General features: G+C 46.0%; 116 protein-coding genes (2 of these 116 only partly in view). 79 read left to right on the top strand and 37 right to left on the bottom strand.

Annotation, left to right across the window (positions count from 1 at the left end; translation table 11 throughout):
- Positions 1 to 209: the 3' end of a hypothetical protein gene (locus R5H20_RS22025; protein ID WP_006639551.1), read on the top strand. Its footprint begins 415 nt before the window's first position; the window shows 209 of its 624 coding nt (coding positions 416-624); the start codon falls outside the window, past its left edge; its stop codon occupies positions 207 to 209.
- Positions 210 to 350: 141 nt separating this feature from the next.
- On the opposite strand, the gene R5H20_RS22020 is transcribed toward R5H20_RS22025, so the two are convergent.
- Both R5H20_RS22020 and R5H20_RS22015 read right to left on the bottom strand, forming a co-directional pair.
- Entirely contained in the window at positions 351 to 722 is a 372-nt protein-coding gene (locus R5H20_RS22020) for a hypothetical protein (RefSeq protein ID WP_006639550.1), read from the bottom strand.
- An 11-nt stretch (positions 723 to 733) separates the two neighbouring features.
- The gene (locus R5H20_RS22015; protein ID WP_006639549.1) at positions 734 to 937 is read right to left on the bottom strand and encodes a helix-turn-helix transcriptional regulator; all 204 of its coding nucleotides are present in this window, start codon (positions 935 to 937) and stop codon (positions 734 to 736) included.
- Positions 938 to 1,297: 360 nt separating this feature from the next.
- On the opposite strand from R5H20_RS22015, the gene R5H20_RS22010 reads away from it, so the two are divergent.
- Complete coding sequence (locus R5H20_RS22010; protein ID WP_006639548.1) at positions 1,298 to 2,251, top strand: aminopeptidase; 954 nt, start codon at positions 1,298 to 1,300, stop codon at positions 2,249 to 2,251.
- Between the two features lie 25 nt (positions 2,252 to 2,276).
- Here R5H20_RS22010 and R5H20_RS22005 read toward each other — a convergent pair whose 3' ends face one another.
- A complete protein-coding gene (locus R5H20_RS22005) occupies positions 2,277 to 3,614 on the bottom strand; it encodes a M28 family peptidase (RefSeq protein ID WP_006639547.1) in 1,338 nt (445 codons plus the stop codon).
- Positions 3,615 to 3,854: 240 nt separating this feature from the next.
- Between R5H20_RS22005 and R5H20_RS22000 the strand changes: the two genes are divergently transcribed.
- The 6 genes from R5H20_RS22000 (at position 3,855) to R5H20_RS21975 (ending at position 9,644) form a co-directional block, all read left to right on the top strand.
- Positions 3,855 to 4,631: an IclR family transcriptional regulator gene (locus R5H20_RS22000; RefSeq protein WP_006639546.1), complete on the top strand. Its 777-nt coding sequence runs from the start codon at positions 3,855 to 3,857 to the stop codon at positions 4,629 to 4,631.
- The gene (locus tag R5H20_RS21995; RefSeq protein ID WP_006639545.1) at positions 4,631 to 5,584 is read left to right on the top strand and encodes a sugar kinase; all 954 of its coding nucleotides are present in this window, start codon (positions 4,631 to 4,633) and stop codon (positions 5,582 to 5,584) included. The genes R5H20_RS22000 and R5H20_RS21995 overlap by 1 nt, the downstream gene beginning before the upstream one ends.
- A 24-nt stretch (positions 5,585 to 5,608) precedes the next feature.
- Positions 5,609 to 6,238: a bifunctional 4-hydroxy-2-oxoglutarate aldolase/2-dehydro-3-deoxy-phosphogluconate aldolase gene (locus R5H20_RS21990; protein WP_006639544.1), complete on the top strand. Its 630-nt coding sequence runs from the start codon at positions 5,609 to 5,611 to the stop codon at positions 6,236 to 6,238.
- Positions 6,239 to 6,243: 5 nt separating this feature from the next.
- On the top strand, positions 6,244 to 7,392 hold the full coding sequence (gene dgoD / locus R5H20_RS21985) for a galactonate dehydratase (protein WP_006639543.1): 1,149 nt from the start codon (positions 6,244 to 6,246) through the stop codon (positions 7,390 to 7,392).
- A gap of 63 nt (positions 7,393 to 7,455) precedes the next feature.
- Positions 7,456 to 8,787: an MFS transporter gene (locus tag R5H20_RS21980; protein ID WP_006639542.1), complete on the top strand. Its 1,332-nt coding sequence runs from the start codon at positions 7,456 to 7,458 to the stop codon at positions 8,785 to 8,787.
- A 116-nt stretch (positions 8,788 to 8,903) separates the two neighbouring features.
- Complete coding sequence (locus R5H20_RS21975; protein WP_006639541.1) at positions 8,904 to 9,644, top strand: YwaF family protein; 741 nt, start codon at positions 8,904 to 8,906, stop codon at positions 9,642 to 9,644.
- Positions 9,645 to 9,763: 119 nt separating this feature from the next.
- Here the strand turns inward: R5H20_RS21975 and R5H20_RS21970 are convergent, their stop codons facing one another.
- From R5H20_RS21970 to R5H20_RS21960, 3 genes are all read right to left on the bottom strand, one after another.
- Positions 9,764 to 11,938: an MMPL family transporter gene (locus tag R5H20_RS21970; protein WP_006639540.1), complete on the bottom strand. Its 2,175-nt coding sequence runs from the start codon at positions 11,936 to 11,938 to the stop codon at positions 9,764 to 9,766.
- A 116-nt stretch (positions 11,939 to 12,054) separates the two neighbouring features.
- Positions 12,055 to 12,693, bottom strand: coding sequence for a two-component system response regulator YdfI (ydfI, locus tag R5H20_RS21965; protein WP_006639539.1), 639 nt, complete (start codon positions 12,691 to 12,693; stop codon positions 12,055 to 12,057).
- Entirely contained in the window at positions 12,686 to 13,909 is a 1,224-nt protein-coding gene (locus R5H20_RS21960) for a two-component system sensor histidine kinase YdfH (protein ID WP_006639538.1), read from the bottom strand. Before R5H20_RS21960 ends, ydfI begins: the two co-directional genes overlap by 8 nt.
- Before the next feature lie 268 nt (positions 13,910 to 14,177).
- Here R5H20_RS21960 and R5H20_RS21955 point away from each other — a divergent pair, with 268 nt between their 5' ends.
- From R5H20_RS21955 to R5H20_RS21940, 4 genes are all read left to right on the top strand, one after another.
- Entirely contained in the window at positions 14,178 to 14,348 is a 171-nt protein-coding gene (locus R5H20_RS21955) for a hypothetical protein (protein WP_006639537.1), read from the top strand.
- Positions 14,345 to 14,521, top strand: coding sequence for a hypothetical protein (locus R5H20_RS21950; protein WP_085959885.1), 177 nt, complete (start codon positions 14,345 to 14,347; stop codon positions 14,519 to 14,521). The genes R5H20_RS21955 and R5H20_RS21950 overlap by 4 nt, the downstream gene beginning before the upstream one ends.
- 119 nt (positions 14,522 to 14,640) lie before the next feature.
- The gene (locus tag R5H20_RS21945) at positions 14,641 to 15,504 is read left to right on the top strand and encodes a glycosyltransferase family 8 protein (RefSeq protein ID WP_006639536.1); all 864 of its coding nucleotides are present in this window, start codon (positions 14,641 to 14,643) and stop codon (positions 15,502 to 15,504) included.
- Between the two features lie 140 nt (positions 15,505 to 15,644).
- Positions 15,645 to 16,613, top strand: coding sequence for a phosphoglycerate dehydrogenase (locus tag R5H20_RS21940; RefSeq protein WP_006639535.1), 969 nt, complete (start codon positions 15,645 to 15,647; stop codon positions 16,611 to 16,613).
- A 34-nt stretch (positions 16,614 to 16,647) separates the two neighbouring features.
- Here R5H20_RS21940 and R5H20_RS21935 read toward each other — a convergent pair whose 3' ends face one another.
- The gene (locus R5H20_RS21935) at positions 16,648 to 17,028 is read right to left on the bottom strand and encodes a VOC family protein (RefSeq protein ID WP_006639534.1); all 381 of its coding nucleotides are present in this window, start codon (positions 17,026 to 17,028) and stop codon (positions 16,648 to 16,650) included.
- 151 nt (positions 17,029 to 17,179) lie between these two features.
- On the opposite strand from R5H20_RS21935, the gene R5H20_RS21930 reads away from it, so the two are divergent.
- Positions 17,180 to 18,370, top strand: a complete 1,191-nt coding sequence (locus R5H20_RS21930; RefSeq protein ID WP_006639533.1) for a class I SAM-dependent rRNA methyltransferase — start codon at positions 17,180 to 17,182, stop codon at positions 18,368 to 18,370.
- 147 nt (positions 18,371 to 18,517) lie between these two features.
- Entirely contained in the window at positions 18,518 to 19,984 is a 1,467-nt protein-coding gene (gene putP, locus R5H20_RS21925; RefSeq protein ID WP_006639532.1) for a sodium/proline symporter PutP, read from the top strand.
- 82 nt (positions 19,985 to 20,066) lie between these two features.
- Here putP and R5H20_RS21920 read toward each other — a convergent pair whose 3' ends face one another.
- The gene (locus R5H20_RS21920; RefSeq protein WP_006639531.1) at positions 20,067 to 20,750 is read right to left on the bottom strand and encodes a CidB/LrgB family autolysis modulator; all 684 of its coding nucleotides are present in this window, start codon (positions 20,748 to 20,750) and stop codon (positions 20,067 to 20,069) included.
- Positions 20,732 to 21,118, bottom strand: a complete 387-nt coding sequence (locus R5H20_RS21915; RefSeq protein ID WP_006639530.1) for a CidA/LrgA family holin-like protein — start codon at positions 21,116 to 21,118, stop codon at positions 20,732 to 20,734. Before R5H20_RS21915 ends, R5H20_RS21920 begins: the two co-directional genes overlap by 19 nt.
- 479 nt (positions 21,119 to 21,597) lie before the next feature.
- On the opposite strand from R5H20_RS21915, the gene R5H20_RS21910 reads away from it, so the two are divergent.
- The 5 genes from R5H20_RS21910 to thiE all read left to right on the top strand — a co-directional run bounded on the left by R5H20_RS21910 (position 21,598) and on the right by thiE (position 24,832).
- On the top strand, positions 21,598 to 22,026 hold the full coding sequence (locus tag R5H20_RS21910; protein WP_006639529.1) for a DUF5082 family protein: 429 nt from the start codon (positions 21,598 to 21,600) through the stop codon (positions 22,024 to 22,026).
- Entirely contained in the window at positions 22,023 to 22,292 is a 270-nt protein-coding gene (locus R5H20_RS21905; RefSeq protein ID WP_006639528.1) for a YwqI/YxiC family protein, read from the top strand. The genes R5H20_RS21910 and R5H20_RS21905 overlap by 4 nt, the downstream gene beginning before the upstream one ends.
- 137 nt (positions 22,293 to 22,429) lie before the next feature.
- Positions 22,430 to 23,344, top strand: coding sequence for a cidABC operon transcriptional activator CidR (gene cidR, locus R5H20_RS21900; RefSeq protein WP_006639527.1), 915 nt, complete (start codon positions 22,430 to 22,432; stop codon positions 23,342 to 23,344).
- Positions 23,344 to 24,156, top strand: a complete 813-nt coding sequence (gene thiM, locus R5H20_RS21895) for a hydroxyethylthiazole kinase (protein ID WP_006639526.1) — start codon at positions 23,344 to 23,346, stop codon at positions 24,154 to 24,156. Before cidR ends, thiM begins: the two co-directional genes overlap by 1 nt.
- Before the next feature lies 1 nt (position 24,157).
- Positions 24,158 to 24,832, top strand: coding sequence for a thiamine phosphate synthase (thiE, locus tag R5H20_RS21890; RefSeq protein WP_006639525.1), 675 nt, complete (start codon positions 24,158 to 24,160; stop codon positions 24,830 to 24,832).
- 42 nt (positions 24,833 to 24,874) lie between these two features.
- On the opposite strand, the gene R5H20_RS21885 is transcribed toward thiE, so the two are convergent.
- Positions 24,875 to 26,038 (bottom strand): ROK family transcriptional regulator, encoded by a 1,164-nt coding sequence (locus R5H20_RS21885; protein WP_006639524.1) that lies wholly within the window; start codon positions 26,036 to 26,038, stop codon positions 24,875 to 24,877.
- A 180-nt stretch (positions 26,039 to 26,218) separates the two neighbouring features.
- On the opposite strand from R5H20_RS21885, the gene xylA reads away from it, so the two are divergent.
- Together xylA and xylB are read left to right on the top strand one after the other, a co-directional pair.
- Positions 26,219 to 27,565 carry a xylose isomerase gene (gene xylA / locus R5H20_RS21880; RefSeq protein ID WP_006639523.1) on the top strand — a complete coding sequence of 449 codons (1,347 nt, stop codon included), beginning with the start codon at positions 26,219 to 26,221 and terminating at the stop codon, positions 27,563 to 27,565.
- Positions 27,565 to 29,064: a xylulokinase gene (xylB, locus tag R5H20_RS21875; protein ID WP_006639522.1), complete on the top strand. Its 1,500-nt coding sequence runs from the start codon at positions 27,565 to 27,567 to the stop codon at positions 29,062 to 29,064. Before xylA ends, xylB begins: the two co-directional genes overlap by 1 nt.
- A 55-nt stretch (positions 29,065 to 29,119) precedes the next feature.
- On the opposite strand, the gene R5H20_RS21870 is transcribed toward xylB, so the two are convergent.
- From R5H20_RS21870 to R5H20_RS21855, 4 genes are all read right to left on the bottom strand, one after another.
- Complete coding sequence (locus tag R5H20_RS21870) at positions 29,120 to 30,658, bottom strand: solute symporter family protein (RefSeq protein WP_006639521.1); 1,539 nt, start codon at positions 30,656 to 30,658, stop codon at positions 29,120 to 29,122.
- Positions 30,655 to 30,969 carry a DUF485 domain-containing protein gene (locus R5H20_RS21865; RefSeq protein WP_006639520.1) on the bottom strand — a complete coding sequence of 105 codons (315 nt, stop codon included), beginning with the start codon at positions 30,967 to 30,969 and terminating at the stop codon, positions 30,655 to 30,657. Before R5H20_RS21865 ends, R5H20_RS21870 begins: the two co-directional genes overlap by 4 nt.
- An 81-nt stretch (positions 30,970 to 31,050) precedes the next feature.
- Entirely contained in the window at positions 31,051 to 31,677 is a 627-nt protein-coding gene (locus R5H20_RS21860) for a flavodoxin family protein (RefSeq protein WP_006639519.1), read from the bottom strand.
- A 577-nt stretch (positions 31,678 to 32,254) separates the two neighbouring features.
- Entirely contained in the window at positions 32,255 to 32,404 is a 150-nt protein-coding gene (locus R5H20_RS21855; RefSeq protein ID WP_006639518.1) for an anti-repressor SinI family protein, read from the bottom strand.
- Positions 32,405 to 33,230: 826 nt separating this feature from the next.
- On the opposite strand from R5H20_RS21855, the gene galE reads away from it, so the two are divergent.
- The 6 genes from galE to R5H20_RS21825 all read left to right on the top strand — a co-directional run bounded on the left by galE (position 33,231) and on the right by R5H20_RS21825 (position 39,481).
- Positions 33,231 to 34,229, top strand: coding sequence for a UDP-glucose 4-epimerase GalE (gene galE / locus R5H20_RS21850; protein WP_006639517.1), 999 nt, complete (start codon positions 33,231 to 33,233; stop codon positions 34,227 to 34,229).
- A gap of 456 nt (positions 34,230 to 34,685) precedes the next feature.
- Positions 34,686 to 35,663 (top strand): cytochrome aa3 quinol oxidase subunit II, encoded by a 978-nt coding sequence (qoxA, locus tag R5H20_RS21845; protein WP_087962542.1) that lies wholly within the window; start codon positions 34,686 to 34,688, stop codon positions 35,661 to 35,663.
- Positions 35,664 to 35,680: 17 nt separating this feature from the next.
- The gene (gene qoxB / locus R5H20_RS21840) at positions 35,681 to 37,630 is read left to right on the top strand and encodes a cytochrome aa3 quinol oxidase subunit I (protein ID WP_317907704.1); all 1,950 of its coding nucleotides are present in this window, start codon (positions 35,681 to 35,683) and stop codon (positions 37,628 to 37,630) included.
- 14 nt (positions 37,631 to 37,644) lie between these two features.
- Positions 37,645 to 38,259, top strand: coding sequence for a cytochrome aa3 quinol oxidase subunit III (gene qoxC / locus R5H20_RS21835; protein ID WP_006639514.1), 615 nt, complete (start codon positions 37,645 to 37,647; stop codon positions 38,257 to 38,259).
- The gene (qoxD, locus tag R5H20_RS21830) at positions 38,259 to 38,624 is read left to right on the top strand and encodes a cytochrome aa3 quinol oxidase subunit IV (protein ID WP_006639513.1); all 366 of its coding nucleotides are present in this window, start codon (positions 38,259 to 38,261) and stop codon (positions 38,622 to 38,624) included. The genes qoxC and qoxD overlap by 1 nt, the downstream gene beginning before the upstream one ends.
- Before the next feature lie 407 nt (positions 38,625 to 39,031).
- Positions 39,032 to 39,481 (top strand): GNAT family N-acetyltransferase, encoded by a 450-nt coding sequence (locus R5H20_RS21825; protein ID WP_006639512.1) that lies wholly within the window; start codon positions 39,032 to 39,034, stop codon positions 39,479 to 39,481.
- A gap of 100 nt (positions 39,482 to 39,581) precedes the next feature.
- Here the strand turns inward: R5H20_RS21825 and R5H20_RS21820 are convergent, their stop codons facing one another.
- On the bottom strand, positions 39,582 to 39,842 hold the full coding sequence (locus tag R5H20_RS21820; RefSeq protein ID WP_006639511.1) for a spore morphogenesis/germination protein YwcE: 261 nt from the start codon (positions 39,840 to 39,842) through the stop codon (positions 39,582 to 39,584).
- Between the two features lie 298 nt (positions 39,843 to 40,140).
- Positions 40,141 to 41,496, bottom strand: a complete 1,356-nt coding sequence (locus R5H20_RS21815; protein WP_006639510.1) for a YjiH family protein — start codon at positions 41,494 to 41,496, stop codon at positions 40,141 to 40,143.
- Between the two features lie 299 nt (positions 41,497 to 41,795).
- Between R5H20_RS21815 and R5H20_RS21810 the strand changes: the two genes are divergently transcribed.
- The gene (locus R5H20_RS21810; RefSeq protein WP_006639509.1) at positions 41,796 to 42,980 is read left to right on the top strand and encodes an FtsW/RodA/SpoVE family cell cycle protein; all 1,185 of its coding nucleotides are present in this window, start codon (positions 41,796 to 41,798) and stop codon (positions 42,978 to 42,980) included.
- A 142-nt stretch (positions 42,981 to 43,122) separates the two neighbouring features.
- Positions 43,123 to 44,292 carry an FtsW/RodA/SpoVE family cell cycle protein gene (locus R5H20_RS21805; protein WP_006639508.1) on the top strand — a complete coding sequence of 390 codons (1,170 nt, stop codon included), beginning with the start codon at positions 43,123 to 43,125 and terminating at the stop codon, positions 44,290 to 44,292.
- A 31-nt stretch (positions 44,293 to 44,323) separates the two neighbouring features.
- Here R5H20_RS21805 and R5H20_RS21800 read toward each other — a convergent pair whose 3' ends face one another.
- A complete protein-coding gene (locus tag R5H20_RS21800; RefSeq protein ID WP_006639507.1) occupies positions 44,324 to 45,487 on the bottom strand; it encodes a M20 family metallopeptidase in 1,164 nt (387 codons plus the stop codon).
- Between the two features lie 158 nt (positions 45,488 to 45,645).
- Here R5H20_RS21800 and nfsA point away from each other — a divergent pair, with 158 nt between their 5' ends.
- Complete coding sequence (nfsA, locus tag R5H20_RS21795; protein WP_006639506.1) at positions 45,646 to 46,395, top strand: oxygen-insensitive NADPH nitroreductase; 750 nt, start codon at positions 45,646 to 45,648, stop codon at positions 46,393 to 46,395.
- Between the two features lie 291 nt (positions 46,396 to 46,686).
- Positions 46,687 to 47,688 (top strand): LLM class flavin-dependent oxidoreductase, encoded by a 1,002-nt coding sequence (locus R5H20_RS21790; protein WP_006639504.1) that lies wholly within the window; start codon positions 46,687 to 46,689, stop codon positions 47,686 to 47,688.
- A 2-nt stretch (positions 47,689 to 47,690) separates the two neighbouring features.
- Here the strand turns inward: R5H20_RS21790 and R5H20_RS21785 are convergent, their stop codons facing one another.
- Together R5H20_RS21785 and R5H20_RS21780 are read right to left on the bottom strand one after the other, a co-directional pair.
- Positions 47,691 to 47,939, bottom strand: coding sequence for a hypothetical protein (locus R5H20_RS21785; RefSeq protein ID WP_006639503.1), 249 nt, complete (start codon positions 47,937 to 47,939; stop codon positions 47,691 to 47,693).
- 133 nt (positions 47,940 to 48,072) lie between these two features.
- Complete coding sequence (locus R5H20_RS21780) at positions 48,073 to 50,493, bottom strand: S8 family peptidase (protein WP_088272681.1); 2,421 nt, start codon at positions 50,491 to 50,493, stop codon at positions 48,073 to 48,075.
- 466 nt (positions 50,494 to 50,959) lie between these two features.
- Here R5H20_RS21780 and R5H20_RS21775 point away from each other — a divergent pair, with 466 nt between their 5' ends.
- From R5H20_RS21775 to R5H20_RS21755, 5 genes are all read left to right on the top strand, one after another.
- Positions 50,960 to 51,244: a hypothetical protein gene (locus tag R5H20_RS21775; protein ID WP_006639501.1), complete on the top strand. Its 285-nt coding sequence runs from the start codon at positions 50,960 to 50,962 to the stop codon at positions 51,242 to 51,244.
- Positions 51,245 to 51,286: 42 nt separating this feature from the next.
- Positions 51,287 to 52,117 carry a PRD domain-containing protein gene (locus R5H20_RS21770; protein ID WP_006639500.1) on the top strand — a complete coding sequence of 277 codons (831 nt, stop codon included), beginning with the start codon at positions 51,287 to 51,289 and terminating at the stop codon, positions 52,115 to 52,117.
- Between the two features lie 252 nt (positions 52,118 to 52,369).
- Complete coding sequence (locus tag R5H20_RS21765; RefSeq protein WP_006639499.1) at positions 52,370 to 53,752, top strand: sucrose-specific PTS transporter subunit IIBC; 1,383 nt, start codon at positions 52,370 to 52,372, stop codon at positions 53,750 to 53,752.
- Positions 53,753 to 53,767: 15 nt separating this feature from the next.
- Entirely contained in the window at positions 53,768 to 55,207 is a 1,440-nt protein-coding gene (locus R5H20_RS21760; protein ID WP_006639498.1) for a sucrose-6-phosphate hydrolase, read from the top strand.
- An 82-nt stretch (positions 55,208 to 55,289) separates the two neighbouring features.
- Entirely contained in the window at positions 55,290 to 55,559 is a 270-nt protein-coding gene (locus R5H20_RS21755) for a hypothetical protein (protein ID WP_006639497.1), read from the top strand.
- A gap of 31 nt (positions 55,560 to 55,590) precedes the next feature.
- On the opposite strand, the gene R5H20_RS21750 is transcribed toward R5H20_RS21755, so the two are convergent.
- Entirely contained in the window at positions 55,591 to 56,403 is an 813-nt protein-coding gene (locus R5H20_RS21750) for a bifunctional hydroxymethylpyrimidine kinase/phosphomethylpyrimidine kinase (RefSeq protein WP_006639496.1), read from the bottom strand.
- A 238-nt stretch (positions 56,404 to 56,641) separates the two neighbouring features.
- Here R5H20_RS21750 and R5H20_RS21745 point away from each other — a divergent pair, with 238 nt between their 5' ends.
- From R5H20_RS21745 to R5H20_RS21700, 10 genes are all read left to right on the top strand, one after another.
- The gene (locus tag R5H20_RS21745; RefSeq protein ID WP_006639495.1) at positions 56,642 to 57,457 is read left to right on the top strand and encodes a glycosyltransferase family 2 protein; all 816 of its coding nucleotides are present in this window, start codon (positions 56,642 to 56,644) and stop codon (positions 57,455 to 57,457) included.
- A 19-nt stretch (positions 57,458 to 57,476) separates the two neighbouring features.
- Entirely contained in the window at positions 57,477 to 58,172 is a 696-nt protein-coding gene (locus tag R5H20_RS21740; RefSeq protein WP_006639494.1) for a uracil-DNA glycosylase, read from the top strand.
- A gap of 310 nt (positions 58,173 to 58,482) precedes the next feature.
- A complete protein-coding gene (locus tag R5H20_RS21735; protein WP_006639493.1) occupies positions 58,483 to 58,785 on the top strand; it encodes a YwdI family protein in 303 nt (100 codons plus the stop codon).
- Positions 58,786 to 58,819: 34 nt separating this feature from the next.
- Positions 58,820 to 60,121 carry a purine/pyrimidine permease gene (locus R5H20_RS21730; RefSeq protein ID WP_006639492.1) on the top strand — a complete coding sequence of 434 codons (1,302 nt, stop codon included), beginning with the start codon at positions 58,820 to 58,822 and terminating at the stop codon, positions 60,119 to 60,121.
- A 65-nt stretch (positions 60,122 to 60,186) separates the two neighbouring features.
- Positions 60,187 to 60,558, top strand: a complete 372-nt coding sequence (locus tag R5H20_RS21725; protein ID WP_006639491.1) for a DUF423 domain-containing protein — start codon at positions 60,187 to 60,189, stop codon at positions 60,556 to 60,558.
- 163 nt (positions 60,559 to 60,721) lie between these two features.
- Positions 60,722 to 61,375: a response regulator gene (locus R5H20_RS21720; protein WP_029419659.1), complete on the top strand. Its 654-nt coding sequence runs from the start codon at positions 60,722 to 60,724 to the stop codon at positions 61,373 to 61,375.
- Complete coding sequence (locus R5H20_RS21715) at positions 61,375 to 62,481, top strand: sensor histidine kinase (RefSeq protein ID WP_006639489.1); 1,107 nt, start codon at positions 61,375 to 61,377, stop codon at positions 62,479 to 62,481. Before R5H20_RS21720 ends, R5H20_RS21715 begins: the two co-directional genes overlap by 1 nt.
- Before the next feature lie 112 nt (positions 62,482 to 62,593).
- Positions 62,594 to 63,529 (top strand): ABC transporter ATP-binding protein, encoded by a 936-nt coding sequence (locus tag R5H20_RS21710; protein ID WP_006639488.1) that lies wholly within the window; start codon positions 62,594 to 62,596, stop codon positions 63,527 to 63,529.
- 16 nt (positions 63,530 to 63,545) lie between these two features.
- The gene (locus R5H20_RS21705; protein WP_006639487.1) at positions 63,546 to 64,661 is read left to right on the top strand and encodes an ABC transporter permease; all 1,116 of its coding nucleotides are present in this window, start codon (positions 63,546 to 63,548) and stop codon (positions 64,659 to 64,661) included.
- Position 64,662: 1 nt separating this feature from the next.
- Entirely contained in the window at positions 64,663 to 65,808 is a 1,146-nt protein-coding gene (locus R5H20_RS21700) for an ABC transporter permease (RefSeq protein WP_006639486.1), read from the top strand.
- Positions 65,809 to 65,855: 47 nt separating this feature from the next.
- On the opposite strand, the gene gerQ is transcribed toward R5H20_RS21700, so the two are convergent.
- Both gerQ and R5H20_RS21690 read right to left on the bottom strand, forming a co-directional pair.
- Complete coding sequence (gene gerQ / locus R5H20_RS21695; protein ID WP_006639485.1) at positions 65,856 to 66,398, bottom strand: spore coat protein GerQ; 543 nt, start codon at positions 66,396 to 66,398, stop codon at positions 65,856 to 65,858.
- 265 nt (positions 66,399 to 66,663) lie between these two features.
- Entirely contained in the window at positions 66,664 to 68,010 is a 1,347-nt protein-coding gene (locus R5H20_RS21690; protein WP_006639484.1) for a TrkH family potassium uptake protein, read from the bottom strand.
- A gap of 411 nt (positions 68,011 to 68,421) precedes the next feature.
- Between R5H20_RS21690 and bslA the strand changes: the two genes are divergently transcribed.
- Positions 68,422 to 68,961: a biofilm surface layer hydrophobin BslA gene (bslA, locus tag R5H20_RS21685; RefSeq protein WP_006639483.1), complete on the top strand. Its 540-nt coding sequence runs from the start codon at positions 68,422 to 68,424 to the stop codon at positions 68,959 to 68,961.
- A 49-nt stretch (positions 68,962 to 69,010) separates the two neighbouring features.
- On the opposite strand, the gene hemQ is transcribed toward bslA, so the two are convergent.
- Positions 69,011 to 69,775: a hydrogen peroxide-dependent heme synthase gene (gene hemQ / locus R5H20_RS21680; RefSeq protein ID WP_006639482.1), complete on the bottom strand. Its 765-nt coding sequence runs from the start codon at positions 69,773 to 69,775 to the stop codon at positions 69,011 to 69,013.
- Between the two features lie 308 nt (positions 69,776 to 70,083).
- On the opposite strand from hemQ, the gene pta reads away from it, so the two are divergent.
- Positions 70,084 to 71,055: a phosphate acetyltransferase gene (pta, locus tag R5H20_RS21675; RefSeq protein WP_006639481.1), complete on the top strand. Its 972-nt coding sequence runs from the start codon at positions 70,084 to 70,086 to the stop codon at positions 71,053 to 71,055.
- A 37-nt stretch (positions 71,056 to 71,092) separates the two neighbouring features.
- Here pta and R5H20_RS21670 read toward each other — a convergent pair whose 3' ends face one another.
- Together R5H20_RS21670 and R5H20_RS21665 are read right to left on the bottom strand one after the other, a co-directional pair.
- Positions 71,093 to 72,043: an amidohydrolase family protein gene (locus R5H20_RS21670; protein ID WP_006639480.1), complete on the bottom strand. Its 951-nt coding sequence runs from the start codon at positions 72,041 to 72,043 to the stop codon at positions 71,093 to 71,095.
- Between the two features lie 19 nt (positions 72,044 to 72,062).
- Positions 72,063 to 72,842, bottom strand: coding sequence for an IclR family transcriptional regulator (locus tag R5H20_RS21665; protein ID WP_029419654.1), 780 nt, complete (start codon positions 72,840 to 72,842; stop codon positions 72,063 to 72,065).
- 210 nt (positions 72,843 to 73,052) lie between these two features.
- Between R5H20_RS21665 and R5H20_RS21660 the strand changes: the two genes are divergently transcribed.
- The 7 genes from R5H20_RS21660 to R5H20_RS21630 all read left to right on the top strand — a co-directional run bounded on the left by R5H20_RS21660 (position 73,053) and on the right by R5H20_RS21630 (position 80,001).
- The gene (locus R5H20_RS21660; protein WP_006639478.1) at positions 73,053 to 74,528 is read left to right on the top strand and encodes an aldehyde dehydrogenase; all 1,476 of its coding nucleotides are present in this window, start codon (positions 73,053 to 73,055) and stop codon (positions 74,526 to 74,528) included.
- 16 nt (positions 74,529 to 74,544) lie between these two features.
- Positions 74,545 to 75,330 carry a 2-keto-4-pentenoate hydratase gene (locus R5H20_RS21655; RefSeq protein WP_006639477.1) on the top strand — a complete coding sequence of 262 codons (786 nt, stop codon included), beginning with the start codon at positions 74,545 to 74,547 and terminating at the stop codon, positions 75,328 to 75,330.
- Positions 75,331 to 75,343: 13 nt separating this feature from the next.
- Complete coding sequence (locus R5H20_RS21650) at positions 75,344 to 75,535, top strand: 4-oxalocrotonate tautomerase (RefSeq protein WP_006639476.1); 192 nt, start codon at positions 75,344 to 75,346, stop codon at positions 75,533 to 75,535.
- A 23-nt stretch (positions 75,536 to 75,558) separates the two neighbouring features.
- The gene (locus tag R5H20_RS21645) at positions 75,559 to 76,410 is read left to right on the top strand and encodes a DODA-type extradiol aromatic ring-opening family dioxygenase (protein WP_006639475.1); all 852 of its coding nucleotides are present in this window, start codon (positions 75,559 to 75,561) and stop codon (positions 76,408 to 76,410) included.
- A 33-nt stretch (positions 76,411 to 76,443) separates the two neighbouring features.
- The gene (locus R5H20_RS21640; RefSeq protein ID WP_317907702.1) at positions 76,444 to 77,808 is read left to right on the top strand and encodes an MFS transporter; all 1,365 of its coding nucleotides are present in this window, start codon (positions 76,444 to 76,446) and stop codon (positions 77,806 to 77,808) included.
- A gap of 27 nt (positions 77,809 to 77,835) precedes the next feature.
- Complete coding sequence (pobA, locus tag R5H20_RS21635) at positions 77,836 to 79,041, top strand: 4-hydroxybenzoate 3-monooxygenase (protein ID WP_006639473.1); 1,206 nt, start codon at positions 77,836 to 77,838, stop codon at positions 79,039 to 79,041.
- Positions 79,042 to 79,155: 114 nt separating this feature from the next.
- Positions 79,156 to 80,001 carry an octanoyl-[GcvH]:protein N-octanoyltransferase gene (locus R5H20_RS21630; protein WP_006639472.1) on the top strand — a complete coding sequence of 282 codons (846 nt, stop codon included), beginning with the start codon at positions 79,156 to 79,158 and terminating at the stop codon, positions 79,999 to 80,001.
- A gap of 37 nt (positions 80,002 to 80,038) precedes the next feature.
- On the opposite strand, the gene R5H20_RS21625 is transcribed toward R5H20_RS21630, so the two are convergent.
- Both R5H20_RS21625 and R5H20_RS21620 read right to left on the bottom strand, forming a co-directional pair.
- Positions 80,039 to 80,368 carry a YjdJ family protein gene (locus R5H20_RS21625; RefSeq protein WP_006639471.1) on the bottom strand — a complete coding sequence of 110 codons (330 nt, stop codon included), beginning with the start codon at positions 80,366 to 80,368 and terminating at the stop codon, positions 80,039 to 80,041.
- 108 nt (positions 80,369 to 80,476) lie between these two features.
- The gene (locus R5H20_RS21620; RefSeq protein ID WP_029419651.1) at positions 80,477 to 81,268 is read right to left on the bottom strand and encodes an RsfA family transcriptional regulator; all 792 of its coding nucleotides are present in this window, start codon (positions 81,266 to 81,268) and stop codon (positions 80,477 to 80,479) included.
- Positions 81,269 to 81,487: 219 nt separating this feature from the next.
- Between R5H20_RS21620 and R5H20_RS21615 the strand changes: the two genes are divergently transcribed.
- The 4 genes from R5H20_RS21615 to R5H20_RS21600 all read left to right on the top strand — a co-directional run bounded on the left by R5H20_RS21615 (position 81,488) and on the right by R5H20_RS21600 (position 84,765).
- Complete coding sequence (locus tag R5H20_RS21615) at positions 81,488 to 81,712, top strand: YuzB family protein (protein WP_006639469.1); 225 nt, start codon at positions 81,488 to 81,490, stop codon at positions 81,710 to 81,712.
- A gap of 235 nt (positions 81,713 to 81,947) precedes the next feature.
- Positions 81,948 to 83,246: an HD domain-containing protein gene (locus R5H20_RS21610; RefSeq protein WP_006639468.1), complete on the top strand. Its 1,299-nt coding sequence runs from the start codon at positions 81,948 to 81,950 to the stop codon at positions 83,244 to 83,246.
- A 30-nt stretch (positions 83,247 to 83,276) separates the two neighbouring features.
- Positions 83,277 to 83,777 carry a YwgA family protein gene (locus tag R5H20_RS21605; RefSeq protein ID WP_006639467.1) on the top strand — a complete coding sequence of 167 codons (501 nt, stop codon included), beginning with the start codon at positions 83,277 to 83,279 and terminating at the stop codon, positions 83,775 to 83,777.
- 181 nt (positions 83,778 to 83,958) lie between these two features.
- Complete coding sequence (locus R5H20_RS21600) at positions 83,959 to 84,765, top strand: zinc-dependent metalloprotease (protein WP_006639466.1); 807 nt, start codon at positions 83,959 to 83,961, stop codon at positions 84,763 to 84,765.
- A gap of 42 nt (positions 84,766 to 84,807) precedes the next feature.
- On the opposite strand, the gene R5H20_RS21595 is transcribed toward R5H20_RS21600, so the two are convergent.
- Positions 84,808 to 84,993, bottom strand: coding sequence for a 2-hydroxymuconate tautomerase (locus R5H20_RS21595; protein WP_006639465.1), 186 nt, complete (start codon positions 84,991 to 84,993; stop codon positions 84,808 to 84,810).
- Positions 84,994 to 85,130: 137 nt separating this feature from the next.
- Between R5H20_RS21595 and R5H20_RS21590 the strand changes: the two genes are divergently transcribed.
- Positions 85,131 to 85,760, top strand: a complete 630-nt coding sequence (locus tag R5H20_RS21590; RefSeq protein ID WP_051056701.1) for a site-2 protease family protein — start codon at positions 85,131 to 85,133, stop codon at positions 85,758 to 85,760.
- Positions 85,761 to 85,772: 12 nt separating this feature from the next.
- Positions 85,773 to 86,288 (top strand): YwhD family protein, encoded by a 516-nt coding sequence (locus R5H20_RS21585; RefSeq protein WP_006639463.1) that lies wholly within the window; start codon positions 85,773 to 85,775, stop codon positions 86,286 to 86,288.
- 33 nt (positions 86,289 to 86,321) lie between these two features.
- Here the strand turns inward: R5H20_RS21585 and R5H20_RS21580 are convergent, their stop codons facing one another.
- The 6 genes from R5H20_RS21580 to R5H20_RS21555 form a co-directional block, all read right to left on the bottom strand.
- Positions 86,322 to 88,394: a transglycosylase domain-containing protein gene (locus tag R5H20_RS21580; RefSeq protein WP_006639462.1), complete on the bottom strand. Its 2,073-nt coding sequence runs from the start codon at positions 88,392 to 88,394 to the stop codon at positions 86,322 to 86,324.
- Between the two features lie 116 nt (positions 88,395 to 88,510).
- Positions 88,511 to 89,140 carry a hypothetical protein gene (locus R5H20_RS21575; RefSeq protein WP_006639461.1) on the bottom strand — a complete coding sequence of 210 codons (630 nt, stop codon included), beginning with the start codon at positions 89,138 to 89,140 and terminating at the stop codon, positions 88,511 to 88,513.
- Entirely contained in the window at positions 89,137 to 89,901 is a 765-nt protein-coding gene (locus R5H20_RS21570; protein WP_006639460.1) for a hypothetical protein, read from the bottom strand. The genes R5H20_RS21575 and R5H20_RS21570 overlap by 4 nt, the downstream gene beginning before the upstream one ends.
- Positions 89,898 to 90,536, bottom strand: coding sequence for an ABC transporter ATP-binding protein (locus R5H20_RS21565; RefSeq protein ID WP_006639459.1), 639 nt, complete (start codon positions 90,534 to 90,536; stop codon positions 89,898 to 89,900). Before R5H20_RS21565 ends, R5H20_RS21570 begins: the two co-directional genes overlap by 4 nt.
- A complete protein-coding gene (locus tag R5H20_RS21560) occupies positions 90,533 to 91,309 on the bottom strand; it encodes a hypothetical protein (protein WP_006639458.1) in 777 nt (258 codons plus the stop codon). The genes R5H20_RS21565 and R5H20_RS21560 overlap by 4 nt, the downstream gene beginning before the upstream one ends.
- A 66-nt stretch (positions 91,310 to 91,375) precedes the next feature.
- A complete protein-coding gene (locus R5H20_RS21555; protein WP_006639457.1) occupies positions 91,376 to 91,747 on the bottom strand; it encodes a hypothetical protein in 372 nt (123 codons plus the stop codon).
- Between the two features lie 516 nt (positions 91,748 to 92,263).
- Between R5H20_RS21555 and speE the strand changes: the two genes are divergently transcribed.
- The 5 genes from speE to R5H20_RS21530 all read left to right on the top strand — a co-directional run bounded on the left by speE (position 92,264) and on the right by R5H20_RS21530 (position 96,859).
- Positions 92,264 to 93,094: a spermidine synthase gene (speE, locus tag R5H20_RS21550; protein WP_006639456.1), complete on the top strand. Its 831-nt coding sequence runs from the start codon at positions 92,264 to 92,266 to the stop codon at positions 93,092 to 93,094.
- Between the two features lie 54 nt (positions 93,095 to 93,148).
- On the top strand, positions 93,149 to 94,021 hold the full coding sequence (gene speB / locus R5H20_RS21545) for an agmatinase (protein ID WP_006639455.1): 873 nt from the start codon (positions 93,149 to 93,151) through the stop codon (positions 94,019 to 94,021).
- Positions 94,022 to 94,190: 169 nt separating this feature from the next.
- Complete coding sequence (locus R5H20_RS21540; protein ID WP_006639454.1) at positions 94,191 to 94,619, top strand: YwiB family protein; 429 nt, start codon at positions 94,191 to 94,193, stop codon at positions 94,617 to 94,619.
- Entirely contained in the window at positions 94,616 to 96,286 is a 1,671-nt protein-coding gene (gene argS, locus R5H20_RS21535; protein WP_006639453.1) for an arginine--tRNA ligase, read from the top strand. The genes R5H20_RS21540 and argS overlap by 4 nt, the downstream gene beginning before the upstream one ends.
- Before the next feature lie 102 nt (positions 96,287 to 96,388).
- Positions 96,389 to 96,859 carry a GNAT family N-acetyltransferase gene (locus R5H20_RS21530; RefSeq protein WP_317907701.1) on the top strand — a complete coding sequence of 157 codons (471 nt, stop codon included), beginning with the start codon at positions 96,389 to 96,391 and terminating at the stop codon, positions 96,857 to 96,859.
- A 34-nt stretch (positions 96,860 to 96,893) separates the two neighbouring features.
- On the opposite strand, the gene R5H20_RS21525 is transcribed toward R5H20_RS21530, so the two are convergent.
- Together R5H20_RS21525 and cls are read right to left on the bottom strand one after the other, a co-directional pair.
- Entirely contained in the window at positions 96,894 to 97,166 is a 273-nt protein-coding gene (locus R5H20_RS21525) for a hypothetical protein (RefSeq protein WP_006639451.1), read from the bottom strand.
- An 83-nt stretch (positions 97,167 to 97,249) separates the two neighbouring features.
- Positions 97,250 to 98,437, bottom strand: coding sequence for a cardiolipin synthase (gene cls / locus R5H20_RS21520; protein ID WP_006639450.1), 1,188 nt, complete (start codon positions 98,435 to 98,437; stop codon positions 97,250 to 97,252).
- A gap of 163 nt (positions 98,438 to 98,600) precedes the next feature.
- On the opposite strand from cls, the gene R5H20_RS21515 reads away from it, so the two are divergent.
- The 7 genes from R5H20_RS21515 to R5H20_RS21485 all read left to right on the top strand — a co-directional run bounded on the left by R5H20_RS21515 (position 98,601) and on the right by R5H20_RS21485 (position 107,880).
- Positions 98,601 to 100,715: a (Fe-S)-binding protein gene (locus R5H20_RS21515; protein WP_006639449.1), complete on the top strand. Its 2,115-nt coding sequence runs from the start codon at positions 98,601 to 98,603 to the stop codon at positions 100,713 to 100,715.
- A gap of 89 nt (positions 100,716 to 100,804) precedes the next feature.
- Complete coding sequence (locus R5H20_RS21510) at positions 100,805 to 101,983, top strand: acetyl-CoA C-acetyltransferase (protein ID WP_006639448.1); 1,179 nt, start codon at positions 100,805 to 100,807, stop codon at positions 101,981 to 101,983.
- A gap of 15 nt (positions 101,984 to 101,998) precedes the next feature.
- Complete coding sequence (locus R5H20_RS21505) at positions 101,999 to 102,856, top strand: 3-hydroxybutyryl-CoA dehydrogenase (RefSeq protein ID WP_006639447.1); 858 nt, start codon at positions 101,999 to 102,001, stop codon at positions 102,854 to 102,856.
- 15 nt (positions 102,857 to 102,871) lie between these two features.
- Positions 102,872 to 104,002 carry an acyl-CoA dehydrogenase family protein gene (locus tag R5H20_RS21500; protein WP_006639446.1) on the top strand — a complete coding sequence of 377 codons (1,131 nt, stop codon included), beginning with the start codon at positions 102,872 to 102,874 and terminating at the stop codon, positions 104,000 to 104,002.
- A gap of 21 nt (positions 104,003 to 104,023) precedes the next feature.
- Complete coding sequence (locus tag R5H20_RS21495) at positions 104,024 to 105,163, top strand: acyl-CoA dehydrogenase (protein WP_006639445.1); 1,140 nt, start codon at positions 104,024 to 104,026, stop codon at positions 105,161 to 105,163.
- A gap of 333 nt (positions 105,164 to 105,496) precedes the next feature.
- Complete coding sequence (gene rpoE / locus R5H20_RS21490) at positions 105,497 to 106,012, top strand: DNA-directed RNA polymerase subunit delta (RefSeq protein ID WP_006639444.1); 516 nt, start codon at positions 105,497 to 105,499, stop codon at positions 106,010 to 106,012.
- 260 nt (positions 106,013 to 106,272) lie between these two features.
- The gene (locus R5H20_RS21485; RefSeq protein ID WP_006639443.1) at positions 106,273 to 107,880 is read left to right on the top strand and encodes a CTP synthase; all 1,608 of its coding nucleotides are present in this window, start codon (positions 106,273 to 106,275) and stop codon (positions 107,878 to 107,880) included.
- A 160-nt stretch (positions 107,881 to 108,040) separates the two neighbouring features.
- Here the strand turns inward: R5H20_RS21485 and R5H20_RS21480 are convergent, their stop codons facing one another.
- Positions 108,041 to 108,571, bottom strand: coding sequence for a DUF2529 domain-containing protein (locus R5H20_RS21480; protein WP_006639442.1), 531 nt, complete (start codon positions 108,569 to 108,571; stop codon positions 108,041 to 108,043).
- A gap of 177 nt (positions 108,572 to 108,748) precedes the next feature.
- Here R5H20_RS21480 and R5H20_RS21475 point away from each other — a divergent pair, with 177 nt between their 5' ends.
- From R5H20_RS21475 to rho, 6 genes are all read left to right on the top strand, one after another.
- Positions 108,749 to 109,123 (top strand): response regulator, encoded by a 375-nt coding sequence (locus R5H20_RS21475; protein ID WP_006639441.1) that lies wholly within the window; start codon positions 108,749 to 108,751, stop codon positions 109,121 to 109,123.
- A 205-nt stretch (positions 109,124 to 109,328) separates the two neighbouring features.
- On the top strand, positions 109,329 to 110,186 hold the full coding sequence (locus tag R5H20_RS21470) for a class II fructose-bisphosphate aldolase (RefSeq protein ID WP_006639440.1): 858 nt from the start codon (positions 109,329 to 109,331) through the stop codon (positions 110,184 to 110,186).
- Between the two features lie 202 nt (positions 110,187 to 110,388).
- Positions 110,389 to 111,024, top strand: coding sequence for a fructose-6-phosphate aldolase (gene fsa, locus R5H20_RS21465; protein ID WP_006639439.1), 636 nt, complete (start codon positions 110,389 to 110,391; stop codon positions 111,022 to 111,024).
- Positions 111,025 to 111,283: 259 nt separating this feature from the next.
- On the top strand, positions 111,284 to 112,573 hold the full coding sequence (locus R5H20_RS21460) for a UDP-N-acetylglucosamine 1-carboxyvinyltransferase (protein ID WP_006639438.1): 1,290 nt from the start codon (positions 111,284 to 111,286) through the stop codon (positions 112,571 to 112,573).
- Between the two features lie 67 nt (positions 112,574 to 112,640).
- Complete coding sequence (gene glpX, locus R5H20_RS21455) at positions 112,641 to 113,606, top strand: class II fructose-bisphosphatase (protein ID WP_006639437.1); 966 nt, start codon at positions 112,641 to 112,643, stop codon at positions 113,604 to 113,606.
- A 491-nt stretch (positions 113,607 to 114,097) separates the two neighbouring features.
- Positions 114,098 to 115,343, top strand: partial view of a transcription termination factor Rho gene (rho, locus tag R5H20_RS21450; protein WP_006639436.1) — the 5' portion only. 38 nt of this gene lie beyond the right edge of the window; the window shows 1,246 of its 1,284 coding nt (coding positions 1-1,246); it begins with the start codon at positions 114,098 to 114,100; the stop codon falls past the right edge of the window.

Below are 115,343 nucleotides of genomic sequence, written 5' to 3'. Positions count from 1 at the left end.
ACGGTTATATAAGTGAATTAAATGCTGCAGCTGGAGGTGCCGGAATGGCGACAGGTATATTCGCTGAATTGCCGCCAATAGCGGGAGTAGCCGGGATGGCAACAGGATATTGGACGCTATTAGCTTCACGTGTGGATGCACATAACGGGAAAAAAGGTGTTCTTGTGTCAATTACTTGGGCACTTGTTTTCAGTGTTGAATCTCTATAAAACTTTCAAAACGTATGGTTGATCAACCATACGTTTTTTGAAAATCAATGTTTACGCTTTTTGGTCACAACTGTAATCATCACCATGACTATAAAGATAACGAATAATTGTATAAGATAAGGAAACAAAGTACATCATCTCCTAATAAATTTTTGAGAAGATCATAAATAAAATGTTGACTGTTGCAATAATAAGAGCACCAAGGATTACAATAACTGTCTGCGCACTCAAGTTTATAATGTTATTTCCTAAGATAAAAAAAATAAAGAGATATCCCATCGAAATAAAATAATTATAAAACATGGCTTTTTGTTGGATTAATTTATAGCGCTCATCATTTTTCTTAAATTGAGGATATAAATAACCTAGTCTGAAAAACATGATAAATAAAGAAAAAGGCAGAAAAGCCATTTCAAATTCAGATTTTCCATTAACCCATAGGCTAAAAAAAATATATAGACTTAAAATCAACATCAAAAAACTGATTGTGAAATTACCTAATCGTGAATTCATGATTTACCTCCTTAAACATCTTCGCTGTCTAGAATAAATAATTCTTCTACTGTAGTTTCAAAAAGCTTTGCCATCAACATTGCTAACCGAAGAGAGGGGTTGTATTTTCCCTTTTCAATTGAAATAATGGTTTGTCTTGACACATTAAGTTTCACCGCTAAAGTCTCTTGAGAATAATTGTATTTTTTTCTAAATTCAACAAGTCGATTTTTCATAAAACCCCCCCGTGTAATTCTACCGTAACGTAAAATTAACTTTACGTCAAGGTTACTTTACAAAATGAGGCCAAGAGTCCCGTGTATCAGCGGAACATACGCGAAAATACTTAAATAATAAGTCGACGAAAGACCCTATCTCCTTCTTGTCTAAATAGAGATCTTAATCAACCACATGTCGTTCGGCCAGCTGAGTATTTTTTTGTTTTGGCGGAGTTCTCGGTTCTTGCCCGCCTGATGAGGTATACTGAAGGAGAAAGGGAGCGTACTGTGAAAAAAGCCGACCTGCCTGTGTTTTTCTCGATTGCGCTCTGATAGGACAAAACACGTTTCAGAAATGACCTAAAAAGGATGATGAACATGAACCAGGAGCTGATTCAAATCGGCCAAAAGGTATTGTCGATCTGTCTCGGGCTGAAAAAAGGGGAGTCTTTTCTGATTGTCTGTGACGACAATAAAAAAGGACTGGCAGAATCTTTGTATCAGGCGGGACAAGCGCTTGGGGCGGAAACGATGCTTGCGGTCATGAAGACAAGGGGAAAACCAGGCGAAGAGCCGCCGCCGTCAATTGCTTCGGCAATGAAGCATGCAGATGCGGCCGTTTGCATTACCGAGCATTCGCTAACCCATACAAACGCCCGGAAAGAAGCTGCGAAAGCGGGAACGAGGATTGCGACGATGCCGGGGATTACGGAAGACATGTTTTTAAACGGCGCGATTTCCGCCGATTACGAAAAAGTAAAGGAAAGAACGGAAAACGTTTGTGAGGTGCTTTCAAACGGACGGTCTGTCCGTATAGAAAAGGCGGGCTATATTCTTACGTTTTCAATCGACGGGAGGAAAGGGATTCCAAGCACCGGTATGTATTTGAATCCCGGGGAATCCGGCAACCTGCCTTCGGGTGAAGCGTATATCGCGCCGCTTGAAGGTACAGCAAACGGCCAAATCGAAATAGACGGGTCACTGGCCGGCGTCGGAACATTAATCTCACCGCTCGTGTTAACGATTGAAAACGGACGGATTACGGATGCTGAGGGCGATGCCGCCGAAAAGCTGCTGAGCATTCTTGGGAGCGGCGACGGCCGGTGCCTCGGCGAGTTCGGCATCGGGACAAATGACCGCGCAAGAATAACCGGTGTCGTTCTCGAAGACGAAAAAGTTCTCGGCACCATACACACCGCATTCGGAAGCAACAACACGTTCGGCGGCACGATTGCAGCGGGTGTACATATTGACGGAGTGGTAACAAAGCCGACGGTTTATATTGATGATGAGCTGTTTATGGAAAATGGGACATTAAAAAAACAGAGCTGATGAGGCTCTGTTTTTTTGACGCAAATTATTGCGCCCGGCGTTCTTCCTTTTCGACTAAATCGTATACCGCTGTCCCGGCGATTTGCCCGGCCGTTTTCAACCGGTCTTTGCTGATATGCTCAATCGTGTCGAAAGGGGTGTGATACCATGGCTCTAAGGATTCGGTCCCCGGTTCCATCCAGATAAAATTGGCTGAATCGATTCCCGCTTCATAGAAAGGTACGTGGTCGGATGAGCCGCCTTTTCTTAATGACAAAACATTTTTTCCAATGCTTGTTGCGGCGTTTTTGCTTAATTGCCAGATCAGATTCTCAGAACCGTCAGGTGTATTGATATAAAGCTGTGACGCGTTTTCCCAGCTTGTTCCGACCATGTCCAGGTTGAAATTTGCCGTGCTGCGTTCGATTTCACGGTTAGACAGCTTGCTGACATAATATCGCGAGCCGACAAGCCCGATTTCTTCAGCGCCGAACGTAATAAAGCGAATTTCTTTGTCAGCGGGGATGTTTTTTGTAATTCTCGCCAGTTCCAGCACGACAGACGTTCCCGATGCATTGTCATTGGCACCCGGCGCTTCGGGGACGCTGTCATAATGCGATGTCACATACACGATATCCGGATGTTTGACTCCTTTTGCTTTGCGGACGCCAATGACGTTTTGAGAGGTTTGATTCGGGAAGGACTTTAGCTTGAGCGTTGCTTCTTGTTCTGTGAGAAGGTTTTCTCCGTCTTCTTTTTTAACGCCGACGACCGGAATCCCGGTTGTATTTCCGCTGAGATTTGGTGTGAGAGGGACAAGGCTGTCTACATTGTTATAAATGATGACGCCAGCCGCACCGGCATTTTCAGCGTTTTTCGCTTTTTCATAAAATGACAGGTCCCCTCTTAAAATGACGGCGATTTTCCCTTTTGCTTCTTCTGTGAAATCGCCTGGGAGCCCGAGTCCCGCGTCGTAGAGCGGAGCGGTCAACCCTTTGTCAGATGTAGGGGCAGAGCCTGATGCAGGCCGTGCCGGCAATTCGTTTCCCCGGACTGTAAGCGTTCCTTCCAATCTGTCGGGGATGCTGAATGTCTGGGTACTGACTTTCAGATTCGATTTTTTCATTTGAGAGGCGATAAATGCCGCGCTCTTTTTTTCCGCTTGGGTGCCTGTGACGCGCGGGCCGATCGTTTCGCTTAAGTGGTAAATCGTTTGATAAGCGCGGTTCTCATTGAATTTCTTGGCGATTTTCCCTTCGCTTTGAGAATGTATTCCTTCTGATGCTGCTTGCACCGCATTTGCCATGCCGTCGGACGAAGGCAGGAAAACACCGCCCATTACAATGGCTGCGGACATCCCCAGAACCATTAATTTTTTCTTCATGTCATAACCTCCTTGATTGATCTTTGTATGGAAAGATTCGCATCAAGAAAGGCAAATCCTGCGTCTCAAAAATAAATGAGACGTTAGACCTCGGCTGTCGATTTTATAAGGGAATAGATGTCTATAAAAATTATTTTTTTATAAAAAAAGCGGTTGACGTGCCGTTTCTTTCTGTTTAGAATACGTCCGATTAATCATAATTCTGATTTTGAATCACATATGTGAATAATGGAGGGTGCCATGTCTGTAAAGTCTGCAGTGCGCGTGCTGCAAATATTTGAATTGCTTTCAAACCATCCGGATGGATTAACGGTAAAGGAGATCGCGAGAGGCTTGTCGCTACCGCAGAGCAGCACATTCAATCTGGTTGTCACGCTTTTTGAAGAAGGCTATCTTCAGCAGGACCCGCTGAAGCGCTATAAGCTTGGAGCAAAGCTGATTCAAATTGGAACCGCTGCCATGGATTCAATGGATATTTCGTCCCAGGGGGTCCCTTACTTAAAACAGCTGATGGACGGCGTGCAGGAGACAGTGTTCATGGCCATGCTGAGCGACGATCAGCTTGTATACATCGCAAAGATTGACAACAACCGGTCGATCAGGACGACCGCACAGCCTGGCTCGCGGAAACCGCTTTACTGTACAGGGCTCGGCAAAGCGTTTTTAGCGTTCCTGCCGGAGAAAGAAAGAAGCCGGTTGCTTGACCGCATCCAATTCGTACGGTTTACAAGAAACACCATTACAGATAGAGAACAATTGGAAGGACAGCTGACGTATTTTACAGAGCTGGGATATGCCATTGATGATGAAGAAAATGAAGAAGGCCTGTTCTGTTTGGCAGCTCCCGTGTTCGGAGCAGACGGCGTCATCAAGGCTGCAATCAGTACGGCCGGACCAAAGGACCGCATGCTGAAAAGGAAGGCTGTCATCGCCAAACAGCTACTCCATACAGCGGAGAAAATAACGGAAAGCATCGGCGGTCATGCTAAGCCGCCTGAACAAAGGGAGGATGTCTGATGGATGTCATCAGTTTAGGAGAAGCAATGGTTCTGTTCACCCCGGTTGAAGACGGTCCTCTCAGGTATGCGAGAAACTATACATCGAGGATCGCGGGAGCCGAAACAAACACGCTGATCGGGCTAGCAAAGCTCGGAAAAAAAGCCGGCTGGATCAGCAGGCTGGGAAAGGATGAATTCGGGGCGATGATTCTTTCTTCCGTCAGGGGGGAAGGGGTTGACGTCAGCCGGGTTCTGATCGATGCAGACGCACCGACAGGCTTGTTTTTTAAAGAAAGGGCAAACGAGGCACGGGTCAATGTCTTGTATTACAGGAACGGCTCTGCCGCAAGCTTTTTGAGGAAAAGCGATATAGATGAAGATTATGTGAAAAACGCCGGCTTTCTGTACATAACCGGGATTACGCCGGCTTTAAGTGAAAGCGCTTCAGAAGCGGTGTTCCATGCTGTCGAACTGGCCAGAAAACACCAAAAACCCGTTGTGTTTGATCCGAATTTGCGAAAAAAGCTGTGGGACGAAGAGCGGGCGAGGCGGACGTTGCTGGAGCTTGTCAAACAGTCTGATATCGTGCTGCCGGGCTTGCGCGAAGGCCGCTTTTTATTCGGAACCGATGATGAGAAAGCGATTGCGGAATCAATTCACCAGCTCGGTGCTGAAACAGCTGTTGTCAAGCTGGGGGCAAAAGGAGCGTATTATTCTGCCGGAAATGAAAGCGGTTATGAACAAGGCTATGAGATTCAGAGAGTGGCTGACCCTGTTGGAGCAGGTGACGGGTTTGCGGCAGGCGTTTTATCAGGGTTGATTGAGGATATTCCGCTTCGTGAGGCTGTCAAAAGAGGCTGCGCGGTCGGCGCCATGGTGACCGCGGTAAATGGCGATATAGAAGGACTGCCTGACCGTGATGCGCTGTTTGCCTTTATGGAGCAATCTGAGGAAGACGATGTCAACAGATAACTTCAAAATGGAAGGGTGGAAGAGATGAAGGCTTTATCACAAATTGAAAAACATAAAGTGATTGCAATCATCCGCGGCTATCGGGCGGAGGATGCCCTCAAAATCACGGAAGCTTTAAAAGCGGGCGGCATCAGGCTGGTGGAAATGACACTGAACTCGCCTCAGGCGATCAAAGCGATTGAGGCTGTGTCAGAGCAGTTTGGAGATGACATGCTGATTGGAGCGGGCACGGTGCTTGATTCTGAATCGGCGAGGGCGGCCTTGGCGGCCGGCGCGCAGTTTATCTTGTCGCCGACCGTTAATGAAGAAACGATTAAGCTGACCAAACGGTATGGAGCGGTGAGCATACCGGGAGCTTTCACACCGACAGAGATTTTGACGGCTTATGAAAACGGCGGAGATATCATCAAAGTATTTCCTGGAACGATGGGGCCCGGTTATATCAAGGATATTCACGGGCCGCTTCCACAGATTCCCCTGCTTCCGACAGGAGGAGTCGGATTGGAAAATATCCGCGAGTATTTAGACGCCGGAGCCATTGGAGCGGGGATCGGAAGTTCTCTGGTCAAACCAAATGAAGAGGTCAACGGCTTGTATTTAGAAAAGCTGACCGAAAAAGCGTATCAATTTGCTGCAGCAATCAAAAGGGGATGAGCGATATGAAGATAACTGGTTTTGAATGTTTTCAAATTCCGCCTCGCTGGCTTTTCTTAAAAATCGAAACAGATGAAGGGATCACAGGGTGGGGAGAACCGGTGATCGAGGGCAGGGCGGAAACAGTTAAAACGGCCGTCGGCGAATTAATGGAATACTTAATCGGCAAAGACCCGATGGATATTGAGGATCACTGGAATGTGATGTACAGAGGCGGGTTTTACAGGGGCGGCCCGATCCTGATGAGCGCAATAGCCGGAATCGATCAGGCGCTTTGGGACATTAAAGGGAAGTATTACAATGCGCCCGTCCATCAGCTGCTTGGCGGGAAAAGCAGGGAATCGATCAAGGTTTATTCATGGATTGGCGGAGACCGGCCCCAAGACGTCGGTCTTGCGGCAAAGCAGGTAGTCGAACAAGGCTTTACGGCCGTTAAAATGAACGGTACAGAAGAGCTGCAATATATTGATTCACACGAAAAAATCGATCAGGTGATTGAGAGAATCGCGGCGGTTAGAGAGGCGGTCGGTCCCTACATTGGCATCGGCATCGATTTCCACGGCAGAGTCCATAAGCCGATGGCAAAAATTTTGGCGAAGGAGCTTGAGGCGTTTCGGCCGATGTTTATTGAAGAGCCCGTATTACCTGAAAACAACGAGGCGCTGAGGGATATTGCCAACCTTGTCTCAATTCCGATCGCGACAGGCGAGAGGATGTTCTCAAAATGGCAGTTTAAAAACGTTTTGACCGATGGCTATGTGGATATTATCCAGCCGGATTTATCACATGCCGGGGGTATTACCGAATGCAAAAAGATCCTTTCGATGGCTGAAGCGTTTGATGTCGCGGCGGCTCCCCACTGTCCCCTCGGACCGATTGCGCTGGCGGCGTGCCTGCAGGTTGATGCGACCTGCCACAACGCATTCATTCAGGAGCAGAGCTTGGGGATCCATTACAACAAAGGTACGGATTTACTGGATTATATGGTGGATAAGGAGGTCTTTTTCTATGAGGACGGCTATGTCCGGATTCCAGACGGACCCGGCCTGGGCGTTGACATTAATGAAGAGCATGTCAGGAAAATGGCTGAAATCGGGCATAACTGGCGCAACCCGGTATGGCGGCACAAAGATGGCAGTGTGGCGGAATGGTAATTATTGAAGGCGTTTTCATTTAAAAGCTTTTCGATCAAAGGCCGAAAGAAGGGATGAACCTAAATGAAAGCAGTAAATCAAAATCAGAAGCCGACAAAGGTTCGGGTACGGGTATTATTGTTTATCTTTGTATGTGTTGTGATCAATTATATGGACCGCAGCAATATATCGGTGGCCGCTTCAAAGCTTGGAGATGACTTGAATTTGTCATCCGTACAGCTGGGCTTGATTTTTTCAGCCTTTGGCTGGGCTTATTGTGCGCTGCAAATACCGGGAGGCGGTCTTGTCGACCGGTTCGGTCCGCGGCTTGTTTACGGTTTTACTTTGATTACCTGGTCGATTGCAACATTGCTGCAGGGGTTTGCCCGCGGCTTTGGATCATTATTCGGATTAAGGCTGGCGACAGGCGCCTTTGAGGCGCCCGCCTTTCCGGCGAACAACCGGGTTGTGACTTCATGGTTTCCCGAGCAGGAAAGGGCATCTGCCATTGCTTTCTATACATCCGGGCAGTTTGCGGGTCTGGCGTTTTTGACGCCGGCGCTCAGCGCAGTCCAGCATGTCGTCGGCTGGCGCGGCCTGTTTATCGTCACAGGGGCGATCGGCATCATCTGGGGGATAATCTGGTATGTTTTTTATCGTGATCCTGATCGTCACCCAAAAGTAAACAAGGCCGAGCTTGAACATATAGAAAAAGGCGGAGGGATTGTCCGACGGGAGCAGGGTTTAAAAAAGGAAAAAACCGCATTTAATTGGACGCATTTCAAACAGGTGACCTCCCACCGGAAGCTGTGGGGCATTTATATCGGGCAGTTCGCTGTCAATTCAACTTTGTGGTTTTTTTTGACATGGTTTCCGACGTACCTTGTGAAATACAGGGGGCTTGATTTTCTGCAGTCGGGTTTTCTTGCCTCGCTTCCTTTTCTTGCCGCATTTGTAGGGGTTCTGTTGTCCGGCTTTTTGTCTGATTTTTTGGTGAAAAGAGGCGTATCGGCAGGGGTGGCGCGCAAGACGCCGATCATTATCGGCTTGTTCCTGTCAATTTCGATTATCGGCGCCAATTATGTCAATCAGACATCGCTGATTATTTTATTTATGACTCTGGCCTTTTTTGGAAACGGTTTAGCCTCCATTACGTGGGTGCTTGTGTCATCTTTAGCGCCAAAGCATTTAATCGGGCTGACAGGAGGAGTCTTTAATTTCGTCGGAAGTCTCGCTTCTGTAATCGTTCCGATTGTCATCGGTTTTCTGGCTGATGGCGGAAGCTTTGCCCCCGCTCTTGTCTTTATCGGCATCCTTGCTTTACTGGGAGCGCTCTCCTACATTTTCCTGGTTGGAAAAGTGGAGCGAATCCACATCAAACATGAGACGAAAGAAAAACATAATATCTCGATGTGAAAATTCTTGGCTGCCGAATATTTGGCGGTCTTTTTTAATTAGTTTGGCTTTTCCGGTATAATACACAAGGTTTGCTGTAAACTAATGTTAAAACATTTTGACGACAGGTGCTGCTCATGAACACATATTTTCAAAAAGATTATCAGCTCGGATCTTTTCAGCTTTTTTCAATGTCTCATATCGTAACATTGCTGGTGATTGCGGCGCTCGGCGTTTGTCTGTTCATCTTTCGCCGGACTCTCCAAAAGCCCGGCTGGAATCGGACGATCCGCTATACCTTTGTGTTGATTCTCGTCATTTCGGAGATCAGCTATCATTCCTGGTTCATAAGCGTCCGGTCATGGACGCCGCGCTATTGTTTACCCCTTCACCTCAGCGATCTTTCCGTCTATCTTGTGATGATTTTGTTGTTCACCAAAAATCTCAACTTGTTTAAATTCCTTTACTTTGCCGGATTGGGAAGCGCGCTGCAAGCGATATTGACACCGGATTTGGGGAGATACGGATTTCCGCATTTCAGGTTTTTCGAATTTTTCATTTCCCATGGGATTGTTGTGCTTTCCTGCCTTTTGATGGTTGCCGCCGAAAAGTATAAACCGACGGTGCGCTCCCTTTGGGTGACCTTTCTCCTTGTCAATGTCTATGGGGGCTTCATATTTTTGATCAACCGCCTCTTGAAATCAAACTATATGTACATGATGAAAAAGCCGGGGGGCGGTGCATCGCTGTTAGATGTGCTCGGGCCATGGCCGTGGTATCTTTTATCAGCTGAAGCGGTCACGATTGTCTTCTTCTATCTTCTCTATTTGCCTTTTTGGATCGCCGGGAAGGTGAGAGAAAAAAAGGATCATGCATGATCCTCAACGTGAGGATATAATGCACCTTTTCCATGGCTGATATTAGCGATTAACCTTTTCTAAAAAATAAACGTCCATATGAAGCAAAAAAGCAGATCTCGTAAAAGATCTGCTTTCTATTACATACTGATTTGTTTCTTTTGTTCATGAGCTGTTTCTGGCTGTATTTCCTTCGTGAGTTGATGACCTTCTATGTCTACATTCGGAATAATCTTGTCCAGCCATTTTGGCAAATACCAGGCTGCATTCCCCATCAGCTTCATCAGACTTGGAATCAGTGTCATTCGTACAATAAATGCATCAAAGAGCACACCAAAGGAAAGAGCCAACCCGTTGGCTTTAATAGAAGCTTCACCAGCAAAGATAAACCCTGCAAAAACGAATATCATGATCAGGCCGGCTGCGGTGACAACAGGACCGCTGTGTTTTAATCCAGCCTGAATGGCTTGTACTGGATTCTTTGTTTTTACATATTCTTCGCGCATTCTGCTTACAAGGAATACTTGATAATCCATCGCTAATCCGAACAGAATCCCAATGGATAAAATCGGCAGGAACGCGAGTATCGGCCCTTTTTCAGGTATTTTGAACAAGTCGATGAGATTCCCGTCTTGTAAGACAAATACACAGACTCCAAGAGTGGCTGTCATCGTCAAAATGAAACCTGCAACCGCAACAAGAGGCACAAGCAACGAACGGAATACGATTGTCAGCAATACAAACGCAAAACCAACAATGAGTACAGCAAACACCGGTATCGCATCATTAAGGCGATCTGAAATATCAATATTCACTGCAGTCGATCCAGTAACGAGCAAATCCACCCCATTTTTATCTGATAAGCTGCGTACATCCTTTACCAAATCCTTCGTTGCTTCATCATTTGGACCTGTTTCAGGAACGACCGTAATGATGGCAAAGTTCCCTTCTTTATTAGGCATTGCAGGAGTGACACTCGCCACATGGTCCAGTTCCTTTATTTCTTTCACTGCATCTGCGAAGGCTTCCGCCTTATTTTCTGTCACACTTGCGGCATCCGCTACGATTGTTAATTGACCATTAAATCCTTCTCCAAAACCGTCGGCAAGCAAGTCATAAGCCCGGCGATCCGGGTTATCCTTCGCTTTCATCCCTGCATCAGGCAAGCCCAGCTCCAAATGCATAGATGGGATACTAATAACGAGCAAAATCAGAATGCTGCATACACTTAGCATGATAGGATTCTTTGTGACAAAGCGTCCCCAGACATTTGTTTCCGCGCTTTGTTTTTCTTTTTTCTTGTTTGCTTTCGGAACCATCCGTTTCCCAGCTATCGACAAGACGGCAGGCACAAGCGTGATTGAAGCGAGAACAGCCATCAGTACACTAAGTCCTGCTGTCAGCCCCATTGCAGACATAAAAGGAATGTTAACGACAGTCAATCCGCAAAGTGCGACGATAACAGTAAGTCCGGCAAAAACGACTGCACTCCCGGCTGTTCCTGTAGCTCTCGCAATTGATTCATTTTTTTGTATACCTTCGCCTAAAAACTGGCGGTGCTTCGTAAAAATAAATAAAGCATAATCAATTCCAACTGCAAGGCCAATCATTCCGGCTAATGATAGACTGACGGAAGCGATATCGAATACTTGTGTCCCAATCAAAACAAGCCCAATACTTACACCTAATCCAACCAGTGCTGTTAAAATCGGCAAACCTGCTATTAATAAAGAGCCAAACGTAATGGCCAAAACGATAAAGGCCAAAATAATGCCGACAATTTCAGAGATGCCGCCTATCTCCATCTCAGCTCCTGGTACATCTCCGCTTAGCTCAGTTTGCAATCCCTCATAATCAGCCATTTTCAAACTGTCTTTTAAGTGTTTGATAGAGTAATCTTTAATATCATCTGCTGATGATTTATACTTGATATCAGCATAGGCAACTGTGCCATCTTTCGCGATTGTTCCTGTCACAAAAGGACTTGCAATCGCGTCAACGGAACCATCTTTATCGATTTCCTTTAACGTATTTTCTATTGCTTTTTCCGCTGACTTCGAAGTCAGTTTCTCCCCATCTTCAGCACCGAAAATAACCCGTATGCTCCCTTTATCAGGACCGTGGGGAAATTCTTTTTGAATGACATCCATCGCTTTTTCCGAAGGTGTGTCAGGTATGGACATATCCTCAGAAAAACTTGGTTTTAACGTGATTGCAAGGCCTATCGAAGCAACTAGCACAACGATCCATGCGCATATTACTTTTATGCGATTGCGAGCAACCCATCCTCCTAATTTATATAACATTTTTGACATGATAATCTCCTTTCAACACATTGCTTGATCACATTCTTCCTCATTGTAGTGGACAATGAAATAAAAAAAACGTACATTCGGGCATGTACGTTTGGGCAAATTTTAATTTGATATTATTAGTCTAATGTCAGAATGCCTCTTTGCATGGCAATCGTCACTGCTTCAGTTCTTGAATTCGCGCCTAATTTATTGTAAATGGACGTTAGTCTAGACTTTACTGTTCTCTCAGAGACGCCCAAATCAAAGGCAATCGCTTTGCTTTTAAGACCTTTAGCAATTGCTTTTAGAACTATGACTTCCTTTTCTGTCAGCTGCGTATCACTGCTCTGCTTCTTCATCCGCTCCAATTGGATTTCTTGCAGACGTTTTAAGATATCAGGCTGCAATAGCACGTTTCCTCTTATTGCTGCGTCCATCGTATGAAAAAGGGTTTCTGAACTTGTATCCTTCAATAGATATCCTTTCGCCCCTAATTCAATTCCTTCGATCATTAAGTGATCTTCATTATACGTAGTCAAAATAATGATAGGGATGTCGTGTTTTTCTTTTATTAGTTTAATGGCTTCTAACCCGCTCATCTCCGGCATATACAAATCCATGAGAATAATATCCGGTTTTAATTCATCTGCAAGGCGAACTGCCGCTTTGCCATTTTCCGCCTCTCCTATGATGATGTAGTGATCATTCGTTTCAATTAAAAGCTTCAGACCTTCCCTCACGACAAGATGGTCATCAACGATTAAAACCTTATTCATCTTGCATCTCTCCCTGAATTGGTACAGTGATATCAATTTGTGTTCCTTTAGATGTTGTACTCTTTATATTGAATTGGCCTTTCATTGCTCTGACGCGTTCTTCTATGCCGAGAAGCCCATAATGTCCTCTCTTTTTCTTGCCCTTTTCAACATCAAATCCTTTGCCGTTATCCTTGACGGTTAAATGGAGCCTCCTCTTATCATCATCCCAAATGGACACTGAGATCGTTTCTGCTTCAGCATGCTTTACGGCATTCGCTATGCATTCTCCAATGATGTAATAACAGTTTTCAGCTGTTCGAACGTCCGGCACTTGGTCTAATCTGTAGTCTAAAAAGCAAGCCATGCCTGTCGACTCTTGAAAATGATCCATTAATGAGGTAATTCTTTCTTTTAAAAAACCGATTTCTTCTGATTTGCTGCGCAGATCGTCAATCGCTGAACGTGCATCAGCTAGTGTGCTTTTCACTCTATTCATAGATTGTTGAACGATTTCTTTTGCTCTCTCTGTGTTGTCTTTGGCGAGATGAATATGAATAGCGTCCAGCTGCATATTTAAACTGACCAGCCCTTGAGCAAGCGTATCGTGCAAGTCCCGGGCCATACGCTGTCTCTCGTTTTGCAGCGTCAGCTGTTCTACCTGCTGATGAGCCAGCTCCAGCCTTTCAAGAGTCAGCTGCGCTTTTATCTTTTCATCGACTTGGGCAAAAAATGTAGCGGCATATGTGATAATCACGATCATAATAGGTACTGCTATGACAAGAAAATGCAAATATTCACCTTTGTGAATATGATATAGTACAGTGATTGACAGCAGAAGCAATAAATAAAGGATGAGGAACGTCTTTCTTCTGTCTGCCATTCCTATAATCTGTCCGATCAAAAATGCATAAAGGCCAATGATGATCAGCACTAAAAAGCCTGACATGACATTAGCAAGTGTAAAAGTGATCAAACCTTGTAATACGAAGTACAGAATCACCCTTTTCTTAACCCAGCGATATGAGTGCCAATGCATCAAAGCAAAGATGGCGGTCAATACCGTAAACACATTAAGCAATAAAATGGACCAGCTCCCATTAAGAAATTGCAGCACGATAGAGGCAACATAGATCATGAGAATAAAAGCCAGGCCCGGCACTCTGAGTGCAAGCATATTTAATGCCCGCCTATCATGTGAGTAGTATTTTTCTTTGAAAGGATTCCTTATCAGCAAACCATCCACTTCCTTTAACAGTTTAACCAAAAAGAGACTTATGAAAATCGATCCCATTTCATTGAACGTGCAACATACATTTATCCAATCATTTTATAGGAAGAGAAGGAACACAACAATACCAATGTGCAGTGAACCATTAGATCTTCCCAACATATGATCATTGCCCAAACGTACATATGCATTCTGCCTTTATGTACGTTTTATCTTTCCAAATTTACATTTAAAATAATGAGGAACTCACTTTTTATTAAAGGAATGATCAACATTGAAATCGATTGATCACACAATTTTATCATTAAAAAGAAAAGGTATCCGAACTGAGAAAGTGTCAAAAAATCAGTGCCCTGATCGATTAAGCAATGCGAACGAAAAAACAGACAAGCATAGAAACAAAAATCGTCAATCCAAGAACAAGCGTAAAGAAAAAGAGGAATGAAGATGTATTGGTTCTTAGGTGCTTTATTATATTTTCTCGTCGGTACTTGTATTTTCATTGGAGTCATTAGAGGCAGTCACTCAGGCTCATGGATACTCCTTGCATTAGCAGCCCCGCTCATCATTGTTGGCTATCCTTACTTTTATTTAAAGCAGCATCTTGCTAAAAGATAGCAAAATAGACGCTATACAATCTGAGGATCTTGCATGATCCTTTTTTTTCGTCCTATCGACGGTGTTTATTTTTCGAAAAAAGGGAATAGAACAAAAAAAGAGAAGGAGATGGAAACGATATGAAAAGCGACCGGACGATGCATATCATTTCTTGTACAGACAACAATTACGCGCAGCATTTGAGCGTCATGTTCACCTCATTGCTGATGAACATGGACAAACAGCGGGATGTCAAACTGTACGTGATTGACGGAGGAATTGAAGAGGATCATAAAGAGAGGCTGAAAAAGACGACTGATCGCTTCGGTGTCCCCGTTACATTTCTTGATGTGGAAAAAAGCCAATATGACAGGGCCGTTGAGAGCAGCCATATTACAAAAGCGGCTTATTACAGAATTTCGATTCCCGATCTCATCAAGGATGAATCTGTGAAAAGAATGATATATGTCGATTGTGATGCCTTGGTATTAGAGGATATATCAAAACTGTGGGATATGGATATTTCGCCTTATTATGTTGCGGCTGTCGAAGACGCAGGCCAGCATGAACGCCTGAAAAAAATGAAGATCAGCGACACGGCGAAATACTTCAATTCGGGTATTATGATCATAGATGTTGAAGAATGGAGAAGGAACAGCATTTCAGAAAAAGTGATCAGCTTTATTAATAACAACAGCAAGGATATGTTTGTATTCCATGACCAGGATGCGCTTAATGCGATTCTATATGATAAGTGGTATGGCCTTCATCCGAGATGGAACGCACAGACCCATATCATGTTAAAGGAAAAAACACCGGCAACCCTTTTGGACAAGAAGCGCTATATGGAAACAAGGGCAAATCCCGCAATCGTCCATTTCTGCGGAGGAAACAAGCCCTGGAATTCGCAAACCGCGCACCCGTACGCCCGCCATTATTTTGAGTATTTAAAACAAACAGCATTCCATCAGCCCGCCAAACTATCTAAAAACCATGTCAGTTAAAATGCCAATCTTCTTTTTTTAAGCTTCCATTTATAGATATAATCACGATAACCCTAACGTATCCCCATAGACGCTTGTTTCCTCAAAACAGGAAACAAGCATTTTTCTAGTCTTGAAAAAAGGTGAATGGAGGAGGGACTATGGTTAAAGTGCTGTTGACGCTGAGCGAACCTTTTTATCGCGCCGCTCCGCGGTTCAAAGAAAAGCTTGACAAGCTTGGAGCCGAATTTCTCTTTTTGGATTCGGAAAGTTTGGGCAGGGAGGAATTGCTGGCCAACGTCAGAGACGTCCATATTTATGTTCTCGGCGTCGAAAAAGCTGATCGCGAATTGATTGATGCCGCACCGAATCTGCGTTACATCATGAAATTCGGTGCGGGCGTCGACAATATTGATGTAGCCTACGCCAAGGAGAAAGGCATTTTCGTCACGAATGCCCCTGGTCAAAACGCGTCATCAGTCGCTGATTTGGCATTCGGGCTCCTGCTTGCTGGCGCAAGGTCGATTCCGCAGACAAATGCAGCTGTCAAAAACGGTTTATGGAATATATCAATGGGCTATGAACTGGATGGAAAAACACTCGGGCTCATCGGCTTTGGAGAAATCGGCAAAAAAATCGCCAGGCGGGCGTCGGGTTTTAACATGAACCTGCTGGCATACGGCACATACAAGGATTACAAGTCGGCAAAGCTGCTCAACGTGCGCTTTGCGGAATTGGATGATCTGCTGATGAAATCGGACTTTGTATGTATCAGCACTTCATTAAGGCCAGAGACATTTCATCTGTTGAATGCAGAACGGCTGGCGAAAATGAAAAAGACGGCTTTTCTGATCAATATTGCGCGCGGGGAGGTCATTGACGAAAATGCGCTTGGAAAAGCGCTTGAACAGAACATGATTCGGGGCGCGGCTTTGGATGTTTTTGAAACAGAGCCTCCCTCATCGCGGATTACCCTCCTTTCCAACGCCATTTGCACCGCTCATATCGGCGGCGCCACATATGAAAGTATCAGGCGCATTGAAACGATCACGTATGAAAATATCAAACGGTTTATCGAAGACCAGCCTTTAGCCTTCACTGTTGAGGATTCAGGCGCCATCCGGACGTAAAAAGACGGTTCAAACAGAACCGTCCCTTTTATATTCACGATCTTTGAAAAAACTCCACCACTTCCCCCTCAGGGCCGAAAATAAAGAAATAGCGGTAGCCGTTCGGCAGTTCGGTAATTCCGTCCTCCATCAGCTTCACGTCGGTTTCTTTGATGCGGGCGAACTCAGCCTCTATATCATCTGTTGACACCGCAAAGTGATGAACTTTCCCTTCCTGCGGAAGCTGGTCATTGTAGCCTTCGATGAGCTCAAGCTCTGTTTCATCCCGATTTTCAAATCCCAGAAATGCAAGCTTGATGATCCCGTTCGTATGGATGAGCCTGTCTTTCAGCTTCATGCCGACAACGTCTTGATAAAAAGCGATAGATGCTTCAATATCTTTTACCATAACACCAACATGGTCGATTCGCGCCATCATGTGTTCCCTCCTTATTATTCTCCACCATCTTAAAGAAAATCTGAATAGACTGTCAATTCAGGCGCCATTTTTTCTCTCCTGTGCATAAGAACATGGCCGGGACGGTTATGGTAGGATAGAGAAATACTAAACATAAGGACTGAACAAAATGAAGACGTTAACACTCAAACACGCTTATGCGGCAAAAATTAAAAAGGGTTTCCCGCTGATTTTAAAGGAAGCGGTTTTTTCAAAAGATGACGGCATCTCAGAAGGAGCGCTGATCGAGCTTGTAGATGAAAAGGGCGGTTTTCTGGGAAAAGCCTATTATGGAGAGCAGAATAAAGGTGTCGGCTGGGTGCTGACACAAAACAAGGAGGAGCCCATTGACCAGGATTTTTTTCTCAGCCGCCTGGCAACGGCCATTCAGGGACGACATCAGCTCTTCCAGAGTGCTGAAACGACAGCCTTTCGCGTTTTCAACGGCGAGGGTGACGGAATCGGGGGACTGACGATTGATTATTATGACGGTTATTTTCTGATCCAGTGGTACAGCAAAGGTATTTTTGCATATAAGGAAGCGATTATTGCAGCCCTTGATGAAATTACAGATTATAAAGCGATTTATGAGAAAAAAAGATTCAGCGCGGCCGGGCAGTATGTGGAAGATGATGATTTTGTAAAAGGGGAAAGGGGAGAATTTCCGATTATCGTCAAAGAAAACGGAATACATTATGCCGTTTATCTCAATGACGGCGCCATGACCGGCATTTTTCTCGACCAGCGCCATGTCAGGAAGACGATCAGGGATCGATATGCGGAAGGAAAAAACGTATTGAACACATTCTCATATACAGGGGCGTTTTCCGTTGCTGCGGCATTGGGCGGGGCCGTCAAAACGACAAGCGTCGATGTTGCAAACCGCAGCTTGAGCAAGACGATCGAACAGTTCAGCGTAAACGGTCTTGATCATGAAGCGCACGACATAAAAGTGATGGATGTATTTGAATATTTTTCCTATGCCGCTAAAAAGCAGCTTGGCTACGATCTGATTATTCTTGACCCGCCGTCTTTTGCAAGGACGAAGAAACATACATTCAGCGCCGCAAAAGACTATAAGCATCTGTTGAAAGAAGCCATTCAAATCACCAAACATGATGGCGTCATCGTCGCCTCGACGAACAGCAGCGCTTTTGGGATGGAAAAGTTTAAAGGCTTTATCGATGCAGCATGCAAAGAAACGGGGACAAGCTATACGATCCTTGAAGAACATTCGCTGCCTGAGGACTTTAAAACGTTGCAAAGCTATCCGGAAGGCAATTATTTAAAGGTTGTGTTTTTGCGGGTTCATCATCGCTAATGCGGTAAGACCGCTTCCGTTTCGCTTAACCGGTCTCCGGCCGTCGAGCAGGACAAAAAATCGCGGCATTTCACCATGAAAACGATACCTCTTGAGAGATTATTCATGTATATTGATATTACGTGAAAAATTGTATAGGGGGAAGCTATGGATTACGGAGTTTTGTTATCGATTGGAATTTATATGGCTGGAATGCTTTTGATTGGATACTTTGCTTACCGCCGAACGTCCAACTTAACCGATTATATGCTTGGGGGAAGGAACCTTGGGCCGGCTGTCACCGCTTTAAGCGCGGGTGCTTCGGATATGAGCGGCTGGCTGTTGATGGGGCTTCCCGGCGCCATGTTCCTAAACGGGCTGAGCAGCGGCTGGATCGTCATCGGCCTTACAATCGGAGCCTATTTGAACTGGGTGTATGTCGCCCCGAGGCTGAGGACATATACGGAAGCGGCCGGCAACAGCATCACCATTCCCGATTATTTTGAAAACCGTTTTAAGGACGGGTCGAGAGTCTTAAGAATGACATCAGCTCTTGTTATTTTAATCTTTTTTACATTTTATACATCCTCGGGGATGGTGGCGGGAGGAGAGCTTTTCAAAACCGCCTTTCATCTCGATTATCGAATCGGCATCTGGCTGACAGCCGGAGTTGTTATTTTGTACACGCTGTTTGGCGGCTTTTTGGCGGTTAGCTGGACAGACTTTGTGCAAGGAACGATTATGTTTATCGCCCTCATCGTGATGCCGCTCGTTGTGTTTATCCAGCTGGGGGGAGTCGGCCCTGCCTTTTCTGAAATCCGTTCAGTCGATCCGGAGCTTCTGCAGCCGTTTAAAGGAACGACTGTGATCGGCATCATTTCGCTGTTGGCATGGGGGCTCGGTTATTTTGGGCAGCCTCATATTATCGTCAGATTTATGGCGATTTCCAGTGTGAAGGAAATGAAGAGTGCCCGCAGGATCGGCATGGGCTGGATGATTTTTTCTATTTGCGGAGCGATGCTTACCGGGCTTGTCGGAATCGCGTATGTCAGCGTGAACCATTTGCCTTTGAAAAATGCGGAAACGGTATTTATCGTTCTTTCTGACCTCCTGTTTCCGTCCGTGATCACAGGGTTTTTGCTGGCCGCCATTTTGGCTGCTGTCATGAGTACGATTTCTTCACAGCTCCTTGTCACGTCAAGCGCTCTGACGGAAGACTTCTATAAAGCGTTCATACGAAAAGATGCATCTGACCGGGAGCTGGTGCTTGTCGGAAGACTGGCGGTTCTCGCCATTTCACTGATCGCACTGATCATGGCGCTTCATCCGAATGAAACGATTCTGAATCTTGTCGGCTACGCATGGGCCGGTTTTGGAGCCGCATTTGGCCCGGTCGTCCTATTAAGTCTGTATTGGAAGCGAATGACGAAGTGGGGTGCGCTTTCGGGCATGCTCGCGGGTGCGCTGACAGTCATCGCTTGGGAACAGGTGGAGGCTTTTCGCCCGGTCTATGAAATTATTCCCGGCTTCATTGTCTGTACGGCTGTCATCATTGTCGTCAGCCTCCTGACAAAAAAACCGCCTGCAGAGATTGAAGACGAGTTTGATACGGCCGTTGAGAATCTAAAGGGCTGAAGTTTTAGCAGCAAAACGGACCGCTGCGATGCAAGCCGCCCGGCAAATCAAAGAGACCCCCGAATATTCGGAGGTCTTTTTGTTATACCGTAATAAGAGAAATGAGAAATGGCGCAGCGCAAAGCGTAATAATCGCAGCCAAGATCATCGAAACGCTTGAAATGGTTCCGGATACAGAGCTGAGCTCAAACGCTTTTGACGTACCGGCGCCGTGTGCGCTTGTTCCGAGCAGAACGCCTCTCGCAATTTCATTATCGATTCGAAAATAGCGGATGACCATCGGCCCGATAACAGAGCCGAACAAAGCGGTCAAGATGACGAAAACGGCGGTAACCGCCGGCATTCCGCCGATCATTTCAGAGACGCTCATCGCAATTGGCGTTGTGACTGAACGTGGAATGAGGCTCTCAATCAGATCTGCATTAAGCTTAAACAGCTTTGCGATAAACGCCGTTGACAGAATGGCGATGCAGCTGCCGACCGCCACATTGATGATAATTTCAACGGCGTATTTTTTTAAAATCGGGAAGTATTTATAGAGCGGAATCGCAAACGCCACGGTCGCCGGCTGAAGCATGTCAGTTAACAGGCGCCCTCCGGCATTGTAGGCTTCAAAAGGCACGTTGATCAAGAGCAGCAGCCCGACCAAGATCAGCGGTGTGATCAACAGAGGCGAAACATACACCTTTGGATGGCGGGTGTATACCGCTTTGGCCCCCATATAAATCAAGACGGTTGCGATCAGACTTATGCATCCGATGAACATGTGTTTTTCCTTTCCTTTCTTTTGGCGATGATTTGCGTCAGCATGCCTGTCGATACCATGACGACAAACGTGCTGATCAGAACGACGAGTAAAATGCTTGGTCCAAAATTTTTGAGAATCTCTCCATAGTTCATAATCCCGACCGCAGAAGGGACAAAGAACAACAGGAGCTCTGCAAGAAGCCATAATGCGCCGAGCTCAATCCATTCGAGTTTAATGACCTTGAAATACAGTAAAGCAAAAATCACGATTATCCCAAGAATGCTTCCCGGTATTTTTATATGAAGAACCTCAACAATCAGATTCATCAAACGCGCAAATAAAAATAAAAGAGCGACCTGACTGATTCCTTTAATGAATGTTTTCATGTCATTATCCCCCTTTCTAAACAAAAGTGTACATGAGTTTTAGATATAGGTAAAATACATATACAGAATAATGTCTATTCATTTTGTCTATACAAAAATCGCTGAAATCAGGGCGAAAGAAACAGTTAATTGACTAAAAATGTAAAATGGAGGACGGAATAGATTGCCTGTTTTCTGTGACAATTACACCTTTCCACCCCCATGTCTTTGGCCTTGCCCTGATGGGAAGCGGAATTGGATTGATTCAAAAAGAAAGGTCAGATGTCCTTGAAAAACCGATTCCTTTGGCTCCTTTCCTGTGTACAATTCCCCAAAAACAGTATTTAAAGCCTATTCAACATCCATGCTTTTCGACTTAAACTATAAATATTGGAAATGTGCGCAAGTCTAGTAAAAGATGTGAATCTATGAAAAACAAAACTGAAGTATGATTGCATGAAGAAAAATCCGAACCATAATGCAGTTCAGAGGTGACATAAATGGACTACTCAGGCACGCTGGAGAAAATACACGGGGTTCTCTCCCACAAGGCGGCGGAGCTGGAAGAACAAATTGCGAGACTGGAGCGGGCGAAACGCGATGTTGAAAGAGAACAAAGCTTGGGCATCGAAGAAATCAGACAGATTTTGCGTCCTGGTCTTGGAGAAGCGTGGACCGGAAGCCGGGCAGCCGACTTTGATGAAGCACGTGATGAAGCGCACACCGCAATGTATAGAATATTTAACGATGATTATGAGAGGTATATTCATAAAATCGATTTGAAAATATTTGCTTTAGACGCTGAAAAAGGAGCAGTCGAAGCTGCAAGCTGGTCTGCGGACCGGGCGGACTTTCTCCTGGAAAAGGGGGAAGAGGCAATCGACGCTCTGCATAGTACAATCAACGGGTTAAAAGGGTGGTTGAAATGAGCAAAACGATCAAATTGAACCATAAAGTCGTCATGAAACAGCTGGATCAAGTGAAAAGCGCGCTTGACTCGCTTTCCCTAAATGGCCCGTCAGCTGGATCGCTTGGACAAAACAAGCTTGATTTTACAAAAAAGTGGCTTGAACGGGAGGAAACCATCCGCGATATGGTCAATCAGTACAAAGAGGCTGTGTATAAAAACATCGAGGACACGCGTTCAAATGTGAATTCCTTGAAGGAGCAAGACGAGGCGATCGCCCGAAAATAAGCGCTGTCGGCAGCAAGCCGCCAGCGCTTTTTATATTGGCCGGCAAAGCGATTGGGGTGTGAGAAAATATGAAAATTGGTTTAAAATATGATGTAAAGCGAAAATCTTGCACCAAGCTCTGAAAGGATGTCAAACAAATGGACATACGTCATTTAACCTACTTTTTAGAGGTAGCCCGTTTGAAAAGCTTTACAAAGGCCGCCCAATCCCTATATATATCACAGCCGACGATTTCAAAAATGATCAAGAACCTTGAAGAAGAGCTGGGAATCGAGCTGTTTTACCGGCGCGGAAGGCAGATTGAACTGACTGATGCCGGCCAAAGCATGTATGTGCAGGCCCAGGAAATCACCAAATCGTTTCAAAATTTGACTTCAGAGCTGAATGACTTGATGGACGTGAAAAAAGGGCATGTCCGGATCGGCCTGCCGCCGATGATCGGTTCAGGCTTTTTTCCGAAGGTCATCGGTGACTTTAGGGACAAATATCCGAATGTCACGTTTCAGCTTGTTGAACACGGATCTGTAAAGGTGCAGGAGGGTGTAGAGGACGGATCGCTTGATATCGGAGTCGTCGTTCTGCCTGCAAAAGAAGAGATTTTTCATTCCTTTACGATTGTAAAAGAGAATTTAATGCTGCTTGTTCATCCGTCACACCGTTTTGCCGATGAAGAGGAGATTGAGCTTCAGCAGCTGAGTGAAGAGCCGTTTATTTTTTTTCGTGAAGACTTTGTCCTTCATGAGCGGATCATTACGGCATGCTTAAAGGCCGGATTTCGGCCGAACGTGATTTATGAAACATCCCAGTGGGATTTTATCAGTGAAATGGTATCGGCGAATCTCGGCATCGGTCTTCTCCCCGAAAGAATCTGCCGGGACCTTGATCCCGAACGAGTCAAGATCATCTCCGTCGTCAGGCCGGCCATCCCTTGGCATGTCGCCGTCATTTGGAGAAAGGACCGTTATCTTTCATTTGCGGCAAGGGCTTGGATCGACCACACGAAATCGTATATATGGAGTCCTCATTCAGAAGAAGGAAGGAATGAAGCATGATGAACCGCCAAGATGCTGCGGCATTAATCGAAAACGTCAGAAAAGAAAACCCGCTCGTTCACAACATGACGAATAATGTTGTCACGAACTTCACTGCAAACGGCTTATTGTCACTCGGCGCTTCCCCGGTCATGGCCTATGCGAGGGAAGAGGCGGCCGACATGGCAAAAATCGCCGGCGCCCTCGTATTGAACATTGGGACGCTGAGCCTTGAGGATGTTGAGTCGATGATCATTGCCGGCAAATCCGCGAATGAACACGGCGTCCCCGTCATTCTTGACCCTGTCGGCGCAGGGGCGACGCCGTTCCGGACGGCATCCGCTCAGCGCATCATGAGAAAAGTGAAAATTTCCGCTGTCAGAGGCAATGCAGCCGAAATCGCCAACACGCTTGGAGACGAAAGCTGGGTGATCAAAGGGGTTGATGCCGGGGAAGAAAAGGGAGACCGGATGGCTCTGGCAAAAAAAGCGGCCGGCGTCTGGGATACAACCGTCATCATCACCGGTGCTGAAGACGTCATTACTGACGGAAGGAAGCTTTATACCGTTGGAAACGGCCATAAGCTGTTGACCAAGGTGACGGGGACAGGCTGTCTTTTAACCTCTGTGATCGGCGCGTTTTGCGCCGTTGAGAAACACTATTGTAAAGCCGCTGTATCAGCAGCCGTTTTTTACGGATGCGCGGCGGAAATAGCCGCTGAAAAAACAGCGCATCAAGGCCCCGGAAGCTTCCAGATAGAATTTTTAAATCAGTTGGCCGCTGTAAAAGCCGAGGACATCCAAGCACGCGGTCGCATAAGAGAGGTGGAGTAGCATGGCTAGGATTTCGAGACAAACATTAAAAGACCTGCTGTCCGTATACTTTATCATGGGTTCAAACAATACGGCCGGCGACCCTTTGGCTGTCATTGAAGCGGCTTTAAAGGGCGGTGCGTCTCTTTTTCAATTCCGCGAAAAAGGAGATGATGCACTAAAGGCGGAGGATAAAATCATCTTCGCGAAAAAAGTACAGGCCCTGTGCCGGGAAGCCCAAGTGCCTTTTATCGTCAATGATGATGTTGAGCTGGCCCTTGAGCTTGATGCCGACGGTGTTCATATCGGCCAGGATGACGAAAAAGCGGAGAACGTCCGCGCCAGGATCGGAGACAGGATTCTTGGCGTGTCCGCTCATACGCTTGAAGAAGTGATGAAAGCGGAAAAGGATGGTGCCGATTATATTGGAGCAGGGCCGATTTATCCGACGGAAACGAAGCTGGATGCAAAAGCCGTCCAAGGTGTTGCTCTGTTGAAAGAGATACGGAGGAGAGGCATCAAGATTCCAGCTGTCGGAATCGGCGGAATCACGCTGGAAAACTGCGCTCCTGTCATAGAAGCTGGAGCGGACGGCGTCAGCATTATCAGCGCCATCAGTACGTCTCCAGACCCAGAACAGGCTGCCGGAGCTTTTCTTGCAAAGGTTCACGCCGTCAAAAAAAGCGCAAATTCCTAACGTGGGATTTGTGCTTTTTGTTTAATAAGATGATCGGGACCGTCAAAATTGCTCGTTCATAAATCTCTCCAAAAAACGCTCAATGACAATATAGGAAGCTCCCAATGATGAGGCGGTTCGTCCGAGAGAGGAAACGGTTAAACGGCAATCGGTCAGCGCTTCTTTTTTGCTTCTTGAGGAAATGGTTTTTTTAATAACATCGACGATCAGCGGATAGGATTCAATCATCGTATTTCGCAAAATAATCGTTTCCGGATTCAATGTTTTGATAATATTGACAAGGCCCACGCCGATGTAAAAGCCAAATGTTTCGAACGTTTCCAGCATCTTTTGATCCCGGCTGTCGGCCAGCGCCTTGACGATCTGATGCAAAGGCGCATTTCCATGCGAGAGGTATGAAGAAAAGACGGCTCTTTCTGACGCATACAGCTCCCAGCAGCCTTTGTTTCCGCATCTGCATAGAGGGCCGTTGATATCAATTGACATGTGCCCGGCTTCTCCTGAAAAACCATGCACTCCTCTGAAAAGTTTGCCGTTCATCAAAATACCTAAACCGATACCTGTATTGATGCTGACAAAAATGGCGTGTTTCAGATCTCCGGCATCACCGTACTCCCTTTCTCCGATAGCCCCGGCATTTGCTTCATTTTCAATGAAAATCGGGACATTGTATCTTTCCTCAAGAAGACGTTTCAATTGGAGCGTGTGAATCGGTTTATTCGGGGTGAAAACCACATTCTGGTCATTATCGACCAGGCCGGGCACACATACCCCAATTCCAGTCAAGCCATAATGGGAATCAGGCATCTTTTTGACGGCATGATCGATCAGTTCAAACAGGGTACGCTCTGTCGCCTCAATATCCTTCTCATCAAGCTCCCGCTCGTAATGTTCAATGATCTCGCCTTCCAGATCGGTTAAAACGATGATGATGTAGTTCGTTCCAATGTCGGCGCCGATCGCATAGCCGGCTTTTCGGTTGAATTTCAGCATGACAGGCCGTCTGCCGCCGCTCGATTCACCGCGGCCCGTTTCATAAATCATTTCCTTTTGAAGCAGGGAAGACACTTGGGAAGAAACGGTTGATTTATTGAGCCCCGTAATTTCTGAAAGCTTCGCCCTTGAGATGGGTGCATTGTCAATGATCTGCTCAAGAATCAGGATTTTATTCATTTTTTTTACAAGGGCTTGATCCGCGGTATTCAATACGATCACTCGCTTTAGCAAAGGTTAGAATATGTGAGTCTATTATAATATAGCAAATTTTAAAAACTCAAATTTTTCTACATTTGCAATTGAAAGCGCTTCACACATCCTGTAAAATAAATGAAAAGGAGTTAGTTTAATGGATAAACAAACTTATTATTTTTCTAAGGAGGACTGAAAATGTTTTTTAAAAATGTGGGAACAGTCAAGTATGAAGGCGCAGACTCGGATCATCCATTTGCTTTTAAATACTTTAACCCTGATGAGCGGATCGGCGGCAAAACGATGAAGGAGCATCTCCGTTTTGCCGTTTCGTATTGGCATACTTTTGATGGAGACGGAAGCGATCCGTTCGGCGCGGGAACAATGAACCGCTCATGGAACAGGATGACGCATCCTTTGGATCAAGCAAAAGCCCGCGCTGAAGCGGCATTTGAATTTTTTGAGAAACTCGGCGTTCCATACTTCTGTTTTCATGATGTCGATGTGGTTCAGGAAGGGGACACCTTGAGGGAAACGTTTCTTTATTTGGATAAAATGGTGTCTTTCCTAAAAGAAATGATGGAGTCAAGCGGAGTTAAATTGCTGTGGAATACAGCGAACATGTTTACGCATCCCCGTTTTGTCCACGGCGCTGCTACATCGTGCAATGCGGATGTATATGCCTATGCGGCGGCAAAGGTGAAAAAGGGTTTGGAAATCGCCAAAGAGCTCGGTGCCGAAAATTACGTGTTCTGGGGCGGCCGGGAAGGTTATGATACATTGCTGAATACAAACATGAAACTGGAGCTCGGCAATTTGGCGGCTTTCTACAGAATGGCCGTTGATTATGCTGATGAGATCGGGTTTGACGGCCAATTCCTGATTGAACCGAAGCCAAAAGAGCCGACAAAGCACCAGTACGATTTTGATGCGGCGACATCGATTGCTTTTTTGGATACGTACGGTTTAAAAGAACACTTTAAATTAAATCTGGAAGCAAACCACGCCACGCTTGCCGGACATACGTTTGAGCATGAGCTGAGGGTGGCCGCTCTTCATGATATGCTCGGATCGATTGATGCGAATCAGGGGGATCTGCTTTTGGGCTGGGATACGGATGAGTTTCCGACAGATCTGTATGGCGCCGTTCTCGCTATGTATGAGATTGTCAAAGCAGGAGGCTTCAAAACAGGCGGCATCAACTTTGATGCGAAAGTAAGGCGCGCCTCATTTGCGGACGAAGATTTATTTCACGGCCATATTGCGGGAATGGATACATATGCGGCCGGATTTAAAGTCGCCTATCGGCTTTTGGAGGATCAAGCGATTGAACGCGTCATAGAAGAGCGCTACAAAAGCTTTACGACCGGAATCGGCCTGGACATTGCCGAAGGAAAAACCGATTTGAAAAAACTTGCCGCCTATGCCCTCGAAAACGACAGCATCGAAAATCTGTCCGGCCGGCAGGAAACCCTTAAAGCGACCGTGAATCGGTATTTATTGAATGTGTTGCGGGAGTCGCCGGCAAGAAAGGGGATACAGTAGTGGAATATGTCATCGGTGCCGACCTCGGCACTAGCGCAGTCAAAGCAATTCTCGTCAATCAGTTTGGCGAGATATGCGGGGAAGCCTCAAGGCCGTTCTCAATCATCGAGCCCCATTCCGGTTATTCTGAACAGGATCCCCGCGAATGGGCGGAAAAAACGAAGGAAGCCGTAAAAGAACTGGTCGAAAACCATCGCGGAGAAGCGGGAGAAATCAAAGGCATCAGCTTTTCCGGACAAATGCATGGATTGGTGCTTTTAGACGGCCAAGGGGCTGTACTGCGGAATGCGATATTGTGGAATGACACAAGGACGACAGATCAATGCAGGCTGATTAACGAAACAATCGGAGAAGCGCGTCTCCTGGAGCTTGTCAAAAATCCCGCGCTTGAGGGGTTTACCCTTCCAAAGCTCCTGTGGGTGAAGGAGCATGAAAAAGAGCTGTTCGACAAGGCCGCCGTATTTTTGCTGCCAAAGGATTATGTCAGATACTGCATGACAGGACGCCTTCACAGCGAGTACTCAGATGCAGCGGGCACTCTGCTGCTTGATGTAAAACATAAAACATGGAGCAGCGACATGTGCCGCCGGTTTGGCATCCCCGAGTCAATGTGTCCTGAATTAGTGGAATCGGGCAGTTTTGTCGGCCGCATCACTCCCGAATTTGCCGGGGAGACCGGGCTCTTACCCGAAGTTAAAGTGTTTGCCGGAGGAGCGGACAATGCTTGCGGAGCGGTCGGCGCCGGCATTTTGCATGATGACACCGCCCTGTGCAGCATCGGCACATCAGGTGTTGTATTGACGTACGAAAAGGACCCGGATCAAGAATTCCGGGGAAATATCCATTTTTTTAACCATGCTGCACATGATGCTTATTATTCGATGGGTGTGACGCTTTCAGCGGGCCGCAGTTTTAGCTGGTTTAAGGATGTATTTGCCAAGCATGAAGCATTTGATGCATTAATCTGCGAAGCGGAAAATTCCCGGCCCGGCGCAAGAGGCTTGCTGTTTACGCCCTATCTTTCCGGAGAAAGAACCCCTCATGCTGACCCGGATATTCGCGCCAGCTTCATCGGGATGGACAGCGGACACAGGAGGGCTGATTTTATCAGGGCGGTGATTGAAGGGATCACATTTTCCCTCTATGAAAGCATTGAACAATTCCGGGCCGGGGGAAAAAAGATCAGCCGCGTCATTTCAATCGGCGGAGGAGCAAAAAGTGAACAATGGCTGCAAATCCAGGCCGACATGTTTAACGCGGAGATCATCAGGCTCAAGAGCGGGCAGGGCCCGGCTTTCGGAGCCGCGATGCTGGCTGCGGTCGGATGCGGGTGGTTTCCGGCACTGGAAGCGTGCGCAGAGCAGTTCGTGCACGTAAAAGAGTCATTTCTCCCCCGCCCGGAATTCAGCGAACGGTATCAGGACATTTTTCCGATTTACAAAGATATCTACCGCTATACAAAGCCGTTGAATGAACGGTTGGCATTTTTGCGTGAATAGCCGGATGCCTTTTCTGTAGAAATCCGGCCTTGCTGTAATGACCCGGAGTTTTGGACTATGATTTGTCCATATGGATCCCCGTATGCGCCTTTACCTGAATTTCCGCAAAAGCTTCGTGGTCAGGAGCTTTTGGGAATAAGACCGTTCCGAGATAAGCTCCTAAAAAGCCGAGCGGAATGGAGATGATTCCCGGATTAGATAACGGAATCAGCGGTTCTCCGATAAAAATGGCGTTTCCTGCGGGATCCCAGACACTCGGGCTCATCGAAACGAGAATCAGGGCGCTCAAAAGGCCGGTCAAGCTGCCTGCCAGCGCTCCGGCTGCATTAAAACGCTTCCAAAAAACAGTGAAAATAATCAGCGGCAGATTGGCGCTTGCCGCAACGGCGAAGGCCAGTGACACAAGAAACGCGACATTCAGCGATTGGGCAAAGACGGCGAGCAGAATCGAAAGAACGGAAACACCGATCGAAGCCCATCTTGCTGCGAGCATTTGCTCCTTCTCTGTTGCGTTTCCCTTTCTGATGATTTGACTGTAAATATCGTGTGCAAAAGCGGAAGCCGCCGAAAGGACAAGGCCCGTGACAACTGCTAAAATCGTAGCAAACGCGATGGCCGAAATAAAAGCGAACAAGAAGTCCCCGCCGAGTGCCTGTGCCAAGAGCGGCGCAGCCATGTTCCCCGCCTTATCCGCAGCCAAAATGTCTTCAAAGCCGACAAACGCGGCGGCGCCAAAACCGAGAAAGACCGTCATGATATAAAAAACACCGATAATCCATGTGGCCGAAACAACCGATTTTCTTGCCGTCTTTGCATCCTTCACAGTATAAAACCGGATCAGAATGTGGGGAAGCCCGGCAGTTCCGAGGACAAGCGCAAGGTTCAGAGAAAGAGTTTCAAGAGGAACTTTATATTTATTGCCAGGGTTCAAAAAGTCCGCACCAAGGGGAGTAGCCGCTTTCATTTGTTCGAACATGTTCGTGAGGCTGAATCCGAACTTGGAAAACACCATGATTGAAATGACAAGCGTTCCCGCCATTAAAAGGACCGCTTTAATGATCTGCACCCAGCTCGTTGCGATCATTCCCCCGAAAACGACGTAGATGGTCATCAAAACGCCGACAATGCAAACCGCAAGCGTATAGTCAATGCCGAGCAGTAGCTTGATCAGGGCTCCGGCGCCGACGAGCTGTGCGATCATGTAAAATGTTGAAATGGCAATTGTGTTTAAGGCCGCGACTCCGCGGATTTTCTTTTGTTTAAAGCGTGAGGCGATCATATCCGCCATTGTAAACTTCCCGAGATTCCTGAGCGGCTCGGCGACAATATAGAGCACCACCAAATATGCCACCAGAAAACCGATGCTGTAAAAAAAGCCGTCAAAACCGTTTAAAGCGATCATGCCTGCAATGCCGAGAAATGATGCGGCTGACATATAATCTCCCGCAATGGCCAGTCCGTTTTGAATGCCGGTGAGCCCCCCTCCGGCCGTATAAAACTCATTGGCCGTTTTAGTCTGCCTTGCTGCAAAATACGTGATGACAAGCGTGAGGGCCACAATGACAAGAAACAGAATAAAGGCAGTCGCGCTCATGATTCAGCCCCTCCTATTTCATGTTTGAAATCATTTGCCATTCTATCGAACTGTTCGGCTTTTCTTGTATAAAGAATGCATAGCGTCCACGTCATGATGAATTGTGCAATCGCGAATACCCACGCCCATGTAACAGAGCCGGCGGCAGGCTGATTTAAAAACGTAAAATACGATGTCAAAATCGGCAGAAGAAAGTAAAAGAGCAGAAAGAAAACCGTCATCGGCACGATGAAAGCGCGCTTTCTCTTTAAAAGCTCTTGAAATGCCGGAGATGCTGCAGCCTTGCTGTAATCTATTTTTTCTTCTTTCATTTGGTTTGTCCCTCCTTGTATTTGTCTCAAAAGATACAACAAGGTATGTAACAGGCTCCGGTTTTATTCTTGAAATTTCATTTATATAAGATGAAAGCCCTGACGATCTCTAAAAAATGTTTTCTCCATAGCGCGTATCGATTGTTCACGATTTCTTTTGTCATGATTTCCCCTTCCTTTTTGCTTCAGCCCGTTCGCGGAAAAAACCGCCGCCGAATCGTTTGCAATGCTTCCGGGACGATTGCCTTTGCCAATAAGATATCCGCCGAATGTCATCTCCATAAAATCAAAGATATATTGAAACTGCTGAATGAGCGGCAATCCCTTCAGATGCGGTTCATCATCACCGACAGCGATGACGTATGCTGTTTTCCCCGACATCTGTCGTTTAAAATCATCTCTGCCTTTTTCAAGCAGTGTCTGCGACCAACGGTCAATAAAATGTTTCATCAGTCCTGACATGCCGTACCAATAGATAGGGGTGGCGAAAATCACGATGTCTTTATTCAAGATCCGGGTTAACAAGTCCCGATAATCATCGTCAGGATAAGACGGTAAGCTGTCACTGTGCCGGCAATCCAGTACAGGAGTGACATGATAGTCGCGCAGAAAGATCTTGTCCGCATCAAGGCCCTCTATGATTTGGTTTACAAGCATGTCTGTAGTTCCGTTTTGACGGGAACTTCCGCAGATAGCTGCAATCTCCATATTGACAATGCCTCCTGTATGTTTGATTTCTACTTCAGTTTATAATGAGAAATCTAAATCAGTAAAATTGATAATTTAGATTTTTGCCATCGAAAAAAACGATTTTAGAGGAGCTTTTAATTCCTACTATGGGAAAACAAATGGATTGTCAGTTTCCATCTGAACCTGAGATGGGAAGAACTTTCATATCCAGAGGCTTGCCTGAGACGGCGTGCTGAGCAGGGCTTCTGTAAAGGGAAACGAAAAATGCGGCGGGGAGGCTTTGATGACGCCTGCCTTTCGGGGGAATTGAACGATCAAACGAGAGCGGCCGCAGTTCAAGGGGTAAATGATCCGGCAGCACGCTGTCTGATTGGTGCAACATAAAAGCTTGCAGGGGCAGGGACTTCGATCGCAAAAAAGGCGCATTCTGATTGGGAAAGGGTGAGGCTGAGTTTGAGTCTGCACAGGCATGCACCTGAAATACGTCATTATCAATTTATTAAATACTCTTTAAAACAGCCGGTTGGATCATCTTGAAAAATCAAGATTCAACAGAACCGCCTGTTTTATAAATGATTAATGTCTTTCTAAATGTCTACTGCTTCAGCTGTCGGTCAGTATCTTTCTTTTTGGACTGAGTGCGAAGAAATTTTTTGACATCTTCAATATGCAACCCCAGATTTTTCGCCTCCTTCATCAAAGTCACCCAATCTTTGTCCAGTTTGCGTTTCGTTTGAGTATTCATAGACTCCTCCAATATGATAAGACGTTGTTCATCTCAAGGAAAAAATCCGTTTTTTTCCTTGAGATGTATTAAAGTTATAAAACAACAGCTGTATGAAAACAATGACAAATTTCATAAAAAATTCACATTTCCAGAAAAAATCAACCTACCTATTCCCTAAATAACTGACTAAAAAACCCAAAAAATCTTAGATTCTTACTTATTATAATAAACAATCAATTACTGACTGGATAGTATTCAAATAAAAATGATTAGTTTTCCCTATTAAAATTTTCTCAATTGGAGCCGAATATGCTTTGAATATTCAAAAAATAAATGCCGGAATAAGGGCTGAAAATATCAAGGATGAGACTGCAAAGCCAGGTGTAATAAAGGATTGAGAATAAAGAAAGCGAAGCGGAACGGCTGGGTGCTTTTTACTTATCTGAACAACGGCTAAAAGGCGGGTAATCCAAAAATACTACAAAACCTTTGCCAAAGTGGAAAAAAAGAACATTCTTTTCAAATGCAGAGAAAAAGTATAGAATTTAAGCGAAAACAACTCGTTTTTTTCAAGGGAATCCAAATGTTCACGATAAAAAACCGAACCATAAATCAGAAAGAACTTGACCCAGAACGATTGAAAAGGACTGCAGCAATCTGCAGCTTTTGAAATTATTTTGACAATCCAAGCTGAAAAAGCTGGAAAATGGTAAAATAAAATCGCCTAAATGAATGATTATGATCCCTGGCAATCGCAACGTTCGATTATGTGAAAAAATCAGGAGAAAAGACATTGAATGGAAAGCTTGATGCCTGCGGCGTCAGTGAAAGGGGAGGAAATGGATTGGCAGTTTTAGTATGCGGAGGTGCAGGCTATATTGGCAGCCACGCGGTGGCAGAGCTGTTGAGCCGTGGTGAAGAGGTCGTCATTATTGATAATCTGCAAACAGGCCATGAGGAGGCTGCTCTTTCTGGAGCATCTTTTTATAAAGGAGATTTGCGCGATGAAACATTTCTGAGAAAAGTGTTTCAGGAAAACTCAATTGAAGCGGTGATGCATTTTGCCGCTGATTCATTGGTGGGGGAGAGTGTAACAGACCCTCTGAAATATTATGATAACAATGTATATGGCGCAGTATGCTTATTGAAGGTGATGAGAGAATATCACGTTCAAAAGATCGTGTTTTCTTCGACTGCAGCCGTTTACGGAGAACCTGACCGGGTTCCGATTATTGAAACAGATGCGGCACATCCGACGAATCCTTATGGAGAAACAAAACTGGCGATTGAAAAAATGCTGAAATGGGCGGAAAAAGCTCACGGCATCCGCCATATCGTACTTCGTTATTTCAATGTTGCCGGAGCCCATGTCAAAGGTCTGATTGGGGAGGACCATCAGCCGGAAACCCATCTGATTCCGATCATTCTTCAAGTCGCTCTCGGGAAACGGGATAAGATCATGATATTTGGAGACGATTATCCGACTCCGGATGGGACATGCATCAGAGATTATATACATGTGATGGACCTGGTGAATGCGCATATCCTTGCAGTTGACAGACTGCGGAACGGCGGAGAAAGCGCCGTTTACAATCTTGGAAACGGGACGGGCTTTTCTGTCAAAGAAGTCGTTGAAAAAGCGCGTCAAGTAACAGGTCATTCCATTCCGGCAGACATAGCGGAACGGCGTGCAGGCGATCCGGCCCAACTGATCGCCTCGTCAGAAAAAGCAATGAAGGAGCTTGGCTGGCAGCCGAAGCACGCTGATTTGGAAACCATCATAGAGAGCGCATGGAATTGGTTCAAAGATCATCCAGACGGCTATAACAACAATAAGAAGTGAAATGGTCCGCCGGCACCAAAAAAAGCTTTCCATACACGGAAAGCTTTTTTTAATTGAATGTTTAAAGCCGTTTTCAAAACGGGAAAGTGAAAAAAGAGGCTGAACAAGTAAGTTAACCTTGAAAAAATTTAACAATGTTAAATTAATTATTGACCAAAGTTTTTTATTGTGGTAAACCTAATTTTGACAGAATTTTTGTCCGGAATCGTCTGTTGTTCGCACTTCCTTTGCGTGTAAAAAGCACTAATAAATTACCAATTGCCTCCTTCGATCATCATAATGTTATGAACTAAATTTGACGATTTTATGACATTTGGGTGAAAAAAAGGTGAACTTTCGAAAAAAATAAGGCTAATTGGTGAAGATTTTGATAGCATAGCAAGGTAGAAGAAAAGTTTTTCAGAATCTGTATTTTAGATATTCTGACCAAATTTATACATCAATGAAGGAAGGATGGTGATCCTCTTGTTCAGAGCATTCAAACCGCTGATGGCGCTTGCGCTGCTTTCGACTGTTTTTTTAATGGGCGGCTGCAGTCAAATTGCGGTGTTAGATCCTAAAGGACCTGTTGCTTCACAGCAAAGAGATCTTATTCTATTATCCATTGGATTCATGCTGTTTATCGTTGCAGTGGTTTTTGTCCTGTTTACAGTCATGATCGTAAAATACCGCGACCGAAAAGACAGAAAGTCTCCATACAGTCCTGAAGCGGAAGGTAATACGTTTTTGGAAATCGTCTGGACAGTGGTTCCGATTTTAATTGTTATTGCGCTGTCTGTGCCGACAGTCCGAACCATTTACTCTCTGGAAGAGGCTCCTAAAGCATCAAAGGATAAAGAACCTTTGGTTGTCTATGCCACATCTGTCGATTGGAAATGGGTATTCAGCTATCCTGAGCAGGATATCGAAACTGTCAACTACTTAAACATACCGACAGACCGGCCGATTAAGTTTAAAATCACATCTGCCGATTCAATGGCATCGCTATGGATTCCGCAGCTTGGCGGACAGAAGTATGCGATGGCAGGAATGGATATGGAACAGTATCTGCAGGCAGATAAGGTTGGAACATATCAAGGACGCAATGCGAACTTCACAGGTGAAGGATTTGCAGATCAAAAATTCAATGTCAACGCCATGACTGAAAGCGACTTTAATAAGTGGGTGTCCACAACTCAAAAAGATGCGCCGAAGCTGACGAAGAGCAAGTACGACGAACTGATGCTTCCTCGGAATGTGGACAAAATGACGTTCTCTTCGACACACCTGAAATATGTCAACCATGGCAATGATGCGGAATATGCACTAAAAGCGCGCGAAAGATTAGGCTATGAGCCGAAGTCTCCGCATTCCAAATCAGATCCGTTTGCAAATGTGAAAACGGAAAACAATGAAAAACAATCTGACGATTCTAAAGACCAGGATTCTCACTAAGAAAGGAGGAAGCTTGCATGAATTTGAAATGGGACGAATTCATAGTCACAGGTGATCCATTGATTCTTGGAGCACAAATTTCCATTTTGCTTACCACAATTGCAATTGTCTTTGTTTTGACATACTTCAAAAAATGGAAATGGCTGTGGAAAGAGTGGATTACCACTGTCGACCATAAACGATTGGGTATTATGTATCTTATCGCTGCGGTCATTATGTTTTTCCGCGGTGGGGTCGATGGATTAATGATGCGTGCCCAGCTCGCGCTTCCTAATAACCATTTTTTAGATTCTAACCACTATAATGAGGTTTTCACCACTCACGGTACGATCATGATCTTCTTCATGGCAATGCCGTTTTTAATCGGATTAATTAACGTTGTGGTTCCCCTCCAAATCGGGGCCCGCGATGTTGCTTTTCCATACCTGAACAACTTGAGCTTCTGGACCTTTATGGTCGGAGCCATGCTGTTCAATATCTCCTTCGTTATCGGAGGATCACCAAATGCGGGATGGACCGCATACATGCCGCTTGCCGGCAATGAAATGAGCCCGGGGCCGGGTCAGAACTATTATCTGCTCGGACTGCAAATCGCCGGGATTGGTACGCTTTTGACCGGGATTAACTTTATGGTCACGATCTTAAAAATGCGTACAAAAGGCATGACGATTTGGCGTATGCCGATGTTTACATGGACAACGCTGATTACTTCGGTCATTATCATTTTCGCTTTCCCTGTTCTTACAGTGGCTTTGGCGCTGATGACGTTTGACCGCTTGTTCGGAACTGCGTTTTTCACTTTGCAAAACGGCGGTATGCCGATGCTTTGGGCGAACCTGTTCTGGATTTGGGGGCATCCTGAAGTTTATATCGTTATCTTGCCTGCTTTCGGTATTTTTTCAGAAATCATTGCCACATTTGCGAGAAAACAGCTTTTCGGTTATAAAGCAATGGTTTATTCCATCGTGGCGATTTCCATGCTGAGCTTTCTCGTGTGGCTGCACCACTTCTTCACGATGGGGAACAGCGCGTCGGTCAACTCGTTCTTCTCAATTACGACGATGGCGATTTCCGTGCCGACCGGGGTTAAAATATTTAACTGGCTGCTGACGCTGCATCGAGGCAGAATCAAAATCACGACGCCGATGCTGTGGTCGCTTGCATTTATTCCTAACTTTGTTATCGGCGGGGTTACAGGCGTTATGCTTGCGATGGCTGCGGCGGATTATCAATATCACAACACATACTTCCTCGTATCGCACTTCCACTATGTGCTGATCGCGGGTACTGTGTTTGCTTGCTTTGCCGGATTTATCTTCTGGTATCCGAAAATGTTCGGCCACAAGCTGAACGAACGCATCGGAAAATGGTTCTTCTGGCTGTTTATGACCGGATTCAACATCTGTTTCTTCCCGATGTATTTCTTGGGATTACAAGGAATGCCGCGCCGTATCTACACATACGGAGCAGAAGACGGCTGGACCGCATTGAACATGATTGCGACAATTGGCGCATTGCTGATGGCTGCCGGATTCATCGTTCTTTGCTATAACATTTTCTACAGCTTCCGCCATTCAAAACGGGAGGAAAGCGGAGATGCCTGGGGAGAAGGCCGTACACTTGAATGGGCTACATCTTCTTCAATTCCGCCGCATTACAACTTTGCGGTTCTTCCGGAAGTCAATTCACCTGACGCTTTCTGGAAGATGAAAGAAGACAAGGTTGATATTCATCCCGAAAGCAAATTTAAGAAGATTCATATGCCGAGCAACTCAGGCCGTCCGTTTATCATGTCCCTATTCTTCGGATTTGCGGGCTTCGGACTCGTCTTTGAATGGTATTGGATGGGAGTCGTCGGCCTTATCGGCGTATTCCTCTGTATGATTCTTCGTTCATTTGAATATGATGATGGCTACTACGTAAGTGTTGAGGAAATAAAAGAGACTGAACGAAAGAATGCCAAGTAAAGGAGGCGCGATTGATGGAACATGCAGAACACGGCAATTCTAATGCTCCTATGGAATACCGGTCTGAGACAGGAAGATTAAACATCCTCGGCTTTTGGATCTTTCTGGGAGCGGAAATTGCGTTATTCTCTACGCTGTTTTCGACCTATGCTGTTCTTCACAACAGAACAGCCGGAGGCGTATTGCCTGCAGAGCTGTTTGACGCCAAGCTCGTTTTAATCATGACGTTCCTGCTGTTAACGAGCAGTTTCACATGCGGCATCGCCGTACATGAAATGCGGCGGGGAAGCTTAAAAGGTGTGATGATCTGGATGATCATTACACTCCTGCTTGGTGCAGGCTTTGTAGGCTATGAGATTATGGAGTTCACACATTATGTACATGAAGGTGCCACTTTATCAACAAGTGCTTTCTGGTCGGCGTTCTTTGTCCTGCTTGGAACACACGGAACGCACGTGTCGATCGGTATCTTCTGGATCATCGGTATTTTATTGCAGACGAAAAAGCGCGGGTTGACACCGCAAACTTCTGCTAAATTGTTTATTTCAAGCTTATATTGGCACTTTTTAGACGTGGTATGGATCTTTATCTTTACCGGAGTCTATTTGATAGGGTTGGTGAATGTATAATGGCGGCAAAACAATCAGCTGAACACAGCCACTTTCCTTGGAAGCATATTGTCGGGTTTGTGTTGTCCATTGTGCTGACCTTATTGGCCCTATGGGTGATCTATACCGATTTAAGCATGACTGCCAAGCTGTGGATTATTTTCGGATTTGCTATTATTCAGGCTGGATTGCAGCTCTTGATGTTTATGCATATGACCGAAAGCGACAGCGGCAGTATCCAAGTCGGAAATACATTGTTCGCGGCATTTATCGCAATTGCAATTGTTATCGGTTCTATTTGGATCTTCGCCGCTCATAGCCATCACGGAGACAATCCTGAAGGCGGATCTCCAGGTGCAAAACATTCTGAGCACAGCGGACATTAATTGAATAAAGCGAAAGCCCTCTTGTTTATAGAAGAGGCTTTGCTGTTGGCAAAAGAGTGTGGGTTGTTTAGACCCGCACTCTTTTTTTTGTGTCTATCAAATCGGGGTAAGAAAGAGAGCCTGACATTGTCCGTGTTTTAGGCTGAAGTCGAATGGGCCCGACGTCCATCTGCGTTTTCAGGTTTTAGCGATTCATGATTCGCCTTTGGCCGCTTTCAATTCATTGCATATTCACGAATTTGTATGACCCTGCATTTTGATGGTTTAATAGGAGATGTGAAGAATGATGCTGATTTTTGCCTTCCTATGCATGCAACAGATCAATTACACGACATATCAGCGTAAAGCCTTTTTGAACAAATTTGAGCACGGAAAATTACATTGGCGGAGGAACAAGGAGGAAAGTCATGAATAACATTGATGAGATTCGTTCTTTTCAAAAAGAGGATCTTGAATGGCTGCAAACCTGGTTTAAAGACGCTGAAGTGAAAAGACGTCTTGAAGGCATGCTGCCGCTGGATGACTGGTACAAATTCGCCCAAGAAAATGAAAAGTACTGGGTATGGGTGGCGCTAAAAGGAAGAAAACCAGTTGGGGCAGTGATGGTCGAGGTGGAGGAGGACTGCACCGGGAACATTGCTCTTTTGGTCGATCCATTTTTGCGAGGAAAGGGATACGGCAAAGCGATGATGAAAAGGGCGATGCGCTTGCCTGAGATGGGTCAAGTTAAGAAATGGTTTGCCGGAATTGAAGAGGATCACCACATTTGCTTAAGATGCTTTCAATCGATGGGATATATTTTTGAAAACGAACATCCGGATGAGGATGGATTCTACTCTCTGATTTATTTTACCTAAATGAACTTTTGTCCATCCTGAAGGAATTTCCGTATAAAACTGAATCCAAGCCGACAAAAAGGGGCGGTTTTAAGACCGGCCCCATTAGGTTGTCGTTTCATTAGCGGTTCATTCTTTTTTTGATCAATGGAAGTCCGTAAATCAAAAATGCAGCGATATGGGCAATGATGACATTGATGATGAAGAGTGCGATCATGAGAGAGTGTCCTGTAGGAGTAAGACTGCTTGTCATGTAGAAGAAGAAAAATACCCACATTAAAATGATTGGCGGGATCGAAGACAGTGCAACCTTTTTGTTGTCCAGCCATATAAATAACGGAGTGGCGCTTGCAATCAGCAAGTAAGCGAAAAACATATCCATACGTTTTCAGCCCCTTTCAATAATGATAGCGCTGTCATAAAAAGTTGGTTGGACGTTTAAATTGTGTCTAATTAGAGGATATTTTGTGAACGTTTTGTTACATTCATTATACCACGTCTTGAAAAAAATGATACATACTGGAAAGCAATTTCCACCCCGACTATTGAATCAATTTTTTTGATGTTGTCGGTAGGCATAATGGGCGAACAGAATGGGCAGAATAAGAGATGAACAGGCCGGCCGTGTCCGTACGACATAAAAAAATCCCTTGGCATCAGGTGCCAAGGGATTTTTTGCTTTAAAAAATAAAGTGGGCGCAGAGCACGATGACAGGCAGTGTGATCAATGTCCGAACGATAAAAATCAAGACCAAGTCGACGAATGTCACCGGTATTTTCGATCCGAGCAAGAGGCCGCCGACTTCAGACATGTAGATTAATTGAGTAACAGACAAACAGGCGATGATAAAACGGGTCATCTCGCTCTCAATGCCGCTTCCAAGAACAGAGGGAAGAAACATGTCGGCAAAGCCGACAACGAGCGTCTGAGAGGCCTCAGCCGCTTCAGGAACCTGCAGCAGCTCAAGGAGCGGGATGAACGGGATGCCGAGCCATTTGAAAACCGGCGTATACTCAGCCACGATCAATGCGGCTGTCCCGAGCGCCATCACGACGGGAGCGACACCCATCCACATGTCGAGAACATTTTTGGAGCCTTCTTTGAGAAAATCTTTTACGCTCGTATTCTGTCTTGCTTTTTCAACAGCCTGTTTCATTCCCCATCCAAAAGGAGTATAGCCTTCAGGAATTGTTTCTTGGTCTGTATCGGCTTTATCTGTAATGTAGGTATCAGGCTTCCTTGATAAAGGAGGAATCCGCGGACATACGACCGCCGCGACCACACCGGCCAGCAGGATCGTTAAGTAAAACGGAACAAACATATCGGCAAGATCGACTTGTGAAATAATCACGAGACAAAAGGTAATGGAGACGACGGAAAAAGTCGTCCCGATAATCGCGGCCTCACGCTTCGTATAAAAGCCGTCTTCATACTGTTTGCTCGTCAGCAGAACGCCGATCGTACCGTCTCCAAGCCATGAAGCCATACAGTCGATCGAAGACCGTCCGGGAAGCTTAAAGATCGGCCTCATCAGTTTTTTCATCAATGCTCCGAATAATTCGAGCAGCCCGAAATTCAGCAGAAAAGGCAGAAACAGTCCGGCAAACAAGAAAACCGAAAAAAGAACCGGCAATAAATTAAACAATAACGTTCCGCCCGTAGATTCTGCGTACACCGCCTCAGGTCCGATCTTGAAATACGTCAGGACGGCAAATACCATGCCGAAAAACCGGACGACATACCAGAATACAGACACATTCAGCAGATTGTAGAAAAACTCGCTTTTTTTGATGATGGTTGGATGAAACGTTTTGGTGATAAAGGTTAAGATAAATGTTGCGGAAACAATCAACATCATGATGAACGGCAGATGTTCATGAAGCAGTTTTTCCAGACCATTTGAAAAAACCGCAATCGGAATCGTTAAATCCTTCCCGGCTTTAATCGGAATCATAAACAGGGCAATTCCGATAAGTGAAGGAACCAGAAATTTTATAATATCAAGCTTTTTATGCTTTTGAAGTGCTTTTTCCAACATGCAAAACTCCTTATGCTTTGGTGGTACTGCATATTTCACCCAACTTTCACAGCATGCCAGCTGTCAAAAGTTTAATTTTATGCAACATTACTCATTTTAATACAAATAGAATAAAAATCAATGACTTTATCAACTTCGACAATACTTGGAAATATCCTTTAAAATAAAAAAAGGAATGTTTTGTGTGCGATTCACCCGAAACATTTTGTGCATTTGTACGTCATATCATTTGTGAGGAAGACAATATGTCTTTCTAATACCATTTCATCGTGTCAGAAATAAGGGCGGGATTTTGAATGAATCAAAAAAAGAATATGACAAATCCCTTTTACCAAGGTGATTTGATTTTTGCTTTTATTGTATTTTTTATCACCAGCATAGTAGCGGTTTACGCCGCACAGCAGTTTAACCAATATAATGAGCCTTTTGCAATGAAACAGTTCCTGTATTATTTGCTGGGGGCCTTTATCATCATCGTGTTTCTCTACTTTGACCTGGAACAGCTTGAAAAGCTCAGCTTTTATTTTTACCTGCTCGGCATCATCATGCTGATCGTGTTGAAATTCAGCCCCTCCTATATCGGGGGCTATCGCTTTGCGCCGGTGATCAATGGCGCCAAAAGCTGGTTCATGCTTCCGGGATTTACCCTGCAGCCTTCAGAGTTTATGAAAATTGGCTTGATCATGTATCTGGCATCATTTATGTCAAAATACGGCCCAAAAGGAAAGCGGACGATAAAAGAGGATATGATGTTCCTGTTAAAGATCTTCGGGATTGCCGTTGTTCCTTTCGGATTGATTTTGGAGCAGGATACGGGTACCGCGGGAATCGTTATGTTTGTCATCCTTGTGATGGTGTTTCTGTCGGGGGTGAACTGGAAGTTAATCACGCTTATATTTGGTTCAGGCGTCGCCTTAGTTACATTAATCTTATATGTCATGATTCATTTCCCAAGCGTAGCGGAATCCATCGGGATTGAGAAATATCAAATTAACCGCGTCATGACCTGGGTCAATCCGAGTGAGCAGAACGCCGATGATAAAATGCAGGTTGACAAGGCGCAAATGGCGATCGGTTCCGGAAAGGTATTTGGGAATGGTGTAGACAATCTTCAAGTCTACGTTCCTGAAGCGCAGACAGACTTTATTTTCGCCGTCATCGGGGAAAGCTTCGGTTTTGTCGGCTGTACGTTTGTCGTGATTATGTTTTTCTTCTTAATTTACCGGCTTGTCGTATTGATTGACCGAATACATCCGTTTAGCAAGTTCGCATCATTTTTCTGCGCCGGCTATACTGCGTTGATTGTCATTCATACATTTCAAAACATCGGGATGAACATCGGCATCATGCCGGTGACAGGCGTGCCCCTGCTTTTGGTCAGCTACGGGGGAAGCTCTATCATCGCCACTTTAACCGGCTTTGCGATTGTCTATAATGCGAGTTGCCAATTAACAAAATATCAAAGATATATGTTTAAATAACAGTCTGATGTTTTCAGGCTGTTATTTGATTGAAATAGGGGAGCGATTGTTTCGAGTAACACCCCGCTTTTCATGTATTCTTCGACATGATTCATGTATAATGAAAGATGGCTGTTTTTGATATGAAGTAAGGCGGGGTATAATGAATCAGAAAAAAAATAATACAAGTCCCTTTTACCAGGGTGATTTAATTTTTATATTAAGCACATTTTTAATCATTAGTGTAGTGGCTGTCTATGCTGCGCAGCCGTCGTTTTCTTTATTGGGTTATCCCGGAAAACAATTGATTTTTTATATGCTTGGCATTTCAATTATTGTCGGCTTTCTTTATTTTGATTTAGAGCAGCTTGAAAAGCTTAGTATATACGTATTCATAATGGGAATCGCATTGCTGATCATTTTAAAATTCAGCCCGGCATCGATCGCGCCGGTGAAGAACGGGGCAAAGAGCTGGTTTCAATTTGGAACAATTACTTTGCAGCCGTCGGAATTCATGAAAATCGGCTTGATCATGATGCTGGCTTCTGTGATTTCCAAAGCGACTCCTAAGGGTGCGCGGTCCTTGCGCGAGGATGTTTATCTATTGCTGAAAATCGCAGGGATCTCTGCTGTGCCAGTGGGATTAATTTTAATGCAGGATGCCGGGACGGCGGGGATCTGCATGTTTTTTGTTGCCGTCATGGTGTTTTTGTCAGGTGTGAACTGGAAGTTGATTTCCATCATTGCCGGTTCAGGTATATCGCTTGTCCTGCTTGTATTGTTTTTGGTTATTAATTTTCCGGATTTTTCCGAAAATGTACTTCATATTAAACAATACCAGATCAATCGGGTCATGACGTGGGTCGATTCAAACCAGCAGTCGGCCAATGATACATATCAGACAGAACAGGCTGTGACGGCGATCGGATCAGGAGAAATTTTCGGAACCGGCATCAACCATTTAAAAGTGTATGTCCCTGAGGGCGAAACAGACTTTATTTTCTCCGTGATCGGGGAGAGCTTTGGTTTTATCGGCTGCACATTTGTGGTTATCATGTTCTTTCTCTTAATTTACCGGCTTGTCGTATTAATCGACAGGATTCATCCCTACAACAGGTTTGCTTCGTATTTCTGCGTGGGGTATACGGCTTTAATCGTCATTCACGCCTTCCAGAACATCGGAATGAACATCGGATTGATGCCTGTTACAGGTGTTCCTTTGCTGTTTATCAGCTATGGGGGGAGCTCTGTCCTGTCGGCGCTGATCGGGTATGCGATCGTCTACAATGCGAGCTGCCAGTTGACGAAATATCAAGGCTACATGTTTAAATAAATGAAAAAAAGACAGCCTGTCCGGGCTGTCTTTACTTTTCGCCTAAAAACTCAAGAGCCGACGACACGAGGATCTTCGCTGCATTCAGCATGGCTCTTTCATCAATATCAAACTTCGGATGATGGTGCGGATAGACCGCTTCCGTCGTTTGATTTCCCGCCCCTGTAAAAAAGAATGATCCCGGGACGCGTTCAAGATAATAGGAAAAATCTTCGCCGATCATATTGGGTGCAAGCTCGATAACGGCCTCTTCGCCAACAATCTCCTTCGCGCATTCCCGAACAATGCCTGTTTCCTTTTCATGGTTGATGACGGGCGGGTAGCCCTTTTCATAGTCGAACTTGAAGGACGCTCCATTGCTGTCGCAAACGCCTTTAATGACGCGCTCCATCTCGGTGATGACCGTCTCCTGAACCTGTTTCGAAAAGGTGCGCACCGTTCCTTCAATCACGGCCTCTTCACCAATGACGTTAAAAGCCTGGCCGGAATGGAATGTTCCGATTGAAATGACTGCCGCCTCAGTCGGATCTATTCTGCGGCTGACGATCTGCTGAAGGTGACTGACGACGGAAGCTCCCGTCAGCAAGGCGTCTGCAGTCAGGTGAGGCGCGCCTCCGTGTCCGCCGCGGCCGGTAATCGTGATGGTAAATTTGTCCGCCGCCGCCATTATGGCCCCCGGCTTTATCCCGACTTGGCCAAGCGGCATAGGAGCCCAAATGTGGGTGCCGAAGATGGCGTCCACTCCGTCCAGGCAGCCGTCTTCAATCATCGGCTTTGCCCCGCCTGGTGTGACCTCTTCACCAAACTGGTGGATCAGGACGATGTTTCCTTTTAGATGCTGCCGGTGTCTGCTTAGCGCTTTTGCGGCGATCAAGAGGGCGGAAGTATGTGCATCATGGCCGCAGGCGTGCATGACACCGGGGACTGTTGACCGGTATGGCACATCTTTTTGATCCTGTATGGGGAGCGCATCAAAGTCGGCCCTGAGGGCGGCCGTTCTTCCCGGCCGTTCCCCTCTGATCACACCGACGACCCCTTGTCCGCCGACATTTGTTCTTACTTCGATTCCGAGGTTTTTCAAATAGTTTGCAATGGTCAGCGGTGTCTCCACCTCTTGATGGGACAGCTCTGGGTATTGGTGAAAATGTCTTCTGAGCTCGACCATTTCCGGATATAAATCATCAAGTTCTTTCATTAAGGAATCCACCGTCATCTTCCTTTCCGATTCAAAAATATTAAGATGATTCTATCATTTTAACATAAGAAAAAGAACTCTTTTTCAGGCGGATAAGCCGTTTTGCTTTAGAGAGAAGCAGATATTGGATATGATAAAGATGAAGAGGAGGTAGGAAGATGAATCAAACGATTGAAACGATATTAAATCACCGTTCGATCAGGTCTTTCACAGATCAGCTCCTGACAGATGAAGAGATTCGTTTGCTCGTGGAAAGCGCTCAATGCGCATCGACGTCAAGCTATATTCAGGCTTATTCAATTATCGGCGTGACTGATCAGGGCAAAAAACGCGAACTTGCGGCTTTGGCCGGCAACCAGCCGTATGTCGAGAAAAACGGCCATCTGTTTGTTTTTTGTGCAGATCTTTATCGCCATGATAAAGTGGCCCGCGACAGAGGAGAAGATGTTAAGGCTGCTCTGGAAGGAACGGAAACATTTATGGTCAGCGTCATTGACGCGGCGCTCGCAGCTCAGAATATGGCGGTTGCTGCTGAATCGATGGGGCTCGGCATCTGCTATATCGGCGGAATTCGAAACGATCTGGATAAAGTCGCTGAGATACTGAAAACGCCTGAATACGTGCTTCCGCTGTTCGGCTTTGTCGTCGGCCATCCGGCCAATCCGTCTGCGAAAAAGCCAAGGCTGCCGCTTGAACATATTTATCATGAAAATACCTACAACCTGGATGAGCAGGACTTTCATAAGCATTTGTCCGAATATGACGAAACCATTTCAAGCTATTATCAAAACAGGACAGGCGGCAAGCGGACAGACAAGTGGACTGAGCAAATCACCCAACATCTAAAAGAACCGAAACGAACATATATGAATCAATTTGTGAAAGAAAAAGGATTTAATAAAAGATAAAGGGGCGGCCAAAACCTCCCCTTTCAAAGCAAAAGGCTGCCGATCGTGTCGGCGGCCTTGTCGTATGCCTTGTCTCTACTTGATGATGAAATGCTTGATCAGAAGATAAACAATAAACCAAATCGGAAGGCTAAAAAGGATTCCGAATAGACAGCCTTTTGCAAAGTTTTCTTCGGGGCGTCAGGTTTTTGTGTTGGCTCTTTCTCATTCATCAATCCTTATGCTCCTTTAATATTCACTTGATACTATTATTTCTTTTTCAGCTAAAAAAGTAAACTGGAGTGAAAGAATATGATCTCTTTAAGTATATTGGACCAATCGCCTGTTGCTGAAGGAAGCACGCCTGAAACTGCTTTACAACAGACGGTTGAGCTTGCCAAAATGGCCGAGAAGCTCGGATATAAAAGATTTTGGGTTTCTGAGCACCATTTTTCAAGAAACCTTGCAGGCTCAAGCCCGGAAGTCCTCATGAGCTATCTTGCGGCCAAGACAGAGAAAATCCGCATAGGCTCGGGAGGGGTTATGCTCCCGCATTACAGTGCTTATAAAGTGGCGGAAAACTTTCGTGTTTTGGAAGGCCTTGCGCCAGGCAGGATCGATGCCGGACTCGGACGGGCGCCGGGGGGCATGCCGATTGCTTCGATGGCCCTGCAGGACGGCGGCAGACGCGGAGCTGACAGGTATCCTGAGCAAATCGGGGATCTGGTTACATATTTATACGATCAAGCCGATGAGCACCATCGCTTTCCAAATCTTACCGCATCTCCGGAGGTCGGTTCGGCGCCGGATGTATGGCTGCTTGGTTCATCAGGGGAAAGTGCGAGGCTTGCCGCACAGGTCGGCGCCTCCTACACCTTTGCCCAGTTTATAAACGGTGAAGGGGGAGAAGATGCGGTCCGGCTTTATAAAGAAAGGTTCAAGCCTTCCATACTGGGAGATCAACCGAGATCGACCGTCGCCGTATTTGTCCTTTGCGCGGAGACGGAAGAAGCGGCGGAGCGGCTTGCCAAAAGTCTTGATTATTCTTTACTGGCGAATGAGCAGGGAATGGTGACAGAAGGTTTTCCATCTTTGGACACGGCCCTGTCATATCAGTATTCGCCTTATGAGAAGAAGAGAATCGAAGACAACCGGAAACGCATGGTGATCGGTACTCGCGGGCAGGTGAAAAAACAGCTGCTGAAACTGGCTGAGGCATACGGAACCGAAGAAATCATGGCGGTGACGATCACGCACGACTTTCAAGATAAACTGACGTCATACAGGCTTTTGGCTGAAGCGTTTCAAAACTAACATTATCGCTTCTGCTGAAAGATGTTCAACAGATAGCGGGCCGGGAGGAGAATGAACAGGCCGCATATATATACAGCTGTAAACAGCCAGCTCAGCGGGACGAGGAGGACGGTATCGACCGTTTGCTCCGCCGCTTTCTGAAAAGGATGCGGCTGCTGTTTTTGCACGTTGATGATGACATAAAAAAACGTGAAACAGATAAAGCAGACAGTCATGAAGGACAAACCGAATAATATGAGAAATGGAAGCATATATACAAAGCCCTCCGGTAGCTTTTTTCACGTTTTGAAGAGAAGAGGTTTCTCCCGTGAACGCGAGGGATTTCCATTATCCGTATTTTAACATAAAAAAGCCTTGTTGAGTGGCTCTCAACAAGGCTTGTCATTATTCGACGATAAACGGTTCCTCCGTCAGAACGTAGCTTGATTTCCCCTTTGCAGAGGCATAAGCGAGCATGTAATACTCGCCCGGCTTAAGAGCGGAAGAACCATTGATTTTGCCGTTCCATTGATAGGATTGGTAGCCTTTTCCCTGGTTTTTATAGACAGCGGCCTGTCCGATAAATTCGAGGTTTTTGTCATAAACGAGAAATGCCAGCTCTTCGGCTCCTCCTGGAAGATAGGCTTCAACCGAATATGTTCCCTGCGCTGCTCCCGGTTCGACGGTTACCGATGTAACACGAGGATAGTCAGGTTCTTTGACGATTAACAGAGTCGGGATTTCGGCAACTTTTTTGCCTCCTTCGCGGACATAGACGGTTCCTTCATAAGTCCCCGCTTTCGTTTTTGCCGAATTGACGGTTACACTGGCAGCCGCCTTTCCTGTTTTCTTTGCAGGGATGACGACCTGTTCCGTTCCTTTTACCGATATGCCCTGCCCTTTAAAAGAATATTCAAGCTGATAGGCTTTTCGATAGGATGAAAGGTTATCGATAGTAATGGTTTGTTTTTTCGTCTGTTTTCCTTTATCCTTCATGAATGTTCCGTAGGAATGGCTGCCAGGTGCAACGATTGATGTAGCCTGCAAAGCATCCATGATCCGAATGCTGCCCGCCCCTTGTGTATTGTGGGGGTAGAGCTTTCCGTTTTCATCCGTTAATTTTTCTGCTGTGTTCATGAGGACGGCTTTTATTTGCTCCGGCGTCCAGTCCGGTTTTGCCTGTTTTACAATCGCCGCCGTTCCGGCCACATGAGGCGAAGCCATGCTGGTTCCCTGCATTGAGGCGAAGCCGTAAGGGTTATTCGGATCGTGCGTTGGAACCGTACTGACGATATTAACACCCGGTGCCGCGACATCCGGCTTAATCATCCAGGTGTCCATCACAGGTCCGCGCGATGAAAATGATGCGATCGTTTCGCCAAGCTCCTTTTCCAGGGTGAACGAAAAGACGGCCGAACGTTTCCCCGCTTTTATTTCCTGAACGAGACTCTCCCCTTCTTCTTTTGAGAGCTTGATCGTCGGAACGGCCAGGCCGACTACATTGGCATCAATTTCACCGGGCACATTATTGTAGACTACAACTCCGACAGCCCCGGCTTTTTTAGCGTTTTCGGCTTTATCCACAAACGCAATAGCGCCCCTTTGGATCACAGCCACTTTGCCTTTTACATCCTTTCCGGCGAAATCGTCGGCTTGTCCAAGTCCTGCGTCAACAAGCTCAACTTCTTGGTTGCTCAATGCCTGAAGGTCTTTTTCTTCATCATATCCCATCACTTTCGCTGTCCCATAGGAGGCGAATGTTACTGCGTATTCATGATACGGAAGCTGTGAGGCGCCTACAGAAATCGCCTCCCTCGAGGTTCCGGGAGATCCGACCGTCCAGTTTTCCGGTCCGCTGTTGCCATTTGATGTAACGGCGGTTACGCCTTCAGACATCGCCCAGTCAAGCGCGATGCTCGTCGCGTAATCAGGGCTGTTGAGCGAATTGCCTAAGGAAAGGTTCATGACTTTCGCTCCGTCTGCCACGGCCTTTTCGATACCTGCGATGACATTTTCAGTTGTTCCGGAACCTCCTGGTCCCAGGACGCGGTATGCAAGGAGAGTAGCTTCAGGCGCCACACCCTTGATTTGGCCGTTTGCTGCGATCGTGCCTGCAACATGTGTGCCATGGTCAGTTGATTCTCCGCGGGGATCTCCGTTCGGCGTTTCCTGTGGATCGTAGTCATTATCCACAAAGTCATACCCTTTGTAAGGCCCGAAATTTTTCTTCAGATCAGGGTGTGTATAATCAACACCGGTGTCAATGACGGCTACTTTGATGCCTTTTCCGGTGTATCCTGATTTCCAAGCCTGATCCGCACCGATGTATGGGGCGCTTTTATCCATTTGTGGATAAATGGCGTCCGCAGCAAGTGCAGCGCTTTTTTTCTTTATATTGTCCGGTTTGTATGTCGCGTTTGGATAGACAGCTTTAACCGCTTTGACCGAAAGAAGCTTTGGAATTTCACTTGCAGGCAGCTTCATGGAAAATCCGGAAAAAACCCGGTCGTATTCCCGCTTGATTTTGGCCTTCTTCACCTTTTTGAAGGCCTCGTCTTTCACTTTGCTGCGCACCGTTTTTAAAGAGGCTTTTGTTTGCTTCTCCCCCTCAGCTTTTGCTTCAGCAATCGATTTCTCTTTTAATTCAACGATGACTGTTGTCAGTTTATCGGATGTCACGTCAATATCTCCAAAGATTTCGGCTTTCTCAAGTTCCGGAGAAGCTTTTTTGGACATTGTTTTTGCCTGAACTCCGGTGAGGAATGTAGATAAAGTGAAAAATAGAATGAAAGCAAAAATGGAATAGCGGATAAGACCTTTTTTCAATACGATATCCCCCTTTTAAATGTGATACTAAGAGTTAGAAACTTTTTAAATATTCTCTTATTTTCGAAAAAATCCTTCTATATATAGAAAAAATTTTCATATATCCAATAAAATGGTTTGTGGTTATTCAGGTTTATACACAATTTATTGTGAATATGTTAATAAATCTGTGTATAGATATAGTAGGGAATATGTGTTCTTGTACTAAATGTTGAATAATTATGTGGATATGTGGATATGTATTGTGGGTATGATGTGTTTATCTTTAGGATAATCTGTGAATAAGTTCAAAAAGCCTGTGGATTCTCTTTTTGATCCGATTCCTTCAGTTTTCAACAAAACTTCTAAAAACTAGAATCTTTTTTCACTCACATTGTGACAAACATTTTCATTTTGCTGGGATAAGATAGTGTCAGAAGTTTAATACAGTTGCTAGTTTTACAAAATTGAAACTGGAGGGATACGTGTGAAGGGTATTATTGCTTTTTTTAAAATGTGGACAGCCTTGCTGCTGAATTGGGTGATTCCCGCCAACGGCAGCCAGGAGATTTTCAGAAGGATCGCAAGTACATACCAGCAGGCGGAGGCGTTTTCCGGTGCCTTTTCGCAGCATGCAGAAAGGAAACAGGCCGATATTTTTGAGTGGAGGCGGGTAATGCTTGATGATATGGCGAAAGAAAGGGCCCCCGCAGCTTGCAAAAAAACGTCAAAACGGGTGAGAGCCGGACCTGAACTTTACATGAGAACATAAACAAGGTAAAATCCCACTCATAATGAGAAGTGGGTGACAGCCGTGAAAATCTATAAAGTGTTGAACAATAATGCAGCAATTATAAAGGAGGATGGTCAAGAAAAGATTGTCATGGGGCCTGGTATCGCTTTTCAAAAAGGCAAAAATGATCCCATCTTGAAACAAAAGGTGGAAAAGATTTTTACCATTCATGAAGAAAACGAAAAGTTTAAACAAATCCTCGAAACACTTCCGGAAGAACATATTGAAGCTGCCGAAGAGATTATCAGCTATGCGGAAGGGCAGCTGTCCGCACCGCTGAGCGACCATATCCACATCGCCCTTGTGGATCATTTATCATTTGCAATTGAGCGAATCCGCAAAGGATTTGTGATTCAAAATAAATTATTAAATGAAATCAAAGCGCTTTATAAAAAAGAATATGAGATCGGCCTCTGGGCAATCGGCTTGATAAAAGAGAAACTGGGTGTCGATTTGCCTGATGATGAAGCGGGGTATATTGCGCTGCATATCCATACCGCAAAAATGGATGCGGAAAACATGCAGAAAACGCTTAAATACACCACGATCATCAAGGAATTGATTGAAAAGATCGAGTGCTGCTTCAATCGGACGATTGATGAAAACAGCATTTCATATCAACGGCTTGTTACGCATTTAAGGTATGCGGTCAATCGGCTGGAATCCAATGAGGCATTTCATGTCATGGACGATGACATGCTTTATTTCATCCGGCAAAAGTATCCTGAAAGCTACCGTTGTGCTGAAGGGCTGGCGGATTACGTAAAAACTGAATATGATCTTCATCTCCCGGAATCGGAGATTGGCTATATTACGCTGCATGTCCAGCGTTTACATGATTCCCGTCTGTGATACCGCCTGATGTTCGCGCGATCAGGCTTTTTTTAGGCCAAATTTCACATAAATCGTAAAAAATGAGTTGACGAAAGCGTTATCACATAATAAAATGAAAGCGTATTAAAAAAACAAAATACCGGGGATTGTGACTGGTAAAGCAGGCAAGACCTAAAATTTGCTCAAATGAATGGGGAAGATGCGTCCTCTATTCGTTGGTGAATTTTAGGTCTTTTCTGCTTTTTTTTAAACAAAAAAGGAGGAGTCATCATGAATCACAAAGAAATTGCCGAACGTCTCATTGATCTGCTTGGCGGGGAAGACAATATTATAAGCGCAGCCCATTGTGCAACTAGACTGCGCCTGGTCATCAAAGATGAATCAAAAATTGATCAGGAAAAGGTGGAAGCGCTTGACGGCGTAAAAGGCGCCTTTTCCAGCTCAGGCCAATACCAGATTATTTTTGGAACAGGGCTTGTCAATAAAGTATATGAACAATTTGCCAAAATGCTTCAGCTCGATCAAAAAGAAACGGTTCAGCATAATGAAGCAGCCAAACAGAAAATGAATCCGCTGGCGCGTTTCGCGAAAACGCTGTCAAACATTTTTGTGCCGATCATCCCGGCTATTGTTGCAAGCGGTTTATTGATGGGACTCTTGGGAATGATGAAAGCCTTCCAATGGGTAAGCCCTGACTCTGGGCTGTTTAAGCTGCTTGATATGTTTTCAAGTGCGGCATTTATTATTCTTCCGATTCTGATCGGTGTCAGTGCGGCGAAGGAATTTGGCGGAAACCCGTATCTTGGGGCTGTCATCGGGGGAATCTTGATTCACCCAAGCCTGCTGAATCCTTGGGGTCTCGCTGAAGCGAAACCTGAAGTGTTGAATTTCCTCGGCATGCCTATTGAGATGCTGGGCTATCAAGGAACAGTTATTCCAATTTTGCTGGCTGTCTATGTGATGAGTAAAATTGAGAAGTGGACAAGAAAGATTGTTCCGAATGCAATCGATCTTTTAGTCACGCCATTCTTAACCATTATTTCAACGGGATTCATCGCGTTTATTGTGATTGGACCATTAGGAAGAGGGCTTGGTACAGGCATAACGAATGTTCTAACCTTTGTATACGACCATGCCGGTCCTGTTGCCGGACTGATTTTCGGCGGGGCATACTCCCTTATCGTATTAACAGGGGTTCATCACAGCTTCCATGCGATTGAGGCCGGCCTCATCGCAGATATTGGACGCAACTATCTGCTTCCGATCTGGTCTATGGCCAATGTCGCCCAAGGCGGTGCAGGTCTCGCCGTATTTTTCCTGGCAAAACGGGCTAAAACAAAAGAAATCGCTTTGCCTGCTGCGTTCTCGGCGTTTCTCGGCATTACAGAACCGGTCATCTTCGGAGTCAACCTTCGCTACCGTAAGCCGTTCATCGGTGCAATGGCGGGAGGCGCACTCGGCGGAGCGTATGTCGTCTTTACAAATGTTGCCGCAAACGCTTACGGTTTAACGGGGATTCCGATGATTGCGATCGCAGCGCCATTTGGAACAGCAAACCTCATCAACTATTTAATCGGAATGGGCATTGCCGTTTTCACAGCCTTTATTACAGCGTTTGTATTAGGAATCAAAGAGGATGAAAAGAAGAACTAAGGAGGGGCAGCATTCATGAATCTTCAGGATCAGGAACTACGCCGGCAAGCTATGGAAAGGGTTGAAACATATCAGCCCCTTGTCAATCAGGATCCATACCGCTTGCATTATCACATCATGCCGCCTGTCGGACTGCTGAATGATCCAAACGGTTTCATTCATTGGAAGGGCACTTATCACCTTTTTTATCAGTGGATGCCTTTTAAAACAGGCCACGGGGCCAAGTTTTGGGGCCATTATTCTTCCGCAGACCTTGTTCACTGGCGCCATGAAGAGATCGCCCTCACGCCAAGCGATTGGTATGATCAAAACGGATGCTATTCGGGCAGCGCAATTGATGAGAACGGCTTGTTGCATGTTTTCTATACAGGGAATGTCAGGGATGAGGAAGGAAATCGCGAGACATACCAATGCCTTGCCGTTTCCAAAGATGGCATTACATTTGAAAAGCAGGGAGTCGTCGCAAGGCTCCCTGAAGGATACACAGCCCATTTTCGCGATCCAAAAGTATGGAAAAAAAACGGACGCTGGTATATGGTGCTCGGTGCGCAGACAGAGCGGCTTGAAGGAAGGGCGGTGCTGTTCTCTTCTGAAAATTTGACGGAATGGTCATTTCTCGGCGATATTACCGGTTCTCATACAGCCCAGCTTGATGAATTCGGCTATATGTGGGAATGTCCGGATATGATCACTCTGGGAGGAAAAGATGTCCTGATTGTCTGCCCCCAAGGCCTGGAAGCTGAAGGCTTCCGCTTTCAAAATGTTTATCAGTCCGGATATTTTGTCGGTAAGTTAGATGAACGAAAACCGGAATTTCGACATGGAGAATTTGAAGAGCTGGACCGCGGCTTTGATTTCTATGCGCCGCAGACGACACAGGATGAATCAGGCCGGCGGATTTTAATCGCCTGGATGGGCGTCCCTGATCAAGGCGAACAAAGCCATCCGACGATTCCGTATGAATGGGTCCATTGTATGACATTGCCCAGGGAATTAACTTTGGAGAATAACAGGCTTATTCAAAAACCGGTTCAAGAACTGAGAACGCTGCGGCAGAATGGAAATAGCGTTCAAATATCCCTTAAACAGGATGCTGAAATGCTTGATATTGTAAGTCCGGAAAAAGCCGAGATTTTGCTCGTTCCGCAGTATATTGAAGAAGGGTTTGAGATATCTTTTCGAGGAGCGGCCCGCCTTATTTACAGAAAAGCGGAAGGCGTTTTGACTTTGGAAAGACAGAGCTATGTTGATGAGAGGACGGAAGCGAGACATTGCCGCATTGCCGGGCTTAAGGATCTAAACATCTTTTTGGACGCCTCTTCCGTTGAAATTTTCGTAAACGGGGGAGAAGAAGTGTTTACAGCTCGATATTTTCCTTCCCCGGGAAATAATCATGTCTGGATTTCTGGAAGAAAAGAAATCATAATGAATGTGTCATCTTGGACGATTGCATAAAGGAGCGTTTTTTATTCCCCGTAAATTCCCTTTATGATATGCTTTTTTTAGATACTGTACAAGTTGCAAAGGGGTTGTTCTATTGGATCGAAGTGAGCAGAAATTGACAGCAAAGCAGCTGAAAAAAATAGCAGATCATATCGAGGATACGAGGGAAGAATACAATGATTTGCTCCTTCAGATGAAGAAGCTGATCAGTGACATTGATGAGCAAACAATGTCCAAGGAAAAAGTAAAAGAGATCCTTTCAGGCACTTATGAGCAAATGAAAGAATATGCTCTTTTTGTAGAATCAATTGAAGCGTTTTTAAAATCATCGGCGAGAAATGTCCATGCAAAACAGGACGGATGATGTGTAAAGAACCCCATTAAAAGGGGTTCTTTTATTTTCCGCTGAGCCGGAGGGCGGAGTGTTTTGTCGGTCCGATATATTCATTTAGACGGAATGATTCGCGAATGGCTTCCGTGATGAATTCTTTAGCAGAATAAATGGCTTCTTTTACGCTTGACCCTTTTGCAAGTTCGGCCGTTATCGCAGCTGAGTAGGTGCAGCCTGCGCCATGGGTGTAAGGGGTGTCGATTTTTTCCCCTTCGATTACTTCTGCTTCCCGTCCGTCGAATAAAACGTCGACCGCTTTTTCATGATCCAGCTTGCCTCCACCGGTAATGAGGACGTGTTTTGCGCCAAGGTCATGAATCGCTTTTGCTGCTTCTTTCATTTGTTCAATGGTTTTTATTTCTCCCAGGCCGCTGAGTTGTCCGGCTTCAAAAAGGTTTGGCGTAATGACCGTTGCAAGAGGCGCCAAGAGCTCCCGCAAAGCCTTCGCATGCTCAGGGTACAATACTTCGTTTGCTCCCTTGCAAACCATAACCGGATCAATGACGACATTTTTCATATTGTGTTCTTTAATCGTCTTTGCCGCAAGTTCGATAATGTCAACCGTAGGAAGCATTCCCGTCTTCATCGCATCGACGCCGATTCCGTCCGCGATGGTAGCCAGCTGTGCCCGGATGATATCCGTATCCACCGGGAACACCTGATGATCCCAGCTGTTTTCCGGGTCCATGGCGACGATAACGGTCAAGGCCGTCATTCCGTAAACATTTTTTTCCTGAAATGTTTTTAAATCCGCTTGTATTCCGGCGCCTCCGCTTGAATCAGAGCCGGCGATTGTCAGCGCTTTGTGCATTGTCATGTTTGTCAAGCCTCCATCGAAGAGATTCCATCCTTAGATTGGTATAGTTTTTATTATAGACAGCTTTTCATCAGAGTACAATGAAATGACTGAAATGAAAAATGCCTGCTTTCGGTCTGGTAAAGCGGTCCTTCCGCCAGCATAAAAAACCAGGGCGCCTTTTGATTCATGTGAAATCGTTCGCTTTATGATTTAATAGAAATAAAATGAAATATGAAGGAGCGCTCAATAAACCAACATGAAGATTTCAATCGTAATTGTGACACACAATCGGCTCCCCGCTTTGTGTGAACTGCTTGAATCTATTGCAAGACAATCCATTAAGCCATATGAAGTCATTATCGTAAACGACGCCGGCGAGAAAGTCGATTTTGTACAGCACCTGTACTCAGACCTTCCGATCAAGGCGCTTCATCTGGAGGAAAATGTAAAACATGTGAAAGCGAGAAATATAGGGGTGAAAGAAGCGGCCGGAGATGTTATTATGCTGTGTGATGATGATGATTTTTTCACTCCGTGCCATATGGAACGAATGGCAAAGGCGCTTGAAACAGCAGATTTTGTGTATTCAGATGCTGAAATTGTTTCCTTTGAAAGAAAAGGGGATGTTAGAATCCCGACAAGCCGCCATCTTTTCGCTTATACGTTTGAATTGGAGGAAATGAGGAAATTTTCTACATATGTCCCTTCAGGAAGCATGTATAAACGATCTCTTCACAGCGAAATCGGCTATTTTGATCCAGCCGTGCACAATTATTGGGATTGGGACTTTTTTCTGCGTGCAGCAGAAAGGTTTCATGTCAAAAGGGTACCCGCGGCGAGCGTCATCTATGCTTTTTCAGCGCAAGGGGACAATCAGTCGGGCGATCTGGGCGGAAAGAGGCAGCATTATTTGGACGTACTGAGTGAAAAGCATCAGCTTGGCAAGCTGCCGACGAAAAACTTTTTCGTGCTTCTGACAGAACCGGCTATGAGAAAAAGAGAGGCCGAGAGTCAAATCGTATGGGACGGAGAGCCTGTCATTTCAAGGCTTGTCAGCGTAAGTTCAGTATAACTGCAGGGAGGTTGAACCGTTGAAGCAGATTTTGAATGACAGCTGGTGGGAGCAGCTGCATCAAGAGTTTGAAAAGCCGTATTATCAAGAGCTTAGGGAAATGCTGAAAAAAGAGTATTCAGAGCAAACGGTCTATCCTGAACCGAACGACATTTATAACGCTTTGCATTACACTTCATATGAAAAGGTGAAGGTCGTCATTCTTGGCCAGGATCCGTACCACGGACCGGGACAGGCGCACGGCTTGAGCTTTTCCGTAAAGCCCGGCGTGAATCCGCCGCCTTCTTTAAAAAATATATTCATAGAGCTTCAGCAAGACATCGGTTGTGAAATACCGAACCACGGATCGCTCGTAAGCTGGGCCAAGCAGGGCGTCCTGCTGTTAAACACGGTTTTGACTGTTAGGCGGGGCCAGGCGAATTCCCATAAAGGAAAAGGATGGGAAAGACTGACTGACAGCGTGATCGACGTTTTGAATAAAAGAGAAAAACCGGTTGTCTTTATTCTCTGGGGCCGCCATGCCCAAATGAAGAAGGAGAGAATTGATACGACAAGGCACTTTATCATTCAGTCGCCTCACCCGAGCCCATTCTCAGCAAGAAACGGGTTTTTTGGAAGCAGGCCGTTTTCAAGGGCAAATCAATATTTGGAGAAAATAAACGAAGAGCCGATCGACTGGGCTATTCCGAGCCTAGAAAAACTGGAGAACCGCTGAAGACAGGCGGTTCTTTGCTTATGCCGATCCATCCGTCCCGGTTGATCCGCTTGAAAATGAAACCGATTTCGTCCCGGCGTTTTTTTCATTATGTGTGAACGCTATTTTACTGTCAACGTCTGACTTAATATGAAAAACGCTTTTTAAGTTGATTGGAAGATAAATGATTTTGTTTTAGGGGACGGAACCAGGGAAGAGTTCAGCCGGAAAAAAGATGTTGACGCTGAAAAATGAAAAGTGCGTTCTGCATAAGCGATTGTAATTTGATAAAATGAAGTGGAAATCGAAAACGGTTTGGAGGTTCCAATTCATGAACATACATATATCAAGTCTGCTTCAGAAGATAGAGGATGAATTGAAAAAAGCAAAGAGCTGCCAGCAGGAGAACGAGCTGAAAATGCATGTAGCCGTCATCCGTTCTCTTTGTGATGTCATCGTCGAGCCGCAGCGGCCGGCTGTTCAGCCTTCTCCCTATGTCCAGCCCGCGAAGCCGTCAGGCGATCAGCTGATGCTGGAAAAAATGATGGGTACGGCCGGCGCCGAAAAATATCAAAAACAGGAGAAGCTGGATAAGAAGGAAGACGGCAACGGAGACTCAATTTTTGATTTCTAGGACGTTCGTTTTTTAAAAAGAGAGGTTGATAAACTTGAAACTGCTTTTCGGGGCTTTACAGTGGACGGCGTTCATCATCGCGTCTTCCATCGTGGTGCCAATAGCAATCGGACAGTCATTCGAACTGAATCAAGCCGAGACAGCCGGACTGATTCAAAGCACGTTTTTCGTGCTGGGAACGACTGCCTTTATCCAATGCCTGACCGGGCACCGCTTACCGATTAATGAGAGTCCGGCCGGACTCTGGTGGGGAGTCTATACGATTTATGCGGGACTTACGGGCACCGTCTTCGCCGCTTATGCCGAGACGCTTCAAGCGCTTCAGGGGGCAATGCTGTTAAGCGCGGTTTTCTTTTTTATATTTAGCTTGTTTAAGATTATAGATAAGCTGGCTGTATTGTTTACTCCTGTCGTCACCGGAATTTATCTGCTGCTGTTGGTCATGCAGCTGAGCGAACCGATTGTGAAAGGGGTCATGGGAATCGGCTATCGCAAAAACGAGATTGACGTACCCGTTTTTTTGCTTGCTGTAGTCATTATGCTGGCGACGTTTTTTATGAGCAGGTCAAATGTGATGTTTCTTAAGCAGTATTCGATATTAATTGCGCTTTTCGGCGGCTGGGTGTTGTTTGCCGTTTTCGGCGCTGCAAAGCCGGCAGAACATGCCGATGAGTTCTTTCATTGGCCTGAAATTTTCCCTTTCGGAATGCCGGTGTTTGACAGCGGTCTAGTCGTCACATCTTTGTTTATCACGGTTTTGCTGATCGTTAATATGCTGGCCAGCATCCGTGTTGTGGAAGGGGCGGTTAAGCAGTTTGAAAAGCTTGAAGAAAAAAAACGGTCCCGTCCGGCGGGTTTCATCGCCGCGGCCGGCCATTTGCTGAGCGGCCTCTTTGGCGCTGTAGGGACGGTGCCGATTTCGGGAGCGGCAGGTTTTATTCAAACGACGCGAATGTCATCTAGAAAGCCGTTTTTGCTCGGGAGTTTTATTGTGGTTTTCATCAGTTTTTTTCCATTTATTATGAATGCATTTGCAAGCCTCCCGTCACCTGTCGGATTTGCGGTCAACTTTGTCGTGTTTTCAACGATGGTCGGGCTGGCATTTTCCGAATTTGATTCCTATGGCAAAAGTGACATCGGCCGTGTCCGTTTTGTCGCCGGGATCGCGCTTTTGGCCGGGGTCGGCGTTATGTTTGTCCCTGAGAGTGCGTTAGAAGGGATGCACCCTGTTTTTGTTTCGATTTTAAGCAACGGGCTTGTCCTTGGGACGGTTGTGGCCATCGCTGTGGAGCAGATTCAGTTGAGAAAAAAGAAATTTGACAATATCGTGTCATAATGTTGTCAAAGTTGAAATCCTGGGCATGTACGCTATGATGAGAAGAGAAAGGCGGGCGATTGATCATGAAATTATTTTTAATTTTAGGTTCTATAAATGCAATGCTTGCAGTTGCCTTGGGAGCGTTTGGAGCTCATGGGCTTGAAGGCAAAATTCCTGAGAAATATCTGCAAATCTGGCAAACGGGTGTGCAATATCATATGTACCACGCACTCGGACTGATCGCGATCGCCCTTATTGCCGGCAGGCTGACGGGCACCGGAAGCATAGCGGCTGCGGGCTGGCTGATGTTTGCGGGGATCATCTTGTTTTCTGGAAGTTTATATGTCCTCAGCCTTACGCAAATCAGCGTCCTCGGCGCCATCACTCCGCTGGGGGGAGTGGCCTTCATCGCGGCATGGATTATGGTCGTTGTGTCGGCGGTCAAATATTTATAGTTCACTTTTTTAGAAGCCGATCCTTTTAAAGGATTGGCTTTTATTATTTTAACGAAAACTGATTCATGATAAATTTAATGTTATGAACAGATGCGGAGGCCTTGCTGAAGCATATAGAAGGGGTGTGCACGTTGCGGAGCATGAGGGCTCCGCTCGGAAAACGATGAAAATCAAAGTGATCATTGCGGATGATAATTCATTTATAAGGGAAGGCATGAAGATCATCCTGAGTACGTACGATGAAATAGAAGTGCTGGCTACGGTGGAGGATGGCCGGCAAGCGGCTGATTATTGCGGAGCTCATGATGTGGATATTGCACTCTTGGATATCCGGATGCCAAATATGAACGGTGTCGAGGCTGCAAAGCTGATTTCCGGGGGGACAAGGACACAGCCATTAATTTTAACGACATTTGATGATGATGAATATATTTTGGCTGCCATCCGGAACGGAGCGAAAGGCTACCTCCTGAAAAATACCGAACCGGAACGAATCAGGGGTGCGATCAAAAGCGTCTTTTATGGGAATATTGTCATGCAGGACGTCGTTCTTGATAAAATCAAGTCAAATTTAATAGAGAACAAAGAGCCTGAACCGAAAATCGATGAAAGCCTGTTTACGGAGAGAGAGCTTGGCATCATGGCTTTAATCGCCAGGGGGCTTTCCAATAAAGAAATTGCAAAAGAGCTTTATATATCAGAAGGAACGATTGCAAATTATATTTCTTCCATTTTGGCGAAGACGGGGCTGGACCACCGCACGCAAATCGCGATCTACTATTTAACCGGAAAATCAAAGCTAACTGAGGAATCATGATGGAATTTTGGATGATCATTGTCAAACTTACCTTGCTGGGATATATCGTGTTGAACTGCATACTAGAGCCTGTCGCAAATCTCCCATGGATTGTTTTTTATTTAATCCTGTATTTTTGCATCAACATGATGATCAGTATCTTTCAAAAAGGATCAGTGAAAAAGGCGGCCGCTGTTTTGTCGATCCTCATGTCAATTGTTTCCTACCAGCATGTCCAGCCTTTATTTATTCTGCTATTGCCGCTTGGCGTCTATGAGTTGCTGTCTGATAGCCTGCGCAATCAATGGGTCATGTTGGCCATATCGCTTATTCCCGCCCTTTTTATCAGTGTATCGCTGCTGCCTGTATACGGTCTGACGGTTTTTTTGAATTTCCTGATATTCACCATTTTGAAACAGCATTCGGACCGGATTCATGCCCTTGAGAATCATATTGACCAAACGAGAAAAGATATGCACAAATTAACGAAGACTTTGCATGTCAATAAGGAGTTTATCAGACAGTCTGAATATACGTTTAAATTAGAGGAGCGGAACCGGCTGTCACAGGAAATCCACGATAAAATCGGCCATTCTATGACAGGGGCGCTCATTCAGCTTGAAGCGGCCAAGCGTCTGCTTGACACTGACAAAAACAAAGCGTCTGAACTGCTGCAAAACGCGATCAATATTTCTAAAGACGGAATAGAAAAAATCAGACTGACGTTAAAGAATATGAAACCTCCGGCGGAACAGATGGGCATCCATAGGCTGAAATTATTCATAGATGAATGTTCAGCCCTGCACCGTATTCCGATCTTATTTCTGTATAAAGGCGATTTGGACGTGATTACTCATATTCAATGGAAAATTATCTTCGAAAATATTACAGAGGCGCTGACCAATACGATGAAATATGCCGGGGCGACGCGCGTATCCATTGAAATCCACGTGTTGAATACGCTTATTAAAACCGAGGTGAAAGATAACGGAAAAGGGCAAGAGAAGATTAAAAAAGGCATGGGGATCATCGGAATGGAGGAACGGGCGGCTTCTGTCAACGGAAAAGTGATCGTTGACGGTTCAAATGGCTTCTCCGTTACCACGCTATTGCCGAAATATGAATGATATCATTGATAGAATATGAAATTTCTCATGTGAAAAAGATGAATTGCTGCACTGCCGCGTATTCATCTTTTTTTTTATAATGAATGTCGTAAAGTCAAAATGAGGTGAAAAGATGAATGCACTAGAAATCAAAAACCTTACGAAAAAATTCGGGGATTTTGCCGCTGTTGATAATATGTCACTTTCCATAGCGGAAGGAGAAATATTCGGATTCCTTGGCGCAAACGGCGCGGGGAAAAGCACGACAATCAATATGATTTCGGGATTGCTGAGGAGCAATGAGGGGGAGATTCTCATTCTCGGGAAAAATATCTCCAAGCACCGAAAACATGCCAAAATGAATATTGGCATTGTGCCTCAGGATTTGTCCATTTATGAAGAATTAACGGCGCATGAAAATGTGAAATTTTTTGCCGGGCTCTATGGACTGCGAGGATCTGATCTGAACAAACGGGTTGAAGAGGCTTTGGAATTTGTCGGGCTGAGCGATAAACATAAGAGCTTTCCGAAAAATTTTTCGGGGGGAATGAAAAGAAGGCTGAATATCGCCTGCGCCATCGCCCACAGGCCAATGCTGATCATCATGGATGAGCCGACGGTCGGGATCGATCCTCATTCCCGCAATTATATTTTGCAGTCCGTTAAAAAGCTGAATGAAATGGGGTCGACGATTATTTACACAAGCCATTATATGGAGGAAGTCGAAGAGATTTGTTCACGGATTGCGATCGTTGACCATGGGAAGATCATTGCCGAAGGTACAAAAGAAGAGTTGAAGGCGATCATCACCGACACGAAAGACATTTCGATTGCGGTCAAATCCGCCGGGAATGCCGACCTCGGCAAACTGAAGGACATCAAGGGCGTAGAGACGGTTTCACTTCAGGACAATACGATTAAAATTAACTCGGATGCTGGCGTCAGCAATTTGAACGAAATCATTGAGCACCTCATCACAAGCGGTGTCCAAATTCGCTCATTGGAAGAAAAAGCGCCCAATCTGGAAACCGTGTTTCTGACGCTAACCGGAAGAAATCTGCGCGACTAGAAAGGAAGTCAGAGGCTTGAATATATTAAACATTGCAAGAAAAGAAATCTTATCGTCTTTTCGTGATAAAAGAACAATGTTATTTATGCTGGCGTTTCCGATTGTGCTGATTGTGATTTTGGGAACCGCACTGACAAACGCCTTCAACAATCAAGTATCGGTCGATGATATCCATATTTTGTATAAAGACCAATCAGACGGAGAACTTTCACAAGGTTTTAAAGTCTTTGCAAAGGAAGCAAGGAAATCGGGCGTTTATTTCAAAAAAGCGCTAAATGATATGGATGGAAAGCAAGAAGTCAAAAAAGGCCGCTATGATGGGTACGTCGAAATCGACAACAGCGGAATCAAGCTGTATAAAAGCGATCAAACAAGCATTGAAGGCAGTATTATTCAAGGAATGCTGTCTGCGTTTACAAATAAGTACAATGCCGTGTCGGAAATTTACAAGGTCAATCCGAAGCAAGCCGGGGTCGCGTTTGCAAGCCATGGCGATTATATGAAAGAGACATCGATCAATTCGGCAAATAAGCCGAGCTCCATCGATTATTATTCAATTATGATGACAACGTTGATCGCCCTTTATGGAGCGCTAAATGCAAGTTATTTAATACGCGGGGAAAGAACCCGCAAAACGGCCGACCGGCTGCTGGCCGCTCCCATTCATAAAGGGGAGATTTTCGCCGGAAAGCTGATCGGAGGCATTGCGACAAATGCCCTTTGTATTTTCACTGTCGTTGCCATCAGCAAATTTTTATTTAAAGCCAATTGGGGCGAACACATTGGCATTGTACTGGCTGTTCTGTTCACTGTTGTGCTGCTGGCCGTAGCTTTTGGAATCGGCATCAGCTATTTGGCAAAAACGGGAGAATCGGCAGTAATGATCATTAATGTGCTGATACCTCTTGTCGCATTTTTTGGCGGCGCCTATTTTCCGATAGATGTTGCGGAAGGACTTCCCGGCCTTATCACGAATTTTTCTCCGATTAAGTGGTCAAGTGAAGCGATGATGAAAATTATTTATACAAACGATCTAGCGGCAGCGCTGCCGGCGATCGCTCTGAATATCGGAATATCTTTATTTTTGCTTCTGATCGCTGTTGTCGGACTGCGGAGAAGGGAGGGGCTGTAAGATGAAAGACATGCTCTGGCTGATCAAAAACACGTTAAACGTAACATTTAAAAACAAAAAAAATATCTTTCTGTTTCTTTGTCTTCCGCTGCTGGGGATCTTCGTCGCGTTAATGACGCAAGGAATCGGCGACCAAAAAGATCTGCATGTCGGGATTGTCAATCATGACAGCGGGCGGATAACGGCTGATACGGCGGCCTTTTTGAAGGGATTGGATCATGTCAAGGTAACAACAGTCGGCGGGTCTGAAGCAAAAGAAAGGGTTGCGTCAGGAAAGCTGGATTGCGTCATCACATTTGAAAAAGGCTTTGCCAAAAGCGTGAAGGACGGAAAACCGGGCCATATCAAAATCTCTTCTGTTAAGGGTGCTGAAGTAACGGAATTTGTGAAATCGTATTTATATCATTACATTGACAATATAGCGGCGGTCGGTAAAGCGTCTCAGGGAGACCTGCAAACTTTTGACAAAATCTACAGCAGTTACCAGCATTCCAGCCTGAAATTAAAAACCGATACGCTTGAAGATCAATCAAAACAAGTAAATATGACGTATTCAACGATCGGGTTTCTTCTGATGGCGATGCTCTTTTCAGCGGGGAATTTATCAGAAATCCTTGTGAAAGAAAAGGAAAACCGCACCTATTTCAGGCTGCTGACAACGCCGATAACGGCAAAGCAGTATGTATTCTCAAATATAGCGGTCAGCATGCTTGTCATGATGTTTCAAATCTTTTTTACTTTATTCATGATGAAAAATGTTTTTCATATCGATCCGGGAATTCCGCTCTGGGAAATGGCGGCCATTTTGCTGATATTTGCGCTGAGCGCGGTCGGTCTTGCATTGATTACGGTCGTTTTTTCAAACAGTTCCAAAGCTTCAGGAGCTATGCAAAATTTAATCTTCATGCCGACGATCATGCTTTCCGGATGCTTCTGGCCTGTTGAGATCATGCCGCCTTTCGCTCAAAGAATCGCAGATTTTCTTCCTCAGCGCTGGGTTTTGGAAACATTGACGAAGCTGCAGGAAGGCCGGCAATTTCAAAGCTTATATTTAAATATCATGATATTGTTCGCTTTTGCTGCTGCATTTTTCTTAATCGTGATCTTTAAATTCAGCCGCAATAATGATACGCGGAATTTCGTCTGATGAACGGGAACAAAAAAAGGGTTCGGTTTCACAGTGAACCGAACCTTTTATCTGGATGTGTATGTTGCCATTGAATACGGATAGTCGTAAACGATCGGTTCATCAAATGTCACATAATCAAGATAAACCATCAGAAGCAAATAGCGGGTGCCTGTTTTTCTGTCGCTTAAAATCAAATGATCGCGGCCGGCGGCTTCAATTTCTCCCCGGAAGACTTTCGCATTCCATTCCGGATTGTTTTCAAACGTCATATATACGGTCGCGACCTTACCCCGGTTGAGCCGCAATATATTTTCAATATAAGACTGCTCAAGCGGGAGCATCCCCGGAACGCTTGGAGCCGCGGTTTGCCCCGAAGGCATGGGTGGAACCTGGACCCCCGCGGGCTGCGGCTGACTCAGCTGGATAGCGGGCGGCTGAAAGGTTTGCTGGCCGCCCATTTGTGTATATGGCGGCTGTCCTTGCTGATACATCTGCCCCATCTGTCCCATCTGCCCCAATTGCGGATAAGGGTTGGCGCCCATTTGCTGCCGGAAATCCTGCATTTCAATCTCTTGAAGCGGCTGAAATTGATTTTTTTTGGGTTTCATTTCGTTCCTCCTTCTTTCATGAAGTCAAAAATCATCCCTTCACCAAGCTTATGTCTGGAATTGAACGCGGTTTTAGGACTGATTTTAGATGAAAGTTCAACATTACTCACCCCTTTAACAGTATGAGAGTGGATTGGGGAATATGACCAACAAAAGCAGGTTGCTGACAAACTGGCTGCAATCACCGTCACCGCTCGCACGTCTTAGGATGTCAAGCGATACAAAAAAGACCGCTCCCGGATAGAGCGGTCTTTTTATCGGTTATTTACCCTGTAATCACTTCATCTTCAGGATGACGGATCGGCGCTTTTTTCGGCTTGGCCAATGTAAATGCCATTGTTAACGGGCCGACCCGGCCAATGAACATCATCATCATAATCACGGATTTTCCAAGGGTTGACAGCTCTGGCGTCAATCCCATTGACAAGCCGACTGTCCCGAAGGCGGACACTACTTCAAAGACGATGTCCAAAAACGGAGCAGGCTCTGTTATCGTCAAAATAAACACGGTTAACAGCACAAATAAAAAACTGATGACGATAATCGCCAAGGCTCTCAAAATCGTTTTCATTTTGATCGTCCGGTTAAACACCACTGTTTCGCTTTTTCCTCTTAGAAAAGTGATGGTTGCCAAAATCATGACAATGAAGGTTGTCAGCTTGATTCCGCTTCCTGTTGATGCACTGCCCGCCCCAATGAACATCAGAACGATGATCAAGAGAAGGGAGGGAGGCGTCATCTGGGCGATATCGATTGTATTAAATCCGGCCGTTCTCGGAGTGACACCCTGAAAATATGCGCCCCATAATTTTTCAGTCAATGGCAGGTTTCCCAAGGTTCCGGGGTTTGTATACTCTAATATAAAAATCATCAGCGCTGCTACGGTGTTGATGATCAATGTTCCGACGATCATGAGTTTGGAATGAAGCGACAGTTTCCGGAAGTTCCTTTTTGTCCATAAGTCTAAAAGGACGGTAAAGCCGATACCCCCGGTGATAAAAAGCCCCGTAATGACAAGGTTGACAATCGGATCCCCAACATATCTGGACAAGTTGTCCGGCCACAAGGAAAAACCGGCATTATTAAAGGCGGAGATCGTGTTAAACAAACTGTGAAACAAACCTTTCTGTATACCGTATTCCGGGACCCACCTGATCGAAAGAATGAGAAAAGCGACGAATTCAATCACGATGGTGAAAATAAATAAATGCTTAACAAGCCGGACGAGCCCGCCTAAAGAAGTCTGGTTGAACGCTTCTTGGACGAGAATACGCTGCTGCAGGCCGATTTTTTTTCCGATCATCATGACAATGAGCACTGCGAAGGTCATCAATCCTAATCCTCCGACCTGAATCAGCAGCATGATGACGGTTTGTCCGAAAACCGTATAATCCTCTCCCGTGTTTACGACGGTTAAACCTGTTACGGTGGTGGCCGATGTCGCCGTAAATAAGGCGTCAACCCAGGAAATATAGGTTGTCGATGCAATCGGCAGCTTGAGCAAACACGCACCGACCGCAATAATGATGAAAAAGCTGAGTGCCAGTGTTTGCGGAGGACTGATATTGATAATCTTTCCTTTTACTAGATTAGAAGAAGTCATTTTAGGCATTGTTTTAATCCTTTCTTCGTCTTTCCATTCGACATCTGATTGATGGATTCTTTTTAAAGCCTACTTAAATAATGTCAATAATGTACTTCGCAATATCAGGTTTGTCAACATCCAAAACAGATCATCGGACGGATTGCATCTTTGCAAATGACAATGGTTCATTGGACCTTTTATGTATAAATGTTACAAAAAATCAAGAGGATCATCACCTGGTCATATTCTATTATTTTGAATTATTTTTTAAAAAATCCCATGTAAGACATTTACTAGAAGGTGGAAAAATGATAGTTTTTAAGGGAAAAGGATGAAGTTGTCAAAGATTTTGGGGGGAGGCGTTAGGTTTCTGCAGCTGATCTTGTCGTGCCGGCCAATGTTTAAAGTCTAAAATGAAAACCAGGGGGATTTGCGATGTTGAAAAATATGTTTCGTTCTACATTAACAATGATGATGGCAGGGTTTGTGATCATGGCATCGATGTTTCTGCCTTCTTTTCACGCTGATGCCAAAACCGTAAAAACGGAGTCGGTGAACCGTCCGGCTGCAAAGGCCTCATTGCATTCAGTGATTACGGGGGCGAGCAAGCAGGAATGGTCATTCTCCGACATTGAGCTCACATACAGACCAAACTCGATTTTGGCGCTGGGAACGGTCGAATTTACATTGCCTTCCGGATTTTCCGCCACAACGAAAGACACGGTAAACGGAAGAGCGCTGACAACAGGGCAGATTTTAAACAATGGAAAAACGGTGAGACTTCCGCTTACGATCGATTTATTGGGCATTGCGGAATTCAAGCTGGTTTTAGCAAATAAAACCCTCCCTGCCGCCGGAAAATACACATTCAGAGCGGAAAACCGGGTGCTGGGGCTTGGATCGACTTTTTATGCCGAATCTTCCATTGAGGTTCAAAAAAGATCGACTCCGCCTACACAGCCGTGCAACTGCAATTAAGCATTTAAAAAAGCTCCAAAGACAAGCGTCTTTGGAGCTTTTGCCATTTTTAAACGTGCAAAAATGCGGGCAGCTGTTCATTTGATAGGCGGTTGCCGACGAAGAATGAGCCGAATTCCCCGTAGCGCGCACTGACTTCATCAAAGCGCATTTCATAGACAAGCTTTTTAAATTGCAGCACATCATCTGAGAAGAGTGTGACACCCCATTCATAATCGTCAAATCCGACTGAACCCGTAATAATTTGTTTGACTTTCCCGGCATATCCGCGGCCGATCATGCCATGGCTGCGCATCAGTTTTTTGCGCTCTTCCATTGACAGCATATACCAGTTGTCATTGCCGGATCTTCTCTTATCCATCGGGTAGAAGCAGACATATTTCGCTTTAGGGAGCTCAGGGTACAGGCGCGCCCGGATTTGCGGATTTTCGTAAGGATCTCCGTCACCGCTTCCCATATAGTTGCTGAGCTCGACGACAGATACATAAGAATAAGCGGGAATCGTGTATTCCGCCAGCTTGGATTTATTGAATTCAAGCTCGATTTGATTCAATTCCTCCATCGTTGGACGCAAAATCATCAGCATGAAATCGGCTTTTTGGCCGACGATGCTGTACAATGTATGGCTTCCGTTTCCTTCTTTTTCCGTTACGCCCCATTTTTCAAGGAGCCCGGTAAATTCGCTGATAATGATCTGGCGTTCATCGCTTGAAAGCAGCTTCCAGGCAGACCAGTCCATCGTCCGGAAATCATGAAGGGCATACCAGCCGTCAAGCGTTTGCGCGGCTTCATTTGTCTTTTGCTGTTCGCTCATTTCTTTCACTCCCAATTTGTATGTAATTGACTCCATCATATCATAGTTTGTCCACATTCATCTGTTTAGAAGTCTTGAACAAGCCAAAAAGCAACCTCTGTCATCTGGGTTTTGCCGTATAAGCCGGGAAGCCTGTTGTATAATAAAGCTGACAAGAACTAAACCATAGGAAGCCGGCGCTTAAATTAATTAAAAAAAAGCGTTTTTTCTATGAAAGCGTTATAATGAATGCTGAAGGATTGAATTTATATCTCAATAGAGTATGCTAAATAGGGAAGTTTTTTGTACTACTTCAAGGAGGGTATATTGTGGCAGATTTATTTACAACAGTGCAGGAAAAAGTAGCGGGAAAAGGAGTTAAAATCGTATTTCCGGAAGGCTTGGATGAGCGCATTCTGACAGCGGTCAGCCAATTGGCAGGAAATAACGTACTGAAGCCGATTCTCGTCGGGAACAAAGAAGAAATTGCGGCAAAAGCAAATGAATTGAACGTGACTCTTGACGGTGTTGACATATATGATCCCCATACATATGAAGGAATGGAAGACCTTGTTCAGGCTTTCGTTGAACGCCGTAAAGGAAAAGCGACTGAAGAGCAGGCCCGCCAAATCCTGTTGGATGAAAACTATTTTGGCACAATGCTTGTTTACAAAGGGCTTGCGGACGGCCTTGTCAGCGGTGCGGCTCATTCAACCGCAGACACGGTTCGCCCGGCGCTGCAAATTATTAAGACAAAAGAAGGCGTAAAAAAAACATCAGGCGTCTTCATTATGGCCCGCGGCGATGAACAGTACGTGTTCGCTGACTGTGCAATCAACATTGCGCCCGACAGCCAGGACCTGGCGGAAATCGCAGTCGAAAGCGCCAATACGGCAAAAATGTTCGACATCGAGCCGCGAGTGGCGATGCTCAGCTTCTCAACAAAAGGATCTGCAAAATCAGATGAAACCGAAAAAGTGGCAAATGCCGTTGCAATCGCTAAAGAAAAAGCGCCTGAGCTTACGCTTGACGGCGAATTCCAATTTGATGCCGCATTTGTTCCATCTGTCGCTGAGAAAAAAGCGCCTGGCTCCGTGATTAAAGGCGATGCAAACGTATTTGTTTTCCCAAGCCTTGAAGCGGGGAACATCGGCTATAAAATCGCGCAGCGCCTCGGCAACTTTGAGGCGGTCGGACCGATTTTACAAGGTCTGAACATGCCTGTGAACGATCTGTCCAGAGGCTGCAATGCTGAGGATGTATATAATCTTGCTCTCATTACAGCGGCACAAGCGCTGTAATGAAACAGAGGTGAGCCTGTCATCAGGTTCACCTTTTTTATGCTTCGATTTTCATCCCAAGCAGAGCTTCTGCTCCTTCGCGGCCGATATTGGCGGGCGGCCATTGACACAGGTCGAAAGGATAATCGGAGCCTGGCACGACGCGGTCTTTTCCGGCGAGCTTTTGCAGATATGCCGCGCTTTCTCCGTGCCACAAAACGGTATCATACCAAAACCTGCGCAGATAATCGCTTGGCGGGGCAGTGATCGATGAGGATACATTTGGCCATTTTTGATAGCCTTTATCCAGCCTGCCAATTTGATATGGAAGAAATCCGCCCCCATGCGCCAAAAGAATTTTCACATTTGGAAAACGGTCAATTAGACCGCTTAATAATAAGTCTGCCGCACAGACGGTCGTTTCCCATGGCACACCGATCAAGTTGGGCATCATTTTTCTGCGGAGCCGCGGATCTTCAGAAAGGAGCGGGTGGATAAAAATAACCGCTTCTTGTCTGTCGGCTTCTTCCCAAAACGGCGTAAACGCCTCATCTGAGAGCAGCATGTCCGAGGCCCCGGGGCCGATAATCGCTCCTTTCAGCCCAAGGGCCATCGCTTCGCGTAATCGGCCGCATGCCTTCACAGGGCTGTTCAACGGGATTGTGCCAAGTCCGGAAAGCCGTCTGCTTTCTTTTTTGATCCAGTTTGAAAGGGCTCTGTTATAAACGCCCGCCATTTCATCTGTTATCTCTTCGGCCAGATCGTAAAGAAACAGCTGGGGAACGGGCGACACAAGCGAATGCGTGATTCCCGCATTTGTTTGTGCATGCAAAAACAAATCTTCTTTAAAAAACGTCTCCTTTAATTCAAATCCCCATTTGCCGTTTACCGTCAGAAACGGGGCTTTTTCCGGCGATTTCCTTTCCCATACCGCATGAACCGCGTTTTTATTTTCCTTCAGCCAGAGCAGAACTTCTGAAGGAAGAAAATGTGTATGAAAATCGAACATCGTTCAAATCCCTCCAATTTTATGTACGCTTCCAATAGCCGATCCTTTCTGAAATGTCATGAGCCGCCTTTTTGACTTTATAAATAATCCCGGATTCTGAGGCTTTCATTCGGTTCGTGGGGCCCACGACGCTGACGGCATACACGACCTGTCCCAAATAATTTCTGATGGGAGCCGAGATGGATGTGACGCCTTCGATGAATTCGCCATTGCTGACGTCATATCCGTTTTCATGCACGCTTTTAAGCGTTTCGCGCAATTTTTTTGCATCTGTAACGGTTTTTTTCGTATAGCTTTTCAGGCCTTTTTCCAAATAACGGTCTACCCATCCATTCCGATCGTATGCAAGCAGCACTTTCCCTGAACTTGTGCAATGCATCGGATTTTGGCGGCCGATATGGGAAAGGATTTCAACAGGGCTGGGACATTCGGTCCGATTGATATAAACGACGCTGAAACCGTCACGGATGGCGATATGAGCGGTTTCTCCGGTTTCATCAGTCAGCCTTTCAAGAATAGGCTGGGATTCCCGGTTGATTTCAAGAGTGGAGTTGACAATTGTATTTAACTGCAAGACGGATAGGCCCAGCTTGTATCGTTTCGATTCAGGATCCTTCATAACGAATCCTTCGCTTTCCAGTGTGGACAGGAGCCGGCAGACCGTGCTTTTTCCAAGTCCCAGTGATGAAGCCAGTTCGGTTACTTTCCTTTCCGGTGTATCCAAGGTAAAAGCTTGCAGCAGGCGAAGAGCATTTTTTACAGACCCGAGCAGATAGTGTTGTTTTGTCTCGACAGCCATTGTTTCCTCACTCTTTTCTTTGGTTTTGTTGCCTTTTATTCCATAATATAACATGGACGGAAAAGTAAATGAAATAAAAAAACGAAAAATATCAAATTTTCCGAAAAAACATTCCGTTTGTTCCGTATAGAGGAACAATGCTGTTTTCTAGAGAGTGAAAATCATTTACCGTTATGGAAAGGATTAGAAAAAGGAGGATGTTGATTTCATATGAATGTTCAAACCCCACCTGCGCATTTCGTCAAGCCGTTTGACTGTCGGCACTATATTAACGGCAGATATTTTTCGTCGGAAAACGGCAAAACATTCGACAATATCAACCCGGCCACCCAGGAAGTCATTGGAAAGGTTTGTGAGGGGGGGAAAAAAGAGGTTGATCTGGCTGTCGCCGCGTCAAGGCGTGCGTTACATGGACGCTGGAAAAGCATGACAAGCGATGAGAGGATTCGAATCATCAGAAAAATCGGCGACATTATTTTAGAGCGCAAAGATGAATTGGCGAAGCTTGAAACATTGGATACGGGAAAACCGCTCTCATTATCAAGCACATTGGACATTCCGCGTGCTGCATTTAACTTTCATTTTTTTGCAGATTTTATGAGAGGAGTCGGAACGGAGGCCTATCAAACAGATGAAGCCGCCATCAATTATGCGATCCGCCGCCCGGTTGGCGTTGTCGGCTTAATCAATCCGTGGAACTTGCCGCTATTGTTGCTGACATGGAAATTAGCTCCTTGCCTGGCGGCGGGAAACACCGCTGTCATCAAGCCGGCCGAGCTGACGCCGATGACAGCCACGCTTTTGGGGGAAATCTGCCATGATGCGGGCTTGCCTGACGGTGTCGTCAATATTGTGCACGGCTTCGGTCCGGATTCAGCCGGTGCGGCGCTTTCCGAACATCCCGATGTCGATGCGATTTCCTTTACCGGTGAAACGACGACCGGAAAAATCATTATGGAAGCCGCTTCTAAAACGTTAAAGAAGCTCTCTTTTGAATTGGGCGGAAAAAACCCAAACATCATTTTTGCTGATGCCGACATGGATGAAGCCGTTCAAACCACATTGAAATCGAGCTTTGTCAATCAAGGGGAAGTATGTATGAGCGGTTCGCGCATTTATGTCGAACGGGAAGCGTATGATGAATTTTTGGCTACTTTCGTCGAGAAAACAAAGGAGCTTCAGGTCGGAGATCCTTTTGATCCGAATACGAATATCGGTGCCTTGATTTCAGCCGAACATACCGAACGGGTGGTGAATTACATAGCGCTTGCAAAGGAAGAAGGCGGCGAAATTGTAACCGGCGGAAGGCGCCCGGAAGGACGGGAAAGCGGCTGTTTTCTTGAACCGACGATCATTACGGGGATTTCCCGGAGCTCCAGGGTTGTGAAAGAAGAGATCTTCGGTCCCGTAGTGACGGTGATTCCGTTCGATGATGAAGAAGAAGTCATCGCACAGGCGAATGATACCCATTACGGTTTGAGCGCAACTGTTTGGACGAACGACCTCCGCCGCGCACACCGGGTCGCCGGACAAATCGAAGCCGGTATGGTCTGGGTCAATACCTGGTTTCTCAGGGATCTGCGGACACCGTTCGGAGGCATGAAACAAAGCGGACTTGGTCGTGAAGGAGGAATTCACAGCCTCGAGTTTTTCAGTGAATTATCGAATATCTGCATCAAGCTGTAAAAGGAGGAAAACGTGAATGAATGCCGCAGCATTAAAAGAAACGGCCCGGATATTATACATGGCGGAGGCGGAAAAGCGGGAGATCGTCAGAATTACAAGGGATTATCCTGAACTGACGGTCGAGGACGCCTATAAGATTCAAGAAGAGCTGGTGAAGCTGAAATTAAAGCGGGGCAATGGAATCATCGGACCGAAAATGGGGCTGACAAGCCGGGCGAAAATGCAGCAAATGAATGTTGAAGAACCCATATACGGATATATCTTTAAGGACATGATCGTACCGGACGGCGGAAAAATTAATATCCATCAGCTGATTCACCCGAAAGTCGAAGCGGAGATCGCCTTTGTGCTTGGAGAGGACATTGAGGGTCCGGGCGTCACCGGTGAGCAGGTTTTGGCGGTGACCGAATATTTGATTCCGGTGCTTGAAGTGATCGACAGCCGCTACGAAAATTTTTCTTTCACACTTCCTGACGTTATCGCCGACAATGCTTCGTCTTCAAGAGTCGTGTTCGGTGAAAAGGTCAAAAAGCCGGAGCATCTCCAACTTGATGCAGTCACGGTTTCTTTAGCGATTAACGGCGAAATCAGAGAACAGGGGACAGGCGCGGCGGTTGTGGGCCATCCCGCCAATTCGGCAGCCATGCTCGCCAACATGCTTGCCAGGAAAAAGCAAAAGCTGAAGGCGGGCAGCGTCATTTTGACCGGCGGTGTAACGGGAGCTGTCATGCTGACAGCCGGAGACAGCGTTTCAGCGCAGGTGGAAGGGATTGGAGACGCATCTTTTACAGTCTGTTCATAATGGAGGAGATATTTTGCCGATCGTTCACATTCAACTATTAGAAGGCAGGCCGGCGGAAAAGGTGGAGGAAGTCATTCAAAACGTGACAGATACGGTAAGCGCCACCTTGGATGCCCCGAAGGAAAATGTTCGCGTTCTCGTCACAGAGATCCCGAAAACCCACTGGGGGATAGGCGGAACGCCGGCATCAAAAGCAAAACCGTAAAAAGGGTTATGGGAGGAATCAACATGTCGATCGAAATGGCGGCGCTTGTTCCGCACACACCGCGGATGTGTTTTGAAGAAAAAACGCCTGATTTTCAAAAAGAGCTTGTCAAAGGGATGAAGCGGCTTTCAGGGATCATTGACAGAATCCAGCCTGATGCGGTTGTCCTGATCTCATGCCACTGGACATCGAGTTTTGACCATCTGGTTGATGCAACACCCGAGCATAAAGGGGTTTTAACAGCACTGGAATGCCCGAACCTGATTTCTGATGTCCCTTATTCCTATCCCGGAGATTCCGAACTCGCGGCAGAGCTCGCAGAAGCCGGCGTCAAATCCGGGCTTTCCGTCATTCCTGTCGATGATCCGGCTTATTGCTGGGATTACGGAACGGTTGTCCCGCTTCGCTATCTCGTTCCGAAAGGGGATATCCCTGTCATTGATTTATCGGTGACACTGGCCGCGAATTTGGAAGAGACGTATCGCTGGGGGCAGATTGCCGGCAGCGTATTGAAAGAAAGCGGAAAGAAAACCGTATTTATCAGCAGCGGCGCCCTCAGCCACCACTTGGTGCGGGGGCCTGAATGCATGCCGACTTTGGCGGAACAGGCTCTTGATTCGCAATTTTTAACGTTTTTAACGGACAATGACCTGTTGTCAGCAAAGCTTATGCTGCCTCAATATGCGAAAAACGCCGGACTCGAAGCAGGCGGCCGTCATATTGCCATGCTGCTGGGCGTGCTTGAAGATGGCTGTAAAAGCACGTTTTACGGATATGGCCAATCATCAGGCAGCTCCAATGTCGTCATGGCGTTTGAACCTATGGGTGCCGCTGCGGGTTCCGGCCGGTCCGTGACACAAGGCGTTGAGCTCTGAGCGTTCATATCATGATGTCGAGGTGGAGGAAAAATGAGAAATCGCACGGTTCACCCCGGAGAGGTCATGGCGGCCAGCAAATTTAACAAAGTGCATCTGACCGTTTTTCTCTGGTGTTTTTTCGCCATCGCCTTTGATGGGTATGATATTGCGATGTACGGTGTCAGCCTGCCGTGGCTGATGGAGGAATGGAGTCTGACGGCCATCCAGGCCGGGGCGATCGGAAGCTATACATTGGTCGGCATGATGCTTGGCGCACTGCTTTTTTCACCGATCGCCGACAAATTCGGCCGCAAAAAGGTGCTCGGTCTCTGCATCTTTCTGTTCAGTCTGTTTACAGCGGCGTCCGGATTGATCGATTCTCCGCTGCTGTTTACGATCATGCGCTTTATCGCGGCTCTCGGGATGGGCGGTCTGATGCCGAACGCTATTTCCCTGATGACCGAGTATTCTCCGAAAAAAAACAGGGCGGTCATCGTCGCCGCCATGTATTGCGGCTATTCCGTAGGCGGGGTTTTGGCATCCCTTGTCGGCATCTTTGTCGTGCCGGGCACAAGCTGGAGAGTGCTGTATCTGCTTGGCGTGATTCCGCTGCTTGCGCTGCCTTTCTTTTTCAGGCAGTTTCCCGAATCTCTTTCGTTTTATATTTTGCAAAAACAAACGAAGAAATTGGCGAAGATTCTTAACAGCGTACATCCTCATGGCCGATACAGCGAAAGCGATGATTATCAATTTTTCAGCATGAAAGAGACAACAAAAGGGTTTCCTGTCAAAAAACTGTTTAAACAAAAGCGCGCTCCAAGCACATTCGCCTTCTGGCTCTCCGTGTTCAGCTGCCTGCTGATGGTCTACGGACTGAACACATGGCTTCCGAAAATGATGCAGGAGTCAGGGTACGGTCTTTCGTCAAGTCTGTCTTTCAATCTCGTCCTGTGTCTCGGACAAGCGGCAGGGGCTTTAATCGGCGGCTATTTGGCGGATAAGGCCGGACACAAAAAAGTGCTTGCCGGCATGTATCTGCTCGGCGCCTGCTGTTTTGCAGCCTTTGGCTTTACGACGCATCATGCGCTGCTGTACTTGCTGATCGGTTTGGGCGGAGCATGTACAGTAGGGACGCAAAACATTGCGAACCCTTATATTTCGGAATATTATCAAAAAGAAATCAGGGCAACCGGAATCGGCTGGGCATTGGGAATCGGGAGAATCGGAGCGATTATTGCGCCTTCTCTGTTTGCGTTTATTCTTTCGACAGGCATTGATCCGGCGCGGGCATTTATGACATTTGCGATTCCAAGCCTGATCGGGGCGCTCGGCATCATGCTGATTCAGGAAAATCACGCAAGCTTTGATTTGATGTCAAAGCCAAAAAGCGGCGGAATCAAATTACAAGCAAAATAAAAATGAACAAAGCGGGAGGAAAACAAGTTGCGGGCACAAATAGGAATCATCGGAGCGGGACCTGCCGGATTAATGCTGGCGCATTTGCTCAACCGCCGGGGAATTGAATCGGTGATCATCGAATCGCGTTCCCGGGAGGAGATTGAGCGGACGATCCGGGCCGGCGTTTTAGAGCAGATGACCGTCGATTTGCTGAATGAAACCGGCGCCGGGGAACGAATGATGAAAATGGGGATGTTCCATAAAGGAATCGAAATCCGCTTTAACGGCAAACGCCGCAGGATTGATATGCATGAACTGACAGGCGGGAAGTATGTCACGATCTATCCCCAGCATGAAGTCATCAAGGATTTAATTTCCGCACGGGTGAAATCCGGGGGGGAAATGTATTTTAGCGTTTCAAATGTGCGCCTTTCTGATCTTGATACGGCAGAGCCTACAATCACTTATTTGAATGAAAATCAGGAAGAGGAAGAGATCATTTGCGACTATATTGCCGGCTGCGACGGATTTCACGGTCCAAGCAGACAGAGCATTCCGGCAGACATCCGCAGAGAATACCAAAAAATTTATCCTTACAGCTGGCTCGGCATTTTGGCGGAAGCGCCGCCGTCAGCGCCTGAGCTTATCTACGCCCATCATGAAGACGGATTCGCTCTTCACAGTACAAGAACGCCGGAGATCCAGCGTTTTTACCTGCAGGTCGATCCGGCTGACTGTATTGAGGACTGGTCTGATGAACGAATTTGGGAAAAGCTACGTTTGAGGCTGTCAACCGATGATGAATGGAGATTGATCGAAGGTCCGGTCATTCAGAAAAACATCGTGCCAATGAGAAGTTTTATTTGTGATCCGATGCAATACGGGCGTCTGTTTTTAGCCGGTGACGCCGCACATATTGTACCGCCGACAGGAGCAAAAGGGCTGAATTTGGCTATGGCTGATGTCCAGGTCCTTGCCGGGGCGCTTCATGATTATTATGCAAACGGTGAAACAAGACGCCTTGAGCGATATTCAGCGGTTTGCCTGCGCCGGATCTGGAAAGCGGAGCGTTTTTCCTGGTATATGACATCAATGCTCCACAGGCATCACCATGACTCTCCTTTTGATTATCAAATCCAATTGGCTGAACTCGATCATGCCACATCATCAAAAGCGGCAGCTCAAAGCCTGGCGGAAAACTATGTCGGACTGCCTCTCGAACTAGAGGAACAGCCTTTAAGCGTCATTTGAATGGTCATGTTTCCAATGGTTTATAAATTCCTGCCTGAATGAGTACATCCCCTTTCCCGCAAATGGTATAATGAATGGTAGCGCAAATGCATAACGAAAGGGTTTACATCATAAATGGACAAGCAATTCATTGACTTACTGATCCAGCCGAAATGGAGAATCATCGATCAATCCAGTCTCGGCCCATATTTTGACGCAAAACAATCATTCGCGATCGATGACACACTGTGCGCGTCGGTCGGAAAGGGACTGTCCCCGGCGACCGCCCGCTCCTGGGTCCACCACGACACGATCGTCCTCGGGATTCAGGATACGAGGCTTCCATATTTAAAAGATGGCATTGCGTTTCTTGAGGAAGCGGGCTACAAGGTCATCGTCCGCAACTCAGGCGGACTTGCGGTTGTGTTGGACAGCGGAGTGTTAAACGTATCGCTTATTTTTCAGGACAAGAAAAACGGCATTGACATTGACCGCGGCTATGAGGCGATGTTTGAGCTGATTAAAAGGATGCTTGCGCCTTACAATGCAGAGGTTGAGGCGTATGAAATCGAAGGGTCGTATTGCCCGGGAAGCTATGATTTAAGCATTGACGGAAAGAAATTCGCCGGGATCTCACAAAGGCGCTTAAGAGGCGGGGTGGCTGTCCAGATTTACTTATGCGCTGATCAAAGCGGAAGCGAGCGGGCGGAGCTCATCAGACGGTTTTACGATATCGCTTTAAAAGACGAACGGGGCAAAACGAAAGCCGCTTACCCCGATATACGCCCGGAAACGATGGCCTCCCTCACAGAGCTTCTCAAGAAGGAGATCTCTGTCCAGGAGCTGATGCTCGCTCTTTTAACGGAGCTAAAGGATCTCAGTGGAGACATCTTTCAGGCGCCGCTGTCAGGCGAAGAAGAAGCCGAGTATGAAAAAAATCTTGTGCGCATGGTCGAACGGAATGAAAAGGTATTTGGATAGGAAAAACAAAAACGCTCCGGTGGATACCGGGGCGTTTTTAAGCTGTGCGAACATCTTTTTTTCGGCGTTTTCCGTATTTGAAAAGCAGCCAGCATGCAAGGCCAATGATGTAGATGAAGCTGCCGGCCATTAAAACGACGGTTGTCGGCGTATGTTTAGCCGCATAAACGAAAAAATCAAGCTGTGATATATCTCCCGCGTCCTTGATCGAATCAGCTCCATAGAGCAGTGTTGTGAATTTGGCTGAATACTTCCATTCCCATGGATCGTTTAAAAGCCCGCTTCCCTGATACCAGCTGGCCAGCGCAGAAAATAAAAACAGAATGGCAGCGGTACCGAACTGGACAATATACAAAACAAATTTCATCAGAAAATCCCCGCCCTTGTTCGTGTCTACGATTTATTATGAAATTCTTGGCACATAAAATCAAGGGATTGGAGAAAAATCCCCCTTCTAAAAAAAGGGGGAGAGAAGCTATTCGGCCATTTTTTCTAAATTTCCATTTCGGTCCATTTTAAAAGCTGGAGCAGCGTGTTCATCATCCTCAAATAAAACTAGTTTTCTTGCACGGTTCATGATTTTTACAAGCGTTTCGTAGTCTTCCTGAATGGTCGATTGATCCTTTTCAAGCTTCTTGACTTCCGCTTCAAGCTTGTCAACCTTTTTCGTGAGTTCTTCATTTTCCCGCTTTAAGCGGTCGTTTTCCATTTTTAAAGCATCTGTTTGTTCCTGATTTCCAGTATAGCTTTGCAAAAAGCGGATGACATCATCCATCGTCAAAGCTGAAGGGGCAGCTCCAGCCTGTCCGGCATTCGGCTGATTTGGCGATAAAAGATGCGACAAACTAGCTAACTCTTCTTTAAAGCTTTCATCAACATAAGGAAGATTTTCGCTTGAGATCGGGGCTTGTTCTTGACTTGTTTCCGCCTCTTTCGTTTTCGGCTGAACGGCTTCTTCGGCAGCATTTATGGCATCCGTTTCGACAGGAGGTTTGTACAGCAGCCGCTTTTTCGCAGGCTGGCCGTTGCCAAGAGCCCGCATCCTCTGTTTCCTCTGCTTTTTGGCCAGCTGCAAGGCTTTTTCATATTGATGCCGCACGACGGCGTTCCATCTAAAGCCGCAGGCGGCCGATGTCCTGTTCAATCTGTCTCCGACTTCCTCAAAGGCGTTCAGCTGTGTGCTTCCTTCCCTGACATGCCGCAGAACGGTTTCGGCAAGCAATAAATCATTTTCCTCAGACCATGCGTCTTGTCTTTGTTTCATCACTTCTCAACTCCCAATATTAGTATTGGTATTAGAGTGTCCAATTTGGAAATATTTATACAAGTTTGCTAAAAGAATAGGAAGCGATTTTTTTAGCGGCCGCTCCTTGCAGGAATGAAAGAATCCTTGTAGAATGAAGGATGGTGTCATTTTTATTACAGCTCGGCAAAACGAAATGCCTTCCATAAAGACAGATGAACAAAACGAAAGGAAGCGTATGAAATGGCTAATGAATTTCGAGTGTGTGACGATTGCCAGGCCACAAATTTAAAGACGCTTTTGCCCCGGCTGAAGGAAATCGATCCGGATGCGAAAGTGGAAATCGGCTGCCAGTCTTATTGCGGTCCTGGACGAAAAAAATCGTTTGCTTTTGTCAATAATCGTCCTGTCTCAGCTCCTACTGAAGACGAGCTGATCGAAAAAGTGAAAAAGAAAGTTAAAAAATAACCGCCTCCCTGATGGGTCAGGCGTTTTTGCTTGTTTTCCGGCTTTTCTTGCATATTGGAACAAGTTCTTGGATAAATTCAAGGATGTTTTCAAAAATCAGACCCGATATAATAGAAACAGACCTAAAAGAGGACGGGCCGATCGGGTAACATTATTGTCGGCAGTACACTTTGATGAAAAAGAACGGATTGGCATGCAAACATTTTGCCTCACGTTTAAAAAAAGAGGGACACAAATGGCGTATCCAAACGGAAAATTATCAGAAGAAAAGGTATTTAAAGACCCTGTACACCGCTATGTCCATGTACGGGACAAGCTGATTTGGGATTTGATCGGAACACGCGAATTTCAAAGGCTGCGCAGAATCAAGCAGCTGGGGACGACCTATTTGACATTTCACGGCGCCGAACACAGCCGTTTTAATCATTCTCTCGGCGTCTACGAAATTGTCAGGAGAATGGTTGACGACGTGTTCAAAGGCAGGGAGGAATGGGATGACGGCGAACGCGACCTTTGTCTGTGCGCCGCGCTTTTGCACGATTTGGGGCACGGGCCGTTTTCTCATTCATTTGAAAAAGTATTCCGCCTCGATCATGAAGATTTTACAAGGGCGATTATTTTAGGCGATACAGAGGTTAACAAGGTGCTCGGAAAAGTGAGTCCGACATTTGCGAAGGATGTCGCTGAAGTCATTGCAAAAACCTATAAAAATAAACAGGTGGTCAGCCTGATATCAAGCCAGATTGACGCTGACCGCATGGACTATCTGCAGCGCGACGCATATTATACCGGCGTCAGCTACGGGCATTTTGACATGGAGCGGATTCTTCGCGTCATGCGTCCGCGCGAAGACCAAATCGTCATTAAGCAAACCGGAATGCATGCTGTCGAAGACTATATCATGAGCCGCTACCAAATGTATTGGCAAGTATACTTCCATCCGGTGACAAGAAGCGCGGAAGTGATTTTGACGAAAATCCTTCATAGAGCAAAGCAGCTTCATCAGGAAGGCTACATTTTTACGCATGCCCCTGTCCACTTTTATTCCATTTTTGAAGGAAATGTCACATTGGAAGATTATTTAAGTCTTGATGAATCGATTATTCTTTATTATTTCCAAGCATGGGAAAAAGAAGAGGATGAGATTCTGTCTGATTTATGCCGCCGTTTCATTAACCGCAGACTGTTCCAGTATGCCGAATTTAATCCGAATGAAGAAATGGCGACTTACTTTGAACTGACCTCGCTGTTTAAAGAATCAGGCATTGATCCCGATTACTATCTTGTGGTGGATTCTTCATCAGACCTTCCTTATGATTTCTACAGACCTGGAGAGGAAGAGGAACGTCTGCCGATCCAACTGCTGACCCATGGCGGTCAGATTAAGGAACTGTCGCGGCAGTCTGATATTGTGGATGCGATTTCCGGCAAGCGGAGGACAGACCATAAGCTTTATTTTCCGCTGGATCTCATCGAAGGGCTGTCAGCCGGCCGGCACGCAAAAAGAATCAAAGAATTGCTTGGACTGACATAGAAAGAAAAGGATGAAGGAGATGTCGGGGATTTGTTAAAAGAACATGCAAAGCTGATGAAGGTGTTCTCAGATTCGGGGGAGATTATCGGGCGAAAAAAGCTGCAAAAGATCATTTATATCGCCAAGAAACTCGAGCTTCCATTCTATGAAAGGTACGACTTCCACTTTTACGGACCGTACTCGGAGGAGCTGACGCTGCAGGTTGAAGAACTGTGCAATCTCGGGTTTCTCCATGAAGTCAAAGAGAAAAAAGGCGGATATTATCAATACCGGTATTCTCCCACCGAGTCAGGAAGGCAATTTTTGAGCCAGTGTGAGCTGGATATGCAGGATATCAAACCCTATATTGATGATGTAAACCGCCAGTCTTCGCGTTTTTTGGAGCTGGTCGCCACGATCCTTTATTTTGAAGGACTGGATCAGCATGAAATCAGAGAAAAAGTGTTTACCATTAAAAGCAAACAGCGCTACACGGATGAAGAGTTTGATGAAGCTGTCGCTTACATAGAAAAACTGAGAAGCCTATGTTAAAAGACCTGTCGGACGACAGGTTTTTTTGTTGTATTTTGTCGATTGTTTGGGAGTTGTAGGGATATAGAAAGAAAGCAGTAGAAAGAACATATGCTATACGGCCTCTTTTTATCTGAATTGAAGGAATTTTCAGATGATTGGAAGAATTTATAATTCGTTCAAAAAAAAGGAGGGGTTGAAAGTGAAAAAACGTTCTTTATTTTTTTCTCTACTATTGTCCGCCGGTTTGCTTCCCGGAATAACGGCAGGAGCCGCCAAAACAAGCGGCCACGATCATGGCCACGCACATGAAGCAAAAGGAAACTATGTCGAATCATTGCCGAAAGCTAACAGTTTTAAAGATTTGAACGGTAAAGTTCAAATTGAAAGAACAACGGTCACGAAGATACTGGATGAAAAAGGGGATGTCACCGGAACGAAAACGTTCAAAAAGAATACAAGCGGAGGGGAATTTTCAACACAGGCATCAACAGGGACCCAAAAGGTAAGCGTTCTGGCTGTGGCGGATGCCCAGTATCGCGCGAAATACGGTGACTGGCAGACGAGAATCGTCCAAATCGTCGAGCAGGCTGATGTGATGTTCAACCGCGATCACAGCATTGATTTTGTCGTGGAGGCTGTAGCGCCCTGGACGTCTATCGGCGGCAACAGCTCTCAGATTCTCTCAAACCTTCGAAGCAGCTTCAGCGGAGGAAAGTATAAATTTGTTGTCGGGTTTACCGCCAACAGCAAGTTCGACGCCGGCGGCATCGCATACGTGTACAGCAGCAAGCCGAGCGGCAGCGCATACAGCGTCAACCTCGATCAGGGAACGGCCAATACCGCCAAAGCGGCTACACACGAATTTTCCCATAACTTCGGTTTGAATCATGATGCACAAGGAAGCGGGATTCGCTGCATTATGAACTACGATTATGCGTATACCGCCGATGTCTGGGATTCGGCCCACAACAGTCAGATCTCAAACAACAAGGCTTGGTATAAATAATCAAAAAGGGCGCCCTGCATGAAGCGGCAGGCGCCTTTTTGATTATAGATCGCTCATTCGTTTACCGGCCACGCCATAATGTTCTTTTTTCATCTCTTCAATAATGACAGCGATTTTTTCTTTCGGCGCCCCCGTTGTTTCAGAGACGGCTTCTGTCACTTTCTCGACAAGGTTTCTTTTTTGTTCGTCAGTGCGTCCTTCCAGCATTTGTACGGTTACATACGGCATATTGATTCCTCCTTTGAAAAAATGGTCGTTCACTTTAGCATCAGTTGCTCTTATAGTATACTTAAGATAGCAAATCTTTGTATACGGGAAAGAGGGAAAATGCCATTTTAGACCGTTTTTTGATATATCCGCTCGAAATGATTCCATATGTCGTATTGACGCTTGCCGCCGCATTTACCGTGCATGAAGTCGCCCATGCGTATGTGGCGTATAAATTTGGCGATGAAACGGCCAAACGGCAGGGAAGGCTGACGCTGAATCCCCTCAAACATCTTGATCCGTTTGGGACGATTTTGATATTTTTGATGGGGTTTGGCTGGGCGAAGCCCGTACCCGTCAACCGCTTTTATTTTATAAAGCCGAGGCTTGCCGGATTTCTCGTCTCGATTGCCGGCCCGATCAGCAACCTTGTTCTTGCTTTGCTCGGTTTTGTTTTGTTAGTGTTATCTGCAAAGCTGACTTCTGTGCTGCCGACTGCTTTTTATCACGGATTGTTTCAGTTTTTTACGATTTGGATTAATTTAAATCTGCTTTTATTTCTTTTTAATTTGATGCCGTTTCCGCCGCTTGACGGCTTCCGGGTTATACAGGACGTCGTCGCGCCTGATGTGCGGGCGAAGCTGACAAAGTATGAGGCTTACGGCTCGATCGTTTTTCTGATTATCGTCATTACGCCGCTTGGGCAATATGTATTCTGGCCATTTCTCAACGATGGACGGGAATTGATCATATCGATATTCAACATCGTTTTTCGGCCGCTGATGTAGGAGGTATTTTTGATGGAACAAGGAAAAAAGAAAAAAACAATCGGCTTCAATATCATTAAAAGCGACCCCACCGATGGACACGGAGGATTTGGAGCGGGCTCGCTCAGTCTTGACAACATTTCGCCCGTCATTGTCGACGTGACCGAAAAGGAAGCGTTTGTTGATATTGGCGCTATGCATGCAAGAAGCACTGTCGAGAAAGGGATCAAATTTCTTCCGAATAAAGAGGAGGTGCCCAATGGGAAGCCTTATTGGCTTGTCTGGGTCACCATTGACCGCAAGGAGGAAGGCCCTTACTACGCAGGTGTGACGGCTTGTGAAATGACGGTGGACAGAAGCATCCGCCGCGGCTATAAATCGCTTCCGGAGCATGTGAATTTGATGGATAAGTCCATGAAGCGGAAGATTATCGTCGATCATATGGATGAAGATTCAAAAAGCGTGCTTGGCGAGTTTTTGAAAAAACACGATCAGGGGCTTTGGGATCGTTCGTCAGATGAGCTGAAAAAAGGACTGCTTCAGGAATAGACATGCAAAACCCCCGGGTAAGGGCCCGGGGGTTTATTCATCTCTCCTGAACCACTTTTCCCACCATTTCTTCCGTTTTTGCGGTTTTGCGGGACTGTCCGGTTCGGCTTTTTTATGCTGATAGGTTTCTTTGCCAAAGCAAACCTGGCTCGGCTCGGTTCCTTCGATAAAATAGGCGAGATGCTTGGACGGACAGCTCGGAGCCGCGGCATACCCTGTAGAGGGATCGATATACATGCTTTTTACGCCTTCAGGCGGTTCTAATGCGGCCGCTGGTTCATCTTTAAGGGCTTTTTCCATGAACTCCGCCCAAATTTGTTTGGCATAATTTTTTTCTTCTACGATATCGATCGTCCGCTCCTTGTCATAGCCGGTCCATACGCCTGAAGCCAGGCCCGGATGAAAACCGATCATCCAGCTGTCCGTACTGGTCGTTCCCGATTTTCCGGCATATGTCCGGGTCAATTGATCGGCGATCGTCCGTCCGGTTACGGATGTGTAGCCGTTCAGTGATGGATCAAACATGCCGGTCATCATGGCAGCCGTAATAAAAGCGGCTTTTGGATCAAGAATTTGCTTATGGCGGTCCGGTTTTTCATACAGCACCCTGCCGTTTGAATCGGTGATTTTCGTAATGAAAGACGGCTCGATTTTCTTTCCGCCGTTTGCCAGCATGGCGTATGCATTCACCATTTCAATCGGCTTCACCGGCGAAGTGCCGAGAGCCAGCGAAGGCACTTTTTGCAGCGGACTTGTAATGCCGAATCGCTTGGCAGCATCCATCAGTTTGTCCATTCCGAGAAAAAGGTGTGTTTTTACGGCGTAAATATTATCGGACAAAGCGAGGGCCTGAAGCAGGGTAATCGGACCGTCCGCGTAATAGCCATGGTAATTGCTCGGAGAATATGCGCCTCCATTTCCGAGTTCAAATGTCGTTTCCGCGCTTTTCATTCTCGTTGCCGGTGTGAAGCCGTTTTGAATCGCGGAATAGTAAAGAAAAGGCTTCATCGTTGAGCCGGGCTGACGCCGCGCCTGTGTCACGCGGTTGAACGGACTTTTTTGATAATTCCGCCCTCCGACGAGAGCGAGGACGTTTCCGTCATCAGGATTGACTGCGGCAAAACCCGCTTGAATGCCGGACTCCGGATCGATTATATGGTTGATCGTCTTTTCGGCGATTTTTTGCAGGCGGGGGTCGAGCGTCGTATACACGTTGTACCCGCCGGTTTCCGCCTGCTCCGGCGTCAGGTTCAGTACGCGGGCGATTTCTTTGACAGCCTCATCGTAAAAGTATGGAGCGGTCTTTGCCTCTGTTTGCTGTTGTTGTTTTTCATATGTGAGCGGCATGTCTTTTAATGTTTCCGCCTGTTTTTTGGTCAGTTTGTTTTCTTTCTCCATCATCGTCAAAATCATTTCCTGCCGCTGCTTCGCTTTTTGTTCATGAACAAAAGGCGAATAAACCGACGGTCCTTTCGGAATGCCGGCAAGCATCGCAGCCTCGGCTGCATTAATATCCTTGGCCCGCTTGCCGAAGTAAAGGCGTGAGGCTGCTTCGATTCCATAGGCTCCGTGCCCGTAATAAATCGTATTTAAATAGCCTTCCAATATGTCTTTCTTTGAATAGTTTTGTTCGAGCCGTATCGTGTAAAAGGCTTCAGTCCACTTTCTTTTCCATGTTTTATCATGGCCGAGGTAGAGGTTTCTCGCATATTGCTGGGTAATGGTGCTGGCTCCCTGGACCTTGGACATCGCTTTCAGATCGGCAATGGCGGCGCCGGCCATCCGCACATAATCAAAACCGTGATGCCGGAAAAAATTCCGGTCTTCAACGGTCAGCGTTGCATCGATGACAGCGGGATTGATGTCTTTAAGCGGCACCCAATACCGCTTTTGTCCGTAATGGGTTTCACCCATCTGTTTTCCGCTGCCGTCATAAAGCACGGTTGATCTCGGCACCTGAACGGAAGGAGCCCCCTGCCAGCGTGCGGCCAGAATCACCGTCATGATGATGATTGAAAGGAAGAGCAGCATCAATATTCCCATGAACAAAAAAGCCCGTATCGTTTTGATGGTCAAACGGACCCGCTTGTTCGTCATCATGTCCATGCTAAAAATCTCCTCTCAGATTATCAAATGTTCTTATCATTATGAGAAAAAAGAGGAGGATTTAAACAAAAAGAAAAGAAAAAACGCACGGTGAACATGCGTCTCTTAAAAAATGATCATCCCCAATTTGCCGTCTTCATTTGCATTAAATATAGAAAGGAGGATCCCGTTGTTAAAACAAGTAATAAACAAGTATGGAAAAAAGCTGTTCCTTGCAGCCAAATTTCATAGCCCTGCCCATACATCCACGGAAGGAATGATGAAAGCGGAGCGATGGTTGAGAAAATGAGCAGTACAAGCCATATTCCGTACCGGTTCTCAAGTAAAAGTAGCACAGCTACTAAAAAACTGAGAGCGATCCAAGCATATAGAAAAGAAAAAACGGTCCCTGATGTAAAAGGCCCTCCCCAAGCTGCTGTAAAACAAACAAGCAGCACATAGGCTCCCGTCCGCCGATAAATTGTCATCATTTCCTTGATAATCAAGCGTTTTCGGGATAGGATCCGGCCGGGAAATAACGGATATAATTCACGTGTGTCCGAAACTTTGCTTAACACAAAGAGCGCCCCGAAAAGAGAAAAACCAATCCATAAGATGGAATCGGCTGGGGTGCTGTTTGTGAAAACAACCGCTACATCTAATGGCCCTCCTTCATTGTTCCACACTCTTAAATCGAGCGATTGCTTCACCCACAAAGAAACTGATCCTAGCAATAACCAAATGATGCTGATTCGTTTTCTCATCATCGGTCTGCCCTCGGCATGACAAGGTTTGTCTGAACAATGATTCGATAAAAAACAAACCATAGAAGAAGAACGGCGCATTCATTTGACAGCATGACTATTAGGGGATCAGCTCCATATGCATGAACCGATAATATCATTCCTTCTCCGGGGATTAGGCCTTTGGAAGATATGTTTGCTTTAAAAAGGCCTGTTATTCCAAATGACCATCCTAAAGATAGCATGAATGAGATCAGTACTTTTTTCATTATAAATGCCCCGGTCATTCCTAAAAATACGATAAAGCATAAACACCACCAATCAATAAACCAGCGCGAGACGACAAACCAAAAAGGCGAATCGGTTAATTGGAAAAACGGATGGGAATTTGCGTGTGCGTAGCCGCCGAATTTAAAATAGCCAATAACAATGCTCCAAAATATTAATATGATAACAACATAGGCGGCAATAGATGTTCCAAGCGTAATATAGGCCCAAAAAAGTGTACTGCGTTTAGAAATACGAGCCAATGAGGCCGTTCCAAACGGCGTCCATAACCATTGTGTCGTATCGAAACATAACAATGTAACAGACAGCCCGGCAAAAAAAGCGATCACAAGCAGGGAACCGCTGACTTCCAAGAGCCAGTCGAGCAGCGACGGAACCGCTGAAATTGGAAAATAAACGGGTGGAAAAACAGAGACCGCTGCTCCCGAAAGCAAGAAAATCAGTAAAAGCCTTTTCCAGCGCCCGACTATATGCAGCCTTAAAACGTGTTTCATCATACCGGTTGAACTTCCTTTAAAACGCCTTCTTCAAGCATATACACACGATCACACAAACGCTTAATCTCTTCTTTATTATGTGAAACTAAAGCGATGCCGGCGCCTTGCTGCCGCGCTTCAAAAATCATTTCTTCAAAGCGCTTTTTGCTATCTTCATCAAGAGCGTTTGTAGGCTCATCAAGAAGAAGTAATTTTGGTTTCTCCATAAATACTTGTACAAGGCCTAAGCGTTGATTCATACCAAGTGAATAAGTTTTAACAGCATCTTTTAAATGGGGATCGAGCTTGAATTTTTCCATAGTAGATCGGATTTCCGCTTCCCCGATCTCACCCTTTAATTTAGCGAGCATTTGCAGGTTTTCATATCCGGATAAACGTTCGATAAACCTGGGGGTTTCAATCAATAAACCGATATTGCCGGGAAATTGTCCTTTTTTTATCTTTTTTCCATGAACAATGACATCTCCGCGGTCGGCATACATTAATCCAGCCAGCAGTCTTAGAATAGTCGTTTTGCCTGAACCATTTCCCCCGACAATTCCGACGATTTCATTCTCATTTATTGTTAAATTTATATCTTCTAATACGCGTTTTCCTTTAAATCGTTTTTGCACCCCGTGAAGTTCTGCGATCATCGGACAAGCCCCTTTCTTCTTTTGGATGATAACGTTATAAATAGCAGGAAAGCATAGATTGCTGCAAACCCAAGCCATGTGATGGTGTTGATTTCAAGGGAATGCAATCCGCTTTCCTGTTCATAAATCAGAAGATCGTTAGAATAGGATGGTACCCAAGATTCAGGGATTGCCATTAAGTTCATCAGGATAATCGGTAAAAGGACAATCAAAATAAACGGATAAACAATCGTTTCCCAAATACGTTTTGCAAATTGCAAAATCCATAGGGAACATAAGGCATATCCAATAGCTTGAATCATCTGAAGGCAAATCAGGATTGTAGTAGTCTGGAATTGACCAAAAATGCCGTTTAATCCGGGAGCAATGATCCTTGGATCAGAAGCCCATTGAAAACCGTGGGTAATCCCCAAAAAAAGAAGTGATAGAAAATCACCGAGAAGTATGTATAAACATACACATGCTAATATAAAACATATTTTTTTGGAGATGTATGGTTTATAGCCAATCCGCATGATGCTCCATATCCGCATATCACTCAGCCATTCTCTTGCTGCTATTTCCGAAACAAGCAATACAACTAAAAGCGGGAATACTAATGAAGAAGGATTAATATTGCTGAAATAACCATGGAATACCAAAGCGTTAATACCCGTTCCATTTATTAAACGGTTGAATTCGAACACAGTAATGCTTAAAGGGAATAACAGTATAATTACCAACAACGGCAGTTGCTGCTGTTTAAAAGGCAGAAAGTAGTTTTTTGTTTTCATAATAACCTTCCTTTTTTAAAGTGAAAAAACGCTGCTGGAACAGCGCTTTCTCACCACTTTGTATTTTTAAGGAGCCCATTCAACATGTGCAGTTGTCGTGAAGTAGTTTATCCATGTTGTTTTAAAGGACGCATGCAATTTAGCACCTTTTAATCCAGTATAATGATATTGGGCGTGGGGATGTTTTTCCCCGCCATCCCATGTCCTGTCCGGCCCTACTTGTTTATCGGTAGCATGCACTTCAATCCAAGAGTACACCTTATGACTATTCTTACTAACAAACGTTCCTTGAGTATTAGAAACAGCTTTTCTGCCTACCGTATCCCAATCTCCTGTTCGTGGCAGTGTGACATTTTTCTTATACCAAGTAGCAGCTGATGCGCTGATAGGTGCAATAACCATGACGGCTAAAGCGACTATCATAAAAACTTTTTTCAATATAATCCCTTCCTTTCTTTAAAATACTTTCTCATATTATTCCTTTATAGGTAAAAAGTAAAGTATTTTAAGGAAAAATATCGATAAATTATCTTTTGATGGAATTTTATTGCATGCAACTAATTATCAAATAGCTGCACAGGTCTTAATCCCTTTTTGAAACTAGAAAAATCAGATTTGATTAAAAGTAAGCATAATAAGGATATTTTTTATTCCCAAAGGAAATAAGCTTGATTATTATAAAAGAAAAATTATCCAATGTGAATACTTTAAATTATATTAAGGGAATTTATTCAATTTGAATTTTTCGGAAATTTCTTTATAGAAGCTGTTTTTATTTACTTGAAAATTTCAAACGGTTTTCGCCGTTTCACCTGAAGAGCCGTCTTTACAATTTCCTTTAACTCCTCTATACTTTTTCTTTAGGCAAAAGCCGATCCTGCTTGCAGAATAATCGTCGCCAGAGACGAGAAAAATAGATGGGAATACAGCTCATATTGAAAGGAAGATGAAGCTTTGAGCGGACTTTGGTATACAGAAAAGCAAACGAAGAATTTTGGCATTACAATGAAAATCAACAAGACTTTACATACAGAGCAGACCGAATTCCAAAAGCTTGAAATGGCGGAAACTGAAGAATTCGGAAACATGCTGTTTTTGGACGGCATGGTCATGACATCTGAAAAAGATGAGTTCGTTTATCATGAAATGGTAGCTCATGTTCCGCTGTTTACTCATCCGAACCCGGAGCAGGTGCTTGTCGTCGGCGGCGGCGACGGCGGCGTCATCCGCGAAATTTTGAAGCATCCGAGCGTAAAAAAAGCTACGCTTGTCGATATCGACGGAAAGGTCATCGAATACTCGAAGAAATTTCTTCCGGCAATCGCGGGCAAGCTTGATGATCCGCGCGTCGAAGTGAAAGTCGGCGACGGCTTCATGCACATCGCCGAATCTGAGAACGAGTATGATGTTATTATGGTTGACTCCACAGAGCCTGTAGGTCCGGCCGTCAACCTGTTCACGAAAGGCTTTTACGCTGGAATTTCCAAAGCGCTGAAAGAAGACGGCATCTTTGTCGCCCAAACGGACAACCCTTGGTTTACGCCTGAGCTGATTACAAACGTTCAGCACGATGTGAAGGAGATCTTCCCGATTACAAGGCTGTATTTGGCAAATATCCCGACATATCCAAGCGGTCTGTGGACGTTTACAATCGGATCGAAAACATACGATCCTCTTGAAGTGGAGGAGAGCCGCTTCTTTGACATCGATACGAAATACTATACAAAAGATATTCATAAGGCGGCATTCGTGCTTCCGAAATTCGTCAGCGATTTAATCAAATAAAAAGCCGATGCGCAGGATGAGATTCTGCGCTTTTTTTCAGGAGGTTTATGGAACATGAGATTTGATGAAGCATATTCCGGAAAGGTATTTATCGCAAGCCGCCCGGATTGGGAGGATGCCGAGGCCATTCTGTACGGCATGCCGATGGACTGGACGGTCAGCTACCGTCCCGGCTCCCGTTTCGGTCCGGCGCGAATCCGCGAGGTGTCCATCGGGCTTGAAGAATACAGCCCTTATTTGGACAGGGAGCTTGAGGACGTCCGCTTTTTTGACGCGGGCGACATTCCCCTGCCTTTTGGCAATCCTCAGCGCAGTCTTGATATGATCGAAGAATTTGTCGACAGCATTTTGGAAAAGGGGAAATTTCCGCTCGGGATGGGCGGGGAGCACCTTGTTTCTTGGCCTGTCATTAAAGCGATGTATAAAAAATATCCGGATCTGGCCATCATCCATATGGATGCGCACACAGATCTCCGCGTCGATTACGAAGGGGAGCCGCTCTCGCATTCAACGCCGATCCGCAAAGCGGCGGAATTGATCGGTCCGGAAAATGTCTTTTCATTCGGAATCCGCTCAGGCATGAAAGAAGAGTTTGAATGGGCGAAAGAAAACGGCATGCACATTTCCAAGTTTGAAGTGCTCGAACCGCTCCGGCAAATCCTTCCTAAGCTCGCCCGCCGTCCGGTCTATGTGACGATCGATATCGATGTCCTTGATCCGGCTCATGCGCCTGGAACGGGCACGGTTGACGCCGGAGGCATCACATCGAAAGAACTGCTTGCATCCATCCATGAGATTGCCCGTTCTGATGTGAAAGTCGCCGGGGCGGATCTTGTGGAAGTGGCGCCGGTGTACGACCATTCTGAGCAGACGGCGAATACGGCGAGCAAGCTGATTCGCGAAATGCTGCTCGGCTGGGTAAAATAAGTCAAGCTGTCCATTTTCGGACAGCTTTTTATAATTGACGATTTCTTTAAAAAGTGTTTATATTAAGCGCTGTTCTGTTAAGATGTATATAAGGGGACAGCGGTTGAACTTTTATCCTTGAATGATTATACTAATCAAGTCAAATCCGAATGAAAAAGGATGTGTCGGAATGGATCGGGAGACACCCGTAAAGATTCATGTGAAATCTGTTATCCAGGAAGGATCAGACTTGGAAACGATTGAATTCCGGACAACCGGATTTTATTATATGAAAAAAGATAAAGTATACCTTTCCTATCATGAAGAGCATGAGGCCGGCAAGGTCAAAACCATTGTTAAAGCAAGTGAAAATGAGGTATTGGTCATGCGTTCCGGCGCGATTGAAATGAAGCAGCGTTTTATACGGGGAAGCCGTACGGTCACCCATTATAAAATGCCATTCGGAAGGCTCGAACTGGGGGTTAACACAAAGGATATATCGGTCAATCACCAGCCGTTAAACGGAAATATCAATATTGTCTACGATATGCTTGTAAGCGATGATCAAAAGCACTTACATAAAATGTCGATTTCGTATAGAGGAGGACATGATTTATGAATATAGTCGAACAGATGAAGGATGTGCTGAAGCAGGAAATCAAAGAGGCGGTCATAAAAGCCGGGCTGGCTGAGGCGGCGGATATTCCGGAAGTCGTGTTGGAAGTGCCGAAAGATAAAGCCCACGGCGATTACTCGACAAATATGGCGATGCAGCTGGCAAGAATCGCGAAAAAAGCGCCGCGCAGCATTGCGGAGGACATTGTCGCTTCCTTTGATAAAGGAAAAGCGTCAATTGATAAGCTTGATATTGCGGGGCCGGGATTCATCAACTTTTACATGGATAATCAATATTTAACAAAGCTCATCCCCGCCGTGCTTGAAGCCGGAGAAGCGTACGGCGAAACGAATGTCGGCGCCGGAGAGCGCGTTCAGGTTGAATTTGTGTCGGCAAACCCGACAGGAGACCTTCATCTGGGACATGCCCGCGGCGCCGCAGTCGGTGATTCCCTGTGCAACATACTTGAAAAAGCGGGCTATGATGTAAGCCGCGAATATTATATCAATGATGCCGGCAATCAAATCAACAACCTCGCACTTTCCGTCGAAGTCCGTTATTTTGAGGCGCTCGGCAAGGAAAAGCCGATGCCTGAAGACGGATACCGCGGCGAGGACATTAAAGAAATCGGCCGCAAGCTCGCCGAAGAGTTCGGCGACCGCTTTATTCATGAAGAAGAAAGCGAGCGCCTTGCCTTTTTCCGCGAGTACGGCCTCAAATACGAATTGGGCAAGCTCCGCGAAGATCTCGAGAATTTCCGGGTCCCGTTTGATGTCTGGTATTCCGAGACCTCGCTTTACCAAAACGGAAAAATCGATAAGGCGCTTGAAACGCTTCGTCAAAAAGGGCATATCTATGAAGAGGACGGGGCGACATGGTTCAGATCAACGGCATTTGGCGATGACAAAGACCGCGTGCTGATTAAAAACGACGGTTCCTACACATACCTCCTGCCGGACATCGCCTATCATAAAGACAAGCTTGACCGCGGTTTTCAAAAATTGATCAACGTATGGGGCGCGGATCATCACGGCTATATTCCGCGCATGAAGGCGGCCATTGAAGCGCTCGGCTATGATAAAGAAACGCTTGAGGTCGAGATCATCCAGCTTGTGCACCTTTACAAAAACGGCGAAAAAATGAAGATGAGCAAAAGAACGGGCAAAGCCGTGACGATGCGTGACTTGATCGATGAGGTCGGCCTTGACGCGGTCCGCTATTTCTTTGCGATGCGCAGCGCCGACACACACATGGACTTTGACCTGGACCTTGCCGTTTCTTCATCAAACGAGAATCCGGTATACTACGCGCAATATGCACATGCGAGAATTTGCAGCATGCTGCGTCAAGGAGAAGAAAAAGGGCTTCTGCCAGGAGGGAATCTTGAACTGGAAAAGATATCCTCTGAAAAAGAATATGATGTACTAAAAGTGATCGGCACTTTCCCTGAGGCTGTCGCCGATGCCGCTCAAAAACGGATACCTCACCGCATCACAAATTATATATTTGAACTGGCATCCGTGCTCCACAGCTTTTACAATGCCGAGAAAGTGCTCGATCCGGCAGATGAAGAAAAAAGCCGTGCGCGTTTATCATTGATGAAAGCAACGCAGATCACCCTCAATAACGCGCTTAAACTAATCGGCGTTTCCGCGCCTGAAAAAATGTAAACAAAAAATCCCTTATCTTTGGATAAGGGATTTTTTATGTTTTGCGGCATATGACTTGAAATTTCATGGTATGGTAAAGGGAATCAAGCGAAGGAGGCGGCAATGATGGAGACGGAACACATCGATGTAGGCAACGGGTTTTTTATTTCGACAAATAAAAAGAAACTTAATATTGAACGCATCCACCATTTCTTAAGCGAGCAATCGTATTGGGCAAAAGGGATCAAACAGGAGCTTGTCAACGAAATGATTCGGAATGCGCCGCTTTGTATCGGATTGTATGCAGATGACGGGAAGCAGGCCGGATTCGCCAGGGTGATCACGGACTTTGTCCGCTTCGGCTGGGTGTGCGACGTCTTTATTTTTCCTGAATACCGGGGCCGTTCCCTGGGGAAGAAGCTTGTTGAAGCGATCGTGAGCCACCCGAAGCTCGGCGGCGTATGCCTGATGCTGGCGACTGATGATGCGCACGGTCTTTATGAACAATACGGATTTGAAAGACCTGAGCATCATCAGAAGCTGCTGATGAGAAAATTGAATATGGAAGCGGTCGAGAAAAGCTACGGGCTATAAAAAATCAGAGGAATGGGAAGGGGGCAGCCCTTCCTTACTGAGTCCCTGCCCTGCTATTAGAAATAATTGACCTCGCTTTTTGAACTAAAGTCCCCGCTTCTTTCCCTTCAATCACAATAAGGCATTCTTTTTCCCAATTGGCCATCCTGAACATTTCCAGTTCGATCAAATCTTTAATTTTACACATCGTTTTTTTGGAACATATATAAAGCTGATGTTTGGCTGAACGGCAAAGGCGGTACAGCTCGATCAGGTTTTTCAAGGTCATGGACTGCGCGCGCAGTTTGATAGACTCTGCTGTATTCATAGTACATCCCTCCATATGTAATCAAATATCCACTTTGGTGAATTGTTACCCGCGGTGCTGATATGGTAAACATGACAATGTGATTACAAAAAATAAGCAACCGACCTTGCCAGCCATTCGACAGGCCGCTGTAAAAGCGGGCGCCTTGCATACCGCTCCCTTGTCAGAAGCTCGGAATGTTCGACGCTTTCCTTGACAACATGCAAAAATTGCTTCGTCCATTCTTTATCATGGATGATCACGTTCATTTCATCATTTAAAAACAAGCTTCGATTATCAAAATTCGAAGTCCCGATCATCGCGTGCCGATCATCGACAATCAAGGCTTTGGCGTGGTAAAAACCCCTGTAATACCGATAAATAAAACAGCCTGCTTCCAAAAGGGCATTGAAATACGTAAAGGCCGCTTCTTTGACAAGCGGATGATCAGCTTTCATCGGAATAAGGATCGACACGATCACGCCCCGCTTTCTCGCTGATAACACTGCTTGCTGCAGGGCTTGGCTCGGAATGTAATAAGGTGTGCAAATCATGATTCTTTCTTTTGCCTGGTCAATAAATGAAACGTATTTTTCCTCAAGTGTAAAACCTCTGGTGGCATGCATGGTATGAGTGACAGACCCTTTATGCAAAGGGGGAAATACATCGCTTTTCGGCTTTGCCTCAGGCGCTTCTCTTTTTACATCCGTTAAAAAAACGTGCTGCAAATCAGCGACACCCTCGCCTGTCATCCGCAAATGATAATCCTTCCACGGCCCGAATTCCGCTTTCTTTCCAAGGTATTCCATCGCAATGTTAAAGCCGCCCACATAGCCTATCTTTCCGTCGATCACCGCTGCTTTTCGATGATTCCTGGCGTTCAGCCGATAAAAGAAAAATGGAAATGAGGGACGGTTTGTAAAGTGAACGTGCGCCCCGCTTTCTTCTAAGCTTCGCAAGATGTTTCGCTTCACTTTCATGGCGCCGATCCGGTCGATCAGCAAGTAGACGGATACGCCGGCTTCTGCTTTGTCTTTTAGCACGTTCAGAAATTCAAGGCTGATGTCATCATGCTTAATAATATAAAACATGACATGGACAGATGATGCGGCTTGGCGTATATCGTCCATGATCCGCTCACACAGATCTTCTCCATTATGAATCAGTTCAATGTCGCTTTTTTTCTCGGGAAAAACGGGTTCATAAGCTTTTTTTTGAAAAGCTTTGCGTCCGAAATAAAAATCAAGCACAAGCAGCGTGATAATCAACAGAATGATCATAAGCGGAACCATTGAAGACACTCCCTTTTTGCGTGTACACATTAGTGTCTCCCCAATTGCAAGATTTATGAAAAAGCATTGACTGAACGCTCATTCATTATTTAAGATAAAGATAGACAGACGGGGTATTCATTTAGGGGAGATCAGGTTACGGAAATGAAAGGGGGAGCTGGTGGTGAGTTTTTTGCTGTGGTTGAATTTCATTGCATTTCTTGGTGTAACCGCTTACGCCGTTTATCTGTTCATCTATCTGGTCAGAACGAGAATCAGCTATATCAGGCTCGGGCAAAAAGAAGTGTTTGATAAACGGATTAAAGAACGGCTTCAAAGAATATGGGAGAATGTGTTCGGGCAAAAAAAGCTGCTCAAAGATAAAAAGAGCGGAATCATTCACGTGATCTTTTTTTATGGTTTTATTCTCGTCCAGTTTGGAGCGCTCGATTTTATTATCAAAGGGCTTTTGCCTGGCAGAGGGCTGCCTCTCGGAAAAGGATATCCGGTGTTTACGTTTTTTCAGGAAATCGTGACGCTTTTGATCCTGCTCGCGGTCGGCTGGGCTTTCTACAGGCGGTATATTGAAAAGCTCGTCAGGTTGAAACGCAACTTCAAATCGGGCATCGTCCTGCTTTTGATCGGTGGATTGATGTTCACCGTCCTGCTTGGGAACGGGATGAATATTATCTGGCGCGGGCATTCGCTGTCATGGACTGAACCGACGGCCTCTCTGGCCGCATACGTATTTGGCTTTATGGGTGAAACCGCGGCAGGAGCCGTTTTCTATGCGGCGTGGTGGGCGCACCTTTTGATTTTGCTGACGTTTTTGGTCTATGTTCCCCAGTCCAAGCATGCCCATTTGATCGCCGGACCAGCAAACGTCTTTTTCAGCCGGCTGACAAACCCGGGAAAACTTGAAAAGATCGATTTTGAAGATGAATCAAAAGAGACATTCGGAGTCGGACGCATTGAAGAATTCAGGCAGTCCCAGCTGATCGATCTTTATGCATGTGTGGAATGCGGCCGTTGTACAAATATGTGCCCGGCAACAGGCACTGGAAAAATGCTTTCGCCGATGGACCTGATATTGCGGCTCAGAGACCATTTAACGGAAAAGGGAGCAGCAGTGACTTCAAAAACGCCTTGGGTTCCGGCGCCGCTTTTTCGGCATACAAAGGGAAATCAGCTGGCGCTGGCCGCCGGGGGAGAAGGGTCAAGGGAAGCGGCCGCTTCAGAGATCTACAATCCAAGCTTAATCGGTGACATCATTACCGAAGAAGAAATTTGGGCCTGTACGACCTGCCGGAATTGCGAAGACCAGTGTCCGGTCATGAATGAACATGTCGACAAGATCATTGATCTCCGCCGCTATCTCGTGCTGACGGAAGGAAAAATGGACACCGATGCCCAGCGCGCCATGACGAGCATTGAAAGACAAGGCAACCCTTGGGGATTAAACAGAAAAGAACGTGAAAACTGGCGCGATATAAGAGAGGATGTCGAGGTGCCGACGGTAAAGGAAATGAAGAAAAAAGGCGCATCATTTGAATATTTGTTTTGGGTCGGCTCAATGGGTTCGTATGACAGAAGAAGCCAAAAAATCGCGATGGCTTTTGCCCGCCTTCTCAATCAAGCAGGCGTCACATTTGCGATTTTAGGAAATAAAGAAAAGAATTCAGGCGATACCCCGAGGCGGCTCGGCAATGAATTTTTATTTCAGGAGCTTGCGGCGAAAAACATTGAAGAATTTGAGAAAAACGATGTTCGAAAAATTGTAACGATCGATCCTCATGCATACAATGTGTTTAAAAATGAATATCCTGATTTTGGTCTTGAAGCGGATGTTTATCATCATACAGAAGTTCTGGCAGGTCTTATTAAGGACGGGAGGCTTAAACCGGAGTTTCCGGTTGATGAAACGGTCACTTTCCATGATTCATGCTATTTGGGCCGCTATAACGAAGTGTATGATCCTCCGCGTGAGATCCTCCGTTCAATACCGGGCGTACGCTTAGTCGAAATGGAACGGAGCCGGGAAAACGGGATGTGCTGCGGAGCCGGGGGCGGCCTCATGTGGATGGAGGAGGAGACGGGAACAAGGATCAATGTGGCCAGAACAGAACAGGCGCTGCTTACCGGCCCTTCGGTCATCAGCTCGGGGTGTCCGTACTGCCTTACGATGCTTGGCGACGGAACGAAAGCAAAGGAGCTGGATGATCAAATCGGCACATACGACGTGGCCGAACTGCTTGAACGCGCCGTATTTGGCGCGGAAGAGAAGGAGCATGCTTCATAAGGTATGCTTCAGGTTTAAAAAGAAGGTGTGAGCTGGATCTCCGCCTTCTTTTTCACCATTCAAACGACAGATGCGGGGGAGAGGGAGAAATGGTCAAAACGGTTATCATCGATGGGGCGCGAACGCCTTTCGGAAAACTGGGAGGAGCGCTTCAGGCGAAAACGGCATCAGAACTTGGAGGCATTGCCCTAAAAGAGGCGTTGAAACGGTCGGGAGTCAGTCCTGAGGATATTGATGAAGTCATCATGGGGAGCGTTCTGCAAGGAGGCCAGGGACAGCTGCCGTCAAGGCAGGCGGCACGGCATGCGGGGCTGCCGTGGGATGTCAAAACGGAAACGATCAATAAAGTATGTGCATCCGGGTTAAGAAGCGTAACGATCGCGGATCAAATCATCCGCGCCGGCGACGCAGACGTCATTGCCGCGGGCGGGATGGAATCGATGTCCAATGCCCCTTATATCCTCAAAAAAGCGAGATGGGGCTTGCGAATGGGGGATGGATCGGTTAAGGACCTGATGATCATGGACGGATTGACCTGCTCATTTACAGGTGCGCATATGGGATCATATGGAAATGCTGCGGCAAAAGAATTGCAGATTACGAGGGAAGAGCAAGACCGCTGGGCGCTCAGAAGCCATATGCGGGCGGTCAGGGCCGCTGCCTCAGGGGCGCTTGGGGAAGAGATTGTTCCTGTGAAGATTCCGCAACAAAGGGGCGGAGAGCTGACAGTGGACCAGGATGAAGCCCCGCGAAGGGATACATCGTTTGAACGCCTGTCCATGCTGGCGCCCGTCTTTGATCATGATGGTACGATTACGGCGGGCAACGCCCCTGGTGTGAATGACGGCGCATGTGCCTTCGTCATCATGAGCGATCAAAAGGCCAAAGCGATGAATTTGAAGCCCGCCGCCGTGATGAAGGCCCATGCCTCTATCGCTGTTGAAGCAAAAGACTTTCCAAAAACGCCCGGACTTGTCATCAATGAACTGCTGAAAAAAACAGGAGCAGAGCTTTCCGATATCAGCCTGTTTGAAATTAATGAAGCCTTTGCGGCCGTCGCTTTGGCAAGCGGGCAAATCGCGGGGCTTGATATGGATAAGGTCAATGTCAACGGCGGCGCGATCGCGCTCGGCCATCCGATCGGCGCCAGCGGTGCAAGAATCATATTGACGCTCATGTATGAATTAAGGCGGCGCGGAGGCGGCACAGGCATTGCGGCGATTTGCAGCGGGGGCGGCCAGGGAGATGCCGTCATGATTCAAGTATAAAAGGGGGAGTATCATATGAGGGAAGACACGATTATGGTCATCGGCGCAGGCCAAATGGGATCGGGGATCGCACAGGTCTGCGCGCAGTCCGGCTACAATGTATACATGTATGATGTATCAGATGATCAAATTCAAAAAGGGATGAAACGGATTTCCGGCCAGCTTGTCAAACAGGCGGAAAAAGGAAGGATGCCTCATCAAGACGTAAAGCGAATTTATCAGCGTCTGTCTCCGTCGGCATCGCTTGAAGACGCAGGAGGGGCATTCCTGATCATTGAAGCCGCTATCGAAAATATGGACGTCAAAAAAGACATCTTCAAGCGTTTGGATGAACAGACTGAAGAAGGAGCCATATTGGCATCCAATACATCCTCCTTGTCGATTACAGAGCTTGCTTCCGTTACAAAAAAACCGCAAAACGTCATCGGCATGCATTTTATGAACCCGGTGCCCGTCATGCAGCTTGTCGAGGTTATCAGGGGGCTTGAGACGAGCGATCAAACCTATGACGCCGTCGTTACCGTGGCTGAAAGGCTCGACAAAGTTCCGATTGAAGTCCACGATTTCCCCGGATTTATCTCAAACCGTATTTTGATGCCGATGATCAATGAAGCCGTTTTTGCCTTATATGAAGGGGTTGCGGAAAAGGAAAGCATTGATGGAATCATGAAGCTCGGAATGAACCATCCGATGGGGCCGCTCGCTTTGGCAGACCTGATCGGCCTTGATACGTGCCTGTATATTATGGAAACGCTGCACAGAGGCTTCGGCGATGACAAATACAGACCGTGTCCGCTTCTGAGGCAATATGTCAGCGCGGGCAGACTCGGGAAGAAAACGGGCAAAGGGTTTTATACGTACGGTGGCAATTGAACAGGAGGGACGATATTGAACCTTCATTTTACAGCCGAACAAAGGCGCATGCAGAAGCAGGTCAGACAGTTTGCCGAACAGGAGGCAGCGCCCTTAGTGCCGGAAATGGAAAAAGGGAATTTTCCAACCGCCATTATAAAGAAAATGGCGGAACGCGGCTGGATGGGACTGCCGATTCCTGCCGGATACGGCGGGGCTGAAAAGGATTTTATTTCTTATATTATAACGATTCATGAGCTGTCTAAGACAAGTGCGGTGTTGGGTGCGATTTTATCTGTTCACACGTCAATTGTCACGATTCCGATTCTATTATACGGAAATGATCAACAAAAAGAGCGCTACGTTAAAAAGCTTGCGGCAGGACAATGCCTGGGGGCCTTTTGTTTAACAGAGCCAAGCTCGGGCTCTGATGCGGGAAGCCTCAAAACGAAAGCGGAAAAACGCGGGGATGTGTACGTTTTAAACGGCACAAAGGTCTTTATCACAAACGGAGGAGAAGCGGATGTCTATCTCGTATTTGCTTCAACAAATCCTGAAGCGGGAACGAGGGGCATATCGGCTTTTATCGTGGAAAAAGGCACACCGGGCTTCCACATCGGAAAAAATGAGGAAAAGATGGGGCTGCACGGTTCACAAACGGTCACCTTGAATTTTGACAACGCCGTCATTCCATCAGGACAGCTGCTCGGAGAAGAGGGCAAAGGGTTCAAGATGGCATTGTCAAACCTTGATACCGGCAGAATCGGAATTGCCGCGCAGGCTCTCGGGATTGCCGAAGGCGCATTTTCTGAGGCTTCCGCTTTTTTGAAAAAACGCTATCCGAACGGAGAGCTGAATAACAGCCGGCAGGGGCTTGCCTTCAAACTGGCCGATATGGCGACAAGGGTCGAGGCGGCAAAGCTTCTCGTCTATAAAGCGGCATCATTGAAGGAGCAGGGCATGAAGACCGGAAAAGCGGCATCGATGGCCAAGCTGTTTGCTTCAGAAACGGCGATGTTCGTGGCGGCTGAGGCAGTTCAGCTGCTTGGAGACTTCGGCTACACAAAAGATTTTAATGCTGAACGGTATTTCAGGGACGCAAAAGTATGCGAAATCTATGAAGGTACAAGCGAAATCCAGCGAATTGTCATCAGCAAGCATGTATAAGGCGCCAGGAGGGAGCAAGATATGAATTTTAATCTGTCTGAGGAACATCAAATGATTCAGAAAATGGTCCGCGATTTTGCGAAGCATGAGGTTGAGCCGACAGCGAGGGAGCGGGATGAAGAAGAACGTTTTGATAAAGAACTGTTTGCGAAAATGGCCGATTTGGGATTGACGGGGATTCCATGGCCTGAAACGTACGGCGGAATCGGCAGCGATTATTTGGCATATGTGATTGCGGTCGAAGAGCTCTCAAAGGTCTGCGCGTCAACCGGCGTCACGCTGTCCGCCCATACATCGCTGGCATGCTGGCCCATTTATGCCTTCGGAATTGAAGAGCAAAAGCAAAAATATTTAAAACCGATGGCCCTTGGGAAAAAGCTCGGAGCCTACGGATTAACCGAACCGGGCTCAGGCTCTGATGCGGGCGGAATGAAAACGACCGCTGTAAAAGATGGGGATGAATACATTTTAAATGGAACGAAAGTCTTTATTACAAACGGCGGAATCGCCGATTTTTATATCGTGTTCGCTGCTCTTGATCCTGAAAAAAAGCATAGTGGGGCAACGGCTTTTATTATCGAAAAGGAATTCCCTGGATTTACCGTCGGGAAGAAAGAAAAAAAGCTCGGCATCCGTTCGTCTCCAACGACGGAGATTATATTCGAAAACTGCCGCGTACCCTTGAAAAACAGGCTCGGTGAAGAGGGAGAGGGCTTTAAAATCGCGATGATGACGCTTGATGGCGGCAGAAACGGGATAGCTGCCCAAGCTGTCGGCATTGCGCAGGGCGCGTTTGAGGCTGCAACGGCATACGCAAAGGAAAGAAAGCAATTCGGCAAGCCGATCGTCGAACAGCAGGGCATCAGCTTTAAGCTGGCGGATATGGCGACGGAAATCGAAGCTGCCAGGCTCTTAACCTATCAGGCGGCCTGGCTGGAATCAGAAGGCCTGCCTTATGGAAAAGCATCGGCCATGTCAAAGCTTTATGCAGGAGATACGGCCATGAGGGTGACGACAGAGGCTGTTCAGATTTTTGGCGGATACGGCTATACAAAGGAATACCCTGTCGAGCGCTATATGCGCGATGCGAAGATTACCCAGATTTATGAAGGAACACAGGAAATCCAGCGAATCGTCATCTCCAGAATGCTGTTGAAATGATTCAATGGAAAACAAAGCATGCCGCTTGAGAGAACGCCTGGCGGCAGGAAAAGCCGGCGGACAGGTCCACCAAACCGCCGGCTTCTTTTGCATGCGGATCTCCTTTCAAACAGCCTGCTTCTTAAGTCTTTTTTAGCCTCCAGCCTTATACCTGCACCACTTCCTTTATTGCGTGGTAAAAATTATTGAATTAACGGCAATAAAGGTAGCATAAACTGTTTTCTTTTGTTTATAATGAGAGGTATGGTTTGTCGTAAAGACAGGAAACACATGCTTATTTTCTATACAAAGATAGTAGATACATACATGAAGATAGAAAGGGAGTGTCTGGCGATGAGTTTGAAACAATACTCAGAGGAGCAGCTAAAGGAAATGGCTTTAGTTGAAATCGCATACGAAATTTTCTCAGACCAAAAAAAATCGATTACATTCCAGGAGCTTACAGATAAAATTTCTTCTTTACTTGGAGTAAGGAAAGAAGAGATGGAAGACCGCATTGTCCAGTTCTACACCGATTTAAATATCGACGGCCGCTTTTTGGCGCTGTCTGATCAAACATGGGGGCTCCGCAGCTGGTACCCGTATGATCAGCTTGATGAAGAAACACAGCCGACCGTAAAGGCCAAAAAGAAAAAAGCGAAAAAAGCCGTTGAAGACGATCTTGATCTCGATGAATTTGAAGAGGTTGATGAAGACGATATTCTTCTTGATGACGTAGAAGAGGATCTCGATCTTGACGATGAATACGAGGATCTCGACGAAGCGGACGATGAGGAGCTGGACGATCTTGAAGACGAAATCCTTGACGATGATGACGAGGATTTTGAAGATGAGGAAGACGAAGATTAATATTTGTCCGGGCGGAGATTCATTTTTAAATCCATCTTGACTTTCACAGACGAACTATGTAGTATGTATTTTGGGCTCTTCAAAAAGAAGAGATTCAAGTGATACGGACTATCAGCTCCCTTTCAAGAAATTGAAAGGGAGCTTTCTTGTTTTTCCGCCTCCTACTATATTTGAATCATTTAGAGCTTTTCTAAATGATTTTTCATAAACAGAGCATTTTAAGGAATAAGCGTTAGATTGAAGAGAGGGGTAAAGAAGCTATGACAAAATACATTTTTGTAACTGGAGGAGTCGTGTCCTCGCTTGGAAAAGGAATTACGGCATCTTCATTGGGCCGTCTGCTGAAAAACAGAGGTCTGAATGTAACGATTCAAAAGTTTGATCCATATATCAACGTAGATCCGGGTACGATGAGTCCTTATCAGCATGGTGAAGTATTCGTGACTGACGACGGTGCGGAAACCGATCTGGATTTGGGCCATTATGAACGCTTTATCGACATTAATTTGAATAAATACAGCAACGTCACAACCGGAAAAATTTATTCTACAGTGCTGAAAAAAGAACGCAGAGGCGATTACCTGGGAGGCACCGTCCAGGTGATTCCGCACATCACGAATGAAATTAAAGACCGCGTGTTCCGTGCCGGAAAAGAGTCAAACGCCGATGTTGTCATCACGGAAATCGGCGGAACCGTCGGCGATATCGAGTCATTGCCGTTCCTTGAAGCGATCAGACAAATCAAGAGCGACATCGGGCGCGACAACGTGATGTACATCCATTGTACACTTGTTCCGTATCTGAAAGCGGCCGGTGAAATGAAAACAAAGCCGACGCAGCACAGTGTAAAAGAACTGCGCAGCCTTGGCATTCAGCCAAACGTGATCGTCGTCAGAACGGAAATGCCGATTTCCCAAGATATGAAGGACAAAATTGCGCTGTTCTGCGATATCGATCCTAAAGCCGTCATTGAAGCCGGAGATGCAGAAACGCTATACTCCATTCCTTTAGACCTTCAAAAACAAGGACTTGATGATCTGGTCTGCAGCCATTTGAAGCTCGAATGCAAGGATGCCGACATGGAAGAGTGGAAAGTGCTCGTCAATAAGGTGAAAAATCTTTCCAAAACAGCAACCATTGCTTTGGTCGGTAAATACGTCGAACTTCCCGATGCTTACATTTCAGTGGTCGAATCCCTTCGCCATGCGGGATACGCGTTTGATTCCGACATTCAGATCAAATGGATCAACGCTGAAGAAGTAACTGACGAAAACATCGCCGAATTGGTGCGGGATGTAGACGGCATTCTCGTTCCGGGCGGATTCGGGGACCGCGGAGTTGAGGGGAAAATTGCAGCCGTCAAATATGCGCGCGAACAAAAAATTCCGTTCTTCGGCATCTGCCTTGGCATGCAAGTGGCATCCATCGAGTATGCGAGAAACGTTCTCGGGCTTGAAGGCGCGCATTCGGCTGAAATTGATCCTTCAACGCCATATCCGATCATTGACCTTCTTCCTGAACAAAAGGATATTGAAGATCTCGGGGGCACGCTTCGCCTCGGATTATATCCATGCAAGCTTCAAGAAGGATCAAAAGCTTATGAGGCTTACCAGAATGAAGTGGTCTACGAACGCCACCGCCACCGCTACGAATTCAACAATGAATTCAGACAGCAGATGGAAGAAGCCGGTTTTGTCTTCTCAGGGACAAGCCCTGACGGCCGCCTCGTAGAAATTATCGAGCTTAAAGACCATCCGTGGTTTGTCGCGTCTCAGTTCCACCCTGAGTTTACTTCAAGACCGACAAGGCCGCAGGCGCTGTTCAGAGACTTTGTGCACGCTTCATTAAAAGCTTCCGAGAAGCTGTAAAACAGTAAAAAAGCCTGTCAGCAACGAGCTGACAGGCTTTTTCAACTTATTTAAAATCCCCGGTTCTTTCTGCTGATAAGGACAGGCTGAACTGATACTATATTCATAAGGCCGGCCTTACCCTTGGGCAAAAAAACTTATTTCCACGGAACGGCCTGTTTTATTGGTATTCCTGAAGAATTTCCTTTAATGTAAAGGAAAGGGCATGATAAATATAAAGGCCGACCATCAGGGACGGAAACCCGAATCTTGTTCCGTCTTCATCCGGAAGAAGCGGCATTTTCAGCTTTGAATCAATATGAACGTCCGCAAATGATGCGATTGGCGCGCCTTCTTTGCCTGAAGGGGATGCGACAACCAGTCCGATGCCTTTTTCATTCAGCTTTTCCGCCATTTTCAGCTCTTTTTCATCTGCGGAATCAGCGCAGAACATGAGCACTTTGTCAGCCGCTTGAAAAGCCGGCCAGCTTTCTTCGTCTTGAGGCAGCGGTTTGACAGAAGGAAACGGCTCAGAACTGTAAAGCGCTTCTTTTAAAATGCCCTCCAATTCATTTTTTCCATATACATAAACCGAATGGTCACTGATGACCGCCTGTGCCAATAACCGGGCGCCGTCTTCGATCGATGAGGCTTCCCCTTCCTGAATCCGGTTGAAGATTCCCGACAATTGAGTGGTGAAAATTTTAAGCAAGCTGACTCCTCCTTTTTTACTGTCTGTTCATTATATAACAAAAGAGAATAATGGGAAAAATCCTCTAAATATGTCGCAAACTTAAATATTTTAATTAAAGGAAAAGGGAAAATCAAAACAGAATAGATAAACTACTGCTTAATTTTGGCGAAAATTATAATTATAGAGGTGTAAAAAATGAATGAGAAAATTTTAATTGTAGATGACCAGTACGGGATTCGGGTTTTGCTGAACGAAGTTTTCAATAAAGAGGGGTATCAAACGTTCCAGGCGGCAAACGGAATTCAGGCGCTCGACATTGTCAAAAAAGAACGGCCCGACCTTGTTTTGCTTGACATGAAAATACCTGGTATGGATGGAATTGAAATTTTAAAAAGAATGAAAGTCATAGATGCGGACATCCGCGTCATTATCATGACGGCTTACGGAGAGCTCGACATGATACAGGAATCAAAGGAGCTGGGCGCCCTGACCCACTTTGCCAAGCCGTTTGACATCGATGAAATTCGCGAAGCGGTCAAAACATACCTCCCCATTAAATCAAACGGCTGACGGAACAAAAAGTTTTTGATGTTGTCACAAGCGATGATGTTGCCGATTTGTCGATTAATTGTTATTCTATATAAGTAGAGAAAAGCTATCTAACGTTTAATGAACAAAACATTTTACATATGGCAGGTTTTTCTGGTCATGCTAGGTAGGTGTGGAGGCTTTTTTCGCAAAAAGCAAATCAGGCTACATAAGGAGGACTTTCGACATGCCTTTAGTATCAATGACGGAAATGTTGAATAAAGCAAAAGAAAACGGATATGCTGTCGGACAATTTAACTTAAATAACCTTGAGTTCACTCAGGCGATTTTACAAGCTGCTGAAGAAGAAAAATCTCCTGTCATCCTTGGTGTATCAGAAGGTGCGGGACGCTACATGGGCGGTTTCAAAACCGTCGTTGCAATGGTTAAAGCGCTGATGGAGGAATATAAGATCACTGTTCCTGTTGCGATCCATTTAGACCACGGTTCAAGCTTCGAGTCTTGCGCCAAAGCGATCCATGCGGGATTCACTTCAGTTATGATCGATGCTTCCCACCATCCTTTCGAAGAGAACGTTGCGACAACTTCAAAAGTGGTTGAGCTTGCTCATTTCCACGGCGTTTCAGTTGAAGCTGAGCTCGGAACTGTCGGCGGACAGGAAGACGATGTTGTAGCAGACGGCGTCATCTATGCAGATCCAAAAGAATGTAAAGAGCTTGTGGAGCGCACAGGCATCGACTGCCTTGCACCTGCATTGGGTTCTGTTCACGGCCCTTACAAAGGCGAGCCAAACCTTGGATTCAAAGAAATGGAAGAAATCGGAAATACAACTGGTCTTCCGCTCGTACTTCACGGCGGAACAGGAATTCCGACTGCCGACATTAAGAAAGCTATTTCTTTAGGTACGGCAAAAATCAACGTAAACACAGAAAACCAAATCGCTTCTGCGAAAGCTGTTCGCGAAACGCTTGCTGCAAAACCGGAAGAATACGATCCGCGTAAATATCTCGGACCAGCACGTGAAGCTATTAAAGAAACGGTTATTGGCAAAATGCGTGAATTTGGTTCTTCAAACAAAGCATAATGACATCTTAAAAAACGCCTGTTTCCCTGCAATTTCCGCGGGGAGCGGGATGTTTTTGGGGGAGCGCTGTTTCACATGAGGCCGTTCTTTCCCATTCAGTCAAAAGCCGCCTGATAGCGACAGGCGGTTTTATCCTTATCATCCGGAAAGCGCAAACATGTTCCACAGTTCAGACATTTTCATGACAGGAGGTTTTATCAATATGCTGTTTTTTATTGATACTGCAAATTTAGACGAAATTAAAGAGGCTCATTCTCTCGGCGTGCTTGCGGGAGTTACGACAAATCCCAGCCTGGTAGCAAAAGAAAACATTTCGTTCCATGACCGTCTGCGTGAAATTACCGAAGTGGTATCAGGGTCTGTCAGCGCCGAGGTTATTTCCCTGAAGGCGGAAGAGATGATTGAAGAAGGAAAAGAGCTTGCGAAAATAGCACCGAACATCACGGTCAAAATTCCGATGACACCGGATGGCCTAAAAGCTGTTAAAGCGCTGACCGATCTGGGCATCAAAACAAACGTAACGCTGATTTTCAGCGCAAACCAGGCGCTTTTGGCGGCCAGGGCGGGCGCTACTTATGTCTCTCCATTCTTGGGACGGCTGGATGACATCGGGCATAACGGCCTCGATCTGATCAGCGAAGTCAAACAAATCTTTGATGTGCACGGTTTGGATACGCAGATTATTGCCGCATCGATCCGTCATCCGCAGCACGTGACTGAAGCTGCACTACGAGGCGCACATATCGGCACAATGCCGCTGAAAGTCATTTACCAGCTGACAAAACACCCGCTGACTGATAAAGGAATCGAACAGTTTTTAGCTGACTGGAATAAATAAAGCCTGAGGCTTCAGAGTGAGTGGCAAGTGGAGGAATCCCTCCGTTTGTCACCATTTTGTCTTGCAAAGAGAAAATCACGTTTTGCAGAAGACAACCTTGCCGCATCCAGCCTCGCTATTTCTTCCTAATAAATTTTTAAATGTGTTGTATTCTTTCTCTTTTAATTGGATAGATTTTGAAAAGAACCATTTATTTTGGGTCTGGATAAAATCTCACTACATGCTCCATTAGCTATCTTCTTTAAGGAAGGAGACGATCATGGAAAAGTTAAATATAGCCGGCGGCGATCCTCTGAATGGAACAGTACATATAAGCGGAGCCAAAAACAGTGCTGTCGCCCTCATACCTGCGACGATTTTGGCTGATTCGACGGTTACCCTTGAAGGCCTTCCTGATATATCAGATATCCTGACGCTTCGCGATCTGCTGAGGGAAATCGGCGGGCATGTTCATTTTGAAAAGGGGGAAATGGTCGTTGATCCTGCGCCGATGATCAGCATGCCTTTGCCGAATGGAAAAGTGAAACAGCTTCGGGCTTCTTATTATTTAATGGGAGCGATGCTCGGCCGTTTTAAAAAAGCGGTCATTGGGCTGCCGGGCGGCTGCCACCTCGGTCCAAGGCCGATTGACCAGCATATCAAAGGTTTTGAGGCGCTGGGAGCCGAAGTGACGAATGAACAAGGTGCGATTTATTTGCGTGCGGAAGAATTAAAGGGCGCAAGAATTTATCTTGATGTCGTCAGTGTTGGAGCAACGATCAACATCATGCTGGCCGCTGTGCTCGCCAAAGGCAGAACCGTGATTGAAAATGCTGCGAAAGAACCGGAAATTATCGATGTCGCCACCCTTTTAACGAGCATGGGGGCAAAAATCAAAGGAGCCGGAACAGATGTGATCCGCATCGAAGGGGTTGAATCCCTTCACGGCTGCAGACACTCGATTATCCCGGACCGGATTGAAGCCGGAACATTTATGATTGCGGCTGCTTCCATGGGGAAAGAAGTGCTGATCGATAACGTGATACCGCCACATTTGGAATCATTAATAGCCAAGCTGCGCGAGATGGGGGTTCACATCGAAGAAAGCAGCGAACAAATTTTAATGATCGGCGGACAGAAGGAGCTGAAACCGGTCGACCTTAAAACGCTTGTATATCCGGGGTTTCCGACCGATCTGCAGCAGCCGATGACATCGCTGCTGACAAAGGCGAACGGGACGAGCGTCGTGACTGACACCATTTACTCCGCGCGCTTTAAACATATTGACGAGCTCAGGCGGATGGGTGCGTCAATGAAGGTTGAAGGAAGGTCGGCGATCATTACCGGCCCAGTTTCCCTTCAAGGCGCAAAGGTGAAAGCGAGCGATCTTAGAGCCGGAGCCTGTCTCGTCGTCGCCGGTCTGATGGCGGACGGAATCACCGAGATTACCGGTCTTGAACACCTTGACAGGGGATACAGCAAGCTTGAGGAAAAGCTGACAAACCTTGGAGCGACTGTCTGGCGCGAAAAATTGACGGATCAAGAAATCGAGCAGCTCCAGAATTCCTGACGGATGGAAGGCAGTTACATGACATACAAAAACCGATTCTAGATTGGTGAGAGGAGATCAGATAGGAATGGAAAGAAGCTTATCAATGGAACTTGTACGTGTAACAGAAGCGGCTGCGCTTAAGTCGGCGCGCTGGATGGGAAGGGGAAAAAAAGACGAAGCCGATGACGCGGCGACAAGTGCCATGAGGGATGTGTTTGACACCATTCCGATGAAGGGGACAGTCGTTATCGGTGAAGGCGAAATGGATGAGGCCCCTATGCTTTATATTGGAGAAAAGCTTGGGAACGGCTACGGTCCCCGTGTAGACGTGGCGGTCGATCCGCTTGAAGGAACGAACATCGTAGCGAGCGGCGGCTGGAATGCCCTAGCCGTTATCGCAGTTGCGGATCACGGAAACCTTTTGAACGCGCCCGACATGTACATGGATAAAATCGCTGTTGGCCCTGAAGCAGTCGGCTGCATCGATATTGAGGCGCCGGTTATTGATAACTTGAAGGCCGTGGCAAAAGCCAAAAATAAAGATGTTGAAGATGTCGTGGCAACCATTTTGAACCGTCCGCGCCACGAAAAGATCATTCACGAACTCCGGGAAGCCGGCGCGAGAATTAAGCTGATCAACGACGGTGATGTAGCCGGCGCGATCAACACCGCTTTTGATCATACGGGTGTTGACATTTTATTCGGTTCGGGAGGAGCCCCGGAAGGCGTTTTATCTGCAGTGGCCCTGAAAGCCCTTGGAGGAGAAATCCACGGCAAGCTGCTTCCGCAAAATGAAGAAGAGCTGAAACGATGTGAAAAAATGGGCCTTGATACGTCTAAAGTGCTGCGCATGGAGGATCTCGTCAAAGGCGACGACGCGATTTTTGCTGCGACAGGCGTGACAGACGGAGAGCTGCTGAAAGGCGTCCAATTTAAAGGATCTGTTGGAACAACGCACAGCGTCGTCATGAGAGCCAAATCCGGAACTGTCCGGTTTGTCGACGGCAGACACAGCCTCAAGAAAAAGCCTAACCTGGTCATTCGGCCTTAAAGGAAAGAAAAAGCGGGGAATCATTGACGACCCGCTTTTCCCCTGTATTCGCCGTATGAATTGAACGGATGAAAGCATTCTGGTACAATTGCAGGCGGCTTGATGCTTCTTACCGTGCCTCATGAGCGGGCATGCTTCGTTTTCAAAACAGAGTCATCTCTATCAATTTTATGTCAAAACACAAATGAAGTTGAATATGATCGTCAAATAAGGTAAAAATAAAGAGTGCTGCGAAATTTTTTCCGGGCCTCCCTGTTCTGGAAGGGAGAGCCGAAATTCCTGCCGCATCAACATGATATGCGATAATCTTCTCTTGTTAAGTCCTCGCTTCTTTCTCGACTCATACTTATAATCCTTTTCAATTCGTCGATATATATGGGTGGAAGCGTTGCCGATAGAAGCTGACATCGGCTGTATCAATAAAAGCGTCTCTGTTAAATGTTATGGGACAAAAAGCAAATTTATATGATTAGAAAAGCGTGGTGTTCTTAGTGAAAGATGTATCCATTTCATCTTTAGAAAATATGAAATTAAAAGAGCTGTATGAGCTGGCGAGACATTACAAAATCTCGTATTACAGCAAACTGACAAAAAAGGAACTGATTTTCGCCATTTTGAAAGCCAATGCCGAACAGGAAGATCTTTTGTTTATGGAAGGCGTTCTGGAGATAATCCAATCGGAAGGTTTTGGTTTTCTGAGGCCGATTAATTATTCGCCAAGCTCAGAAGATATCTATATTTCCGCTTCTCAAATCCGCCGCTTTGATTTGAGAAACGGCGACAAAGTGTCGGGAAAGGTCCGGCCTCCAAAAGAAAACGAGCGGTACTACGGTCTTCTCCATGTTGAAGCTGTCAATGGGGATGATCCCGAATCAGCCAAAGAACGCGTGCATTTCCCGGCTCTAACGCCTCTTTATCCTGATCGCCAGATGGTGCTGGAAACGAAGCCTAATCATCTGTCGACGAGAATCATGGACATGATGGCGCCGGTCGGCTTTGGACAGCGCGGATTGATTGTGGCGCCGCCTAAAGCGGGTAAAACCATTCTCTTGAAGGAAATTGCGAACAGCATCACGACGAATCATCCTGAGGCAGAGCTGATCGTCCTGCTGATTGATGAACGGCCTGAGGAAGTCACAGATATCGAACGTTCAGTGGCCGGAGATGTCGTCAGCTCGACTTTTGATGAAGTGCCTGAAAACCATATTAAGGTGGCCGAGCTTGTGTTGGAGCGTGCCATGAGGCTCGTCGAGCATAAAAAAGACGTCATCATTCTAATGGACAGCATCACAAGGCTGGCCCGGGCCTACAACTTAGTCATTCCGCCAAGCGGCAGAACTTTGTCAGGGGGGATAGACCCTGGAGCGTTCCACCGTCCGAAGCGGTTCTTTGGAGCGGCGCGGAACATTGAAGAGGGCGGAAGCCTGACAATATTGGCGACTGCGCTTGTGGACACAGGATCGCGCATGGATGATGTCATTTATGAAGAGTTTAAAGGAACCGGAAACATGGAGCTCCACCTTGACCGTTCTCTTGCGGAAAGAAGAATTTTCCCTGCCATTGATATCCGCCGTTCGGGTACGCGTAAAGAAGAGCTTCTTGTTCCGAAAGAACACCTTGACCGCCTGTGGTCCATTCGCAAAACAATGTCCGACACACCGGACTTTGTAGAGAAATTCATGAGAAAAATGAAAAAGACCAAAACAAACCAGGAATTCTTCGATATGCTGATTCAGG

Source organism: Bacillus sp. KICET-3 (assembly GCF_033261025.1).
Classification (GTDB): domain Bacteria; phylum Bacillota; class Bacilli; order Bacillales; family Bacillaceae; genus Bacillus; species Bacillus sonorensis.
The sequence above is the reverse complement of the archived record's forward strand: the minus strand, read 5'-3'. Positions and strand labels throughout refer to the sequence as shown.

Bases quoted from the DNA above. Each gene is read 5' to 3' on its own strand.
- R5H20_RS22020 (WP_006639550.1), bottom strand. From the start codon at position 722: ATGAATTCACGATTAGGTAATTTCACAATCAGTTTTTTGATGTTGATT.
- R5H20_RS22015 (WP_006639549.1), bottom strand. From the start codon at position 937: ATGAAAAATCGACTTGTTGAATTTAGAAAAAAATACAATTATTCTCAA.
- R5H20_RS22010 (WP_006639548.1), top strand. From the start codon at position 1,298: ATGAACCAGGAGCTGATTCAAATCGGCCAAAAGGTATTGTCGATCTGT.
- R5H20_RS22005 (WP_006639547.1), bottom strand. From the start codon at position 3,614: ATGAAGAAAAAATTAATGGTTCTGGGGATGTCCGCAGCCATTGTAATG.
- R5H20_RS22000 (WP_006639546.1), top strand. From the start codon at position 3,855: ATGTCTGTAAAGTCTGCAGTGCGCGTGCTGCAAATATTTGAATTGCTT.
- R5H20_RS21995 (WP_006639545.1), top strand. From the start codon at position 4,631: ATGGATGTCATCAGTTTAGGAGAAGCAATGGTTCTGTTCACCCCGGTT.
- R5H20_RS21990 (WP_006639544.1), top strand. From the start codon at position 5,609: ATGAAGGCTTTATCACAAATTGAAAAACATAAAGTGATTGCAATCATC.
- dgoD (WP_006639543.1), top strand. From the start codon at position 6,244: ATGAAGATAACTGGTTTTGAATGTTTTCAAATTCCGCCTCGCTGGCTT.
- R5H20_RS21980 (WP_006639542.1), top strand. From the start codon at position 7,456: ATGAAAGCAGTAAATCAAAATCAGAAGCCGACAAAGGTTCGGGTACGG.
- R5H20_RS21975 (WP_006639541.1), top strand. From the start codon at position 8,904: ATGAACACATATTTTCAAAAAGATTATCAGCTCGGATCTTTTCAGCTT.
- R5H20_RS21970 (WP_006639540.1), bottom strand. From the start codon at position 11,938: ATGTCAAAAATGTTATATAAATTAGGAGGATGGGTTGCTCGCAATCGC.
- ydfI (WP_006639539.1), bottom strand. From the start codon at position 12,693: ATGAATAAGGTTTTAATCGTTGATGACCATCTTGTCGTGAGGGAAGGT.
- R5H20_RS21950 (WP_085959885.1), top strand. From the start codon at position 14,345: ATGAAGATGTATTGGTTCTTAGGTGCTTTATTATATTTTCTCGTCGGT.
- R5H20_RS21945 (WP_006639536.1), top strand. From the start codon at position 14,641: ATGAAAAGCGACCGGACGATGCATATCATTTCTTGTACAGACAACAAT.
- R5H20_RS21940 (WP_006639535.1), top strand. From the start codon at position 15,645: ATGGTTAAAGTGCTGTTGACGCTGAGCGAACCTTTTTATCGCGCCGCT.
- R5H20_RS21935 (WP_006639534.1), bottom strand. From the start codon at position 17,028: ATGGCGCGAATCGACCATGTTGGTGTTATGGTAAAAGATATTGAAGCA.
- R5H20_RS21930 (WP_006639533.1), top strand. From the start codon at position 17,180: ATGAAGACGTTAACACTCAAACACGCTTATGCGGCAAAAATTAAAAAG.
- putP (WP_006639532.1), top strand. From the start codon at position 18,518: ATGGATTACGGAGTTTTGTTATCGATTGGAATTTATATGGCTGGAATG.
- R5H20_RS21920 (WP_006639531.1), bottom strand. From the start codon at position 20,750: ATGTTCATCGGATGCATAAGTCTGATCGCAACCGTCTTGATTTATATG.
- R5H20_RS21915 (WP_006639530.1), bottom strand. From the start codon at position 21,118: ATGAAAACATTCATTAAAGGAATCAGTCAGGTCGCTCTTTTATTTTTA.
- R5H20_RS21910 (WP_006639529.1), top strand. From the start codon at position 21,598: ATGGACTACTCAGGCACGCTGGAGAAAATACACGGGGTTCTCTCCCAC.
- R5H20_RS21905 (WP_006639528.1), top strand. From the start codon at position 22,023: ATGAGCAAAACGATCAAATTGAACCATAAAGTCGTCATGAAACAGCTG.
- cidR (WP_006639527.1), top strand. From the start codon at position 22,430: ATGGACATACGTCATTTAACCTACTTTTTAGAGGTAGCCCGTTTGAAA.
- thiM (WP_006639526.1), top strand. From the start codon at position 23,344: ATGAACCGCCAAGATGCTGCGGCATTAATCGAAAACGTCAGAAAAGAA.
- thiE (WP_006639525.1), top strand. From the start codon at position 24,158: ATGGCTAGGATTTCGAGACAAACATTAAAAGACCTGCTGTCCGTATAC.
- xylA (WP_006639523.1), top strand. From the start codon at position 26,219: ATGTTTTTTAAAAATGTGGGAACAGTCAAGTATGAAGGCGCAGACTCG.
- R5H20_RS21870 (WP_006639521.1), bottom strand. From the start codon at position 30,658: ATGAGCGCGACTGCCTTTATTCTGTTTCTTGTCATTGTGGCCCTCACG.
- R5H20_RS21865 (WP_006639520.1), bottom strand. From the start codon at position 30,969: ATGAAAGAAGAAAAAATAGATTACAGCAAGGCTGCAGCATCTCCGGCA.
- R5H20_RS21860 (WP_006639519.1), bottom strand. From the start codon at position 31,677: ATGGAGATTGCAGCTATCTGCGGAAGTTCCCGTCAAAACGGAACTACA.
- R5H20_RS21855 (WP_006639518.1), bottom strand. From the start codon at position 32,404: ATGAATACTCAAACGAAACGCAAACTGGACAAAGATTGGGTGACTTTG.
- qoxB (WP_317907704.1), top strand. From the start codon at position 35,681: ATGAATTTGAAATGGGACGAATTCATAGTCACAGGTGATCCATTGATT.
- qoxC (WP_006639514.1), top strand. From the start codon at position 37,645: ATGGAACATGCAGAACACGGCAATTCTAATGCTCCTATGGAATACCGG.
- qoxD (WP_006639513.1), top strand. From the start codon at position 38,259: ATGGCGGCAAAACAATCAGCTGAACACAGCCACTTTCCTTGGAAGCAT.
- R5H20_RS21825 (WP_006639512.1), top strand. From the start codon at position 39,032: ATGAATAACATTGATGAGATTCGTTCTTTTCAAAAAGAGGATCTTGAA.
- R5H20_RS21820 (WP_006639511.1), bottom strand. From the start codon at position 39,842: ATGGATATGTTTTTCGCTTACTTGCTGATTGCAAGCGCCACTCCGTTA.
- R5H20_RS21810 (WP_006639509.1), top strand. From the start codon at position 41,796: ATGAATCAAAAAAAGAATATGACAAATCCCTTTTACCAAGGTGATTTG.
- R5H20_RS21805 (WP_006639508.1), top strand. From the start codon at position 43,123: ATGAATCAGAAAAAAAATAATACAAGTCCCTTTTACCAGGGTGATTTA.
- R5H20_RS21800 (WP_006639507.1), bottom strand. From the start codon at position 45,487: ATGAAAGAACTTGATGATTTATATCCGGAAATGGTCGAGCTCAGAAGA.
- nfsA (WP_006639506.1), top strand. From the start codon at position 45,646: ATGAATCAAACGATTGAAACGATATTAAATCACCGTTCGATCAGGTCT.
- R5H20_RS21790 (WP_006639504.1), top strand. From the start codon at position 46,687: ATGATCTCTTTAAGTATATTGGACCAATCGCCTGTTGCTGAAGGAAGC.
- R5H20_RS21785 (WP_006639503.1), bottom strand. From the start codon at position 47,939: ATGCTTCCATTTCTCATATTATTCGGTTTGTCCTTCATGACTGTCTGC.
- R5H20_RS21765 (WP_006639499.1), top strand. From the start codon at position 52,370: ATGAATCACAAAGAAATTGCCGAACGTCTCATTGATCTGCTTGGCGGG.
- R5H20_RS21760 (WP_006639498.1), top strand. From the start codon at position 53,768: ATGAATCTTCAGGATCAGGAACTACGCCGGCAAGCTATGGAAAGGGTT.
- R5H20_RS21750 (WP_006639496.1), bottom strand. From the start codon at position 56,403: ATGACAATGCACAAAGCGCTGACAATCGCCGGCTCTGATTCAAGCGGA.
- R5H20_RS21745 (WP_006639495.1), top strand. From the start codon at position 56,642: ATGAAGATTTCAATCGTAATTGTGACACACAATCGGCTCCCCGCTTTG.
- R5H20_RS21735 (WP_006639493.1), top strand. From the start codon at position 58,483: ATGAACATACATATATCAAGTCTGCTTCAGAAGATAGAGGATGAATTG.
- R5H20_RS21725 (WP_006639491.1), top strand. From the start codon at position 60,187: ATGAAATTATTTTTAATTTTAGGTTCTATAAATGCAATGCTTGCAGTT.
- R5H20_RS21720 (WP_029419659.1), top strand. From the start codon at position 60,722: ATGAAAATCAAAGTGATCATTGCGGATGATAATTCATTTATAAGGGAA.
- R5H20_RS21715 (WP_006639489.1), top strand. From the start codon at position 61,375: ATGGAATTTTGGATGATCATTGTCAAACTTACCTTGCTGGGATATATC.
- R5H20_RS21710 (WP_006639488.1), top strand. From the start codon at position 62,594: ATGAATGCACTAGAAATCAAAAACCTTACGAAAAAATTCGGGGATTTT.
- R5H20_RS21700 (WP_006639486.1), top strand. From the start codon at position 64,663: ATGAAAGACATGCTCTGGCTGATCAAAAACACGTTAAACGTAACATTT.
- gerQ (WP_006639485.1), bottom strand. From the start codon at position 66,398: ATGAAACCCAAAAAAAATCAATTTCAGCCGCTTCAAGAGATTGAAATG.
- R5H20_RS21690 (WP_006639484.1), bottom strand. From the start codon at position 68,010: ATGCCTAAAATGACTTCTTCTAATCTAGTAAAAGGAAAGATTATCAAT.
- hemQ (WP_006639482.1), bottom strand. From the start codon at position 69,775: ATGAGCGAACAGCAAAAGACAAATGAAGCCGCGCAAACGCTTGACGGC.
- R5H20_RS21670 (WP_006639480.1), bottom strand. From the start codon at position 72,043: ATGTTCGATTTTCATACACATTTTCTTCCTTCAGAAGTTCTGCTCTGG.
- R5H20_RS21665 (WP_029419654.1), bottom strand. From the start codon at position 72,842: ATGGCTGTCGAGACAAAACAACACTATCTGCTCGGGTCTGTAAAAAAT.
- R5H20_RS21660 (WP_006639478.1), top strand. From the start codon at position 73,053: ATGAATGTTCAAACCCCACCTGCGCATTTCGTCAAGCCGTTTGACTGT.
- R5H20_RS21655 (WP_006639477.1), top strand. From the start codon at position 74,545: ATGAATGCCGCAGCATTAAAAGAAACGGCCCGGATATTATACATGGCG.
- R5H20_RS21645 (WP_006639475.1), top strand. From the start codon at position 75,559: ATGTCGATCGAAATGGCGGCGCTTGTTCCGCACACACCGCGGATGTGT.
- R5H20_RS21640 (WP_317907702.1), top strand. From the start codon at position 76,444: ATGAGAAATCGCACGGTTCACCCCGGAGAGGTCATGGCGGCCAGCAAA.
- R5H20_RS21630 (WP_006639472.1), top strand. From the start codon at position 79,156: ATGGACAAGCAATTCATTGACTTACTGATCCAGCCGAAATGGAGAATC.
- R5H20_RS21625 (WP_006639471.1), bottom strand. From the start codon at position 80,368: ATGAAATTTGTTTTGTATATTGTCCAGTTCGGTACCGCTGCCATTCTG.
- R5H20_RS21615 (WP_006639469.1), top strand. From the start codon at position 81,488: ATGGCTAATGAATTTCGAGTGTGTGACGATTGCCAGGCCACAAATTTA.
- R5H20_RS21610 (WP_006639468.1), top strand. From the start codon at position 81,948: ATGGCGTATCCAAACGGAAAATTATCAGAAGAAAAGGTATTTAAAGAC.
- R5H20_RS21595 (WP_006639465.1), bottom strand. From the start codon at position 84,993: ATGCCGTATGTAACCGTACAAATGCTGGAAGGACGCACTGACGAACAA.
- R5H20_RS21590 (WP_051056701.1), top strand. From the start codon at position 85,131: ATGATTCCATATGTCGTATTGACGCTTGCCGCCGCATTTACCGTGCAT.
- R5H20_RS21585 (WP_006639463.1), top strand. From the start codon at position 85,773: ATGGAACAAGGAAAAAAGAAAAAAACAATCGGCTTCAATATCATTAAA.
- R5H20_RS21580 (WP_006639462.1), bottom strand. From the start codon at position 88,394: ATGGACATGATGACGAACAAGCGGGTCCGTTTGACCATCAAAACGATA.
- R5H20_RS21575 (WP_006639461.1), bottom strand. From the start codon at position 89,140: ATGATGAGAAAACGAATCAGCATCATTTGGTTATTGCTAGGATCAGTT.
- R5H20_RS21570 (WP_006639460.1), bottom strand. From the start codon at position 89,901: ATGATGAAACACGTTTTAAGGCTGCATATAGTCGGGCGCTGGAAAAGG.
- R5H20_RS21565 (WP_006639459.1), bottom strand. From the start codon at position 90,536: ATGATCGCAGAACTTCACGGGGTGCAAAAACGATTTAAAGGAAAACGC.
- R5H20_RS21560 (WP_006639458.1), bottom strand. From the start codon at position 91,309: ATGAAAACAAAAAACTACTTTCTGCCTTTTAAACAGCAGCAACTGCCG.
- speB (WP_006639455.1), top strand. From the start codon at position 93,149: ATGAGATTTGATGAAGCATATTCCGGAAAGGTATTTATCGCAAGCCGC.
- R5H20_RS21540 (WP_006639454.1), top strand. From the start codon at position 94,191: ATGGATCGGGAGACACCCGTAAAGATTCATGTGAAATCTGTTATCCAG.
- argS (WP_006639453.1), top strand. From the start codon at position 94,616: ATGAATATAGTCGAACAGATGAAGGATGTGCTGAAGCAGGAAATCAAA.
- R5H20_RS21530 (WP_317907701.1), top strand. From the start codon at position 96,389: ATGATGGAGACGGAACACATCGATGTAGGCAACGGGTTTTTTATTTCG.
- R5H20_RS21525 (WP_006639451.1), bottom strand. From the start codon at position 97,166: ATGAATACAGCAGAGTCTATCAAACTGCGCGCGCAGTCCATGACCTTG.
- cls (WP_006639450.1), bottom strand. From the start codon at position 98,437: ATGGTTCCGCTTATGATCATTCTGTTGATTATCACGCTGCTTGTGCTT.
- R5H20_RS21510 (WP_006639448.1), top strand. From the start codon at position 100,805: ATGGTCAAAACGGTTATCATCGATGGGGCGCGAACGCCTTTCGGAAAA.
- R5H20_RS21505 (WP_006639447.1), top strand. From the start codon at position 101,999: ATGAGGGAAGACACGATTATGGTCATCGGCGCAGGCCAAATGGGATCG.
- R5H20_RS21495 (WP_006639445.1), top strand. From the start codon at position 104,024: ATGAATTTTAATCTGTCTGAGGAACATCAAATGATTCAGAAAATGGTC.
- rpoE (WP_006639444.1), top strand. From the start codon at position 105,497: ATGAGTTTGAAACAATACTCAGAGGAGCAGCTAAAGGAAATGGCTTTA.
- R5H20_RS21485 (WP_006639443.1), top strand. From the start codon at position 106,273: ATGACAAAATACATTTTTGTAACTGGAGGAGTCGTGTCCTCGCTTGGA.
- R5H20_RS21475 (WP_006639441.1), top strand. From the start codon at position 108,749: ATGAATGAGAAAATTTTAATTGTAGATGACCAGTACGGGATTCGGGTT.
- R5H20_RS21470 (WP_006639440.1), top strand. From the start codon at position 109,329: ATGCCTTTAGTATCAATGACGGAAATGTTGAATAAAGCAAAAGAAAAC.
- fsa (WP_006639439.1), top strand. From the start codon at position 110,389: ATGCTGTTTTTTATTGATACTGCAAATTTAGACGAAATTAAAGAGGCT.
- R5H20_RS21460 (WP_006639438.1), top strand. From the start codon at position 111,284: ATGGAAAAGTTAAATATAGCCGGCGGCGATCCTCTGAATGGAACAGTA.
- glpX (WP_006639437.1), top strand. From the start codon at position 112,641: ATGGAAAGAAGCTTATCAATGGAACTTGTACGTGTAACAGAAGCGGCT.